Origin of the sequence: Niameybacter massiliensis (assembly GCF_001282685.1) — a bacterium.
GTDB lineage: Bacteria > Bacillota > Clostridia > Lachnospirales > Cellulosilyticaceae > Holtiella > Holtiella tumoricola.
Genome location: NZ_LN875035.1, coordinates 1881465 through 1965000 on the forward strand (window position 1 = coordinate 1881465; position 83536 = coordinate 1965000).

At 34.6% G+C, this 83536-nt stretch carries 106 protein-coding genes, 2 tRNA genes and 1 pseudogene (2 of these 109 only partly in view); 17 read left to right on the top strand and 92 right to left on the bottom strand.

Features of this window, described 5'->3' with window-relative positions; genetic code table 11:
* The 22 genes from BN2390_RS14265 to BN2390_RS21745 all read right to left on the bottom strand — a co-directional run.
* Nucleotides 1-1140, bottom strand: the 5' portion of a protein-coding gene (locus BN2390_RS14265; RefSeq protein ID WP_053984996.1) for a tape measure protein. The gene continues 849 nt to the left of window position 1, outside the view; 1140 of the gene's 1989 nt are visible here — the first part of the coding sequence; it begins with the start codon at nucleotides 1138-1140; its stop codon lies beyond the left edge, outside the window.
* Nucleotides 1141-1322: 182 nt separating this feature from the next.
* Nucleotides 1323-1742, bottom strand: a complete 420-nt coding sequence (locus BN2390_RS14270) for a phage tail assembly chaperone (protein ID WP_053984997.1) — start codon at nucleotides 1740-1742, stop codon at nucleotides 1323-1325.
* A gap of 13 nt (nucleotides 1743-1755) precedes the next feature.
* Nucleotides 1756-2220, bottom strand: a complete 465-nt coding sequence (locus BN2390_RS14275; protein ID WP_053984998.1) for a phage tail tube protein — start codon at nucleotides 2218-2220, stop codon at nucleotides 1756-1758.
* A gap of 10 nt (nucleotides 2221-2230) precedes the next feature.
* Complete coding sequence (locus tag BN2390_RS14280) at nucleotides 2231-3547, bottom strand: phage tail sheath family protein (protein WP_053984999.1); 1317 nt, start codon at nucleotides 3545-3547, stop codon at nucleotides 2231-2233.
* Nucleotides 3547-3705 carry a hypothetical protein gene (locus tag BN2390_RS21740; protein ID WP_154668831.1) on the bottom strand — a complete coding sequence of 53 codons (159 nt, stop codon included), beginning with the start codon at nucleotides 3703-3705 and terminating at the stop codon, nucleotides 3547-3549. The genes BN2390_RS14280 and BN2390_RS21740 overlap by 1 nt, the downstream gene beginning before the upstream one ends.
* Nucleotides 3695-4093 carry a phage tail terminator family protein gene (locus BN2390_RS14285; protein WP_053985000.1) on the bottom strand — a complete coding sequence of 133 codons (399 nt, stop codon included), beginning with the start codon at nucleotides 4091-4093 and terminating at the stop codon, nucleotides 3695-3697. Before BN2390_RS14285 ends, BN2390_RS21740 begins: the two co-directional genes overlap by 11 nt.
* Nucleotides 4094-4104: 11 nt before the next feature.
* Nucleotides 4105-4602 carry an HK97 gp10 family phage protein gene (locus BN2390_RS14290; RefSeq protein WP_053985001.1) on the bottom strand — a complete coding sequence of 166 codons (498 nt, stop codon included), beginning with the start codon at nucleotides 4600-4602 and terminating at the stop codon, nucleotides 4105-4107.
* Nucleotides 4602-4958: a hypothetical protein gene (locus BN2390_RS14295; protein WP_053985002.1), complete on the bottom strand. Its 357-nt coding sequence runs from the start codon at nucleotides 4956-4958 to the stop codon at nucleotides 4602-4604. The genes BN2390_RS14290 and BN2390_RS14295 overlap by 1 nt, the downstream gene beginning before the upstream one ends.
* A gap of 3 nt (nucleotides 4959-4961) precedes the next feature.
* Nucleotides 4962-5312 carry a head-tail connector protein gene (locus tag BN2390_RS14300; protein WP_053985003.1) on the bottom strand — a complete coding sequence of 117 codons (351 nt, stop codon included), beginning with the start codon at nucleotides 5310-5312 and terminating at the stop codon, nucleotides 4962-4964.
* A 33-nt stretch (nucleotides 5313-5345) separates the two neighbouring features.
* On the bottom strand, nucleotides 5346-5504 hold the full coding sequence (locus BN2390_RS21445; RefSeq protein ID WP_082238797.1) for a Rho termination factor N-terminal domain-containing protein: 159 nt from the start codon (nucleotides 5502-5504) through the stop codon (nucleotides 5346-5348).
* A gap of 10 nt (nucleotides 5505-5514) precedes the next feature.
* Complete coding sequence (locus tag BN2390_RS14305) at nucleotides 5515-6336, bottom strand: hypothetical protein (protein WP_053985004.1); 822 nt, start codon at nucleotides 6334-6336, stop codon at nucleotides 5515-5517.
* Nucleotides 6337-6351: 15 nt separating this feature from the next.
* Entirely contained in the window at nucleotides 6352-6990 is a 639-nt protein-coding gene (locus BN2390_RS14310; RefSeq protein ID WP_053985005.1) for a DUF4355 domain-containing protein, read from the bottom strand.
* A 137-nt stretch (nucleotides 6991-7127) separates the two neighbouring features.
* Complete coding sequence (locus BN2390_RS14315) at nucleotides 7128-7376, bottom strand: hypothetical protein (protein ID WP_053985006.1); 249 nt, start codon at nucleotides 7374-7376, stop codon at nucleotides 7128-7130.
* Nucleotides 7373-8893 (bottom strand): minor capsid protein, encoded by a 1521-nt coding sequence (locus BN2390_RS14320; protein WP_053985007.1) that lies wholly within the window; start codon nucleotides 8891-8893, stop codon nucleotides 7373-7375. Before BN2390_RS14320 ends, BN2390_RS14315 begins: the two co-directional genes overlap by 4 nt.
* Nucleotides 8880-10268 carry a phage portal protein gene (locus tag BN2390_RS14325; protein WP_053985008.1) on the bottom strand — a complete coding sequence of 463 codons (1389 nt, stop codon included), beginning with the start codon at nucleotides 10266-10268 and terminating at the stop codon, nucleotides 8880-8882. The genes BN2390_RS14320 and BN2390_RS14325 overlap by 14 nt, the downstream gene beginning before the upstream one ends.
* A 12-nt stretch (nucleotides 10269-10280) precedes the next feature.
* Entirely contained in the window at nucleotides 10281-11561 is a 1281-nt protein-coding gene (locus BN2390_RS21450) for a PBSX family phage terminase large subunit (protein WP_082238798.1), read from the bottom strand.
* Nucleotides 11539-11934: a terminase small subunit gene (locus BN2390_RS14335; protein ID WP_082238799.1), complete on the bottom strand. Its 396-nt coding sequence runs from the start codon at nucleotides 11932-11934 to the stop codon at nucleotides 11539-11541. Before BN2390_RS14335 ends, BN2390_RS21450 begins: the two co-directional genes overlap by 23 nt.
* A complete protein-coding gene (locus tag BN2390_RS14340; RefSeq protein ID WP_053985009.1) occupies nucleotides 11927-12163 on the bottom strand; it encodes a hypothetical protein in 237 nt (78 codons plus the stop codon). Before BN2390_RS14340 ends, BN2390_RS14335 begins: the two co-directional genes overlap by 8 nt.
* A gap of 44 nt (nucleotides 12164-12207) precedes the next feature.
* Nucleotides 12208-12645 carry a hypothetical protein gene (locus BN2390_RS14345; protein ID WP_053985010.1) on the bottom strand — a complete coding sequence of 146 codons (438 nt, stop codon included), beginning with the start codon at nucleotides 12643-12645 and terminating at the stop codon, nucleotides 12208-12210.
* Between the two features lie 135 nt (nucleotides 12646-12780).
* Complete coding sequence (locus BN2390_RS14350; protein WP_053985011.1) at nucleotides 12781-13536, bottom strand: DNA adenine methylase; 756 nt, start codon at nucleotides 13534-13536, stop codon at nucleotides 12781-12783.
* A gap of 282 nt (nucleotides 13537-13818) precedes the next feature.
* Nucleotides 13819-14271 (bottom strand): hypothetical protein, encoded by a 453-nt coding sequence (locus tag BN2390_RS14355; protein ID WP_053985012.1) that lies wholly within the window; start codon nucleotides 14269-14271, stop codon nucleotides 13819-13821.
* Nucleotides 14272-14600: 329 nt separating this feature from the next.
* On the bottom strand, nucleotides 14601-14741 hold the full coding sequence (locus BN2390_RS21745; RefSeq protein WP_154668833.1) for a hypothetical protein: 141 nt from the start codon (nucleotides 14739-14741) through the stop codon (nucleotides 14601-14603).
* A 305-nt stretch (nucleotides 14742-15046) separates the two neighbouring features.
* On the opposite strand from BN2390_RS21745, the gene BN2390_RS14360 reads away from it, so the two are divergent.
* Nucleotides 15047-15511 (top strand): hypothetical protein, encoded by a 465-nt coding sequence (locus BN2390_RS14360; RefSeq protein ID WP_053985013.1) that lies wholly within the window; start codon nucleotides 15047-15049, stop codon nucleotides 15509-15511.
* Between the two features lie 567 nt (nucleotides 15512-16078).
* Here the strand turns inward: BN2390_RS14360 and BN2390_RS14370 are convergent.
* The 18 genes from BN2390_RS14370 to BN2390_RS21755 form a co-directional block, all read right to left on the bottom strand.
* A complete protein-coding gene (locus BN2390_RS14370; RefSeq protein ID WP_053985015.1) occupies nucleotides 16079-16306 on the bottom strand; it encodes a hypothetical protein in 228 nt (75 codons plus the stop codon).
* A 476-nt stretch (nucleotides 16307-16782) separates the two neighbouring features.
* The gene (locus BN2390_RS14380; protein ID WP_053985017.1) at nucleotides 16783-17316 is read right to left on the bottom strand and encodes a hypothetical protein; all 534 of its coding nucleotides are present in this window, start codon (nucleotides 17314-17316) and stop codon (nucleotides 16783-16785) included.
* Between the two features lie 34 nt (nucleotides 17317-17350).
* Nucleotides 17351-18049 carry an ADP-ribosyltransferase gene (locus BN2390_RS14385; protein WP_053985018.1) on the bottom strand — a complete coding sequence of 233 codons (699 nt, stop codon included), beginning with the start codon at nucleotides 18047-18049 and terminating at the stop codon, nucleotides 17351-17353.
* Between the two features lie 104 nt (nucleotides 18050-18153).
* Nucleotides 18154-18891, bottom strand: coding sequence for a hypothetical protein (locus BN2390_RS14390; protein WP_053985019.1), 738 nt, complete (start codon nucleotides 18889-18891; stop codon nucleotides 18154-18156).
* 22 nt (nucleotides 18892-18913) lie between these two features.
* Entirely contained in the window at nucleotides 18914-19300 is a 387-nt protein-coding gene (locus BN2390_RS14395) for a hypothetical protein (RefSeq protein ID WP_053985020.1), read from the bottom strand.
* Nucleotides 19297-19794 (bottom strand): hypothetical protein, encoded by a 498-nt coding sequence (locus BN2390_RS14400; RefSeq protein ID WP_053985021.1) that lies wholly within the window; start codon nucleotides 19792-19794, stop codon nucleotides 19297-19299. Before BN2390_RS14400 ends, BN2390_RS14395 begins: the two co-directional genes overlap by 4 nt.
* The gene (locus tag BN2390_RS14405) at nucleotides 19791-20030 is read right to left on the bottom strand and encodes a hypothetical protein (protein WP_053985022.1); all 240 of its coding nucleotides are present in this window, start codon (nucleotides 20028-20030) and stop codon (nucleotides 19791-19793) included. Before BN2390_RS14405 ends, BN2390_RS14400 begins: the two co-directional genes overlap by 4 nt.
* A gap of 43 nt (nucleotides 20031-20073) precedes the next feature.
* Nucleotides 20074-20922, bottom strand: a complete 849-nt coding sequence (locus tag BN2390_RS14410) for an ATP-binding protein (RefSeq protein ID WP_242847680.1) — start codon at nucleotides 20920-20922, stop codon at nucleotides 20074-20076.
* Entirely contained in the window at nucleotides 20840-21622 is a 783-nt protein-coding gene (locus tag BN2390_RS21960) for a hypothetical protein (protein WP_053985024.1), read from the bottom strand. The genes BN2390_RS14410 and BN2390_RS21960 overlap by 83 nt, the downstream gene beginning before the upstream one ends.
* A gap of 4 nt (nucleotides 21623-21626) precedes the next feature.
* A complete protein-coding gene (locus BN2390_RS14420; protein ID WP_053985025.1) occupies nucleotides 21627-21986 on the bottom strand; it encodes a hypothetical protein in 360 nt (119 codons plus the stop codon).
* Nucleotides 21958-22581: an ERF family protein gene (locus tag BN2390_RS14425; RefSeq protein WP_053985026.1), complete on the bottom strand. Its 624-nt coding sequence runs from the start codon at nucleotides 22579-22581 to the stop codon at nucleotides 21958-21960. Before BN2390_RS14425 ends, BN2390_RS14420 begins: the two co-directional genes overlap by 29 nt.
* Before the next feature lie 12 nt (nucleotides 22582-22593).
* Nucleotides 22594-22821: a hypothetical protein gene (locus BN2390_RS14430; RefSeq protein WP_053985027.1), complete on the bottom strand. Its 228-nt coding sequence runs from the start codon at nucleotides 22819-22821 to the stop codon at nucleotides 22594-22596.
* Nucleotides 22818-23339, bottom strand: a complete 522-nt coding sequence (locus BN2390_RS14435; protein ID WP_053985028.1) for a host-nuclease inhibitor Gam family protein — start codon at nucleotides 23337-23339, stop codon at nucleotides 22818-22820. The genes BN2390_RS14430 and BN2390_RS14435 overlap by 4 nt, the downstream gene beginning before the upstream one ends.
* Nucleotides 23340-23350: 11 nt before the next feature.
* Nucleotides 23351-23575: a hypothetical protein gene (locus BN2390_RS14440; protein WP_053985029.1), complete on the bottom strand. Its 225-nt coding sequence runs from the start codon at nucleotides 23573-23575 to the stop codon at nucleotides 23351-23353.
* 54 nt (nucleotides 23576-23629) lie between these two features.
* The gene (locus BN2390_RS14445) at nucleotides 23630-23842 is read right to left on the bottom strand and encodes a hypothetical protein (protein ID WP_053985030.1); all 213 of its coding nucleotides are present in this window, start codon (nucleotides 23840-23842) and stop codon (nucleotides 23630-23632) included.
* Nucleotides 23823-24227 (bottom strand): hypothetical protein, encoded by a 405-nt coding sequence (locus BN2390_RS14450; RefSeq protein ID WP_053985031.1) that lies wholly within the window; start codon nucleotides 24225-24227, stop codon nucleotides 23823-23825. Before BN2390_RS14450 ends, BN2390_RS14445 begins: the two co-directional genes overlap by 20 nt.
* The gene (locus BN2390_RS21750; RefSeq protein ID WP_154668835.1) at nucleotides 24224-24391 is read right to left on the bottom strand and encodes a hypothetical protein; all 168 of its coding nucleotides are present in this window, start codon (nucleotides 24389-24391) and stop codon (nucleotides 24224-24226) included. Before BN2390_RS21750 ends, BN2390_RS14450 begins: the two co-directional genes overlap by 4 nt.
* Nucleotides 24352-24522, bottom strand: coding sequence for a hypothetical protein (locus tag BN2390_RS21755; protein ID WP_154668836.1), 171 nt, complete (start codon nucleotides 24520-24522; stop codon nucleotides 24352-24354). Before BN2390_RS21755 ends, BN2390_RS21750 begins: the two co-directional genes overlap by 40 nt.
* 97 nt (nucleotides 24523-24619) lie before the next feature.
* Between BN2390_RS21755 and BN2390_RS14455 the strand changes: the two genes are divergently transcribed.
* Nucleotides 24620-24883, top strand: a complete 264-nt coding sequence (locus BN2390_RS14455) for a hypothetical protein (protein ID WP_053985032.1) — start codon at nucleotides 24620-24622, stop codon at nucleotides 24881-24883.
* On the opposite strand, the gene BN2390_RS14460 is transcribed toward BN2390_RS14455, so the two are convergent.
* Genes BN2390_RS14460 through BN2390_RS14480 form a run of 5 tightly spaced genes read right to left on the bottom strand, consistent with a single transcriptional unit; the run spans nucleotide 24872 to nucleotide 27215 of the window.
* Nucleotides 24872-25081, bottom strand: a complete 210-nt coding sequence (locus tag BN2390_RS14460) for a hypothetical protein (RefSeq protein WP_053985033.1) — start codon at nucleotides 25079-25081, stop codon at nucleotides 24872-24874. The two genes, BN2390_RS14455 and BN2390_RS14460, sit on opposite strands and share 12 nt — an antisense overlap.
* A gap of 14 nt (nucleotides 25082-25095) precedes the next feature.
* Nucleotides 25096-25929: a Rha family transcriptional regulator gene (locus tag BN2390_RS14465; RefSeq protein WP_053985034.1), complete on the bottom strand. Its 834-nt coding sequence runs from the start codon at nucleotides 25927-25929 to the stop codon at nucleotides 25096-25098.
* A 1-nt stretch (nucleotide 25930) separates the two neighbouring features.
* Nucleotides 25931-26152, bottom strand: coding sequence for a hypothetical protein (locus BN2390_RS14470; protein ID WP_053985035.1), 222 nt, complete (start codon nucleotides 26150-26152; stop codon nucleotides 25931-25933).
* A gap of 3 nt (nucleotides 26153-26155) precedes the next feature.
* Entirely contained in the window at nucleotides 26156-26908 is a 753-nt protein-coding gene (locus tag BN2390_RS14475) for an antA/AntB antirepressor family protein (protein ID WP_053985036.1), read from the bottom strand.
* Between the two features lie 13 nt (nucleotides 26909-26921).
* Nucleotides 26922-27215 (bottom strand): hypothetical protein, encoded by a 294-nt coding sequence (locus tag BN2390_RS14480; protein ID WP_242847681.1) that lies wholly within the window; start codon nucleotides 27213-27215, stop codon nucleotides 26922-26924.
* 113 nt (nucleotides 27216-27328) lie between these two features.
* Between BN2390_RS14480 and BN2390_RS14485 the strand changes: the two genes are divergently transcribed.
* From BN2390_RS14485 to BN2390_RS14495, 3 genes are all read left to right on the top strand, one after another.
* Nucleotides 27329-27784, top strand: coding sequence for a helix-turn-helix domain-containing protein (locus BN2390_RS14485; protein ID WP_053985038.1), 456 nt, complete (start codon nucleotides 27329-27331; stop codon nucleotides 27782-27784).
* A 22-nt stretch (nucleotides 27785-27806) separates the two neighbouring features.
* Nucleotides 27807-28268 (top strand): ImmA/IrrE family metallo-endopeptidase, encoded by a 462-nt coding sequence (locus BN2390_RS14490; RefSeq protein WP_053985039.1) that lies wholly within the window; start codon nucleotides 27807-27809, stop codon nucleotides 28266-28268.
* 154 nt (nucleotides 28269-28422) lie between these two features.
* Nucleotides 28423-29586, top strand: coding sequence for a site-specific integrase (locus BN2390_RS14495; RefSeq protein ID WP_053985040.1), 1164 nt, complete (start codon nucleotides 28423-28425; stop codon nucleotides 29584-29586).
* 159 nt (nucleotides 29587-29745) lie between these two features.
* Here BN2390_RS14495 and BN2390_RS14500 read toward each other — a convergent pair whose 3' ends face one another.
* The 10 genes from BN2390_RS14500 to BN2390_RS14545 form a co-directional block, all read right to left on the bottom strand.
* Nucleotides 29746-30291 (bottom strand): NADH peroxidase, encoded by a 546-nt coding sequence (locus BN2390_RS14500; protein ID WP_053985041.1) that lies wholly within the window; start codon nucleotides 30289-30291, stop codon nucleotides 29746-29748.
* 53 nt (nucleotides 30292-30344) lie between these two features.
* On the bottom strand, nucleotides 30345-30731 hold the full coding sequence (locus tag BN2390_RS14505) for a single-stranded DNA-binding protein (protein WP_053985042.1): 387 nt from the start codon (nucleotides 30729-30731) through the stop codon (nucleotides 30345-30347).
* 165 nt (nucleotides 30732-30896) lie between these two features.
* The gene (gene eutJ, locus BN2390_RS14510) at nucleotides 30897-31736 is read right to left on the bottom strand and encodes an ethanolamine utilization protein EutJ (RefSeq protein ID WP_053985043.1); all 840 of its coding nucleotides are present in this window, start codon (nucleotides 31734-31736) and stop codon (nucleotides 30897-30899) included.
* Nucleotides 31737-31816: 80 nt separating this feature from the next.
* Nucleotides 31817-33190, bottom strand: coding sequence for a dihydropyrimidinase (gene hydA, locus BN2390_RS14515; protein WP_053985044.1), 1374 nt, complete (start codon nucleotides 33188-33190; stop codon nucleotides 31817-31819).
* A 4-nt stretch (nucleotides 33191-33194) separates the two neighbouring features.
* Nucleotides 33195-34529, bottom strand: a complete 1335-nt coding sequence (locus BN2390_RS14520; protein WP_053985045.1) for a uracil-xanthine permease family protein — start codon at nucleotides 34527-34529, stop codon at nucleotides 33195-33197.
* Nucleotides 34516-35466 (bottom strand): carbamate kinase, encoded by a 951-nt coding sequence (gene arcC / locus BN2390_RS14525; RefSeq protein WP_053985046.1) that lies wholly within the window; start codon nucleotides 35464-35466, stop codon nucleotides 34516-34518. The genes BN2390_RS14520 and arcC overlap by 14 nt, the downstream gene beginning before the upstream one ends.
* Nucleotides 35467-35487: 21 nt before the next feature.
* A complete protein-coding gene (gene ygeW, locus BN2390_RS14530; protein ID WP_053985047.1) occupies nucleotides 35488-36681 on the bottom strand; it encodes a knotted carbamoyltransferase YgeW in 1194 nt (397 codons plus the stop codon).
* A gap of 2 nt (nucleotides 36682-36683) precedes the next feature.
* A complete protein-coding gene (locus BN2390_RS14535) occupies nucleotides 36684-37886 on the bottom strand; it encodes a YgeY family selenium metabolism-linked hydrolase (protein ID WP_053985048.1) in 1203 nt (400 codons plus the stop codon).
* Nucleotides 37887-37890: 4 nt separating this feature from the next.
* Nucleotides 37891-39090, bottom strand: coding sequence for a diaminopropionate ammonia-lyase (gene dpaL, locus BN2390_RS14540; RefSeq protein ID WP_053985049.1), 1200 nt, complete (start codon nucleotides 39088-39090; stop codon nucleotides 37891-37893).
* Between the two features lie 24 nt (nucleotides 39091-39114).
* Nucleotides 39115-39750, bottom strand: coding sequence for a helix-turn-helix transcriptional regulator (locus BN2390_RS14545; protein WP_053985050.1), 636 nt, complete (start codon nucleotides 39748-39750; stop codon nucleotides 39115-39117).
* A 229-nt stretch (nucleotides 39751-39979) separates the two neighbouring features.
* Between BN2390_RS14545 and ssnA the strand changes: the two genes are divergently transcribed.
* Genes ssnA through xdhC form a run of 6 tightly spaced genes read left to right on the top strand, consistent with a single transcriptional unit; the run spans nucleotide 39980 to nucleotide 50669 of the window.
* Entirely contained in the window at nucleotides 39980-41299 is a 1320-nt protein-coding gene (gene ssnA / locus BN2390_RS14550) for a putative aminohydrolase SsnA (RefSeq protein WP_053985051.1), read from the top strand.
* A gap of 35 nt (nucleotides 41300-41334) precedes the next feature.
* Entirely contained in the window at nucleotides 41335-44358 is a 3024-nt protein-coding gene (ygfK, locus tag BN2390_RS14555) for a putative selenate reductase subunit YgfK (protein ID WP_053985052.1), read from the top strand.
* Between the two features lie 9 nt (nucleotides 44359-44367).
* A complete protein-coding gene (xdh, locus tag BN2390_RS14560) occupies nucleotides 44368-46938 on the top strand; it encodes a selenium-dependent xanthine dehydrogenase (RefSeq protein ID WP_053985053.1) in 2571 nt (856 codons plus the stop codon).
* Nucleotides 46939-46997: 59 nt separating this feature from the next.
* Nucleotides 46998-49280, top strand: coding sequence for a xanthine dehydrogenase subunit XdhA (gene xdhA, locus BN2390_RS14565; protein WP_053985054.1), 2283 nt, complete (start codon nucleotides 46998-47000; stop codon nucleotides 49278-49280).
* An 11-nt stretch (nucleotides 49281-49291) separates the two neighbouring features.
* Nucleotides 49292-50182, top strand: coding sequence for a xanthine dehydrogenase subunit XdhB (gene xdhB / locus BN2390_RS14570; protein WP_053985055.1), 891 nt, complete (start codon nucleotides 49292-49294; stop codon nucleotides 50180-50182).
* Nucleotides 50175-50669, top strand: coding sequence for a xanthine dehydrogenase subunit XdhC (gene xdhC, locus BN2390_RS14575; RefSeq protein WP_053985056.1), 495 nt, complete (start codon nucleotides 50175-50177; stop codon nucleotides 50667-50669). The genes xdhB and xdhC overlap by 8 nt, the downstream gene beginning before the upstream one ends.
* Before the next feature lie 159 nt (nucleotides 50670-50828).
* Here xdhC and BN2390_RS14580 read toward each other — a convergent pair whose 3' ends face one another.
* The 10 genes and pseudogenes from BN2390_RS14580 to BN2390_RS22140 form a co-directional block, all read right to left on the bottom strand.
* Nucleotides 50829-51062 carry a hypothetical protein gene (locus tag BN2390_RS14580; protein WP_154668837.1) on the bottom strand — a complete coding sequence of 78 codons (234 nt, stop codon included), beginning with the start codon at nucleotides 51060-51062 and terminating at the stop codon, nucleotides 50829-50831.
* A 7-nt stretch (nucleotides 51063-51069) separates the two neighbouring features.
* Complete coding sequence (locus BN2390_RS14585; RefSeq protein ID WP_198524918.1) at nucleotides 51070-51642, bottom strand: helix-turn-helix domain-containing protein; 573 nt, start codon at nucleotides 51640-51642, stop codon at nucleotides 51070-51072.
* A gap of 129 nt (nucleotides 51643-51771) precedes the next feature.
* Nucleotides 51772-52176: an NUDIX hydrolase gene (locus BN2390_RS14590; protein ID WP_053985059.1), complete on the bottom strand. Its 405-nt coding sequence runs from the start codon at nucleotides 52174-52176 to the stop codon at nucleotides 51772-51774.
* An 89-nt stretch (nucleotides 52177-52265) separates the two neighbouring features.
* Nucleotides 52266-52463 (bottom strand): hypothetical protein, encoded by a 198-nt coding sequence (locus BN2390_RS14595; RefSeq protein ID WP_053985060.1) that lies wholly within the window; start codon nucleotides 52461-52463, stop codon nucleotides 52266-52268.
* Between the two features lie 108 nt (nucleotides 52464-52571).
* Entirely contained in the window at nucleotides 52572-52976 is a 405-nt protein-coding gene (locus tag BN2390_RS14600) for an NUDIX domain-containing protein (protein WP_082238800.1), read from the bottom strand.
* Nucleotides 52977-53248: 272 nt separating this feature from the next.
* Nucleotides 53249-53680 carry a GNAT family N-acetyltransferase gene (locus tag BN2390_RS14605; protein WP_053985062.1) on the bottom strand — a complete coding sequence of 144 codons (432 nt, stop codon included), beginning with the start codon at nucleotides 53678-53680 and terminating at the stop codon, nucleotides 53249-53251.
* Nucleotides 53681-53733: 53 nt separating this feature from the next.
* Nucleotides 53734-54141, bottom strand: a complete 408-nt coding sequence (locus BN2390_RS14610; protein WP_053985063.1) for a hypothetical protein — start codon at nucleotides 54139-54141, stop codon at nucleotides 53734-53736.
* 264 nt (nucleotides 54142-54405) lie between these two features.
* A complete protein-coding gene (locus tag BN2390_RS14615) occupies nucleotides 54406-55266 on the bottom strand; it encodes a metallophosphoesterase family protein (protein WP_053985064.1) in 861 nt (286 codons plus the stop codon).
* Between the two features lie 134 nt (nucleotides 55267-55400).
* The gene (locus BN2390_RS14620) at nucleotides 55401-56183 is read right to left on the bottom strand and encodes a PHP domain-containing protein (RefSeq protein WP_053985065.1); all 783 of its coding nucleotides are present in this window, start codon (nucleotides 56181-56183) and stop codon (nucleotides 55401-55403) included.
* Nucleotides 56184-56235: 52 nt separating this feature from the next.
* Nucleotides 56236-57216 (bottom strand): annotated as a pseudogene (locus BN2390_RS22140) (serine hydrolase domain-containing protein).
* 919 nt (nucleotides 57217-58135) lie between these two features.
* Here BN2390_RS22140 and BN2390_RS14635 point away from each other — a divergent pair.
* On the top strand, nucleotides 58136-58564 hold the full coding sequence (locus tag BN2390_RS14635) for a helix-turn-helix domain-containing protein (RefSeq protein WP_053985068.1): 429 nt from the start codon (nucleotides 58136-58138) through the stop codon (nucleotides 58562-58564).
* Between the two features lie 35 nt (nucleotides 58565-58599).
* Here BN2390_RS14635 and BN2390_RS14640 read toward each other — a convergent pair whose 3' ends face one another.
* The 6 genes from BN2390_RS14640 to BN2390_RS14665 form a co-directional block, all read right to left on the bottom strand.
* Nucleotides 58600-59364 carry a DUF2087 domain-containing protein gene (locus BN2390_RS14640; RefSeq protein ID WP_053985069.1) on the bottom strand — a complete coding sequence of 255 codons (765 nt, stop codon included), beginning with the start codon at nucleotides 59362-59364 and terminating at the stop codon, nucleotides 58600-58602.
* A gap of 258 nt (nucleotides 59365-59622) precedes the next feature.
* A complete protein-coding gene (locus tag BN2390_RS14645) occupies nucleotides 59623-60072 on the bottom strand; it encodes a GNAT family N-acetyltransferase (protein ID WP_053985070.1) in 450 nt (149 codons plus the stop codon).
* 21 nt (nucleotides 60073-60093) lie between these two features.
* Nucleotides 60094-60681 (bottom strand): hypothetical protein, encoded by a 588-nt coding sequence (locus BN2390_RS14650; protein ID WP_053985071.1) that lies wholly within the window; start codon nucleotides 60679-60681, stop codon nucleotides 60094-60096.
* Nucleotides 60678-61205: a P-loop NTPase family protein gene (locus tag BN2390_RS14655; protein ID WP_053985072.1), complete on the bottom strand. Its 528-nt coding sequence runs from the start codon at nucleotides 61203-61205 to the stop codon at nucleotides 60678-60680. Before BN2390_RS14655 ends, BN2390_RS14650 begins: the two co-directional genes overlap by 4 nt.
* Before the next feature lie 74 nt (nucleotides 61206-61279).
* The gene (locus BN2390_RS14660) at nucleotides 61280-61603 is read right to left on the bottom strand and encodes an inorganic pyrophosphatase (protein WP_053985073.1); all 324 of its coding nucleotides are present in this window, start codon (nucleotides 61601-61603) and stop codon (nucleotides 61280-61282) included.
* A gap of 53 nt (nucleotides 61604-61656) precedes the next feature.
* Entirely contained in the window at nucleotides 61657-62547 is an 891-nt protein-coding gene (locus BN2390_RS14665) for a LysR family transcriptional regulator (RefSeq protein WP_053985074.1), read from the bottom strand.
* Between the two features lie 244 nt (nucleotides 62548-62791).
* Between BN2390_RS14665 and BN2390_RS14670 the strand changes: the two genes are divergently transcribed.
* On the top strand, nucleotides 62792-63613 hold the full coding sequence (locus BN2390_RS14670) for a nitroreductase family protein (RefSeq protein WP_053985075.1): 822 nt from the start codon (nucleotides 62792-62794) through the stop codon (nucleotides 63611-63613).
* A gap of 32 nt (nucleotides 63614-63645) precedes the next feature.
* Here BN2390_RS14670 and BN2390_RS21460 read toward each other — a convergent pair whose 3' ends face one another.
* The 3 genes from BN2390_RS21460 to BN2390_RS14685 all read right to left on the bottom strand — a co-directional run bounded on the left by BN2390_RS21460 (nucleotide 63646) and on the right by BN2390_RS14685 (nucleotide 65973).
* Complete coding sequence (locus BN2390_RS21460) at nucleotides 63646-64659, bottom strand: GNAT family N-acetyltransferase (RefSeq protein WP_082238801.1); 1014 nt, start codon at nucleotides 64657-64659, stop codon at nucleotides 63646-63648.
* A 109-nt stretch (nucleotides 64660-64768) separates the two neighbouring features.
* Nucleotides 64769-65386: a CPBP family intramembrane glutamic endopeptidase gene (locus BN2390_RS14680; protein WP_053985076.1), complete on the bottom strand. Its 618-nt coding sequence runs from the start codon at nucleotides 65384-65386 to the stop codon at nucleotides 64769-64771.
* Nucleotides 65387-65451: 65 nt separating this feature from the next.
* Nucleotides 65452-65973, bottom strand: coding sequence for a GNAT family N-acetyltransferase (locus tag BN2390_RS14685; protein WP_053985077.1), 522 nt, complete (start codon nucleotides 65971-65973; stop codon nucleotides 65452-65454).
* Nucleotides 65974-66190: 217 nt separating this feature from the next.
* On the opposite strand from BN2390_RS14685, the gene BN2390_RS14690 reads away from it, so the two are divergent.
* Nucleotides 66191-67060: an SDR family oxidoreductase gene (locus BN2390_RS14690; protein ID WP_330373799.1), complete on the top strand. Its 870-nt coding sequence runs from the start codon at nucleotides 66191-66193 to the stop codon at nucleotides 67058-67060.
* A gap of 90 nt (nucleotides 67061-67150) precedes the next feature.
* On the opposite strand, the gene BN2390_RS14695 is transcribed toward BN2390_RS14690, so the two are convergent.
* Nucleotides 67151-67825, bottom strand: a complete 675-nt coding sequence (locus BN2390_RS14695; RefSeq protein ID WP_053985078.1) for a hypothetical protein — start codon at nucleotides 67823-67825, stop codon at nucleotides 67151-67153.
* Between the two features lie 213 nt (nucleotides 67826-68038).
* On the opposite strand from BN2390_RS14695, the gene BN2390_RS14700 reads away from it, so the two are divergent.
* Nucleotides 68039-68476: a GatB/YqeY domain-containing protein gene (locus tag BN2390_RS14700; RefSeq protein ID WP_053985079.1), complete on the top strand. Its 438-nt coding sequence runs from the start codon at nucleotides 68039-68041 to the stop codon at nucleotides 68474-68476.
* Between the two features lie 56 nt (nucleotides 68477-68532).
* Here BN2390_RS14700 and BN2390_RS14705 read toward each other — a convergent pair whose 3' ends face one another.
* From BN2390_RS14705 to BN2390_RS14760, 13 genes are all read right to left on the bottom strand, one after another.
* A complete protein-coding gene (locus BN2390_RS14705; RefSeq protein WP_053985080.1) occupies nucleotides 68533-68739 on the bottom strand; it encodes a hypothetical protein in 207 nt (68 codons plus the stop codon).
* Nucleotides 68740-68813: 74 nt separating this feature from the next.
* Complete coding sequence (locus BN2390_RS14710) at nucleotides 68814-69599, bottom strand: YdcF family protein (RefSeq protein ID WP_053985081.1); 786 nt, start codon at nucleotides 69597-69599, stop codon at nucleotides 68814-68816.
* A gap of 202 nt (nucleotides 69600-69801) precedes the next feature.
* Complete coding sequence (locus BN2390_RS14715; protein ID WP_053985082.1) at nucleotides 69802-70533, bottom strand: hypothetical protein; 732 nt, start codon at nucleotides 70531-70533, stop codon at nucleotides 69802-69804.
* A 79-nt stretch (nucleotides 70534-70612) separates the two neighbouring features.
* Nucleotides 70613-72763, bottom strand: a complete 2151-nt coding sequence (locus BN2390_RS14720) for an ankyrin repeat domain-containing protein (protein WP_053985083.1) — start codon at nucleotides 72761-72763, stop codon at nucleotides 70613-70615.
* Nucleotides 72764-72936: 173 nt separating this feature from the next.
* A complete protein-coding gene (locus BN2390_RS14725; RefSeq protein ID WP_198524919.1) occupies nucleotides 72937-73197 on the bottom strand; it encodes a hypothetical protein in 261 nt (86 codons plus the stop codon).
* A 77-nt stretch (nucleotides 73198-73274) separates the two neighbouring features.
* Nucleotides 73275-73565, bottom strand: coding sequence for a hypothetical protein (locus tag BN2390_RS14730; protein WP_053985084.1), 291 nt, complete (start codon nucleotides 73563-73565; stop codon nucleotides 73275-73277).
* A gap of 106 nt (nucleotides 73566-73671) precedes the next feature.
* Nucleotides 73672-74661 (bottom strand): L-glyceraldehyde 3-phosphate reductase, encoded by a 990-nt coding sequence (mgrA, locus tag BN2390_RS14735; RefSeq protein ID WP_053985085.1) that lies wholly within the window; start codon nucleotides 74659-74661, stop codon nucleotides 73672-73674.
* A gap of 219 nt (nucleotides 74662-74880) precedes the next feature.
* Nucleotides 74881-75429, bottom strand: coding sequence for a BMC domain-containing protein (locus BN2390_RS14740; RefSeq protein ID WP_053985086.1), 549 nt, complete (start codon nucleotides 75427-75429; stop codon nucleotides 74881-74883).
* Between the two features lies 1 nt (nucleotide 75430).
* Complete coding sequence (locus BN2390_RS14745) at nucleotides 75431-76759, bottom strand: 4Fe-4S dicluster domain-containing protein (RefSeq protein ID WP_053985087.1); 1329 nt, start codon at nucleotides 76757-76759, stop codon at nucleotides 75431-75433.
* 425 nt (nucleotides 76760-77184) lie between these two features.
* Nucleotides 77185-77316 (bottom strand): hypothetical protein, encoded by a 132-nt coding sequence (locus BN2390_RS22290; RefSeq protein WP_278308272.1) that lies wholly within the window; start codon nucleotides 77314-77316, stop codon nucleotides 77185-77187.
* Nucleotides 77317-77465: 149 nt separating this feature from the next.
* The gene (locus BN2390_RS14750; RefSeq protein WP_053985088.1) at nucleotides 77466-78386 is read right to left on the bottom strand and encodes an alpha/beta hydrolase; all 921 of its coding nucleotides are present in this window, start codon (nucleotides 78384-78386) and stop codon (nucleotides 77466-77468) included.
* A 19-nt stretch (nucleotides 78387-78405) separates the two neighbouring features.
* Nucleotides 78406-79266: a DegV family protein gene (locus BN2390_RS14755; protein WP_053985089.1), complete on the bottom strand. Its 861-nt coding sequence runs from the start codon at nucleotides 79264-79266 to the stop codon at nucleotides 78406-78408.
* Nucleotides 79267-79322: 56 nt separating this feature from the next.
* Nucleotides 79323-79910, bottom strand: coding sequence for a hypothetical protein (locus tag BN2390_RS14760; RefSeq protein ID WP_053985090.1), 588 nt, complete (start codon nucleotides 79908-79910; stop codon nucleotides 79323-79325).
* A 151-nt stretch (nucleotides 79911-80061) separates the two neighbouring features.
* On the opposite strand from BN2390_RS14760, the gene BN2390_RS14765 reads away from it, so the two are divergent.
* Nucleotides 80062-80595 carry a TetR/AcrR family transcriptional regulator gene (locus BN2390_RS14765; RefSeq protein ID WP_053985091.1) on the top strand — a complete coding sequence of 178 codons (534 nt, stop codon included), beginning with the start codon at nucleotides 80062-80064 and terminating at the stop codon, nucleotides 80593-80595.
* A gap of 106 nt (nucleotides 80596-80701) precedes the next feature.
* Complete coding sequence (locus tag BN2390_RS14770; RefSeq protein ID WP_053985092.1) at nucleotides 80702-81571, top strand: DegV family protein; 870 nt, start codon at nucleotides 80702-80704, stop codon at nucleotides 81569-81571.
* Nucleotides 81572-81684: 113 nt separating this feature from the next.
* Here the strand turns inward: BN2390_RS14770 and BN2390_RS14775 are convergent, their stop codons facing one another.
* The 4 genes from BN2390_RS14775 to BN2390_RS14790 form a co-directional block, all read right to left on the bottom strand.
* Nucleotides 81685-82692, bottom strand: coding sequence for a substrate-binding domain-containing protein (locus tag BN2390_RS14775; protein ID WP_053985093.1), 1008 nt, complete (start codon nucleotides 82690-82692; stop codon nucleotides 81685-81687).
* Nucleotides 82693-82864: 172 nt separating this feature from the next.
* Nucleotides 82865-82937, bottom strand: a tRNA-Lys gene (locus tag BN2390_RS14780).
* A 5-nt stretch (nucleotides 82938-82942) separates the two neighbouring features.
* Nucleotides 82943-83014 (bottom strand) — tRNA-Glu (locus BN2390_RS14785).
* A gap of 130 nt (nucleotides 83015-83144) precedes the next feature.
* Nucleotides 83145-83536, bottom strand: partial view of a C-GCAxxG-C-C family protein gene (locus BN2390_RS14790; RefSeq protein WP_053985094.1) — the 3' portion only. The gene runs 49 nt beyond the window's last position; the window shows 392 of its 441 coding nt (coding positions 50-441); its start codon lies off the right edge, out of view — the gene reads right to left on this strand; the stop codon is at nucleotides 83145-83147.

An 83536-nucleotide genomic window follows, 5' to 3' on the forward strand; every position in this document is an offset into this window, starting at 1 on the left:
TGCTCCTAACAACATCATACTAACGAAATCCCAGTTTTCTATAAATAGGGATGCTACACTCCCTGCAACATTCCCCATAAATACCAATCCATTTGTTATCCATTCAATAACAGTTGCTATCATAAGTAAAAAGCTCATGCCTTGTGGCGTATCTAACCACTCAGCAAATGCATAGAATTGATTAATCAAAGGATTTAGAATACCTGTCCCCTGATCATTAGCAAGATAATGTAAAAAGTTTGTCCAACTATTGCCTAATCTGGTTGTGACATCTCCCCATGTTCTAGGGATGTTTTCAAAAGTGCTATTAATGACATTTTTTTGATTTTCAAAGGCCTGTATGATTACATCTGTTGTTAGCTCACCATCTGCCCCCATACCTTTTAATTCACCTCTTGCTACGCCTAAACCATCTGCTAAAACTTTCATTAAGTAAGGTGCATTTTCACTTAAAGAACGTAATTCATCTCCTTGTAAAACCCCACTACCTAATGCTTGTGATAACTGTAGCATAGCTGATTTATTCATTTCCTCAGTACCACCACTGATACGAATAGCTTTATTAATTTGCTCTGTAAAATCCATAACCCCTTTTGTACTATCAAAAGCGCCTGACATAGTTAATTTACTCATCATATCTACAGTCTCTGCATAACCACTACGAGTATCATTAGCCATCTGAAGAATTTTCTTCTGCAACTCATAATGCTTTATTAACCCATCATTCATCATACCAATTCTTGAATTAATCATCATAGATTCATCGTTATAATTCATAAATATATTGATGCCATTACCTACACGCTGTATTAATTCAAGACCTTGATTCACTGCAATGGTAGCACTGCCTAATCTGTTCATCCTACTTTCACTGCGCCGGACTGATTGGGTAAATTCATCCTGATTCTGAGTCATACGGTCTTGCTGTACCTGTATTTCTCTCATCTCAGCACCAAGTTGGTTAACAGCACTTCTTGCAAGTTCGATCTCATGTGTACCAAAATCTATAGCAACATTTTGTTCAATGCTATTTTGCATACTTTCAAAAGCATTGAGTGTAAGTGCCATGGCTTGCTGCATTTGTTTTAATGGCCCTGTCACACCATCATAAAGGCTCATAGATTGTTGAATCGTAGCCATGTCTCACACCTACTTTCCTTTAGTTCTTCTAGCTGCTTTTTTCTCAGCTTCAATATGCATATCAATACTTGCATAAATAAAAGCTCTTTCAAGCCTATCCATACTTAATAATTCACTCGGTTTTATTCCAAGCTTATGGAGGGCGTAGTGGGCATAATTTGCCTCACCATCACCCTCCTTAATTAGTTTTTTGCTTCATCTCTCAGCTCATTCATATCCTTTTCATACCCATTAATTTCTTGTACGATATTAAGAACCTCTTGATATTCTCCTGGTAAAAGCATTGTCTTAAGGAGCACATCATCTCCCCTCACACCATAGGAATTTTGTAGATCCTCATTTTTCAAATCCGGATAAACAATACATGCTACTGCTACCTTACCCAAAAAGGTTGCTTGATCTACTTGGTCCATTGTAATATGCTTCTTAACTTTAACCTTTACCATACAGCTTTTACGAATTGCTGCTTCTTCTTCACCCGTTATAGCTTTAAACTCAAATGGAATAGGTTTCCCACCTTCATCAATAAAACGGTCACTTACTACTCTTTTTTCTGTACCAACTTGTCTGGCATTTTGTGCCATAAATGCTTGTAAATTCATCTTTATTTCCTCCTTAGCCTAATGTTGGCTTTTTAAATTTTTCTAATAAATCTGCATCACTAAATGTAAAATCTAAATCTTCTTCAAGGACATCTGCATCTACATCAAAGCTTGCTAAAACAACGCTGTCTAAGTTGCAGTCTTTAAGTAGTACAGTTTGTGTACCAATTGAAGAGGTTGGGTCCTCATTAGTCACCTGAATATCAAAATAGGTATCCACGCCTGTTTTCATATACTTGATCATAAGTTCTCTAAAAAGTGATGTGGCATAATACACCGTCATACTTCCCTCACCACTCCAACCATTGGCCTTATGTTGTGTTCCTCTATGCCCTAAAGTCTTGATTTCTGTCTTTTTCTTTTTAGCTGTAGCTTCTAAATTTTTGGCATAAAAAAGAGGCTCCACCCTCCCATCAATTGTGATGAAAGCTCTAGCCTCTTGCCCACTAATCGTATCACCTGCTTTAAAAAATCCCATAGTCTCCCTCCTATCTTACTGTTACAGTCATATACAATTTTTCCATGCTATCTACTGGTTGCACATAGATATTAGTTACGACTGCATCACTTTCTTGTCCTGGTAATACCTCAACATCTTTTGTACTATCAAAGTTTTGAATAGCACTAATCCCTTGAAGCGTATCTAGATAATTAATACACTCACCTTTAAAGAGTTTTCTACCATCTGCATGATTATCCGTGCTCCCAAGATAATACTGACCAAAGATTGTATTTATGTCGTTCCCAATAGCATCTAATACACGAATCACTCGATTTTTTCTAAAGGATTTATCCTTATCTGCAGTAAAGCTTGTAAGCGTATTAATGTCTTGCTCGACAACCGCTTTTCCACCTTGCTCGACAAAGACAAATTCGCCCTTTTGTAAGGCTTCTATAATCTGTGTATTAGTGTATCTGACATCCACATCTACACTATCATCATAAGTTGTATATGTATTGGACTCATTTACCTCTGCACCTGCTGTAGCTGCTGCTACCCATGCTGTAGCTTTTACGGCATCAATGATTATACCATCCGTTAATTTAACACCATTCTTGACACTGATAATCCCTTCATAATCTGCAGTAGGATAGTTTTCAAGTACCCCTTGTACTTTCTTCCCTTCCTCTTCCCTCATGCGTTTAATAAAGGATACGGCTGCACCTTTTACTGTACTATCTTTTGTAGGAATAGCCATAGTGTTCCATGTAAGGACCTCAATCGCTTTAAAGTAATCTAGATAACTTTGAGTTTCTGCTTCTGTATCTGTCCCATTTGTTAAAGGTGATCCAGAACTTGCTGCAAGAGCGCCTGTTCCACTAAAGGTCACAAAGCTATTATTTTTTAAATCCTCAACCTTTTTACCAAGTTGTTCATGTACAGAGCGACCATCTAAAAGGGTTACGACCTTGAATGTACCCTCTGCATCCACATCTTCTGTCAATGTCACTGAAATAGCATTCCCTCTTGTTCCACCATACCTGGCTGTTATTGTTAGGGGTTCTACTGTAGCTGTTGCTTTTGTACCATCATTTACTCGGTAAAGAAGTATCTTACTAGCTCTTTTTACGGCCTCTTTAATAAGTAAAAGTTCTTGATCTAAAAGACTATAACCTAATACTTCTTGAATATCGGTTTCATTAGTAATCTCTATAACCTTTTTACTTGGTCCCCATTTTAATGATAAAGGCATTGTCATAATCCCTCTATCGGATAACGTCCCAAGTGGCTTGCCAGCACTCTTAAAATTAATATATGCACCTGGTCTTACCTTGTTCTGAACAGTAAATGTACCTCCTGCCATTATTTCACCTTCCTTTTCTTTTCCTTTTTTAATAATTCTTTAACTTCTTTCATGGTGTATGTTTTGTTTTCTTTTAGCAACACCTCTAAAAGATAACGTTCTTCTTGTTCGAATTGTTTACTATCTAAGAACTGATCTTTTGTAAATTTACTTTCCATAAACATGTTCCTCCAATCGGTTCATCTTTGGATATTGCTTCGCATCTTTCATTAAATGCACTTTATAATCAATAAAAAAATGAAGTACCCTATCCGATACCTCATGCTTCATCTTTTTACCCTTTATTTTAATGGCTTCTAATACTTCCATTTGCTCATAGAGCTTATCGGCCATCTTTTCAGCATCCTTATTGCTTGTTGCAAAGTAATGTATATCTATACTTACTTCGTGGATATAGCGTCTATCTAATTGTTGCGCTCTTGAGCCATCAAGTACCTTTACAAAGAAACTTGGCTCCTCAAAACCTTGCGATATTGATTCACCATAGATAGGTATATCAGGATATAACCCATCTAACTGTTTAATGACTTCTTGTCTTATATCCAATCTATACCCTCCTATTTAAATAATTGTTCTAACACCTTCTTGCAATGTTTATCTGCTATTTGTTGCAGAGAATGTTCAACCTCTTTCATGGAAATCGTCAGCATAAAGCGCCCTTCTACCCACCCTTTATTATTACGTTTACGGTGTCCATACTCAACAAACGATGCATATTCTACGTTGTTATAGATAAGAATAAAGTGTGTGTTACCATTTTTTCTTACACCTGTAATATACCAACCTTTTCGGAGTGTACCACCTAAATGTCCATCATATCTTGCCTTGGTTCTTAAAACTTTTTTACCTTTGTTCTTTCCATTTTTAATGCTATATTCATAAGTTCCATAGTCACCTACAGGCGTTCTTTTTTTAGTTTTAGCCAGTACCCTATTACTGGCTTCTTTCAAGATAGCTTCTATAAGTTGTTGACCGACTTCGTTCTTAACAGCTTCTTCAAAGTTTATAGCCATCTTTTCAAAAGCTTTATAATCTATTTTACCCCACTTGGCCATTATGCTTTACCTACTTCAACAAGATTAATCTCTTGATGTGTAGAATAAACTGCTGGTAAGCCACTAGCTTCAAGGTTATAGGTTCTACCATGCTGAATAACTGCTATTTTACTTCCTGGTTTAACCTCTATCTCTGGTGCTAAAAATAACTTAACCATTTGACTGGCTTCTGCATGAACAGAGCCTTGTTTTGCATGAGTGTTTGAACTATGTGATAAAGCACATGGCTGATTTTCAACAACAATTGTTTCTTGAGTTGTTGTTTCTCCATCTACCTTTATACTTTTCATGTTCTTAATGGTACAAATTGCTTCATAAGTTTTTTCTAAAATTTTTCTTTGTAGACTGGTATTCATTACTTACATCACCCGAACCCTTTTATCCTTAAACTTGTCCAAAATCTGTACATCTTCAACAGTCAAACGTTCTTTTGTCGTGAGCATATTGATAGTCGTATCACCTCTAGAGACAGATTTAACTTCTTCATCCCATTCACCTATAACACCTGTTGCACCACTTTTGATATAAGCTATAACCTTTCTCTTTACAAAAGGCTCCAAAGCTCTCGGTAGTTCTTTTAAACTACAGTATTCTAATACTTCTACTACTAAATCTTCAATTTCTTCTCGTATTAAATCATCTTGATCTTCATCTACTATGGACAATCTTCTTTTAATGCTTACAAGTAGTTTTTCAACCAATTCATCCACTATTTGTCACCTACTTTCTTAAAGAGACTACTCTTAATGAGTAGCCCCTAATAACTCCACTAATTCAGATTTTGTCATAGAAGAATAACCTTCTAGCCCTCTTTCTTTACAGAGTGCTTTTAATTGAGTCACTGACATAGTTTCATAGTGAGTATCTTCTTGTCTGGTACCATCACTAGCTGCTACATCCAATGTAGCTGGACTAGGGTGTAGTCTTAATTTTAAGAAACCCTACAGCTACACCTTCTGGTCTTAATACTTGTCCACCATATACAGCAAGCCCACGAACACCATCTGCAAAGTCACTTTCAAGACGTAAAGCTTCTGTTTCTTGAAGTTGTTCACCGTAGCCAATAGCTGTATTATGATTTGCAATTACTTTAATAACGTCACTTGTTGTGTCCACATCTTCTGATAATACAAGTTGCGAACCGTTAATTTTAGCACCATCTAAAATACCATTTTCAAGTACTGTATAGTTACGAGTAAAACGATCATCTTTTTCAAGCATACCTAAAATATCAGCATTAATTGTAATAAAGCGTCCTGAACGTGGCACACGTTTCTTATCAAGTTTTTTATTGATATCAACAATTGTGTCATAAATATTTGTTTTATCAACTTCAATAGGTGACTCTTGTGTACCTAGCTTGTTATCTGCATGTGCACTTGCATAAAGTCCTAATACAAACTTATCTGCTGTTTCTTGAAGCACTGCACCTGCTTCTCTTACATGAGGGTCAATAAGCTCTCCTGCTGCTTGAACCTTATCAACATCTCCTACTTTAAAAGCCCAATACTTCTTTTGATCCATGTTGATTTCACGCTTTGGTGTAGTAAGTTCGTCAAATGTTACTGTTCCTGAATAATCCTTTACTGCAATATCCGATACAACATTATAAATAATTTTGTTCCCTTCAATCTTTGTTGGTGGCACTGTAATTGCCTTTGCTACTGAACGTGCATGAAATTTTTCAATTAATCTCGCTTCCCAAACTTGTGGGATAAAATTTGTTACTGCCATATACTTTCATCTCCTTTAAATTAAATGTTTGATTTGATCCCAGTTCTTATTAATTTCTTCTGGGCTCATTTTCTTTACATCTTCTAGTGTGTAATTGCTCTTCACCTGATTATTTCCACTTCCAGGTGTTGTTGTTTGAGTTCTTTCTTCTAAACGTTTTTCTACCGCTTCACTAAACATCTTTTTGAAGTCCGTAATACGTGTCATAATGTCTTCTGCTTTTTCTACCCCAGCCATGATCCAATCACAACATTCTGCTGGTAAATCTTCTGCTGCTAGGGTCTTAAGTGTCTGATTTGTAAGGCGCTCTCTTTCGAACTCACGTTTTTGCTTCTCAAACTCTTCTTTTTGTTTCTCAAAGACAGCCTTTTCTCTTTCTGCTGCACTAAGCTTTGCAAGACGTTCAGCCTCTTGTTTTTCTGCCTCTAACTTCTGCTGATAATCTTTCTCCCACTTCTCTTGAGAAGTTTTTAAGGCCTGTGTTACACGCCTATCAATTTCTGATTGAAATTCCTGTTCTGTGTAGGTCTTCCCTTGTGGTTCACTTGGTGATGTAGGCTCTGTTGTTGGTGGCTGTTGTGTTGCTGGATCTCCTTCGCCTGGTTCTGAAAAAAATTGCAAGTTAAACTGTAAAGCTTTCTTATTTAATTTCATTTCTATACCTCCTATGCCCTTCTATGAGTTCATTTAAGCCCTCTATGAAGTTCATTATGTATTTTTACTTGAAACAGTTTAATGCCTTATTTCAGGGCATAAAAATAGCACCTACTCATTTTCTAAGTAAGGTGCTACTACATATTCAATATTTTATTATATACTTCTTCCACCCTTGTTTTAAGTTCTTCATCATTCAATAAATCTTCTTCATCTTCTTTATATGGATCATAGTCTGCACATATTTCTGGCATTTCATCTAACAAAAGAAGTAGATTCTCATCTTCTAACTCAAGCATTTCATTTGGAAAATCATAAGAGAAGTCATTACAATTATAATTTCCATCTATTAAATCTTTCATCATTTTTAATAGTTTTTCTTTCATAATGTTTCCCATCCTTCCTTTGGTTTGTTCCTAGTTACTATTGACACTATTTCCTTAGTATCTTTATTTTGTATAACAGCTATATCATTATAAAACTTAACTACTCTTTCATCTCCATCTAAATAGTTAGCTTTTCCACCAAGCACACTTAATAAATCCTCCTTGGTAAATAACTTTTTGCCTTTTCCTGTTTTTTGCCCTAAAAATCTATTAAGTGAGTGATCTGTAAATTCATATCCAGCATTTCTAAAATCATAATAGGTATCTCTCATTTTCTGCCTATACGTATCTGAATAGGATTCCTTGTTTTTAATTTTAGCTATAGTTTCAAATTCTCTCTTCTTTTGTTCCCATCTATTATCATCAGTATACTTTAAGTTTTGGAACTCATCAAGAGACCGAGGAACTTCTTTACCAAGCAATTCCTTATAGTTTTCATACTGTTTCTTATCAGCATGTCTATTTTGATGTTTCTTCTCTGCTAACAGCTCATTCGGATTACTCTTAACATATTTATCATACCATTCATGATAGGTCATATCCTCTGGTACATAGTATACTTTGCCTTCATAATTTCTAGCTATACGTTTACCATAGGATTCTTCATCCTCAAAATATGGGACTGTCGTACTTCTGCATCTACAATGTAATGGGGGATAGTTTAGCCACACAACCTTCTCGCTGAGATTAAATGTCTTCCCATCCATATCCCTGCAAATTTGTGAGGTTCGTGTATCTAGTGTTGCTAAGTATTCATACTTTTCAACACCTGTCTCTTCATATCCTTTAAAGGTGGCTTCTCCTGCTATGTATGCGTGTTCTGTTTGAATAATATTAGCTGCTCTACTGTAACCTACTCCCATCCTCTTATCAAATGTCTTGATTACCTTGTCTATACGATCTCCACGTATAAAAGCTTGGGATAATGCTGTCTCGAGCTCGCCAAGTAATAAATCTTTATTAGTCCAAACTGTACTGCTAAAGTGACCCCATTTCCATGGTTTTGATACAATCTTTTTTACTGCATCTTCATTGAATAGGGCAAAATTGGTACCTATTCCAGTGCCCTTCTGAATTTCATAGACTGTTTGATAATATGTATCAGCAAAAGTATCTGTTAGCAATGCTCCTAATTCAGTATTAAGGTCACTATACAATGTTTCTAATTGTGCTCTTATTTGCAGCTCTAAGGCTTTTAATCTACTTACCCTACTCTTACTATACATACTTTCTATTTGGTTTATAAACTCTTCATCCAGCGCCATTTTTCGATACTCTTCAAGTGACACTTCCCACTTTTCTTTTTCAGCATTTGATAATAACTTTCTAGCTGTCGCCATATTTACACCTTCAGCATTAGCATACCTGATATAAAAGGCTTCTAAATCCCTTTGTATGCTTGCCATAGCTTTCTTGTACTGAAACTCTAAGGATTCTATATATTCATCTGCCTTTTTATTTTGAGTATCTGCTATATTTTCAAGACGTTTCTTCCAGTAGTCACTACTCTTGGCCATCTATATCACCTTCTTTCTCTGGATACGGAACGCCTTTTTGAATCTTTTTCCCTTCTTCTTTCTTGATCTTTTCCATCTCAACTTTAGGATCTGGAACAATATCACTAAGTAATGTTAATCTTGTCTCATGTGAAACATCTTGAGATAGGTTATTAAACATTTCTACAAGTTCTTTATTATTTTTAGGGACATTACGTGTAAATACAGGTTCAATCACAGTGTAATCATAAGTTGGCAAATTCTTATTAATAACTTGATTTTTAAATGATAAAGTATTAGCAATAAGCTCATTTCTTCTTGCTAATCCCATTCTAAAAGATTGCTCTTTAAAGCCTGTTAAAGTCTCAAGGCCTAATAACTTATACTTCATAGCTTCACCAGACACATTGCCTGCGAAGTTTTCATCTGTCATAGGTGGGACCATCGAGAACTTATGAATATCTCTATCTAAACGATTCTTATAATTCTCTGTGGCTGTATCATTAATATTCTTAATAAGCCATTCGGCCTTACTACCGTTCTCTTGAAAGATTAACATTCTATTTTCTTTCATATCAACATCTTCATTATCATTAGAATCTACTGGGCCCTCTGTACCATAAAACGCCAGATAAGCATCTGTAAAATATTCGAAATCATTAGCTGTATCCGATTGAGCTTGGTCATAAGAATTAATAAGATGTATAACCTTCTCAAAATCACCAATACCTTCTTCATTGTTTTCATAGATAGATACTGGTACATCATTAAAATTATGTACAACTGGATCCCTTTCAACCTGTAAGTCCTCTTTTTCATCCTCTTTAATGTAGTATGAAATATTCGTTTGACTATACACTTCGATATGTAGCTTGTCTTTACCTGTAATAAAATCTTTTAAGTTATAGTACCTAATCGCATAGAGTGGTGCTTCTTCAAGTGTACTATCTACAATATAAATAACTTCATAAGGTCTAATTGCTTTATAGCGTGTTTTCTTATTTGTATCTGTATATAGCAACTCAAAACTATAACCAGCTATACTTGCATACTTAGCCAAGGTAGCATTATGTTTAGGCTCATCGTTATACTTATTGATACTCTGAAGTTCATCATAAAACTTTTGAGCCTGTTCATCTGCCTCTACAGTATAAGTAATAGGCTCCCCTACAAAATACCCTGTAGCTAAATTCGTAATATAGGCTGCATAGGAATGAGGTAATTTATTATTAGGCTTGTCACTATCTCTCATCTTACGATTTAAAATACTGTTATGATTCTCATAGTATTCAAATAGCTGTACAACCCTATTTTTCTCATTTTTATGACTTTCTATAAGACTCTCTATCAACTTAGGTGTCATTTGGGTACCTTTAGGTATTTTATATTTAAACAATATCGTAACCTCCTATAACCCTTTTGGTTTCTTCATAACTTTAACTTTATTACCCTTATTGAATAATAAAGCAATTTCACTACAACAATCTGGTGCATCATCATGTTCATTCTCTTTAAAGTTCGCTAGGAACATTGACATAGCTCCATAAAAACTCTTCCATCTTGTATCCCAATCTATTGGAAATAATAAGTTATTCATAACCCACATATCTTGGCTTAAAATCTTACTTTCTTTGTTTACTGATTGATGAAAGGAATCAATATTACAAGCATAATTAAAATCTTCTCTTAAGATTCTTTTTATGTTTCTGCAAATTACATCACCTGCTCCATTACTTTCTATCCTTGCATACCTTACTTGATTTTCTGATAACATCTTAGCTATTTTAGGCTCCGCTACAGCTGATGTTGCATCTGAGTAATAAACATCTAATACATAAGCTTGTTTTTTATATACACCATATACAATGGCACAAAAATAATCACTTCCTTTATCCTTAAAGTCTATTTGACAACATATCTTTTCAAACTTATTAGGCTTTACAATCTCAGTTCCTGGACCATATATCGTAAACTTTGTATATAATAGACCTTCACTTATTCCCCACTCACCTAGTCCTTCAACCCTGTATCTTCTAGGAGAGTCTTTTTTCATTTGCTCAAAAAGCTTTAAATCATCTTCTCCTAACCACTCGTTACACATATAGTTCGTTGTTATAGCTAATATATTTTCATTTTTCACATCAAAAAAACGCTTCTTTAACCAATGTTCTTCACTCCAAGGATTAAAAGTAAGCGTTATTTGTTTAAAATATCCATCCGGTAATTTACCACGAATAGACATATCTACTTTATTAAATGCATCTTCATCTACTATTTGATAAGCTTCTTCAAACCATGCCCAACATAAATAGCCATGTTCTACAGTAATAGATGTGATACTCATTGGATCATCTAATCCTCTAAACAATATTTTTTGCCCAGTAGGCAAATATGTAGCTTCAAGTGGCGACTTACTAAAATGCCATAGATGAGATACACTCAGGTTATATGTTGCCCATTTAAGTTGTGTCCATGTAGAATCTTTATGCGTATTAAATACCTTTCTTACCACAAGTGTATTTGCTAATGGATATTTCATCATATTGTATATAATGTTTTGAGCTGTTGTAGTAGATTTCTTTGAACCTCTTGAACCTTTACATACCCTATAACGCCCTTTAAAATTCCAAAATGATTTATATCCCTTACCTATTTTTTCAGGTAAACTAATCCTCAAGCTCTTGCTCATCACAGAACACCACCTGTTGCTGTACATTTGCCTCTACTTTGTCAGTCCACATTCTATATCTCTTTCCTAAAAGCTCTGCACACTTTGTTCTATCTTGAAGCGAAGCCTCCATATCAAATTGATCTTTTTCTTCTCCACGCATTACTTTAGTTAGATATTGTAATACTTCTTGTGGCCCAGCAATCCTATCAGACTCAATTTGCTTTCTTCGCTCTTCTAAATATAACTTTATGCTATCATTTGCTATCAGCCTTGAAGCATTAGCCCTTGCTCCTTTTTCATTGTATCCTGCTTTAATATAAGCCTCTGTAGCGTTCCCCAGTTCCAAATAATAATCACAAAAGGCCTTCTGTCTATCAGTTATTTTACTCACTGTTATCACCTGCCTTAAGTATTTCTATAAGTGATTTAAGTAAATTCACTTTACCATATGCTGTTGCCACTACATCATTCTTCTTTCCCTTGGCTCTACCATAATGTAAAACGTACTTAGTAACTGGACCATTATCTCCATAAAATTGTTCTTGATCTATAAGTGGCATTATACCTTTTGCATTTAATACCTTAGATACTTTACCTATTAACTTTTGTACATTAGCCATAATACCACCCCTTTCTTAAAATAAAAAAGAGCCTTATTTGGCTCTTATAATTGATTATCTTCACTTAATAATTCTTCTATTGCAATTTTAAGTTCTATGTATCTATTGGTTTTTCCCTTTATATCTTGGTGTATTTTATCAGTATCTTTTGTAAGTCTATGTATTGAAATAAGCATTACTACTCCTACAATACTAATTAAAACCATCCTTATTACTACATTATTAGTAACTTCCCAACCAATTATTGTTATCCAAGTAGACATTATCATAGTCATGAATACAAGAAAAACATTAAATGGATCTAGTTTATTTATATTGAGCATTCTATGTTCTAATACAACTTTAAGTCTACTTAAATATGTCCTATCCATTTCCTTCAGTGTAACTTTTAATTGTTCAATTCTTATATTAGTAATTTCCTTATTGTCTTCAATTAATTTATCAATTTCCTTATTATAATCTGTTTTTTCTATTCCTATCATTCCTATTCTCCTTAAACATTTATTAATTAGAGTATAGGATAAACATCAACAATTGTAAATCAATTAAATTATCCATTACCTAGCTTTTATAACAATATACATAATCTTTATATTAATTATCTATTATGCCTTAATCTAATAATTTGTTATAATCAATTCACCGTATTCTTTTCTAGCCTTTTGCTCTTTAGATACTGAATAGGCTACCTTTACTTCTTCTATATTAAAATTCTTATACCACTCTCTTACTTGAGTATGGTCATTGATTGTCACCATAAATTTACCTTTTATCTGAGATAATGTATCTCTTAACAAAAGATGCTCTTGCTCTCCAAACTCATTCTCATAACCTGCAGTTTCAAAATAAGGTGGATCACAAAAGAAAAAGCTATGGGACCTATCATATCTTTTGATAATATCCTCAAAGCTTTTATTTTCTACATATGTATTTCTCAAGCGTTCTTTTATCTCTCCTAATACACCTTGATAAAATATTTGTGGTGAGGGGGCCTTATTGGTACCATAACCATATGTCTCTCCCTTACCTGCAAAACTTTGTGAAATAAGGTATAAAAAACGCACTGCTCTTTGAATATCTGTAAGATACTCAAGTGTACAGTGCTTATATTCTTCAAACATATCTCTACCCGAGAACTCATATTGAAGCATTCTTTCAATCTCTGGTGCATGGTATTTGATCATACGGAACATGTTTATAAGTTCTTTATCTATGTCATTGATTACTTCAACCTTACTGGGGTCTTTACCAAAATACACCCATCCAGCTCCAAAGAACGGTTCTACATAGCAAGTATGTTCAGGTATTCTCTCTAAGATTATTTTTCTTAATTTTGATTTTCCACCCATACGTGGAATTGGTGGTTTTAACATTTTTTATTTCCTCCATAAACAGATTTATTTGGGTTAATACACAATGTACACACCTGTTTAGTGAAAATAAAAAAGCATCATAGACCACAAAATTCTGCGGGCGATGATGCTTGTCCTTCAACTTATGAAAGACCGATCTACCATTTATATAAAACACTAGCTATTCATTACACAATATGCATAAAATACAATTAACACTTAAATCCTCAACTAGTCTTTTACTTAATATCATTATACTACTTTATCATAATATTGGGTTATTATAATCTTAATTTTATCTTATTATTTAATTAAGCTTTTGAAGTAGGTTCTCAATATATTCTTCTTTACAAAACATAAATGTTGTGAGGTTCTATCTAATTCTATAGATAAATCTATAAGTGTTACTCCTTCAATATAAAAACCCTTTATTAACCTTCTATCCCTATCAGATAGCATTTCTAATATATTATCTATCTTCTTAATTAGGCGCCTACACTCTAATAGCCTAAAATACTTTTCATCTAAGTCTTGCGTACGTCCCATTAATGTATCTTCTATTAGGCTGGTTGCACATCGTGCTGTACTTCTCCCTGGTATAGGATTATTACTTTTATTCCCTCCTGCATATACTTCTGTAGCTCCTGAGCCATAACTAGGTCTATAACCTTCCAAATCAATTTCAAGGTTATCAACTTCTACTTTTAATAACTTATATGATTTTAATTTTTCTTCTATCAGTCTAATATCTTGCAAAATATCCCTCCTAAAAGAAATTTTAACCTAATCTTTTTAAAATGATATTGATTTTCATTTTCTTTTATGTTATTATTATTTTGACATGATTAATACATATTGTTTCAACATTTCCCTCCCGATTTGGGAAGCACTAGCTCAAGTTAGTGCTTATTTTTTTTGCCCAGTTAAAGTTAATTTTTATGTAATACATATATTTAACGTATTTGACCATAATAATTACTATATTTCACATTTACTGCTGAATGATTTACTAGAGTAGCCTTGAGTTGTCGACTCCCTCATAGCTACTCTATACATATCAAAATCAATTTTTATTGAACTATACATTATATCTTTAATAAACATATAATTGCTAAAATTACATTTGCTTTTGATAACCAGGGCCATGATGCCTTATCATTTTCCAGTGCCCATAATTGATAGTTCATTAAAGCTACCCAGAACATAATTGTTATTAATCTATCCATCTTCTTACACCTCCAAAAACATTTTTATCAAACACTTCTATTGAATAGTAAAAAGTTATACTTTATAATAATTATCAGATAGGTTTTACACTCCTAAATGTCTACCTATCTTAATTAAATACCCCTGGCGATTATAAAATTAAGATCCACCTCCCGTGGCATGTTATTATATCTATCTGCCAAGGGGTATTTTTTTGTTCAAGAACAAATTCTATTTATCGTACCCCCTATCTAACTAGTTTTTACATATTTTTTCTAGTATTGCTAATCCTTATAATAAAAGACTATCTGATATGAGGTGTATTATGAAAAAATATTCTTTTACTAAATTTATCTTAATTATAGTTGTTCTTTCTGTTCCCTTATATTTAACGGCTTCTACACTCAATACCACTAAAGACTTAAATAATTTTTATGAAGAGATTGTTAATATTCAAACTCAACTTAATGGAATTTCTCAATCACTATATATCGCTGATCAAGAAGGAGAATCTTCAACATCACTGCTGCAAAGTTTATCTGTCTATAACGCAAAAATAAAAAACCTTAATTCACAAATATTTAATTATGTAGCAAATAATGATATTTCTTCTATTAATAAAATTCGTTTAAAGACTCTTATTATAGCTATTGAATTACTTAATAACTTGAATCTTACCTTAAATGAACTTTCGATAAATAAAGATTATGAAATGGAATATAAATTATTGAAATCTTTCTTTGCTACTGATGAATTATTAACTCAAAGTCTATCAGCATTCCCTCTCTAATTAACTTGCATAAGAAATGTATCTATTTTTTATGCAAGTTTTGTTTAACCCACCTAGATGAATTTAAAAAACTATTTTATTAAACCGAACATAAAAATTTATTTGATGACATAACTTAATATGTTTTACTACATTTTCTCAATAAATTAATAATTTTCATTTATACTTAAAAATAGTTTTTTCACATTGCTAAGAGGTGCTGGATATTTATCTAGTACCTCTTTCTCATATCTAGAAAATATACCTTTAAGCACAAAGAACTATTTTATTATTTTGTTATCTGCTTACTTAAATTATTAATAAAACTTTGGATAGGAGATAAAAATGTATCTTTTTTTAACACAATTAGCATATCTTACTGCTCCTTTTTTAGTATTCATATTTATCTTTAGCCTCTTATCAGCAATCAAAGGGGTTATTACTAATGCCGAATCAAAAAGTATTAAGTCCAATGGAATACTAGCTGCAATTTCATTACTAATACTACTCTCTCCACTCTTCTATATTTTTAGTTGTTTTTAATAAGTACAGGTATCTTACTACTTGTACTTATTTTTTATAGAAGAATTATTTTATTAACTCAAAATGCTCTTCAAATGTCTCTTTCTGTATCTCCAACCACCATAGTTCTTCATCTTTATTTATAAGTCTTACCTCACCACCAATAAGCCTCCACTCATCTTCATCTATAATCCATATAGAACCTTCTTTTATTTCATTGTACTCACCTTCTACAGTAAGCCCATCGCCATCGCATACTTCACAAAACCATGATTTCTTACATCTATATTCCATTTCTTCACCTTCTTAAATAAATTATTTTATTAATTGAACTTATTTCATTTTATTTGTTATACTCTAGTTAACGATCAGATTTTTTATAAGGAGATTCTTAAAATGAGGAGAAATTTAATTATATTTATACCTGCTATTATTTCAATTATTATAAACATCCTTTGTATCATGGGGAAAGTAGATACTCTTATAGTAATTGTGGCTGGATATTGTGTCCTATTTGCGACGACCATAAACATGATTTTAGGGTCTTATCTACAAAAAAAACAGCAAGTTAAGAATACACGTTATGCAGAAATGAATTCATCTAGAAAAAATAAACACCAAATTTTAATGATATGTATAATGAGCATCTTTTTTATAACCCTGCTAATAGCTTTTTCTTAAATAGTAATACTATAGCCTTATAAATAGCTAAAAGTTTAATCTCTCACTTTATAAAACTTATATTTGTTTTGTACTATAAAATTCAAAATTTACATTATTCTTTTCTTTATTTCTGTTCCATTCGGTCTACGTGCGATAAAGTAAACTTTACTGAGCTTAATATTTGTATATTCTTCAGGAATGTTAATACTAATTTTGTATTCACAAGTTGTTTTTGCCTGCAGGTTTAATATTGTAAGCTTATCCATAATAACAGCTCCACTAGATACTTTTCTTGTAGATACATCATATGCAACAATATCTAGTTTTTCACCATTTTCAAAAATACACTGAGTGCGAACGTTTCTAAACGTTTTGTTCTCTTGAAATGTATTTGTAATATCCATACATGCTTCAATTCTTGTATCATTTAACTTATCTTGATATTTTTCATATCTTTCGTCACTCTCATAAACATAGTAATAACACCCATATTCATCATGTATGCCATACTCTCTTTTAGTAACACTTGGATATATCTTTACTTTTCCAATTCGCTTAAACATCTCAGCTAACGCAAATCCTATTAATACGCCAAATATCCCTTCATATTGTGACAATAGCTCCATAAATTCACTCTTCATATGTATACTCCTTTTTTAATAAAAAACTATTTCATTATTCTGTATATACCATTTCACATACTATAATTCTTTTCTTTTGTAATAGAATCTTTCTATTTGATATAACTCTAAGTTTTGTATTCCTTTCAAACAGTATTTCTTGCTCTCTATCCCTATTACTTATAAAGTCAAGATATAGTGCATGAACTCCACTAGGAATAAAAATCTGCATAACAGTATCATAGTTATGCTCTAGTAATAACATTTCCTTTACTAGTCCACATCCCATAAATCCTTGATCAATAATAATATCACCTTTCTTGATCCTCTTTTTCCCCTGTGATTTTTTCAAATCTTTATACGCCAATGTCCTATAAGCTATAATATCTTCCTGAATTGAATGTATTTTAATTTCACTATCCATAATCGCGATCATCTCCCTTAGAGTATCGCTACTAAATCCTATATTACTGTAACCATATCTACATAGCTCATTAATAGCTAGGCCATAATTACCACCGCAATAATATGAAAACGTCTTATAAATTAAAGATTGTTGCTTAATCTTATCTGTGTAATCCTCACCTTTTTCTTCTTTTAAAAGCAAACAATCTATATCCCTGATATCATAGCATCTATAAAACTTCTGTCCTAATTGAAAGTCTTGCAACCAATCATTATAATATTTTCTTCCAAAATCTTTAGCCTCAGCAATAGAATTAAACTGTCTATATTGTTTATAAAGTTTTTTCATAAATTTCTCCGATTTATTTATTTTAATCTAAGTAAATTTATTATATCAATATATTTATAAAAAGACATTACCACTTATATCGCAGGGGCTATAAGCCCCTTTTATTATGCTAGAATATGTACACCCTTAATTTCTGAAAGTTCACTTTTAAGATATTCTTTAATCTTTAAGATTGCTTCATTTTTCCAAGCTCCACCATCTGCTTCATACAACGCTGCACTTGGACCACTCTTCATTCTAAACACAAACTTACTTAATGGTTGCTCTACTTCACTAAATGTTCTATATGGAGCTAACTGTACTGGATTTGGTACTACTACCTCTTGAACTGTTGCTATCCCTGTTTTGATTGTCGCTGCTTGACTTACCCCATCATCTCCAACTTCTTTTATAGCTTCCTCTCTCACTAACCCAGTAACTTGTAACAGCATCTTTTTGTAATCAATACACTGCTCACCTACTTCTACTGGGCGATTAACAAACCCTGCTTGCATCATAATGTTAAATCTCTCTGTATCTAAAAATGTATCAAACCTAAGATTATCTGGTGTAATCGCTGTTGCCTCTAAGTAGTGCTCTCTGTTTCTATCTCCATTAAGTGGTGACATCACTTTTACTTTTGTAGGTGTTTTAACATTAATAACTACTGGACCTAGGTTATCAATATTTTCTTTAATGTAATCTACTACTGCAGTCAATGTATGTACTTCTACTGCATCTGCAACTGGCTCTACAATTCTTGCTAAACGCTCTGGTGTATATTGTCCACCATTCTTTGCTTCAATCACTACATGCTCTTTACCTAAACCTACTAAATATTCCACCGTTTCTCTATTCATCATTTTATTTTCCTCCTAAGAATTATTATTTTACTAATTGTAATCCTGGTTCTAATTGTTCTTCTCTACTGTCAATTACTTCACCAGTATCTGTATTAACTTTTATAGCTTGTTGACCTGGTATTTGTTTCTTAAATTCCGTGCCAAGAATCTCACCGTCTAAATCCCTATCAATAAGAATCTTGGTACCTACAGAACTTCTTGGTGCTAATGAAACTTTTGTATCAATCGTAACTTCTGTCAAATCTCTATCTTCTTTTGTTTCAAAGGTAAGATTGATAATTAACTTTCTTTTCTTTTTCCAATCAGTATTAGGATCAGCAATATTCTCCATTACCTCTTTTAGGGCTTGATTAAATCTTTCTTGTACTGCTCCCCCTGCTAAATTATCTAGCTTTAACATTTGTTTCATTTTCGATATTCTCCTTTCAAATACATGTCATGGTAAGTTACAGCTACTGCCATTGCAGCCCATATATCTGCTTTAAATCCATAAAAGAAATCTGGCTCCTTCTTTGTCCCCTTACCATTTTTCAAATCATATTTCGCAAATCTATCTATCAATGCTTGTCTTATATTAGCATCTTTAGCTTTCATACTATTGCAAAGTGTAATCTTCTCATCTTTTCTAAAGATATATGTATAGGGTATGTCTAAATCATCAAGCACTTGCACTATACGTCCTATCATTACGCAAGTATCAAATACTTCCTTTCCTACAGCCATGCCATAGCAAGATACCATTTCAATAGCAGCATGAAGTTGTTCGCCATAAATCTCTGCAGATTCATAAATCTTTTCAAGTAGCTTACCATTTTCTACTTTTCCCTTATCATTAACAACTAGATTATCATATGTAAGGACATAGGCTGATTGAATATTGCCTGGATCAATTGCAAGTATCATCCTAGCATCCTCCTCCAAAACGGCTGTTTTGTTCCCAACTTTTCTTTCAATGCTTCATTTTTTACTTTTAAGTCTCTTATTGCTCCATCCAATGCAAAGGCTATGTCTTTGTATAACATTGCTGTGTGTCGATACTCTTCGCGCTCTGCCTGTAATCGTTTAATCTTTTTAGCCTGCTCCTTCACCTTTTGTCTATTGCTTAAGTTCTTTGGTGTTGTTTTCTTTCGTTTATTCATGTTAATCCTCCATCAGCTCTTTACTCTAATATATCTTTGGCTTTTAACTTATTAATTGTTTAAAACATCTTTGATTGTCTGCTGCCTTTTTAATTCTTCTTGAAGTGCCTATTACTTCAAGTGGTTGACAAGCCTCTACAATCCTATCAAAACTTCTTGCTACTCCATCTGAGCCTGTAAGCTTCTCCTTAAGCTGTTGTACATTTAAATTTGTTGTAATAATCATAGGTTTTTTAGCACGTATTCTAGCATCAAGTATGGAGTAAATAATTTGTTTTTCCTTTCCACTCCTGCCACTATGCTCTGCACCTAAGTCATCTAAAATCAATAAACTTGCTTCCTGTATGAGATTAATAATTTCTAATTCACCTAACTCACCATTTCTCCCATAACCTTCATAAATTTTATTGATGATATTGATACTACTTGTTGCAATAACAGGTACAAACTGATCTATTAAGTAGTTTGCAATGCAAAAACTTAAATATGATTTTCCTGTGCCCGGTACGCCATGCAATAACATTCCTTGATTTTTTTCTTTAGCTTGTTTCCAGTTCTCACAGTATTTTAGTCCTATATTGTAAAGCCACTCACTTTCTTTTGTGTGTTCCCATTTCTCAAAGGTGCACTTTTTAAATCCCTCATCCATCAATGAGCATACTTTTAACTTCTCAATTTTACGCAAGCGTTCTTGGTTTGCTTCATTTGCTAATTTTTTCTTATATGCTGTTGCTCTACATTTACAGTTTGCTGAAATCTTTCTAGGCGCCCCATTAAAAGTAATAATGTGCTCCATGGGTGTTCCACAATTACTGCAGATCTTGCATTGTAAGTCCAAGCCCGCTGTATGGGTCATTACTTTCTGTTGTATGAGTTTTGCTATTTCCTCCATTATCATTCACTCCTTCATGATAATTTTCATCTAGATAGTCTACATATCCACTATTAAAGAACGTGCTACCATTTTGTGGTTTTCTCCACATTTCTTTTTGAAGTCCTAACTCATAACGTTCTATGCAACGTATCAGTTGTTCATATCCATACTGCTCTATAAGCTTAGGAATTTTTTTAATAGCTGTAGCTTTACCTTTCTTAAGTGGGTATCTAGCCCAAACAGTGTCAACTTGTTGCACTATATATTTTTTTATCTCTAATTTATCCTTACCTAACCTATCCTTACCTGTGTATCCCGCAGGTATGACACTTGGTATGACATTTGGTATGACATTTTGTGTACTTTCTTTTTGCTCTAGCCTAATATAGCTATTATTCTCATCAATATCTAATGCTGATTTTTCATCTAAATAAATAGTCTCTGTATATCTATCACTACGAATATAATTATGTATTTTCCAGTGTTTGATAACACATACTCCACTTTCAAACGGAAAGATAAACTGTTTGGCCATTAATATTTTAAAATCATCATCTGAGCATCCAACCATTCTCAAAATTTTTTTAGGAGATGATATAAAACCATCATCATCTGCCCTAGTGCAAAATTCTAAATATAAATATCTAGCAGTTAATGGCATATCTAAAAACATATCTGTATCTGTTATTTTTAAGCTTATCATTCTCCTTTGAGCCATATTGTCACCTCTCTGTACTCTTTCTTGACCACATTAAATATTCATTTGCCTGTTTCCATATCATTCTGCTACTTTCATGTAGGTACTGCATTTGTCTATATCTTTGACGTGACCATTCTTTAAAGTCCGTAATATTAAAGTCTTTTTCACTTAAATCTCGTATTTTTCTAGAGGCAGCCTGTATTTCAGACCACCTCTGAGCAACTGCCCAACTATCTTGCATTAGTTTAAATGCTTCGTCTGCATCTTCTTGTCCAAGGTATCTATAACGTCTAACTATTTCGTTATATTGCTTGCAATCCTCTGGCAATATCTCTTGAAAATCAGATTTTATTTTATACACTTTGTGTTGCTGCTCTTTCATATGCTTCACATACCGAATCATATTGATCTTTTGTTAATTCGCATGGCATACAGCCAAATTTCTTTTTCACCTGATCAACAACAGTATCATTGTCTATATTAGCTTTTTGTGCTATTGCATAAAGCCTTTTTATTTGCCTCTCTGTAAGTGTCTTTTTTACAGGTTTACTTTCATCTGGTGTTTCTGCATCTGGATCTTTCATTTCATCAGTAGGGATACAAAACACTTGAAAACAAGCATACTTAAATGCTATAGACATAGCTTTATTTGTAGCCTTATCTCCACTATCCATTCCTTCACCAATCACTACAGCAGATACATGACTGCCATCATCTGTATAAAATGTGTACTTCATTGTACATATGGAATAAATTAAATTCCCACCTTTAGATGTTTGCCTTTCTTCACGTCTTTGCTCCATGATTTCAGGTGTAATAAATACTTTGTGTTTAGCTAATAAAGGCTTTAATGTGTTCATTACATCATCTATCCCTCTGTATGCAAATCCTTGTTGTTGGTTCTTCTTATCTTTACTGATAGGATTCATTTCTTCTATAATTTTGCATATTGCACCATAGATTTTTTCAGTTGCCATCAGTCCCCCTCCTTAATAAAGCTTGTCTGCTAATCGTTTCAGCATCTCTTTTACTTCATCTATTAGGTCAATTCCTTGTACATCTTCTAATTTTTCTTCTATTGCTTGCACTGCTCCCTCTATGTCGTTTATACGACTTTCGTAATCATCTTCATCTATGTAATAGTTATCTCTAGAGTAAGTTCCATCGTCTATTTCATGACCGCAAACTTTGTCTATATTTCTAAATTCGCTTCTCATTTAATCACCAACTTCCCTGGTACTTCTATAACACCTAATCCGTCTATTTCCACAACTTCTCCAGTATCATTGATAATAATTGTGCCATCACCTGTAATTGTTAACATGGATTTGAACTTAGCCCAATCAAACTCCTGCTTAATCTTTACAAACTCTGTTAGATTGTTCTCTAATGCCCATTGAAGAAGTTTATTCACATCCTTATCAAAATCCTTATATGCCTTATTAAGAATTACATCCCCACAAAGAAGATTTACTTTGTAGCGTGTTTTTGTTTCTGATCTCGGTACTTCATCAATTAACACTATAAGTTCTTCATCAATTTGTCTTATTCGAACATCGTCACATACATCTTTATCTTCTACCTGTTCCGTTTTTCTTCTAAACAATTCATCTAAAATAGCTTTACGTTCAGCCTTTCTAGCAACACGTTCCATTCTTTCCTCATAAAGTTCCTCCATACGAGCCTTTTTTTGTATTGTTTCTAAATCTAATTCGATTTCTTTTTTCTTTGCCATATGTATACCTCCTAAAATGGTGTCCCGTTTTCTCTCCAAGACTTAACTTCTTTCCATAGTTCTATGTGTTTTTCTAATAAATTTTTATCCGTAATCCCTTCTTCAAAGAGCTCCTTATACACTAATAACACTTTGTTTTCCTTAATAACTCTTTCTATTTGTAAATCATACCTTTTATGTATCAGCTCTAATAATTCATCAACTTCTAATTTTTTTATTTCTGCATACTCAGCCATTTACAACCACCTCTCTTTGTGGTATTGTGAATTTGATTTTATTTTGTATGTGCATCACTTACGTTTGCCGACGTTGTGATGCTTTTTTCTTTTCTTATAAACAACTCTAATATCTCGATGTACATCCTTAATACGAACTTTAAAACCATTCTTTAGTTCTGCATAAAGGCCTTCAAATTCATCAGATACAATAACTCCTTTTTTCTTTTTGTACCTAATCTTATCTCCTGTTTCTATTAGAGTACCTTTATAATCTTTGTAATACATACTCTCTAACCTCTATTACTAAACTTTTCTTCTGTTGCTTTTCTCCTTGTTTAAGCTTCATATATTCAGCTTTGATAGCCTCTACTGCCTCTATAAATTCATCACAAAGAGATATCTCATCTTCTAAAAAATAAGGATGACGTTTATATTCTCCAACCTGCTCAATAGCTTGTACCAACAAAGAATTCACACCTCTATCAATCCTTTTATTACCTACATCAACAAGGTTCCATATGCCTACCTTTATTTGTTCACACATGCATAACACAAGGTTATGTGCAAGGGTATTGGTTCTAATTTGTGGCACTTCTAATAAAGCTTTTGCTTTAACAATGCCTATAAGTTGGTCAATACGTTGTACAACTAAATCTTCTGCTGTTCTCATGCTACATCCTCCTCAACTTCTACTCTTTCTAATAACAATGCTTCTATACGTTCTAATCTCTTCTCATTATTCATGGTCATCTTTTCAAAATGTTTCATTTGCCCTTTTAGGCATATGTAAGTTGTTACTGTTCCTGCAATGAAGCCGAACACGTATTCAAACATCTACGTACCTCCTTTACGTTATGTCCTTTATAGCTTGTCCATTTTTGCTTTCTGCTCTTTACAGTTGACTTCATAGGCTCTGTTCTAAGTTCAATATCATCAACTGGTATGATTAATGTTGTTGTTTGCATATCCACTCCTTATTATTTGATTTAATTTTTTAACTGCCATATAATTTACTTACCAACTCTGCCAAGTTGGAATATAAAATGAAAGGTGGTGATATAGATGAATAAATTTGAATCTGAACTCTTGTCTATAGCTTATAAAAATTATCTTCAAACTGATTCTACATATGGTAGCTTTCGTATGCGTAATGGAAATGATTTTATGTATTATCACACAGCAGCTAGCTACTTATGTGATAATGAATACTTAGAAGCACTATCTGACAATATCCTCGAAGATTCTATAAGTATCTTTGATAACTTATTAGAATTTGAGCTGACCGAAAAGGGCTTAGATTATTGCAAATCTAATCTAAAACTCTAATACAATAGTAGTTTTACCTTCTAAGCAATTGAAATTAGCAGTTTTTAAGTGTTTTTCTAGTTCATATGCTTTTAAACTGCTAATTTCCTCTATGAATTTTTTACAAAACTCTAGTTTAGCCTCATCCAAACTCTCTGTCTGTTGCATAGACATATATGCATGTTCTACAAAATCGATTTTGACATTTTCATTCTCCATATTTATGCTCCTCTCTAAGCTACTCCATACTTGATAGCCATTTCTTTTACGACTGCTATGTAGATTTCTTTAAGACGCTTGTCCTCTGCAATAACATCAATTTGACTTACTTTATCAACCTTGCTTTTGGAGATACCCTCTCGCCTCATTCTGTCTTGCTTATTAATGACTCGCGTCTTTAGACTCGCACCTGCTCGTTGTTGAAGTAAGTTGTAAACTTCATCACGTACTTGCTGATAAGCCTCTTTAGTTCCTCCACGCTCTTTGGCTACTTTATTGATAATGTTATTGCAATCCTTTCGCCAGCTATCATGGTCTAGTAGCATTGCATCTTTGACTATTTTCATTTGCTTAGTAGCTTGTTCTGCTGTTGCCTTAGCTTCTAATGCATGATGATTTACTTGATTAAGTTGTTGTTGCATTTTCTTCTGTTCTAGTTCCATGTTAATCATGAATTGAAGTTGTGGGCTTAGGTCTTGTGGAAGTGATTGCTGTTCCTTTAATATCTGTTCCATCTTGTTAAATGCTTCTATGTATTTAAGTTTCCATATGTCGGCTTCTGCTCCTGTGAAACCCATTACTATAAAAGTAAATCCATCACGTGTCAGTAAGTACTCTTTATACTCATTTCCGTTATGCATATATGTTGTAGGAATAAATAATGTTGAAAGGTCAACCTCCGAATTTTCGGCAGTTAGATTTTTTACTTTATTTTCTATGGCTTCCACCACATGAGAATGCCTTTTCCCAAATCTTTCAGCCACTACTCGGCTACTAACTACTACTTGCCCGTTTTCTGTTTGTAAATGTAGATCGTTATCTACTGGTACTATTAATGTTGATTGCATTTTAATTTTCCTCCTCTGTCTTATTTAATTTTTTAGGATTATCTAAATCTGTTAAGTCCCAGCCTGTCCATTTCTCTATAAAGTTATCTATTTCTGTTTCTGGTATTTTAAGAGTGTCACACTTAATACAGGTTATATACCCATGCCTTATAAGCGCATAGAGTTTATTTCTTGTTATTTCAAGTTCTCCTAATGCTCCATCAATGGAATATAATTTAGCCATTCTTTATGCTCCTCTCTGTTCTTCTTTTAATAAATTCTCTATAACTGGAATAACATTGTCATAATATCTAAATGTTTGAACCTGTTTATTGCTATGTTTTGACTTATCCCAAACCAACTCACCGTACTCTTCTGTTTTGAGGTTATGCTTATTAGCAAGTAAACCGACTTTGTTAGATGTTATCCCTAGTTTCTCGCCAATCTCTGTAGCTGAATAGGTTTTACGTTCTACTTTAGGTAATGGTATTAGTGCCGTACCATCTAACACCTCTGTAGCCTTGCTATAACAAATCTGTTGATATGTAGGAATGTTTACCTTATCTGCTATCTTTAGATAGACAATTGCTTGTCTTACTTTTGCATTAATAAGTCTTGCTTCTGTGTCTTTGAACTTGGTATCTACTTTTGGCTTAGTTTGCTGTTCTTTTAATGCCTGTTCACATTTAATAAAATAATTTCGATACTGATGTGAAAGTTCTGTCCTAGCCATCATTGCTATATGTTTTGCAAAGTCTAAGCTGATACCAAAATCTTTTGTTTCATTACCGTTCACCACCATGGTGAACCCTACCCAATCAACATTTTCTTTAAAGTATTCGTTATTTTCAATATTACTCTCATACCATCTTTTCCAATGTGCAGATTTCAACCCCAGTCCTATGTATAACTCTCTAGCACTTACTACTTTTCTTCCTTCTCTTTCTGTTATTTTAATTAGTTCAACTTCCTCTTTTTTACATAACGCATTCTTTGGCATTTTGTTTTTCCTCCTAGCTTACCTTTTGAATTTCTTCCTTTTTGAAGAGTTGTTTGAAATCATATTCTGAAAAAAACTGTTCATGAATTTTTAAGGCTTCATCATAAGTAAACGGATATTTACCAGAAATTTTTAAATTTAATGTATTATAGGTTTTTCCAATCGCTTCTGCGATAGTTCCTCTCTTAATCCTTTTCCTTACAATTTCTGCTTCTAAATTGGCATACATTTCTATCACCTCTCTTTCTTTTTGAACGCTTTTGCGTTTGTTTAAAACAAATATAAACTCTATTTCGTTTAAAGTCAACTATTTTTTTTATTTTTTCATTAAAAATCACTTTTTATAAACGCAATTGAGTTTTATTGTGTTGATTTTTCGTACATAGTGTGTTAATATTCACACATATACGGAGGTGTATAATGGATAAAACAAAAAAATTAAAAGAAATAATCCTTAGTAAATATAGTAGTATTAGAGAATTTTCAAAAGTTGTAAATATACCTAGTACGACCTTAATTAGCTCTTTAGAAAGAGGAATTGGTGGCATGGCTATTGATAGGATAATTAAAATATGTGATGTGCTTGACATTGATATCAAAACATTTGAACCCATTTCAAAAACGAATGAAGAACTTAACTTATCTATTTCTACTAAAGAAAAAGTTCTTCTCTCTTACTACAATCAATTAAATGATTTAGGAAAAAATAAGCTTATAGAGAATGCTGAAGATTTAACTCATAACACAAGGTATAGTAATGTAATTGAATTAGCAGCTACGAGTGAAGAGGAAAAGGATTATTTAATGCCTGTTGCTGCTCATGCTGATAATGAAGACGACTTAGATTTACTTAGACAAGATTTAGACGAATTGTAATACTTGTTTTAGGGGGATTTTTTTGAATTACGAAAGATTATTAGATTATGCACACAACAACGGAATTGAAGTAACAGAAAAATACTTTAAGTCAAAAGCCGATGGACTTTGTAAGGGTAATAAAATAGGCATTAGCAAAAAACTCTCTACTTCTGTAGCGAAAAGATGCGTATTAATTGAAGAGCTAGGACATCACTTTACTACAGTTGGAGATATTAGTGATCAATCTAAGGTTGAAAATAGAAAACAAGAAAGAATCGCTAGAAAATGGGGCTATGATAAACTTGTTCCTTTACATGCATTGGCCGAAGCTATAGACTATAAAGTTCAATCGCAGTATGAATTAGCCGAATATTTGGAGGTTACCGAAGATTTTTTAGTTGAAGCTCTTAGATACTACAAAGAAAAATATGGACTATATTACCAATTTAACCAGTATATTATTTGTTTCGAGCCTCTGCACCTTATTAAAACTTTCGAATAATACTTTTACTTATAAAAAGAATTAGTAAAATGAAAAAAGACCTAGTGCTACCAACACTAAGCCTTTTATATAAATTGGTGTATATGATATACACTCTATTCAAAATCAGTATATCGTATACACTCCTAATTTTCAATAAAGGAGTTGATATAATATGAATGGATCTATAAGACAGCGTGGCAATACCTGGTCTTATCGTATAGATTTAGGTACCATTAATGGAAAGCGTAAACAAAAAGAAAAAGGTGGTTTTAAATCTCAAAAAGAAGCTAAGCAAGCTATGCAACTTGCTATTGCTGAAATAATACAACAAGGTGAGCTTAAAGAAAGTAAAAAAATAACACTTAATGAAGTATTTGAAGAATTTATATTATACGAAGCACCTATAACACGTAAACACGCAACTATTGTACGTTATCAAAGCTTATATAATAACCATATTAGCGTATTTGGTGCACGTATGATAAATGAAATTACAGCTCAAGAACTTCAAAAATTTATAACTAATAAATTAATACAAGAGAGTTTAAGTAATGACTATGTAAAGAGCATGTATAACTTCCTCCTGCTACTTTGGAGATATGCCTATAAGAATAAATATATTTTGGATAATGCTGTAGAAGCTATAAAACCTCCCAAGGCTTATCGCTCTACAACAGATATAAAAATATACACCATGGATGAGTTAAAACAAATCTGGAAGCGGATAGAGAAAACAAACAATTCTCATGCTTTTATGTTAGCTTTAAAGCTCGGATTAAGAATTGGTGAAATCTATGCTTTACGTTGGCAAGATATTGATTTCGAAACCAATACAGTACATATAACTAAACAACTTCAAAAACAAAATAAAAAATGGTGTTTCACAACACCCAAAACATCTAATAGTTATAGAAAAATCCGTTTTGATAACGAATTAAAAAACTACCTTCTAGATTTACGAGATAAACAGGAATTTGACAAGGAGTTTTTTGGTGCCACCTATAAGTCTAATAAGATACTAGATAAGACCTCAAAAACTGAAACAGTAATCGTTGTTCACGATTTCGTTAATAAAAAAGAAGATGGCCAAATGCTTAATACTGATAGTTGTAAATTTATCTCTACGGTATGCAAGTCTGACTTAAATATTCACTTTAAAATGCACAACTTAAGACATACACATGCCACATTTCTTTTAGAGCAAGGATTAAATCCTAAATATGTATCTGAAAGACTAGGGCATTCTAAATTAGAATTTACTCTTAAATTATATACTCATATAACTAAAGGGATGGATGAGCAAGCCGTTGAGGCTCTTAATTTTTCTCTAGATTAGTGGGCAGTGGGCATATATTTTTTTATATTTTTTGTCATTGTCCACACATTTGCCCACAAAACTTATCAAAAATACATTTTCATAGATAAACACAAATAGGCACGTATATATTTTCAAGATACACGTACCTATTGATAATTATAGAATTATACCATGTTATTATTTACTAAAGTATCTTTCTAATAATCCTTTGAAAGCACAGCCATGACGTGCTTCATCTTTAGCCATTTCATGAACAGTGTCATGAATTGCATCAAGATTTTGTTGTTTAGCAAGTGTAGCAAGTTTTTTCTTACCATCACATGCACCATATTCTGCTTCAACACGTACTTGTAAATTTGCTTTTGTATCTGCTTTAACGACTTCACCTAAAAGTTCTGCAAATTTAGATGCATGCTCTGCTTCTTCATAGGCAATACGTTTATAAGCTTCTGCAACTTCTGGATAACCTTCACGATCAGCTTGACGGCTCATAGCAAGATACATTCCCACTTCAGTACATTCACCCATGAAGTTTGCACGTAATCCTTCTATAATCTCTGGATCGATTCCTTCAGCTACACCGATACGGTGTTCATCAGACCAAGCAAGCTGTTCACCCATGGCTTCGAACTTACTAGCTGGTGCATTACAAATTGGACATTTTTCTGGTGGCTGGTCTCCTTCATGGATATAGCCACAAATTGTACAAACATATTTTTTCATTTGTGTGCCTCCTAACTTATTAACAATCATAATTAGTATGGCTAAGAGATTATTTAATATACTTCATTCGTTGAATTTACATTTTCAGTTGTTGCTGCTATCTCAGCTATTAGAGATTCATCACGCTTAGTATTCCCTATAAATTCAAAGTCTTCTAGAAGGACTTTTGTTGCATAAACTCTGTCGTCTTCTTTGTTTGTATAGCTATAACTCATTAGTTTTCCATGTACAATTAAAGAGGTTCCTTTTACCCCATATTTCACTAAAAGTTTTGCTTTTTGTCTAAAAGCAACTACATCAATAAAGTAGGTCTTTTGATCCTTTTTAGCCTTTTTGTCATCAACTGCTAAAGTAAATTGAACATAAGGTGTTTGTGTTTCTTTGCCTTCTTTTAACTCTAAATCCTTTGTAAGATTGCCAAGTAAATGAACTTGATTCATAGATAACCTCCTAAAATTTTTTAAGAGTATATCCCATTTTTAATGTTTTATACAATTTTTAGTCTTATATTTTATTAGCTTGTCACACAAAGTTATATTATTCATATAATATGAGCAAAAGGGCCACTCTTAGTTTTTACTTTGAGGGACCCTTTTTATTTTCAATTAATATTCTTTTTCTGGTATAAAAGCCTCACAGCTCATGGCTATACCTGTTGGTGTAATAAGCAGTGGATTCGCTGGTTTAATGGTCTTAACACCAACTGTCTTTTCAAAGATTTGTTCCATTCCCTGTAAACAGCACGTACCGCCGCAAAGATAAATAGCATCGATTTGATAACCTTCAATATGATTTTTAACAATGGTAGCCATCTTCTCAATAACGGCCTTAACATGCCCTAATACTTCTCTTTGATGGGCTGGATCCTTTTTGAAAACTTCTGCTTCTTCTACTGGCAGATGATGACTCCCTGCTAGTACAAGAGTAAGATGCGTACCACCTGTAGGTTCATCTGCAACATAAACGACTTTATCATCTTTGAAGATCGAAAGTCCCGTGGTGCCACCTCCTATATCTACAACCGCACCATCTGTAATATGCAATACATTATTTGCAGCCGTAGGTTCATCTAGAACTTGGCTTACTTCCATTTCTGCACCTTCTACAACATAACAATGTGTTTTAATACTTGACTCCGTTCCAGGTGGCATTGCAATAGAAGCTCTAAGTAATCTTACACCTAGTCTTGTTTCTAACTTCTCTTTGAGATTTTTGACTATTTTAAGTGCACCTACATAATCTACAATAATACCATCTTTTAATACATGTGCTTCTTGAAGCTCTGAGGCCACTGGTTCATCTTGTTCATTTAAAACGACTATCCCTATATATGCAGTTCCTAAGTCCACACCTACCTTAAGTTTATCACCTTTTTGATAGAAAGTTTCCTTCAAACTCTTTTCTACTTTCTCTATTTGAGCCTCAACTAATCTTTCATTATACATAAGCTGCTCCCTCATGATTATTGTCTTCTCTTTAAAGTTTAGAAAAGAGTGAGGGCTTTGCATAGGGGTAGCTAAATAAATTATTCAATATTTCCTGATGGGCCTCTAAATAAGTACTGCCCTTTTCTTTCATTAATCACTTTTCCTTCTTTCACCACTTGTTCTCCTCTTAAGAAAACGTATTCCGCACGCCCTTTAACACAAAGACCTTCATAGGGTGTATAATCTACCGATTGTACCTGAGTCGTACTTGAAAGTTTCGTTTCATAGTTAGGATTCCAAATGACTAAATCTGCATCACTTCCGACTTCAATAGTCCCTTTAGCTGGATAAAGTCCAAATAGCTTTGCCGTTTTTGTGCTGAGTAGCTCTGCCATTTGCTTCAAGCTTATATGTCCTTTATCTACACCATATGTATAGATCAGTTGTGGACGATGCTCAATACCTGGGATACCATTGGGAATTTCACTAAAATCTGCTAATCCTTGCCTTTTTTGTGTGGCAAAGTTAAAGGCACAATGATCCGTACTAATGGTTTGAATAAGCCCTGTGTGTATGCCTTGCCAAAGTGCTTGTTGATCTTGTTTTGTTCTAAGAGGCGGTGATAACACATACTTAGCACTTTCAAACTCCTTTAACTGATAAGCATGTTCATCTAAAATGAGATATTGCGGACAAGTTTCCACATAAACGATTTGTCCTCTTTCTTTAGCACGCTCGATTGCTTCTAGCCCCTTTTGAGTACTCAAATGGACAATATGAACAGGTGTACCTGCTAAATAAGCAATATCTAAGAACCTTCCTATTGCTTCACTTTCTACAATATCAGGGCGTGAAGCGGGATGGGCACGGGGCCCAAAATGCCCACTGTCTTTTTGAGCCTGAGTAAGTACCTTGACTAAATCTCCATTTTCACAATGACAGCCTACAATGCCACCTATATGATCAACAGCTTGTAAAATCTCAAATAGTATATCATCACTTACTCTTAAGGCATCATAAGCCATATATACTTTAAACGAAGTGACGCCTATATCTTTTATAAAAAGCATTTCTTTACGTGTTTGTTCGTTCCAATCCGTAATCGCTAAATGGAAGCCATAATCTGCACAGCTCTTTCCATTTGCCTTTTGATGCCATACTTTGATAGCATCCATAAGACTTTCACCCTTTTCTTGGGTAGCAAAATCTATAATGGTTGTTGTGCCACCTACTAATGCTGCTTTTGTTCCTGTATAAAAATCATCCGAAGTATGTGCCTTGCCTGTATCCATATCTAAGTGAGTATGAGCATCTATAAAGCCTGGAAAGATAATGTTTCCATAAGCTTCAACAATCTGATCAGCCGTACGTATTTGTCCTATACCGCTGATCACCCCCTCATCTATTAATAAATCAGTAGGTCCTACTTCAGGGTTCGTTGCTAAAATTGCACCTTTAATCAGTAAAGACACATTTTCACCCCTTCTTGTGGCTTAAAAGATTTAAAAAGATGTTGGCAATAATGCCTACAATACATACACTTGCTACAGCATCACTAAAAATAAATTGTAAAAATGGATGAAAATGCGCTGTTACTTCTGGAAGTGCTGTAAGTCCATATCCTATTGCAAAAGTAACAGATAAAATTAATACATTTTTTTCAGTAAATCCTGCTTTGGCAAGCATTTTAAAACCATTAATTAAAATCATCGCAAAAACTGTAATCACTGCTCCACCTAAAACACTAGAAGGCATCGCTGCAAAGACTGCACCTACTTTAGGTACAATACTTGCGAGTATAAGTACAGCTGCCCCCATAGCAATACAGAATTTATTGACTACTTTAGTCATAGCTACAATCCCTGCATTCTGACCAAATGCTGTGTTTGGAAGGCAGTTAAATAGTCCTGCTACCTGAGAACCAATAGCATCTGCCAAAATAGCACCTTGATTTTCACTTGGCGTTGCTTCTCTATTAAAAGCTGCCATGGTAATACCGCTTGTATTACCTAATGTTTCTAAACCAGAAACAATATAAACAGCAGCAAAAGCCATAATGGCATCTAATCTAAATTCTGGTTTAAAATATAAAGGCATTGGAATGGTAAACCAACTTGCTTCCATTACCGGTGTTAAGTCTACCTTGCCCATCATAAGGGCTACTATAAACCCTACTACTAAACCAATGAGTAACGCTGTCACTTTGAAAAAGCCCTTTCCGTAGCGCTGTAAAACAATAACAATGAGAAAAACCAAGCTTCCAAGGAATAAGTTTTCTAACGAACCAAAGTCACTTGCACCTACACCTCCGGCAAAGTAATTGGCACCTATCCCAAGGAGCTTAATACCGATTGTTACAAGTACAGCACCAATGATCACAGGAGAAAAAATATTTTTGGCTGGCTTTATAAGAAGCCCCATAATAATTTCAACAAATGCACCAACTAAGATGCCGCCAAAAACTGCTTGAATCCCATAGCTAGCTGCTATAGTTGATAAGGTCGGAACAAAAGCAAAAGCTGTTCCCATGACAATCGGAAGGTTGGCACCTATTTGTAGATTCTTTCCAAGCTTTATAGGATAAAGTTGAATAAACGTAGCAAGCCCTGATACAAGCATAGCGCATTGAATCATTAATACCCGTTCTTGCATACTCACACCAGCGATACCTGCTACAATAAAAATAGGTGCTAAATTTCCTGCAAACATAGCTAGAACGTGTTGTAATCCTAGTGGAACAGCAACTGAAAGACTAGGACGCCCCTCCAGCTGATAAATAAGGTTCCTATCTTCTTCCTTACTTGCTTTCATGGTCTACCCCCACTATACGGGTTCCTGTTGAACCTTCTATACCTTCCTTAGCCTTTTCAAGTAAAGTAATAATAGCTGTTCTACCTACACTAGAAGCTGCAAAATCTAGAGCTGCTTCTACTTTGGGAAGCATAGAACCTTTAGCAAAATGTCCTTCTTCGATATATTTCTGAGCTTCAGCAACAGTAAGGGTATCTAACCATTTTTCATTAGGTTTATTAAAATTGATCGCTACTTTCTCTACCGCAGTTAAAATAATAAGACAATCTGCATGGAGGGCTTTAGCGAGTTCACAACTTGCAAAATCTTTATCAATAACAGCGCCTGAACCTGAAAGATGGTTACCTTTTGCAATGACTGGAATACCTCCTCCGCCAGCAACAATGACGACTTGACCTGCATCAAGTAAAGTCTTTATTGTTTCCATTTCGATAATACGCTTAGGTCTAGGAGAAGCAATGACACGTCGATAACCACGTCCGGCATCCTCCATCACAGAGTACCCTTTTAAAACAAGTTCATCAGCTTCCTCTTTGGTCATAAAGCGCCCAATGGGTTTAGTAGGATTGTCAAAAGCTTTATCATTAGGATCAACTTCTACTTGCGTAATTAATGTAACAACAGACTTTGTAATACTTCGATTTAAAAGCTCTTCTCTTAAAGCATTTTGAAGGTCATATCCAATATATCCTTGACTCATGGCTACACAAACAGACATTGGAATCACACTGGTTTCTGGATTGGCTTTATGCATTTCACCCATAGCTACATTAATCATGCCGACTTGAGGGCCATTTCCATGTGAAATGACCACCTCATATCCGGCTTCAATTAAATCCCCGATTGCCCGGGCTGTATGTTTAACTGCAAGCATTTGTTCTGCTAAATTATTTCCTAAAGCATTTCCCCCTAAAGCAATGACAACACGTTTTGCCATTTTAAACACCTCCACGTCTTTTTAATGCCTGCGACGTTCTTTCCCTTCTTGATATAACTTTTTAAGTAAAGCAGCTGGATCTTGTGCTTTAGCGAGGAAGATCATAGCAGCAATAATATAAGGTTTATAAGAAGCTTCTTTATAAAGTGGGTCACGATAACGATCAAACACAGAAGCAGCTACTTCCCCATGTTCACAACTTACATCACTAATATCTGCTGGTAAACAGTGAAGGTAAAGTGCTTTACCCTCTTTAGTGGTTGCCATTAGTTCTTCCGTACACTCCCAATCCATATGTTTTGCATTCTCAGCAAGGAGTTCTTTTTCAAGTGCTTTAATTCCCTCGGCATCACCTTTAGCATAAAGATCTGTACGTTTTTCCATGGCGTGATAAGGTGCCCAGCTCTTTGGATAAACGATATCAGCATCTTTAAAGGCTTCTGCCATAGAGTATGTTTTTGTAAAGCTACCACCTGAAGCTTCTGCTTGTTTAGCAGCTAATTCTTCTACATCATTCATAATTTCATAACCTTCTGGATGGGCAAGTACAACATCCATACCCATACGTGTCATAAGTCCTACAATGCCTTGTGGCACAGAAAGTGGTTTACCATAAGAAGGTGAATAAGCCCATGTCATGGCAACTTTCTTACCTTTTAAGTTTTCGATGCCGCCAAACTCATGAATAATGTGTAACATATCTGCCATAGCTTGTGTCGGATGGTCAATGTCACATTGAAGATTCACAAGTGTTGGACGTTGTTCTAAGATCCCTTTTCTATAGCCCTCTTCTACAGACTCCGTTACTTCATGCATGTAAGTATTACCTTTTCCAATGTACATATCATCGCGGATACCAATAACATCTGCCATAAAGGAAATCATATTAGCCGTTTCACGTACTGTTTCACCATGAGCAATTTGTGACTTGCCTTCATCTAAATCTTGAACTTCTAATCCAAGTAAGTTACAAGCTGAAGCAAAACTAAAACGTGTACGTGTAGAATTATCTCTAAAGAGTGAAATACCAAGTCCACTATCAAAGATTTTAGTAGAGATATTTTGACTTCTTAAATAACGCAAAGTGTCTGCTACTGTAAAAACAGCTTCTAGTTCTTCAAAGCTTTTTTCCCAAGTAAGGAAAAAGTCATTTTGATACATATCTTTAATGTGGAGATGTTCTAACTTTTTAATGGCCTCTTCAAATTGAAACATAATTATTTGTCCCCCTTAGCATATAGTGATGGAATTTCAGCATAAACTGCTGCACATTTAACAAGATCTGCTTTCCAAGTTTTTTCGTTTGGCGCATGGGCTTCACATTCTTTTCCCGGGCCAAAACCAACACAAGGAATACCAAAACGTCCCATAATAGATACACCGTTTGTTGAGAAGGTCCATTTATCTACAAATGGTGTGCCGTATAAATCTGTATATGAAGCTACAACAGCTTGTGTAGCAGGGTGTTCTTCAGGTACAACCCAAGCAGGGAAATAGCAATCTGTTGGATACACTAACTTAGTCCAGCTTGGTGAGTCATAAGTATACATCGTTACTTGTGCATTGTATTTTTGAACAGATGGCAAATTACGAATTTCTTCTAAAGCCATTTCATACGTTTCACCAGCTGTAAGACGTCTATCAATGGAAATTGCACTCATATCTGCAACTGCACAACGAGAAGGTGAGTTATAGAAAGATTGTGATACGGTCAGAGTCCCTTTCCCTAAGAAAGCATCTGTATGAAGACGATTATTAAGCTCTTTCACTTCACTGATAATTTCGGCCATTTTATAAATCGCATTATCACCGCGTTCTGGTGCAGAACCGTGGCAAGAGATTCCTTTAACTTCTACACGAATTTCCATACGCCCTCTTTGACCACGATAGATATTGCCATCAGTAGGTTCTGTAATAACTACAAATTCTGGACGTACTTTGTCTTCTTGTATAATGTATTGCCAGCATAAACCATCACAGTCTTCTTCTTGAACAGTCCCAGTTACTAAGACTTGATAGCCTTCTGGAATAAGGTCTAAATCTTTCATAATCTTTGCCCCATAGACAGATGAAACAATACCTCCAAGTTGATCAGATGCACCACGTCCGCCAATCTCTTCTTCTGTTTCATAACCTAAGTAAGGATCAAATGTCCAGTTACTACGTTCACCAATGCCTACCGTATCAATATGTGCATCAAAACCAATAATTTTTTCTCCTGTACCCATATAGCCTAATACATTTCCCATTGGATCAACGACCACTTTATCAAAGCCTACTTGCTTCATTTCTTTTGCAATACGATGAATAACCAATTCTTCTGTACAACTTTCACCAGGAATAGCAATTAAGTCTCTTAAAAATGCTGTCATAGCCTCTTTGTACTGCTCTGCTAATACTTTAATACGGTTTGTTTCCATGTTTTTACTCCTCCTCAAAATGATGATTCCATACAATATGTCTATAATGATCAGGATCTGTATCCCCTTCTGTTGAGAAGAGTAAGACAACAGATTCTTCATTTAAACCGAGTTCATCTTTAAGTGACTTAAGATTTTCATCCTCCATTAAACTTGCTAAAAATCCTAATGGGACTGCACCCGATTCACCAGAAATCACTTGTGGATCTCCTTTTAATGGTGCGCCAAGTACACACATCCCTTTTGCAGCTACCCAGTCTGGGCAAGAAACGAAATAATCTGTGTGATTTTTCAGAATTTCCCAGGAAATGGTATTTGGTTCACCACATGCAAGACCTGCCATAATGGTTGGCATATCTCCTGTTACAATACGTATCTGCCCATCTCCTGCCTTGGCTGACTTATAAAGGCAGGCTGCTTCTGAAGCTTCGACCACAACATTAGTAATACCACCTTCAGGATAACGGTTAGCAACGTAGCCTATTACCGCACCCGCTAGTGAACCTACACCCGCTTGCACAAAAACATGGGTTGGTTTTTTCCCAAGTTGATCAAGTGCTTCTTTAACCATAGTTCCATATCCTTGCATAATCCAAGCCGGAATTTCAGTATAGCCATCCCAAGCTGTATCTTGTACGACGACACCACCAGGTGTTTTGTTGGCTGCTGCTGTAGCAAGACGTACGCATTCATCATAGTTTACTTCTTCTATAGTTGCTATTGCACCTTCTTTTTGAATATTGTGTAAGCGAATGGCTTGTGAGCCTTTTGGCATAAAGACTACTGATTTTTGCCCTAGTTTGTTCGCTGACCAAGCTACACCTCTTCCATGGTTACCATCTGTTGCTGTAAAGAAGGTGATTTCTCCAACTTGCTTTTTGGTGTCATCAGAAGTAAAAGAATCATAGGTGAGTTCACTTAAGTCCTTACCTAAAACTTTAGCAATATGTTTCCCCATCGCTGCTGAACCACCTAGTACTTTGAAAGCATTTAAACCAAAACGGTAAGATTCATCTTTAACATAAATGCCACCTAATCCATAGTACCCTGCTAAGTGCTGTAAACTTTGAAGAGGCGTTACCTCATACATAGGAAAACTTTGATGAAAATTTTGAACCTTCTCAATCTCTTTTACTGCCATAACTGGTAGTGTTTCATCTTCTGTCTTTGCCATTTGATTGTGTACCCATTTAATCTGTTCCATATGATCCTCTCTTTCTCTATGCAATTATGTTTTTGTCTTATCCATATAGTGATATAACGTATATTTAGAAATGCCAAAGCATTCTGCTACTTTATCACCTGATTTTGTAATTAAAAATGCCCCAGATTCTTCTAAGTATTGAATGGCACGCATTTTATCTTCTTTGTTCATCATTGTAATCGGCTTACCCACGATTTGAATAGAACGTTCAATGAGTTCTTCTAATAAATCTTCTACACGTGTTGTAATCTTTTGAGGTGCTAAAGGTTTATGAGATGTACCACCCATCCAACCCTCTAAAATATTTTGAGCAACTTGAAGTTTAGAAAGGTCATAATTAATGGATAAAATACCTTCAATTTGTCCACTTTTATTTCTTATGTAAATAGTACTTGACCTAAGTAGGCGACCATCTTCTGTTACAGTACAATAACCTGCTTCATCTTCTACTTGCGGATTATGAAGCGCATTCAGTACAACTTCTGAAGGTCCATCTCCTACTTTTCTATGGGTGACATGACCATTTTCAATGCACTTAACGGTATGATCTTTATCCTTTACGGTCAAATCATGGATGAGCACCTCACAATCTGTTCCAAATTGTTTGGCCAATGCTTGGGTTAAGCGATCTAGAAATTCTACAGGTATCTCACTGAGCATAAGTTTTCTCCTTACCTTATGGATTCAATGTGCCTAGTGGACTGGCTGTTTAGTTGTCATAATGATGTCTCACACATTGGTTAATAAATATATATGCATACTTTCCAAGAGTAGAAACGAAATACGAAAATTTTCTAAAAAATTTTTAGCAGTTCTTAAAAAGTTTTTGGAATGAGTCTTGTTCCACAGTCATATTTTAAAGTAACAAGAAAAATTCAAGGAGGATATTATGTTACTTATTGGAAATGGAACACTAATTACTCATGATACTTCAAGCCCTCTTCTAGAAAATGGATGTATTGCCATACAAAATGACACGATTATTGACATTGGTCCGACCACAGTGTTGAAAGCAAAATACCTTGGTGCCTCCTTTATTGACGCCAAAAAAGGGATGATTATGCCAGGTCTTATTAATACACACAACCATATTTATAGCGCTTTTGCTCGTGGTGCCAATCTAGGTGGTCCCACACCTCATAATTTTTTAGATATTCTTGAATCACTCTGGTGGAAACTAGATCGATTACTAACGGTTGAAGATACCAGATATAGTGCTTACTGGACTTATTTAGATGGGATTAAAAATGGGGTAACCACTGTATGTGATCATCACGCAAGTTATGGAGAAATACCAGGAAGTCTCTTTGCTATTTCTGAAGTAGCGGAAGAATTAGGCTTACGTACCTCTCTTTGTTATGAAGTTTCTGATCGTGATGGGACAGCTAAAATGCGTGAAGCAGTAGAAGAAAATGTAGCTTTTATGAAAGCAACTAAAAATAAAAAAACACAAAAAGGTATGATGGGGCTTCATGCTTCCTTTACCCTTTCGGATGCTACGCTTGATTACTGTGCGAGCCAGATACCTGATGGATTTGGTTATCATATTCATGTAGCTGAAGGTATGGATGACGTTTATGATAGCTTAAAAAAATACAGCAAACGTGTACTCTTTAGATTACATGACCATAACATTTTAGGATCACATACAATTTGTGGTCACTGTATTCATATTACACCTAGCGAAATGGACCTCTTAAAAGCTACTGATACCATGGTCGTACACAATCCCGAAAGTAATATGGGCAATGCTGTAGGTTGTCCACCTGTACTCGAACTTTATCATAAGGACATTTTACTTGGACTTGGAACCGATGGTTATACCAATGACCTATTTGAATCTTTAAAAGTTGCAAATATCTTACATAAACATCATACTTGTAATCCTTCTGTCGCTTGGACTGAAATGCCTCATATGCTCTTTAAAGGTAATCCGATGATCATAAATCGTCTCTTTAATGAACAAGTTGGTGTCTTAAAAGTAGGCGCAAGTGCAGATGTCATTGTTGTAGATTATGTACCACAAACACCACTTACCGCTACAAACTATATGAGCCATATTTTATTTGGCCTTACAGGTCGCCAAGTCACAACAACGGTTGCAAGAGGACAAATTCTTATGAAGGATCGTGAAATTCTAGTTGCTGATGAAGAAGCTCTAATGGCTAAGTCTCGTGAAAAAGCTGCTGCCTTGTGGGCACGTGCTTAATCTATTGATTACAAAAAAGAATGTGAGGGAATAAAATGAATGATCGTATGACACCCCTAAGCTTTGATGCACTTATGCAATGGGCATTAAAAGACCCTAAACACATTATGGGCGTAACCCCTATTGCTATCAGTGAGAAAGTTTCAGTACCCCCTTTTAAACTTTATGAAGAAAGTCTTGAAATGCCTTTTGGACCTGCTGCAGGACCTCATACACAATTGGCTCAAAATATTATTGCAGCCTATGTAGGTGGTGCTAGATTTTTTGAACTTAAAACGGTTCAAACATTAGATGGAGAAGATTTACCTGTCGCTAAACCTTGTATTTTAGCCAGCGATGAAGCTTATAACGTAGAATGGTCTACAGAATTAACCGTACCAGAGGCACAAGCCGAATACATTAAAGCTTGGTTTGCACTCAAGCTCCTTTCAAAAGTCTATCACCTAGGTGACCCAAATGGCTTTATCTTTAATATGAGCGTGGGCTATGACTTAACAGGCATTCGTTCACCTAAAATTGATGCCTTTATTGAAGGTTTAAAAGATGCCAGTCATACTACAATCTGGAAAACTTGCATGGACTGGGCTAAAAATAATCTAGCCTGTCTTCCTTCTATTGATTTAGATTATATTGAACAGATCTCACCTCATGTTTCTCGTTCCATTACACTTTCTACACTTCACGGTTGCCCTCCTGATGAAATTGAGCGTATTGCAACCTATTTACTTACAAGTAAACAAGTGCATACCTTTATTAAATGTAATCCTACACTTTTAGGTTATACCTATGTACGTGAGAAGCTTAACGAAATGGGTTATGCATACATGGATTTTGACAGTCATCATTTTGACCATGACCTTCAATTTAATGAAGCTGTACCACTTATTCGTCGTATGCAGCAACTAGCCCAAGACCTAGGGCTAACCTTTGGAGTCAAACTTACCAATACCTTTCCTGTTAAAATTACACGTAATGAATTACCAGGTGAAGAAATGTACTTATCAGGACGTGCACTCTTTCCACTTAGTATAAGCTTAGCTACTAAATTAAGTGAGGCCTTTTCAGGCATGCTTCCTATGTCTTTTTCTGGTGGTGCAGATGCCTTTAACTTAATGGAACTCTTCAAAGCAGGTCTCTATCCTATTACATGTGCAACTACATTACTTAAACCAGGAGGCTACAATAGGTTCCGTCAAATAGCAAAAACCTTTATCCAAGCTTTAGAAACAAACACCCTAACTGGCACACCCGCTCTACCTACTCATTGTGAAACACTCCGTCAATTAACCTCTACTATGGTCACAGACTCTCACTATACTAAGCCACTCAAACCAACACTTCCAAAGAAATTCCCTTATGCAAGCCCACTTTTAGACTGTACGATTGCACCTTGTACAAAAGGCTGCCCTATTGAACAAGATATTCCGCTTTATACACGTCTTGTTGCTTCTGAAAAATACGAGGAAGCCTTACAAGTCATTACAGATAAGAATCCACTTCCATTTATGACTGGTACACTTTGTAATCACCTTTGTACCCGCTCTTGTAGACGTAACTTCTATGAAGAATCTCTTGCCATACGAGAAATGAAGCTAGAAGCTGCAAAAAATGGATTAATGTCTCTTCTGACTTCTATGGGTACACCTCCTACTCACCTTTGCGACCATCGTGTAGCCATTATTGGTGGTGGTCCTGCCGGACTAAGTGCAGCCTACTTCTTAGCACGTTCAGGTATGGACGTTACTGTTTTTGAAAAAGAAAAGAGTCTTGGCGGTGTAGTACGCTATATTATTCCTGAGTTTAGAATCAGCCTTAAAGCTATTAACAGTGACCTATGCTTCATCAATCAATGGGGTATTTCTTTTGAAACAGGTAAAACTGTTCATTCTACCCAGTCCCTAAAAGATGCTGGCTATCACTATATTGTTGTTGCAACAGGTGCAACTGTCCCTGGCACTTTAAAATTGAATGGTATGACACCACTTCCTTCTCTAGAGTTCTTGAGACAGTATAAAGAAAGTCAAGGTGCACTCAATCTCGGGCGCCATGTCATCGTTATTGGTGGTGGTAATACAGCTATAGATGCCGCAAGAGCAGCTAAACGTGTTCCGGGCGTAGAAACAGTAACTATTGTTTATCGTAGAACAAAAGCCTATATGCCTGCTGATGTAGAAGAATTAGACGCTGCTATAAGCGAAGGTATTCTTTTTGAAGAACTCCTAAGTCCTAAAAACTACAAGGAGAATCAACTGATTTGCCAACGTATGCAATTAGGTGAAGCGGATGCCAGTGGCCGTATGCGCCCTATTCCTCTTGAAGAAGTCATCTCATTAGCCGCTGATACTATTATTTCTGCTATAGGTGATCAAATTGATCAAGACTTCTTTGCTAAAAACCAAATACCACTTACCGATGGTGGAATGGTTCAATACGATGAAAGTTCTTTAGAAGTGACACCTAACGTCTTTATAGCAGGAGATGTCAAACAAGGTCCAGCTACAATCGTCAAAGCTATTGCTGATGGACGTCTAGTAGCAGATACCATTTTACAACGTGAGCAACTTACGTATCCTTCTCTTGAACTAAATATAGATATGGCAACAATCGCTCATCCTACTTCTTCTTGCTATGGCATTCTAAAAAAAGCTCAGACGGGGCATCAAGAAGCCAATCGTTGCCTAGGATGTGATACAACATGTAGCTGTTGTGTAGATGTCTGCCCTAATCGAGCAAACCTTGCACTAGAAGTTGATGGTCAAACCCAAATTGTACATCTTGATGCACTGTGTAATGCTTGTGGTAACTGTAGTGCTTTCTGCCCTTATGAAAGCTCACCCTATCTTACAAAATTTACACTTTTTAATACTTTGAAAGATTTCGAATCCAGTACTAATCCAGGTTGCTTCGTTGTAGATCTAGCATCCCAGCGTTTACGTTTACGTCTTAACGGCGAAGATTCAATTATTGACCTTCAAACATGGAATAAAGAACCAAAGCTTCGTGCCCTTCTTACAACGCTTTTGAAGAATTACACCTATTTAATAGGTCTAGGAAAATAGGAGGAAAAAATGCCTACTTTTAGTGTAAATGGCAAGACCATTACAACAACCCAAACAAAGAAGTTATTGCCCTTCTTAAGAGATGACTTAGGACTTACTTCTGTCAAAGATGGTTGCTCAGAAGGTGCTTGTGGAACCTGTATGGTTCTTATTGATGGTAAAGCTACAAAAGCCTGTATCCCAAAACTTAGTACACTTGATGGCAAAGAAATTATAACTGTAGAAGGTCTGACACCTCGTGAACAAGATGTATATCGCTATGCCTTTTTAGAAGCAGGAGCCGTTCAATGCGGCTTCTGTATTCCTGGCATGGTCATCTCAGCTAAAGCTCTTCTTGATAAAAATTTGTCTCCTACGCCTTTTGAAGTCAAAGCTACAATCAAAAATAATATCTGTCGTTGCACAGGTTATAAAAAGATTGAAAAAGCAATTCTTCTTGCGGCTGAGCTTTTTAGCAACCAAACGGTGGTTCCCTCTTCTTCTCCTTCTGGACTAGTTGGTGAAGCCTTTGACCGTATTGATGCCTCAGATAAAATTCTAGGACGTGCAGAGTACGTCAATGATATGACATTCCCTGTTATGCTCTATGGCTCCGCCCTTCGCAGTGCTTATCCACGTGCGGTTGTAAATCATATTGATTTCCAAGAGGCGCTTAAAGTAGATGGTGTTGTGTGTATTTTAACAGCCAAAGATATTCCTGGTAACCCTATTATCGGCCACCTTAGAAAAGATTGGGATGTACTCATTAAAGAAGGTGATACCACACGTTATGTAGGCGATGCCCTTGCACTTGTTGCTGCAAAGACAAAGGAAAGTTTGGAACAAGCTAAAAAGCTGATCCACGTAGACTATACACCCCTTGATCCTATCACAAGCCCTACTGAAGCTATGCAACCCAACGCCCCTTTAATCCATGAAGGCGGTAATATTCTACAAACTGAAAAGCTGGTTCGTGGGAATGCCACAAGCCGCATTCAAAGTTCTAAATATGTTGTAACCACCCATTACAGCACACCATTTACTGAACATGCTTTCTTAGAACCTGAAACAGCCATAGCCCTTCCTGATAAAGAGGGTATACTCATTTACTCTGCTGATCAGGGCGCTTATCAGACCCGTACAGAATGTGCAAGTATGCTTGGTCTCCCGCCTGAAAAGGTACGTGTCATTGGTAAAACCGTTGGTGGTGGCTTTGGTGGAAAAGAAGATATGAGTGTACAACATCATGCGGCGCTTCTTGCCTACCATACAAAGGCTCCTGTCAAAGTCAGCCTTACCCGTGCTGAAAGTATTAAGGTACACCCTAAACGCCATGCAATGGAAATGGACTTTACAACAGCTTGTGATGAAAATGGTTATTTAACTGGGATGAAAGCAGTTATTATTTCAGATACTGGCGCGTATGCTTCATTAGGGGGACCTGTATTACAACGTGCCTGTACCCATGCTGCTGGTCCTTATAACTATCAAGATATTGATATTGTTGGTCATGCTGTTTATACCAACAATCCACCAGCCGGTGCATTTAGAGGATTTGGTGTAACCCAAAGCTGCTTTGCTACCGAATGTAACTTAAATAAATTAGCTGAAATGGTAGGCATTAGCCCTTATGAGATTCGCTATCGTAACGCCATAAGACCTGGTCAAGTACTCCCCAATGGACAAATTGCAGACGATTCTACAGCCTTAGTCGAAACACTAGAAGCTGTTAAACCTACCTATGATGCCCATCCTTATGTAGGGATTGCATGTGCTATGAAAAATGCAGGTTTAGGTGTTGGTATCCCAGATACAGGCCGTTGCAAACTTGAAGTCAAAGATGAACAGGTCCATATTCTAACCAGTGCTGCTTGTATTGGCCAAGGTCTTGGTACGATCTTAACTCAAATAGTTTGTGAGACTACTCATTTAAACCCAGCACAAATCATTCATGATCCACCTGATACAATGCGTACACCTAACTCAGGTAATACAACTGCTTCTCGTCAAACTTTATTTACAGGTGAGGCTACTAGACTCGCAGCGCTAAAACTTGCTACTGCTTTAGAAAAACATTCTCTTAAAGCATTAGATGGTGAAGTCTTTGAAGGAGAATATGTAGGTGTTACTGATAAAATGGGATCTGATAAGCCTAACCCTATTAGTCATATTGCCTATGGTTATGCAACACACGTGGTTGTTCTAGATCAACATGGCATGCTCCAAAAAGTTGTAGCTGCTCACGACGTTGGCCGTGCCATCAATCCTAAAGCTACTGAAGGTCAAGTAGAAGGTGGTGTGACCATGAGCTTAGGTTATGCACTTACGGAAGATTATCCTTTAGATCATGCTATTCCAACTGCAAAATTCGGTACACTTGGTCTCTTTAAATCCCCTAATGTACCAGATATTGAAGTTCAATTAATTGAAAAAAGTACCTCTTCTTTAGCTTATGGTGCAAAGGGTATCGGTGAAATTTGCTCTATTCCAACTGCTCCCGCTGTTGCCCTTGCTTATTATGCATTAGACGGTAATTTCCGTACACAGCTCCCACTACTTGATACACCTTATACACCTGCATCACGTAAAACAAAACACTGAAACTACATATGACAGCACTAAAATCTTATAATTTTTATAAATCACAAGGGAGGGATAAAATGAGTATTGGTGAAAGTGTTAAACGTGTGGATGCCTATGAGAAAGTGACAGGACGTGCAAAGTACACAGATGATTTATGCCCTAGAAATGCTCTTATTGCCAAAGTACTTCATAGTACAATAGCAAACGGATGGGTCAAAAAACTGGAAATAGATGAAGCTTTAAAAGTAAAAGGTGTTGTCAAAATTGTTACCTGTTTTGATGTCCCAAACTATCCTTTCCCAACAGCTGGTCATCCATGGTCTACTGATCCTAAGCATCAAGATGTAGCCGATCGTCTACTGCTCAATCAGCGTGTACGCTACTATGGTGATGACATTGCTGCTGTTATCGCTGAAGATGAAGTTGCAGCAACAAAGGCTTTAAGCCTAATTGAAGTAACTTATGAGGAACTTCCACCTATTCTAGACCCCAAAGAGGTCTTAGCCTCTGATACTCAACCACTTCATACAGCCTATCCTAATAACATATTAGCACATACCAATTACGAAGTGGGCAACTATGAAGAAGCCGCAAAAGATACTGATTTGATTTGGTTTGAGGATGAATATGCAACTCAAATTGTACAGCATTGTCATATTGAACCACCTGTATCCTTTGCCTATGAAGAAAATCACCGTATTACAGTTGTTTCCTCTACTCAGATTCCACATATTATGCGACGTGTCATTTCTCAGGCTTTAGGTATTCCTTTTGGGAAAATACGTGTAATCAAACCTTATATTGGCGGTGGTTTTGGAAATAAACAAGATGTACTTTATGAACCACTCAACGCTTTCTTGTGTACACAGGTAGGGGGTAAATGTGTTAAATTAGAAATTTCTCGTGAAGAAACCTTCCATTGTACAAGAACAAGACATAGCATCTCTTTTAAAGTTAAATCTGGTGTTCGAAAAGATGGTCGTATCGTCTGTCGTTCTATGGAAGCTATTTCTAACCAAGGTGCTTATGCTTCTCATGGGCATGCCATTGTTGCCAACGCTGTAACAGGCTTTAGACACATCTATCAAGCTGAAAAAGCCGTTAAAGCAGATGCTTATACCGTATTTACTAACCTACCTGCCGGAGGTGCAATGCGTGGTTACGGTATTCCTCAATTAGCCTTTGCTTCTGAAGCACAAATGGATGATATCGCCTATAAGCTGAATTTAGATCCTATAGAAATCAGAAAGCAAAATATGATGAAACTGGGTTACAAAGATCCTTTCTTAGGAATCACATGCCACTCTTCTGGTCTTGAAGAATGTATTGAAAAGGGCCGCCATTATATAGACTGGGATAACAAGCTAAAAGCTTACCAAAAGCAAACAGGACCTATCAGACGTGGTGTAGGTATGGCTATTTTTAGCTATAAGACAGGTGTATATCCTATTTCTCTTGAAACAGCTAGTTGTAGGATGATCTTAAATCAAGATGGTTCAATTCAAATTCAACTAGGTGCTACTGAAATAGGCCAAGGAGCCGATACCGTCTTTAGCCAAATGGCTGCCGATACCATTGGTTTAACCCTTGACCGTATTAATATTGTCTCTCAGCAAGATACAGACATTACACCATTTGATACAGGTGCCTATGCTTCACGACAAACTTATGTAAGTGGTATGGCTGTTAAGGAGACCGCTACCCTCTTTAAAGAAAAAGTTATTGCCTATGCCAGTTACTTCTTAAAGTTGCCTTCAAGTAACTTAGATATTAAGCATAATGCCATAGTTCATCGTACAACAAATGAAGTACTCATAGGTATGGATGCATTGGCATTAGAAGCTTTTTATAGCCTAGATTATTGCCAGCATATTACTGCTGAAAAAACAATTCAATGTAAAAATAACACCCTTTCCTTTGGGGCATGCTTTGTAGAAATTGAAGTGGATATGCCGCTTGCTAAAATTAAAGTTTTAGACATTATCAATGTTCATGACAGTGGCGTACTTATCAATCCTCAGCTCGCAGCTGCACAAGTTCATGGTGGTATGAGTATGGGACTTGGTTATGGCTTAAGTGAACAACTTCTCTTTGATGCCAAGGGTAAACCGCTTAATCCAAACTTACTGGATTACAAATTACCAACAAGTATGGATACACCTGACCTTATGACTGACTTTGTAGAAACCGTTGATCCAAGTGGACCTTATGGCAATAAATCTTTAGGTGAGCCACCTGCTATCCCCGTTGCACCAGCCCTACGCAATGCACTTTTGCACGCAACAGGTGTAGCTGTTAATGATATCCCACTTAATCCACATATTCTTTTTGAAAAATTCCGAGCTCACGGGCTTATTTAGGAGGGAATGTTATGTACGATTTAGACAACATGCAAGTACCCACCACACTTATGGAGGCTGTAAAAAGCAAGCATACCAATCCAGAGGCAGTTTTTATAGCTGGCGGGACCGATGTTCTAATTAAAATGAGAGAAGGCAAATTAGCTGGTAAATCCTTAATTAGTCTTCATGATATCAAAGCATTAAAAGGTGTAACCATAGATGACGCAGGGATGATATGCATTCGTCCAGCCACTACCTTCAGCCATATTACTTATGATCCTATTATACAGAAACATCTCCCTATGCTCGGTCTTGCTGTGGATCAAGTAGGTGGTCCACAAATCAGAAATATGGGAACCATTGGTGGAAACATTTGTAACGGTGTAACCAGTGCAGATAGCGCTTCTACCCTTTTCACCTATAATGCTGAGCTTGAAATTGTGAACTACCACAACTTAAGACGTCGTGTATCTATTCATGATTTTTATAAAGGTCCTGGAAAAGTGGATTTGAACCACATTGATCTTCTTACTGCCATTTATATCAAAAAAGAAGATTATGATGGATTCCATGGGCATTATATTAAATATGCTATGCGTAATGCCATGGATATTGCAACCCTTGGCTGTGCCGTTAATGTGAAACTAGACGAAACCAAACAGACCATCCAAGAGGCAAGACTTGCCTTTGGAGTAGCCGGCCCTACGCCAATGCGCTGCCCTCTTGCAGAAGCTGCTGTTTGTGGGCAACCCCTTAATCAACATACACTTGAATTATTTAGCGAAACAGCACTTACAGAAGTCAATCCACGTACCTCATGGCGTGCGTCAAAAGAATTCCGCTTACAACTTGTAAAGGAACTGAGTCACAGAGGTCTTATGGAAGCTATTCACTTAGGAGGAGGTCAAATCAATGATTAAAATTATTCACTGCACTGTTAATGGTAAAGAACAAGAGGTGGCTATAGATGTTAAAGAGTCACTGGCTGATACCCTTCGCAATCGTCTGGGTCTTACAAGTGTAAAAAAAGGGTGTGAAGTTGGAGAATGTGGTGCTTGTACCGTACTGGTAGATGGAGAAGCTATTGATTCATGTATTTATCTTGCATTATGGGTAGATGGTAAATCTATTTTAACAGTGGAAGGCCTTCAACAAGAAGAATCACTCCTCCACCCTATTCAACAAGCCTTTGTAGATGAAGCAGCTGTACAATGCGGCTTCTGTACACCAGGACTGATTATGAGTGCTGTTGAAATCGTAGGAAGTGGCAAACGTTACTCTAGAGATGAGCTTCGTAAACTTATTTCAGGTCATCTCTGCCGTTGCACAGGCTATAATAATATCCTCAATGCTATGGAACGTATTGTAAGTGAAACTTATAAATTTGTAGGTGAAGAAGAAAAATAGAAAGCTCAAATTGGGCATAGAAAAAGGCAATGACTTCATTATTTAGATGAAGTCATTGCCTTTACTATTTCAACGTCTTCTAATAAGCTCGCAAGTGCTACATAAGAACAAGACATACTATAATACATATATTTCATTATGTTCCCTCTATACCCTATCTCATAATACATTCATAAGTGGATCCCCACCACTTATAAGCTGCTTAGTCATTTGTTCTAAAATATATTCATTGTAACCTTGCTCTGGTAATTGTTTTAAAAGTGCTTCTTTACATTTAGCTGCCCCTTTTTGATCACCTAACTGTAAAGAGGTCTTCCAAAGTAACCACCATGCATTAAAGCGTTGGTGTACATCGTTGCTATGCATGAGAATAAAGTCAAAGCCAGTTTTCACATAGGTGCTATCTCCTACCATGTAGGCTGCTTCCATAAGGTTTGGGTAGATGGTCAATTGCTCTAAGTAAGTAGTTGAAGTTCTCGGCTGTCTGGGTCGATTCAAAGTGTGTTACATAGGATTCTACAAAAGATAAATCACCTAACATTGCCTTTGTACGGATAAGCTGGATTGTTGCACTTTTAATGTCTTCTTGATCTGTCGCTACCTCTAAGAGTTCTTGACAAGCAACTTGACCTTTTTTCAAAAATTCATGTGCTCTATAATTTTCTAGCTTAATAAGCTGCTTGAGACCTTCTGTATTTTTAGGCCCTCTACTTAATATACTCTGAATGGCTTCTTTATAATGCTTGTCATTAGGCTGTACCGTATATTTTGAAGTTAGCGCTTCGGCTGTACTCAGTTCGGTATTACCAAACAAGGTGTCTATAGAAATGTTGAAAAAACGTGCTATTTTAGGTAGCAAATATACATCTGGTACAGATAGTTCTTGCTCCCATTTAGATACAGCTTGAGGTGATACCCCTAAATATTCTGCTAAGGCGGCTTGTGTGGTACTACTCTCTTTACGGTATTTCATAATATTATTTCCTATATGAATCATCTTACCAACCCTTTCACTTTTGAAGTGTTAACCCTTCTTAGTTTCATTATAAGAGATACATAAGATTTTGCCTAACCACTGATCGTTGTGTTTTTTACAACCTTTTTACTTAGTAAAACTCTCTTTGACTTTATCTATAAGTTGACTATGTAATAATGGATATGTAAGATGAGTTGGTATTTCTGTAAAGAACTCTATTCTTTCAATTTCTGAGGGTGGTAAATCATCCAATACAGTTATCTCTGCAAAGAAAAGCATGGCATACCTCCTCAAAGAATAGGCACAAATAGGAACTATATCAAATTGTTTTGCACCCGTTTCTTCATAAAGTTCTCTTTTTGCCGTCTCTAAAATAGACTCACTTTCTTCCCTATGTCCACCTGGCACTTCCCATGTATCCCTTTCCTTATGTTTACACAAAATCCACTTACCTTTATATTGTGCTACTATTACAGCCGCAAATAATAAAGAATCTTCTATTTCATTAACATCATAGAATTTTACTTCCATCCATTTACCTCCACTAAATATAACCAATACTCATCAAACAAGTAACTATTTTATTGACTAACTACCCTATTGTTAACTTCGTATTATGTTCATAATATGAATGATAGTATAATCGCTATAACCAATAATTCCGTACACATAATTATCCAAGACCACTTATTCCCTAAATTCATCGTCCAAGAATAAACACCTTTTCTTCTTACGAAAATATTTAAATCATCTCTATTGATATATATACGACCAGACATACATTTTTGAACTTCTTCTTGGCTGTATTTTCTTTTCATAATAAGTCCCCCCTGTTCATTATATAAATAATCTCTACAAGACAACTATCTAATCGTCTGGTCAATAACTCTCTTTTTATAACTTCCCATTATGTTCATCTATATATTTTATGTATACTTGTTCAACTGCCCAAACTTGATGTGGAAGGAAGCGTTTTCCCTTATTTCATCAAGAGTAAGCCAAACAAGAATATGATCAGGTTCGGTTGGGTTTGCTATAACTTTATTAATTTTCATGTAATAAAAGTATCCTACCCCATAGAAATTAGCTTCAGTTTGTTCAATAAACTGATAGTATTCACCCTTGCAAACAAAGTCTTTAGGCGTAACACTAAGTCTAGCCTCTTCTAGGCACTCTCTTTCTATACATGCAATATGTTCTTCATCATTTTCAATTCCACCCCCAAGTAAAAAGTATCCTTCTTTTCCATTATAAAGGTGCGTCATAGCTACAGGTATTTTTCCGTTTTCATCAAATCCAATACCATATGCTCCAACTCGTTCTACATATATTTCATCTGTTTTTTTCTATCCAAATGTTTTTTCTATCATACTTTTTCCCCTTTGCAAATATCTAATTTCAAGATTAACTATTTTTTGCTTTTAATTACCCTTAAAACATAATTAATAAATTGCGATACCCCTAGCTGCTCTCCTATATACCTAGCTATTACCATCCAAATTCTTATACATAGAAATAAAACAAAAGTGTTGATTAAAAATGCAAAATTCTCTTTCATATTACATTTCCTCATAAAATATTTAATCTCTTTGATCACTTTTACTCAACCTATTCTTCTTATAAAACTATATCCTTTTTTCCTATAACCCTTTCCTGCATAAAACCTATGTGCTTCCTCTCTCTCTAGTCCACTATTTAAACTTATAACATGTATCCCTTGTTCCAAAGCATACTGCTCCGCTGCTTTCAACAATTTGCTTCCAACTCCTCGTTTTTGATAGGCTTTGTCTACAGCTAAAGCAATCACTCGTATGTACGTCTCCTCAAATTCATATGCCATACCTTTCCATAAGCCTATAAATCCAATCACACACCCTTCTTCAATAGCTACTATTGTGTAGTAGTCTTCATGATTTTGTATTCGTTCTAGACGTTTAATGCCTTGCTCATTCAATGAATTTTGATACCCCAGTACATTTACTATTAATCTATTTACATCTACTGCATGTTCTTTTTGAAATATCTCTATTAACATGTTTTCCCCTCACATTTTAAATAACTATCTCTATATCTCAAGTAATCTATTAACTATTTTATTAACTTATTTCCTAAAACACTTAATTGTTTGCATGGCTCATACTTCGTTTTGTAGCTAGTTCCATTAATAATTATAAACGGATTATATACTCCTATTTCTAATGTATTTCCATCTTTTAGATATAAATTAAACTGCATTAGTTGTCCCACATACCCGCTGGAATCTTTTTTCTGATAGGTGACTATCGTTTTTAGGATATCTACTAACTCCTTAATTTGGATTTCATCAGTAATAGATATAGTTGTTTCAGGTGGACGCACTATTAAATTAATACTAACCACTTCATCATTTGTCAGATTCATAAAAGGTCTTTCCCCACAAATATTACTAAAACAAAACATTCCAATTCCTATTAAAATTACAATAAATAAAGCTATAAAAATAATTTTATTTTTCATAGAATTCCCCATTTTTATTCGTGTATGATTAACTCTTTTGCAATAAAATAACCATTCTAAATATTATCATATTTTCCTGTTGAAATCATTATTTGAACAAAAAAATAAAAGATAAGCCCATCAATACCTATCCTTTATCAAATAATATTTTTATTAATTTCTAAGTTATGCTAGCCCCCCCATAAATATACAACAATATATATACCACTAACCAGTTAAGATACTATATCAAACTAACTACTTGTTCGGATAACTTGGAATTTGTCACCTGCATATAATTTCTGCTACTGCCTTCTTCCAATATTTTTCTGGAATATCAGGCCATATACAATTTCCAGCTTCATCATTACATAATGACATTGCTTTTGCTAATACTGTGCCATGCGATATATTTCCATTACGCAATAAATTTTCTGTTACAATGCACCAATATAGTGCACGTTTATTCAATCCTGATATATGAAGTTCCTCAATTACCTTTTCTACATTATATTCAAGACTAACAAATTCTTCTTGCCATTGCTTATCTACTTCATGTAATATTATAAATTGTGATTTTCCATTACTATATAATGGAACTCCAACAGCCCCTGCGTTCAATACCATTTTCCCGTTATTCTCGGTTTTACTCTGAATATGTGTATGTCCGCATAAGATGATAGATGAATTTAATGATTCCATAATCTCGTATGTTTTATCATTATTAGGTAATAACTTTTGATTTACTTTATAAGGCGAACCATGACATATAGTAATCTGAGGCATATCCCTAATAGTAATTTTTTGTGATATGGGCAATCCTTTGAAAAAATCTATGTCCTCTTTAGATAAATGCTTATATGTATATAGCAAAGAACCTGTGGTTGAATCTTTGTCCTGCCATCCACATTCTCCACTATTTTGATAGTCTATCCAATAATCTTCTTTGTTTCCCCTGATAAAATAACATTCATACTTAGTAGACATCGCATAAATTATTTGCATTGTTTTATTAGGATATGCTAATTCCCCTACATAATCGCCTAAAAAAATAAAAGTTCTAATATTTCTTGACACTGCGTAATCAATGCACTTTTTTAATGCAATATAATTACCGTGAATATCCGATAAAACCGCTATATTCATTATCTATCCCCTTTTAATCTTTTGTCTTATCTTCACCTAATAAAATAACTATTTGTTTGGTTGAAGCTATATTCATATTGATTAATAAACTGGAATTTGTCCACTTCGACAGATAAATAAACTATCTTTTTTTCCTAAGCATTTGCAACGCAGATTTCTAGCTCTTGAATTTTGTCACCTACATCCTCAGGACAATGGGCATCGGATGAAGTAATAATTTTTACATTTTTATTCTTCAAAATATGAAGTAATTCTGTATCCATTCCCAAAGAAGAAGTTTCTGAACATCTTCGAGCCACACCACTATTCTGATCTGCATACATATTTCTATTCAAAAGCTCTTTTGCTAAACATTCATAGTAACCCAAGAGCGAAAAGGACGGTCTATGACCAAATAATTTTATTGCATCTGGATGACCAATACCATCAAATAGTTTACTTTTTGCCAGTGAAATAGAATCTTCAAAATACCTACGATATATCGTATCTACATCAATTCCAATCCAATGCTCAGGCTTATGGTCAAAGGCAAATTTATTAACAAAATGAATGCTACCTAATAAAAAATCAAAACCTTTATCTTTCGTCATCTCTCCAATAAATGTTTCATGCTCTTTGAAGTAACATATTTCAAGTCCAAATTTTATCTTAACAGGATACTTTTGATTTCTTACTTTCTCAATAAGTTCAAGATACTCCGACATCTTATGCTTTCCCGCACTTCTTTGAAACCAATTATCTACATATTTACTGTATGCACATACTGAATCATACATAGAAATAAACTCTTCAAATATATAACAATGTTCAAGTAATCGAATTTCATCAAGCTTCATTTCAACTGCCTTGTTTACGAATTGTTCAATCCATTCTAATGAGTAATCTCCACGCTCAATACGAATATGACCATCAATCATTTTTACCCTCCATACATTCAGCTAAATTCTAATTTATCGACCTATAAAATATCTATTTGCTTAACTCCCGCACTTGCCCAATACATAGATTTATAATTTCTTCCATGTAACAATTACTTAGTATAACGGCAGCAACTTCTCTTTTTGTATCTATACATAAGATACTCGCAAAACATCTCGTTCCTCCACTATGAAATGAAATATCTAAATCTGGTATCAATATCCAGCATAAACCTATATCTAGCGGTAGCCCCTTCCCTCTTTGATATTCTGCATGTTTCATATGACAAAGCCTTGTTACTTTATTATTTGAATCAAATTGTGACTGAGCATATTTCAACATATCTTCTGCTGTCGAGCATAAAAAACCTGCTGCTCCGATAATACTTTCTTTATCCCATATTAAATTGCCTAATGCTTTTCCCTTTTCATATCCACTAATGAGCTCGCTAATGTCAGCTTTATTGACTATAGATGTATGATTTAAGCCTAAGTCTTCTATGTATTCTTCAATTAAAGCGTCAATAGGTTGATGATACACTTATGATAGACAATACCCTAAAATACCTACTGCTGGATAAGTCTTATCTTCAAGCTCAATATCCTCTAGCATTTTAATCATTTCTGTATAATTGATTTTATTATATTCGTTCTCTGCAATATTTTGCTTAAAACGTTCCTCAAACTCTGGCGTATCACTAGGATATCCTGATGTATGTGTTGCAAGGCTTCTTAATGTGGGATAGAGCTTTCCTGAAGGTAAATTAGAAATAAACTTATTGATCCGATCTTCTAATGATACCTTTCCCGCTATAACTGCCTTACCTAAAATATAGCTTGTAAATGTTTTTGTTATAGAACCTATCTCATACTTATATTGCTCATAAGGTACCTCATTTCCTTCATTTTGAAAGAGGTGATAGGCCTCTACCCCCTTCTTATATAAGCCTACTGTAATACTTACTTCAGGCTTATTCTGACATATTTCCTTAATCCCATGGATTGTTTCACTACTAAGCAATGTCCTATTCATTATTTTTACTCCCCTTGTCCTATCATTTATAAAAATTCTATTTTAAAGTGGATTACTTACAAGTTTATATTAAAAAACTAAATTTTACAACAATTCATCTTTTAACTTTCTATCATAAAATCATTTTACGCACAACAAGCCACTCTAAATCGACCTCCCCCTGATAAAACATAGGTAGATTTAGAGTGGCTTGTATGTTGTGGCAAAATATGAAGACTTCATAGAGGTAATCCATATGCTCAAGATTTAGCCATTACCCTTGTAGGATGCCTTGACTAGGCTTAAGTTGGTGCGCCTGTGTTGGGTGACCTTAGGTGAAAGAGCTATCGTATAGTTATCACTGCTGGTTACCAAGTCGGCTGGCCGTATTAAGGTGCTTCGTAGCAACTGACATGGGGTAATTTTAATACCTATTGAATAGGATTTAAAGAACTATGTAGACTTCGTATAGTAACTGATCTAAGAAGCTGCCACCGCCTCTAAGAACAGTGCCTAAAAATAAATCGCTTCATACTAGCAGAGGGGACTAGGATTTCACTATTTATCTTTAGTAGTACAAGAAGGAAGTGGGCCTAGGATTACCGTCTTCTTGTGCTTGTCTTGATACTATAGTTATACAAGAAAAAACAAACTGCGTCTAGTCTTAAATATTCACAATTTTTATAAATATTCAGAACCAAAAAACAATGCCCTTTTGGTGATTTTTTTCCTAGAAATCATAAAAGTGAATTTGGAAGGGAGAGGGGCTAAAATCTTAGCGTTTGTGCAAAATGTATACTCAAAAAATAGAGTTCTAGCAATATGCACAAAGGGTTCATTTTTAGCCAGAATCACTAAAATTATAGCCCCACTATTCCACACTCTATTTTCATGCTATAATCTAAAATTATATATAATTAAAATTTTATGGAGGATAACTATGTTAAAGGATAAATGGTTAACGATTGCTCTTTTTACTTTATCTGGTACTATTTTATTAAGTGGATTATGGATTAAAGATGCACTTAATAATCTTACTTTTTACGCACCTACTTCAAGTAATAATACAGATTATAGGGTTGCAGATCAGTTGAATCAACTGAATTCAATACTTCAAAAAGCAACTTCTACTTCAAATAATAAATCTGCTAATGGCATCACTTCTTTATTAAATAATCCTAAGAATATGTATTTAGGTGAGGCAGCTAAATATTTAGATGTATCGGAAAAACAGCTTAAGGAGATCATTCAAGATCCTATATCTGAATTACCTTATATACAAATAAGTGATACTGCTTATATTTTCAATCAAAAAGCTTTAGATAAATGGTTAGAAAAAGGATATATTCTACCTAGCGTACAAAAATAGGATAGAAGGCACATTCAAGCGCCTTCTATCCTATTTTATTCTTTTACCCTATACGTTTGACAATCATCTGAGCGATCTAAGAAACCATATTCTATAAGGGCTCTTCTAATGGTTGCATAGTCCTCATATAAACGTCCCAGTGTTCTATTGATTTCCTTTTCAGGATACTCACGGTCCTTTGTAAAGTTTTTCATCACTTCTCTGAGTATAATAATTTTTTTCTTTTCCTTAGCTGGGAACTGTTTAATCGCACCATTGGTATCCATATAAGCTTTGATGGTCTTTTCTCTTTCAGTATCTGTAATATTATAGCGATCATCCATCATTGTCGCAGTATCGTGTAGATGCTCAATAACACCATTATCAGACTGGCTCATACATCTGCTTGTTTTTTCTTCTAAAGATTGCATTAAGGCTACAAACAATTTGGCTTGCTTTTCCTTTTCACGGAGCTTGTAGCGATGATTACGTACTGTAGAATGAGCAATTCCTACTTCCTTAGCTATCATTTTATCATCTTTCCCTTGGGACATAAGTGTTAGTATTCTTTGCTGAATCTCAGAAATCCCCATAAGTTCAGGGTTGCGGCTCAATAGGTAATCGATTGTTTCACCATGTTTTTGTTGCATATGTTTTTTTACTGCACCAAAGGCATCATAAAGTTCACCCTCCACTTTATAGATTCTTCCCTTTTCAAATGTGCACCCACATAAAACGCAAACAAAATGCTCATTTGTTTCTCTATATCCTTTTACAATCGTTTCAATATCCTCGTCCCACATACGATTATTCTCTTCCATAAACCTATCTCCTAACCCTGTTTTACAGTGTATTTATAGTATTTTTTATAGATGCTTTTACTATTTTCTGATTTCTATTATAAAACTAATTTCGCATTTAGTCTATATATAAATAAACATTTCTCATTTTTGTTTGCATATTATGTGTTTTCATATCTATGTGTTTATATATTTATGTATTTTATATCTCTTAACTTTCAAGACACAAAAAGAGCATCGCCTTTACAAGAAGATGCTCTCTAGTATTCAATCCTTATTTTAAAGATGGATAGAATAAATTCTACTTTCTTCATTCCATACATCCATTCTATTTTCTACATATTCAAAACCATACTTCTCATATAATCCCACATGGTCTGTCGCCAAATAAACCTTTTCATACCCTTGCTCCTTGGCAACTTTTAAAGCATGTTGGATAAGCTTACCGCTATAGCGGTGTCCTCTATAAGTTGGATCTGTATAAACAAATCCAATCCACGGGAACAAGCTATTCTCATCAATACAGTCCTTTTGAGTAAGCGTTAAAAAAGCTGCAACCTTTTCTTGATCCATAAGAAAATAAACCTTTCCATCTTTCCCCAACATCTCTTCAAATGTTTGCTCCGTGATTAACTGAGCTAGAAATTTACTCGCTCCCCATTCACATGCTTTTAAGTACTTTATCAATTCATCCTTTTTGTCATAGGTTATGTATTCAATAATATCCATTATTCATCCTCACTTTTATTGTTATTTTCTCTTAAACCACACAACGAGTCCTCCAATGATGACGATAATCCCTATGCCTATAAGTATTCCTTGATAACTTTTCACTTCATTGTTTGGCTGATTGCTTGCTTGAACTTCTTGTGTAGGTTGTGCTGCTTCTCCACTTACCTCATCTAATTTTCTTTGGGCTTCAAAGTAAGCTCCCTCATTAATATACCCTTCATATCTTTCAACCATATTGTATCTTTCACTCACCAACTTAAGCGTTTCATAATCACTAGAAGTTACTTTAAATAACCATGATGGATCGACTTGTTGCGCGTCTATTAAGACTGCCACAATATAATCTCCTTGTTGAGGTATTTCATCTGTTCCGTAATACGCTGTTAACTTTTGAACTTGTAGCACTTCTTCATCTATGCTCCCCATCATAAGGGTTAACGGCATGAGGGTACAGTATGTATCTTGAATAGCTTTGATTTCTCCTATAAATAGTGCTTTCTGGTCGCCTTCCATCAGTGCTTCTGGGATATCTCCCGCCAAGATACTAAAGCTTAATGTAAGGAAACTTACCAATAGCACACAACACCTAATCAAGTTTCTTTTCATCTCTTTATAACCCCTGTTTCCTGTATTTCTTTAATCCACTGATTCACTTTTTTTCTACTTGTTAGTTCTACATAGACCTTATCTGGATATTTAGTCTTAAGCCTCTGTATGTTCTTTCTACCTGTTTGAGGAAACTTCCATATGAACTTTAAAAAGTCTATAAACTCTTTATCCACTTTTTCTATGCAATCATTAGGTAAATCCGAACGTTGCTTGCCAAGTCTTTTGATTGCGCTCCACATACACAGGTAATGATTGATATTTAAATCAATAATTACATCAGCTGCTTCAAAGCGCATTTCTAAAGTCCTATCATAATTCCCATCAATAATCCATTTATCGCCTGTCACCATCTTATGCTGCTTTTCTACCCATTCATTCCTCGGTGTTTTCACCCAGTTAGGTCTCCAATATTCTTTATCTAAATGAATCAAAGGGTAGCCTATGGCCTCTGCTATTTTTTTAGACAGATAGCTTTTCCCACTTCCTGGACTTCCCACAATAATAATATGCTTGTATTCCATACATCCTCCATACCCTTACAATTTTATTAATTAATCTGTCATTAAACGTATGCCCTTTTGAATTTCTATAGTGCCTAAAGCAATATTTCACTTTCAAAATACTGTTCTTGAAAATGAACTTGTTGTCTTATTTCATCTACTGTAAAAGTCATACCATCCGGTGCGACCACCCATTTATCTTCTACATCATTTGTTCTATGAATGATTGCAATAACTTTACCTGTAAAGGTCTCCACCGGTTCTAAAACCCCTAAAAGATAAGCGTCTTGCTCTTCACCATCTGGTGCCATAATGCCTTCTATATATCCATAATTAATCGGGTAATATAAATCTTTATGCTTCGGATGGTAGGTACCCATTGCTCGATCCACTTTTACTGTAACACGCTTTCCTATCATTTTATACCTCCTCTTCACAACACAATGCTTTTATCAACAAAATACATATGTTTCTATTCCATTCTCTCTTCATTTAAATTGAGCACATAGGCTTTAAAGGCCTGTTTGTGTGCTGATAAAGCGGTCTGTTTATTCCATCCCATATAAATCTTTTTATAGCCTATATCATCTTTAATTTTTACAATTGATATTTTATTGGTATTAATCATTGGCGTATCTAGAACAATAGCAATCCCTGCACCTGCAGCAACTAACCCTGAAAGAATACTACTTTCATTGGGTTCTGCAATAATCTTAGGTGTATACCCCATCATCTTCTCATAGGATACTTTTTCATCTTGGGATTTCCCTTTATAGACGATAAAGTTCTCTTCCCTTAAAGCTTCTAAGGCAACTTCCTCTTTATTTGCTAAATGATGATTTTTAGGTACAATTAAAACATATGCTTCCTTCTTTACAAATACTGCTTCAATTTCAGGATAAGCATCCATCTCCTTTAAGTCATCAAAAAATCCAAAATCTACTCTACCATACTTCAGATGCTTTAAAATCTCTTCGCTAGATTGAGTATTTAGGTTGAACCTTGTTTGTAAATGGTTACTCAAAAAGGTACTTATTAAAAAAGGAATGAATGTTGCACCTATACAGTTCGTTGATGCTATAGATAAAATAAAATCATCATGCCTTTTCATTTCTTGAAGTTTTTCTTTGCCTCTTTCTATTTCATTCAATGCGGCATCTGCATATTTCAAAAAGGTTTCTCCAAATGGTGTAATCTTGATGTTACGTCCTTCTCTTTCGAAAAGTGGAACCTCTAATTCCTCTTCTAATTTTGAAATCGTCTTGCTAAGCGCAGGTTGTGTAATTAAGAGTATATGAGCCGCTGCCGTAAAGTTTTGGGTCTTCGCTATTACTTTAAAGTATTCTAATTGTTGTAAGTTCATTGGCTCTCCTTTATCTATTCTATTATTTATATCTCTCTTCAATCTATAACCATTAGTTATAGATTAATATTTTTTTTAAATTAGACATCTGTTATTATGCAGTGCTATACTGCTATTATTCCGTAGACTGCCATCAATCTCTCATAGAAAAATTATAAATTTTAGGCATATAAATGTCAAATGACTCACTCAGTCTATTCTATAGTTGTTGGGAGCTCTCAATCTTATTTAGGAGTGTGTGAAAATGTTCAAAGTAGATAAAAATAAATGTATTGCTTGTACACAATGTATCAAAGATTGCCCTGTTCATGTCATTGGTTTAGAAGAAGGAAAAGCTGTAATCCATAATGAAGGCTGTACGGAATGTGGTCACTGTGTGGCAATCTGTCCTGTAGATGCTGTTTCAACAGATACTTATAATATGGATGAAGTTCTTCCTTACAACAAGGATACTTTTACTGTGGGCGCAGACAATCTTTTAAACTTTATTAAGTTCCGAAGAAGTGTAAGAAAATTCAAGGACAAAGAAGTAGAACAAGATAAAGTTCTTAAAATAATCGATGCAGGCAGGTTTACTCAAACATCAAGAAATAGTCAAGATGTGTCTTATATTGTGGTTTCAGAAAAACTTAATGAGTTAAAAGCATTAGCTTATGAAAGCTTAAAACAAAAAGGTGAAGCAATTCTTGCAAACCTAACGCCTGAGACCGAGCATCTTAAAAGATATGCCAACCTTTGGATTCATAGCTACAATGAATATCAGAAAGACCCATCAAAAAATGATAGTCTCTTCTTCAATGCACCATTGGCAATCCTAGTTACTTCTCCAACACCTATTAATGGAGGCCTCGCTTCTACAAATATGGAATTAATGGTCAATGCTTTAGGTCTTGGTACTTTCTATAGCGGCTTTTTCTTACATGCTACTCAAGATAATGAAGCCATTCTAGAGTTACTGGGCTTACAAGATAGTAAAAGACTTATTTCTTGCTTAGTCATTGGCTATCCCGATGTGAGCTATAAGCGAACAGCACCTAGAAAAAATGCCCAGATTACTTGGTTATAAACCAAAACAGCCCCTCTATGAAGGGGCTTATTTTACAATGATACTTCTTTAAATCGCTTTGAAAGAAAGAGCAATAAATCATCATCATTGCAACATGTTGCATATTGTTCAAGCTGTTTATTTTGATACCATACACCTGTACCATCGGGAATATAGCCACGTTTGATATACATGCGTTGTGCTGTTCCATAACCTGAATGTACCCCCACTGCTAGATAGACTTCATCGCCTCTCTTAGCCGCTTCTGACTCTGCAACATCAAGTAACTTATTTCCAATCCCCTTATGATGTAAGTGGAAAAACACGCATAAATCAACGATTTCTGGAATACCCTTACTTCCAAAAGGCCCTTCGGTTGGCTCTAAAATGAGGGTACACATTCCTGCTACTTTATTTTCATATTCTGCTATAAAAACTTTCCTCTTACCAGCTTCTTGCTCCTTATAGTAATTGCTATAAGTCTTCCTATCGGGATGCCACTTATAAGATAAATAGGTGTTATAAAAAACTTCACCATCTGTTTCGTTCATACTTCTTATAAGTAACTTTTCATCACTATAGTAAATCATGTGCATCATCCTCTCTACTTGTTCCAAATCAATCAAAGGATAGTATCTTTCATCATCCCTCTCAAAAACGGCATTGTATTTCTCCCATACTTTCTTGGATGCACTATTTCCTTTTAATATACTAGCTGTAAGCTTTGTATAACCTGCCTTTTTGACAATCTGAAGCATTTGTAAAAATGCTTGCGTACAAAAACCATTTCCCCACATATCACTTCTTATCCAATAACCTACACCTGCTATTTGTTCTTCCTTATGTGTAAAAGATATTGATCCTATTGCTTCATCATCTTGTACGATTGCAAAGCATTCTCCTTGTCTTTTAGCTGCCCATGTTTTACAGTTCTGTAGATATTCTGCACCACTAATCTTCTCCATTTTTGTATTAGGAGATAGGGCATAGTGTAATTTCACATCCGTACTTAATATTCTTGCTAATTGTTCACTATAGGCCTCATTTAACTTATAGGTTCTTATCATTTTTTCTTTCTCCTAAAAATTCATTATGTGTTTCTATATCTACAGATCCTACCCTTAATAATCTCATCCAATTTTACAAACGTATTCTTTTTATGATAAATGATTCTCTTTAAAGCACATTTATTATAATGCTTGAAATTATATTAACAGCCATATGACATCCTATTATAGGAATAATACTTCCTTCTGTTTTATCATGCATGATATACCCAAAAGCAAATCCTATTACACCTGAATTAATCATACCTAAAGCACATTCTAAAAGAGATGCTTGACCAAAAGTCATTATATGTGGGCACATAAAAATTAATGTTTGTAAGGTATTGCCTCTAAGGAATCCATATCTTTTGATTAATCCTTTGGCAAAAAAACCTCTAAAAAGAATTTCTTCGCTTATACCTGTTTGTAATCCAAATAATATAAGAGATATACTATAGATTACAATCCCTTTATCATATACTTTTATCAAAGCATTTGTACTCATTCCACCTTGAACGGCTTTCAATATAAGTAATACGATGATGGAAAATATATAGGTTATTGCCGTAATCTTGAAGGCTTGTGTATAACTTTGCTTTTTTGTCCTTTTAATACCTATGTATTCAAAAAAACCTTTACAACTTCTATGTGATAGGGCATACCATCCAAATGGGATTATTCCAAATAAAATAATTTGAAATATCATATTTACACCTTGGTTGATTAATATTAGCATACTTTCTAGCATTTATAGTCACCTCAACATCCTATTTTTACTAATACATACGCTTTAAATCAACACAAGTTGGAAATTCACTCTAAGCTTATCCAATATCTTTGAATACATGCATCGCCTTCTAGACGTTCATCCTCTAATTGCCCACCATTGTTCAGAATGGTCTGAGCCGATGCAATGTTCTCTTTGTTACAAGTCACCAAAACCTCTTTGATTCCTAGTTCTAGGCATTTCTCCAATGCTAAACCTAACATTTGGGTCGCATATCCTTGCCTTCTTTCAGACTTTCTCACGCTATAGCCTATATGTCCACCATAATTTAATAAATACTCATTTAATCGATGGCGAATATCAATCATCCCTATTAATCTTTCCTCTATATCCATTGCAAGGTAAGTGGTTGCTGGTACAAATCCTGGTCTTACTGTTTCTTCTTTTAAAGTATCTTGGAATGTTTCGTACCATTCTTCAAAAGTGCTTGCTTCTCTTAATGTTGCGCAACCATCCATACGTTCATTGTTACGAATAAATTCTTCTTTGTAGTCTATAACACATTCTTTATATTTCAATGTTGGTAAAACTAATTTTAATCGATTCATTTTATACTCCTCTTCAAAATTATTTATTTTTGCTACTGACCTTGTTTCATCCTTTTTCTATTTACATATTTTGCCTTTTCATATTTTAAGCGTTCTAATCCTCATATATCCATCTAACTTCTTTAAGTATATTTTGTCTGAATAATTTTTACAATATACTTTTTCATCTTTTGACTCATAATAACCTTAGAAAAATTATCATTATTGGAGGTTATTTATGATCGATTTCCCTACAGCTTTTCCCGCGCAACATCAAAACCAACATCCTGGACTAGAAGCTGAGATGAATCCTTTACCAATCTATGATGCTGATGCCTATGCATTAAAAGGTAACTTACTTCAAGATAAAGTCGCACTTGTTACAGGTGGTGACAGTGGTATTGGTCGTGCTGTCTCTTTAGCTTATGCCAAACAAGGTGCTCATGTGGCCATTGCCTATTTCAACGAATCTCGCGATGCCGAAACCATCAAACAAGCCATCGAAGCAATTGGGCGTACATGTCTTCTTATTCAAGCAGACATTACCCAAAAAGCTGAATGTGAACGTGTCATCACAACAACACTTAATCATTTTCAAAAGCTTGATATTTTAGTCAACAATGCTGCTGTTCAAATTGAAGCGCAAAAACTAGAAGACATTACAGATGAACAATTTGATCGCACTTTTAAAACAAATGTCTATGGTACCTTCCACATTACACAAGCTGCCCTTCCTCATCTTAAATCAGGTGCTTGTATTATTAATACGACTTCTGTTGTCGCTTTCCATGGACACGATACACTCATTGACTATTCCATGACCAAAGGTGCTTTGACAGCGTTTACACGTTCCCTTTCTCTTTCTCTTGCCAAATCTAAATCTGGCATACGCGTCAATGCTGTTGCCCCAGGTCCAATTTGGACACCGTTCATTCCTTCTTCATTCCAAGCAGACAAAGTCGCTCAATTTGGAATGAATACACCACTTGCTCGTGCTGGGCAACCTATCGAATGTGCTGGAGCATATGTTTTCTTAGCCTCAGAAGCAGCTTCTTATATAACAGGTCAAACCATTCATATTAATGGTGGAGAAATTGTAAACGCCTAGTTGAAGAACTTAACACCTAAAAAGAGAAGATACTTTATTTTAAGTATCTTCTCTTTTTAGGTGTTAGGGCTTAGTTCTATAATAAAACATCTATAAAATATCCAACATATATTGATTCATAATCTCTATAAACTTCTGTTTACTGCTTCGTTTAATGAGCGCTTCTTGACAAATAGATAGCCATTGGGCTTGTGTAAAACCTATCACTTGCTCTATTACATCTTCTTCAAACAAATCATCATCCCGATAACAACGTACTAAACATTCCCCTACTTCTAGAGGGGAGTAGAAAATCTGAAAACCAATTAATCGGCTACATTCACCTTTAAAGGCTTGTTCTATAAGACGTTCTATGGTCTTAAGTACTCCTCTTTTTTCTACCCAAGTACCAGCCTTTAGCTGATCCAATTGATGACTTACCACTTTCATATAAGGTAACAATTCAGCCTTATAAATAGACAAATCTTCTTCTAAAAGCTCAATCATCTCATCAAAGGAACAATCTGTAGGCATACAAAAGATATTCTCTTTATTCATAATACTATAGAATGCAGTAGGTAAAAAAGCATAAGTCAGAAAGCCAATAACTTCATCTAATGTAGATAAATGAATCCAACGTTCATAATGTCCACCATGACTATTAATAATAACGCCATGAAAAAATACTGTATCTAGTGTTAAACTTTCTTCTGTTAAAAGTTCCACCCCTTTACCCCTTCTCATGAGTTGCATCCATTTCCTACACCCTACATCATACTTTTTCATTGTGACTCCCCCCTAATCTTGTGCATTTTATTTATTCCTATTACTATTTTATTATTTAGAGATTAAAATCATTATTAATCTCTAACATTTTTTATGTATTCTATATACTACATCTGAAATTTATCTATATTAAACGAAATTTTATCTATAAATTTGACAACAATATGTTATAATTTATTTTATCTATTAAAAATTTTTTTAGGAGGACAAAAGATGTTATTAGAAATATTAAATGATGCCGTTAAAGAGGCCATGCGTAATAAAGAAGCCATAAAAAGAGATGCACTGCGCGCAGTTGTTTCAGATATTAAATTAGCTTCAAAGGAAAAACATGCAGATTTAACTGAAGATGAAGAACTTGCTTTGCTTAATAGGCAAGTAAAACAAGTTAAAGAATCTATCGATGCCTATACTGCTGGTGGTCGCCTTGATCTTGTAGAAGAAGAAAAGGTAAGATTAGAAGCCTTATCAGCCTTCTTACCACAACAAATGAGTGAAGATGAAGTACGAAGTTTAGTTGAAAAAACAATTATTGAACAAGGCCTTGATACATCTAATAAAGGGCTTTTGATGAAAAACTTAATGCCACTCTTCAAAGGTAAAGCTGATGGTAAAATGGTTAATGAAGTTATTGGAAGCTTTGTTAAATAAATAAGCACATAAAAATAGACACTGTCCAGTAGGCAGTGTCTATTTTTATTATGTAGTTACTTTTTTGCCTTTTTTATCACATTCATCATTCCTTGAGTACCTGCTACAGCTCCTAATATAAGACATATGTTTAGTAAAAGCCGCACTTGCGGATCACCTATTCTAGAAATAGCGCCTAATAAATAGGTTATACTACTGCTGTAGAGTAGTACCTGATTTTCTTTAGAAGATTTTTGTTTTGCTGGAATATAACAAATTTGCATAGGTCTAATTCCTCTCTTTAGAGTTATTACACCTTATGTAGTCTCGAAAACTTTTATACCAAATATCACCAATCTTATACTTCATATTGAGATTCACGGGGCCTGTCCTTTACAGTGTGACCAAAGTTTTGAAGTCCATAGTCTTGAACATAGCTATAACAAGCTTCTATCTCTGGTGGTAGTTCAATAGGGAAAATAAAATTCATTCCTTTTGGACCATAGCCATTGACATCATTCCTAAGCCTTGGGATTTCTCCCATCACGAGGGATATAAACCGTTCTACATCCCATAATCCATTTATAGAACGGGGTTCTATAAAATATTCTTCTCCTTCTTGCTTAAGATAAGGTATAAAAGGTGCAAAACTAATCAACTTAACCTCTTTTAAATACTTCATAAAAGTAAGATGGCTACGCATCTGCATTGTTGGATCCTGTATAATTAAAATACATTTAGGATCAAGATGATAGGCAGCCATTTTTTCAATGGCATAGGTTGCATTATTGCCACAGTTTGTAGACTGATTTTCAATAAATAAGGCTTCTTTGGGTAGATGATACTGTTCAACCAGTATCCTTTTAAAAAGTTCTGATTCATCTTGATTTTCTACCTCCATGTGTGTATAGCGTTTATCCTGCTTTAAGGCTTCCCATAAATAGGTTGTTGAATGCCCCTTTCCACCTACAATCATCACCTGTTTTCCTATACCTTTATGATACAAGTCTGCCACAAACTCAATGGTATAAGGCAAGGCATTTCCAAGTAATATAATAAGGTCAACTGTTTTTGCATTCACTGCTTCAATATCTCTTCTTGCAAGGAACTTTGCTAACTGGTTAATTGCTTCTAACGTATCCATCTTAATCTGTCTCCCTTTTATCTCCTTATCTATTTAGAGGAGTCTATAATTTTTCTGGTAAACTCTATAACTATTTTCATATAAGACAATTATAAGATATCAAATAAAAAGTACAATACTCCTATTAACGCTTTGAGTACTGTACTTTTATGTTTCTATTATTTAGAGTACTAATCTGCATTTCAACTCTTTTTAAAGTATATTATGAGTTTCTACTTGGAATGAGTGAAACATAATAAGCCTTTTGTGCACTCTTTTCTGTATAATAAGCTTGGCGCATCGTTTGAACTACTTGCGTATCACCTTTTATTGCCTTGAGTTCTTGCAATAAACTTGCTAATACATCCTCTACCTCACGATCACATTGTGATTCTAGTTTAGTTGCTTGTCCCATAAGACTCATACCTTGAGAAGTTAATTTAGAAATAGATTGACTTCCACTTTTATATTGATTTAAAAGTGCCCATCCTTGTGACTCTATTCCTTTTAACTGTCCCATATACTTACCACGTAGTGCATACATCTTTGCTGTATAACTTGCCACAAGCTGAGCCTCTGGGCTTACTTGTTCTTTTGCCTCTTCATTTATGACTTGGTCTAGATTTTTATTTTCTAGCTCTGTTTCTTGTCCATTTCCCTTATTTCCTAGTGATGCAACAAGGCGATTGGTTGCTTCTTCAATGGAAAGTTCACCTGTTTCTAATTGCTCCATCTCTTCTATTGTTAACGTTCTCATTGTATCTAAATGATACTGTGTAAGAATTTGATTGACTGCGTCTTGGCTTGCAATCATTTGTTCTTGCAAAACTTCAGATGAATATTGAAGACCTGTCAAAAGTGTATGGATATTTTCACGTTGCCAATAACTAATACCACCTACACTTAACACACTTGCAATGAATAAGGTACCCACTATTTTTTGCCATCTTTTCATATGAGATAACTCCTTAAGTCGTATGATTGGTTAGTATATGTAATTTTACACTTATATTCAATAATTCTCAAGTCATACCCTATCCATTATAGCTCTTAAAGAAGTTTTCTCCAACTAAAATACTCTCCATTCGATTACCTGAGCGCTCTTCAAAAGTAATACGTGTGTATTCAAGTGGAACAAGTTCTAAAATATCTAACATACCTTCCTCAGATTTATTCTTAATCATCTGGTGTACTTGCTCTTGCATAGAAGCATTACGAATAAGTACATCTGACGTTTTTAAGTCTACACGTATTAAAGTATAGACTTTATTAATCATCTCATCTGCACTACACACTTTATCTACCATATGAGGTAATAAATCTTTAAGGATTACTTTCTTACTATTTTGTCCTACAATCATTTCATCTTGTAATACTTGCTTTGCTTTAAAATCAATACTTATATTGGTATAAATATAACCTTCTGTACATTCAGTACATTTTTCCTTTTTACTCCCTAAGCACTGTTTACATGGTACTTTAGTGCTTCCTTCACAGGTTTCGCAAACTTGCTTCCCTGTTTCACAATCACAATCCATTTCATAATACTTTTTACATTTAATTTTTTTAGTTCCTTTACATTTATGACAAGTAATCCTCTTCGTGCCCTTACATACTTTACAAGCATACCCCTTATCTTTAAACTTCTCATTTACCCAGCCTGTATTTTGACAAAGTCCACACATTTCTCCACCATCACAATGTGGGCATTTTTTATACATACCATCTTTAATAAAGATATAACCTTTATCACAATGTGGACATTTAATTTTCTTGTCTTTTGGACAAGTACACCTTGCTACACCACGCCCATTACATTCGGGACACTCTGCTATACCTTTATCATCACAATGTACGCAAGTATAATTTCCTTTTTGACATGTTTTACATTCTATGTACTTATTCAACGCTTTACAAGACATCTTTAAAGTTCCTTGGCATTTTGTACATACTGTTTCACCTGTTCCATGACATGTCTCACAAGGTTCTTCTCCTTGTCCATCACAATGTGAACAAGTCATTTCCCCACTTCCATTGCACTGTTTACAAGGTTCTTTAAAACTATCGATACATTTAGGGGTTTTATATATTCTATCGATATTAAATTTTCCTACAGGACTAAACTTATAACGCTTTAAAATATAGTGATATAAATCTTTTTTACATTCTTCTTCACTACTCATTTCTTGCACTTCATGAGTAACTGCCTCATGCTGCTCCATAGTGGCTTCAATGCGGCTTAAACGTACATATAGTTCTACTCCTGTTTGAATATCTAGTCTATAATCTTTCTTATTTTTAAAGTATTGTTCTAAAATTTCTAAGGTTGCTCTATCCTTTGAGGCAATGAGCTTAATCATTAATTCTGTATCTCCCTTAGCATGTGGTTGATTCATTAAAAGGGGATCCTTCAATGCTTCAAACTTTATTTCATGAGGTTGTTTTTCAGTTTGAATTTTGTCATATATAAGTTCACAGGCTTCTATATTACCTTCTTTTACTGCATAAAACAGCGGGGTTAAACCTTCCTTATTTAATTGATTTAAATCTGTTGAATATTTCAAGAGCACTTGTAAATGCTCATTTAAACTTTCTTTTATAGTTATGTAAATAGGGGTTTCATTTTCTAAATTTAATTGATCCGGTTCTACTTTACCTTTTAACAAGAGTTCTAAATATAAAGGATTATCTTGCTTTAAGGTTTCAAAAATAAAAGGTTCACCAGTCTCTTCTATTCTAAAGTCACCCTTAAAACCCCCCTTAGTAAGTACTTCAAAAATCTTACCATAATCTTTCTTAAAAACTTTCAAAAGCAAAGTATCTCTTTCACTTTTTTCATAGTTTTTTTGTATGCCTAACAAGATAAACATAGTGGCAATATCAATCCAATTATTATCTATCGCCTTTTCAAAGTTTCCTTTAGAATAAGCAAGTCTTCGATTACTTAAATAAAACTTAGCAAAATTTTTATATACTCTAAGTTCTTTTTTCTTAACCTTGTCTCTTAAAAGAACAGTTGCACAAGGTAGCATAAGTAAATCTATAACGCCAACGATGCTCACCAACATAATAATAAGTACGGCAGATATATATTGCTCATAAACAAATAATCCCATTGCAATTACCAACATTCCTATATTAAACCATACAGTTGTAGGAATAGGTTTTCTTTTCTTTTGCTGCATATGTATTCTTCCTTTCAGTCTATATAAATTTATATCGGCAACTTCTTTATTATTTTTAAGTCATTGTTACCCTAGCCATTTTAAGACTAGCAAAGATAGCTTATAAACCCTTTGGTGACTTTTATTATAACTGTTAAAGAAGGCTTAGAATATAAATATTCCAAGCCTTCTTATTAAATATTTTCAATCACGTCACTAGTAGATTGATTATCCAATTGTTCTTGTTTAACAATGCTAAAAAATTTAAGCATTAATGGAATATATGTTGCTATAAAAACAAACATTGCACTCATCGCTGCAGGCTTATGCGCCTTCTTTGGAAGTGCTAGCCCCCATAATATACCTATTGCACACAGACAAAATTTAATCAGTGCGAGATCTTTCCAATTAGATTGCTTAATAAAGGCGTCTCCATAGCTCAATAACTTTTTCATACCCTTCACCTCTTTATTCATTTTGTATATGTTCTTTTATAACTATTAGGTTCATTTAAAAACTATATCTTCTATAGTTAACAAATAATAAGTAAAAACCAAATAATACTTTGCGCAACAATTAAAAAAGGTATAGAAGGTAACTTGCTATGAGCATCTTTCACCCATTTTGTATAAGCAATAGCTATTCCACTAGCTACTAAAAATGGACCTGTCTCTATAAATATCTTTAATGCTAAGTTAATGTGCTGATCAGGTTTTAAGGGTACTGAATTTACGATAAAAAACCACCCATAGACGAGACAAATAATCAAATTCATAATCAGCCAGTATTTAACATTCTCTATTATTTCTTGACGCTCTCTCATTTCATCACTCCCCTCTATGAGTCTATATCTTAATTATATCAAATGTGTAGCTATATATCTATAAATTCAGTTAATTTATACACCTATAACCTTTTTATCTATTTTATTATTCTATAATGCTATCAATACGCTTAAGTTCTTCATCTGTAAAGTTTAAATGATCTAATGCCCCTACACATTCCTCAATTTGCGACACACGACTTGCTCCTATCAAAACAGAGGTAATTGTTTCTTGTCGAAGTACCCAAGCTAATGCCATCTGCGATAACTTTTGCCCTCGTGCTTGTGCAATCTCATTCAATGCATGCAGCTTTTCGAGTAGTGTTTGTGTAATATCCGATGTACCTAAAAATGGACTATCCACTCTTGCTGCACGAGAATCTGATGGGATACCACTTAAATAACGATCTGTTAATCTGCCTCCAGCTAATGGTGAAAAGGCAATACCACCCACTTTTTCTTCATTTAAGACATCTAATAATCCATCTTCTACCCATCTATTCATCATAGAATAACTTGGCTGATGGATAACACAAGGTGTGCCTAATGCTTTTAAGATATGTATTGCCTTTCTTGCTTCTTCTGGCTTGTAATTAGAGATGCCCACATAAAGTGCCTTGCCTTGTCTGACAATTTGATCCAGAGCATTCATCGTTTCTTCTAATGGTGTATTAGGATCCGGTCTATGATGGTAGAAAATATCTACATAGTCTAGTCCCATACGCATAAGGCTTTCATCAAGGCTTGAAATAAGATACTTTTTAGAACCCCAATCACCATATGGTCCTGGCCACATATAATAACCTGCTTTGGTTGAAATAATCATTTCTTTTCTATAGGTAGTAAAATCTTCTTTTAAGATCCTTCCAAAGTTTGTTTCTGCTGAACCTGCTGGTGGACCATAGTTATTGGCTAAGTCAAAGTGTGTAATACCTAAGTCAAAAGCTTTACGAATCATAGCTTTACTATTTTCATAGCGATCCACATCTCCAAAGTTATGCCATAATCCTAAAGAAATCATAGGAAGCCTAAGTCCACTATTACCACATCTTCTATATTTCATCTTTTCATATCTTGTCTCATTTGCTTGATACATTGACTATCCCCCTTAATATTTTTATCTTATTATAACATTATCTTATACCATTTACTAAATAATTACTTGCATCTTATCAAATCATTGATTATTCCATCATTTTTCTATAATAACTACATACTGCATTCATATTTTAATCTTCCTATAATAAAAAGACCTACTTCAATACTCATCGATAGAGTTTATCAGTAGGTCTTCTTTAATCTTCCTTTATTTACATTATAATAGCGTTGCTACTAGTCCCTTATCAGGTGAAGCAATAAATTCTGCATTGACTAAAAAGCCTTTTTCTTTTGCAATTTCAATTCCTGCTTCCATCCCTGCTTTAACAGCTCCTACATCTCCAGTAAAAGTAAAATACGCTTTTCCACCTAGCGCATTTCCAAGACGAAGATCTATTGGTTGTAAATCTGCTGATTTTAAAACTGCATCTGCTACAATAATCATTGTGGATACAGAAAAAGTCTCCATAATACCAAGAGCACTTATATGATCTGGCATAGTAGCGCCTGTAATAGCTGGAAATACGTTTGGATCCACATTAGGAATAAAAGTCGAATCTACTCCAAATTCTCCTGCTAATTTGATACCCACTCGCACAGCGTCTTCAACTGCTGCTACATCACCATGGATGATAGACATGTATTTTCCAGGGCAGATGGATGTCGCACTTACCACTTCTACCTCTGAGGTCTTAAGCATCTGATCCGTTACATATATACCACGTGAAACACTTATAAATTCAACAACTCCTATAGCATTTGGCATTTTAGTCCCTCCTTATCACAATAAATGTATCGCTAACTTCTGTTACTGTTCCATTTATACTTGAATGTATTGTTGCACCCAAACTATTTTCTGGAATGTTCCCAATAAGTTGACCTTCTTTTACCTTATCTCCAACTTGAACAATAGGAATTGCTGGTGCCCCTACATGCTGTCTTGTTGCAATACGTACGATATCAGGTTTAAAAAGAATATCAGTCATTGGAGCCGGTTTATCATAGCTACTTAAACCTAATCTAGCTACAAGACGTTTGCTCGGTACTAAGCGATATTCACGACTATTACGTGCATTAAATTCTGTTTCTGTAGGTTTATATCTATATCCTTCTTCTTCAAGTGTTTTCCTTGCAATCATATTAGCTGTCTTTGGATAGATACCTGCTGGACAAGAAAATAATTGACACAAATTACATTGACAACATAACTGAGGATTGCCACCTTTTGCAAGCTCAGGTATAGCATAATTCAATCCTCGAATTACTTTATGAGGTTGCAAGTTATGCCCTAACAAATAACGTGGACACAAATCTGTGCACATTCTACATTGTTCACAAGATGCTTTATTTCCTCTTTCAGCTTGATTAAAAGTTGCACCTTTTTTTACTACTAAAGCATGATCTTTATCTAAAATAATATAACCTTTATCTTTTTTAGTAACGACTCCATTTATATTTTCTAATAAAGGACCCATCATAGGACCACCATCAATAATGGTATATCCATCAAAATTTTCAATTCCGCTTGTTTTTAAAACATCAATAATGGGTGTTCCTACTGGTACTTTACAAGTTAATGCCTGTGGAACATCTCCTGCTATAGTAATATATGTTTCAGTAACTGCTTGTCCTTGAGAAGCTTTATAAATATTGAGTGCAGTTTCTGAATTGACTACAACACATCCTACATTAAGAGGAATACCTGCCTCTGGTACGACTCTTCTTGTTATTTCATAAACTAAAACTTGTTCATCCCCTGCAGGGTAAACATCTTCTAACTCGTGCACAGTTACAAAATCTTGTAACTGTAAAGCATTTATACGTTCTCTCAAGATTTTAATAACTTCTTTATGTTTACCTTTCACACCCATAATAGCCTTTTGTGCACCAACTAGTCTACCAGCAGCTTCAAAGCCCTTAATAATCTCATCTGGATAAATAGCCATTAATTGTTGATCTACGCGTAACAAGGGTTCACATTCTGCACCATTTAGAAGGATGTACTCTGCCTGTGCATTTAGTTTAACATGAGTTGGGAAACCTGCTCCACCAGCTCCTACTACGCCAGCTTCTCTTACTTTTTCTAAAAGATTCAACCTGACACCTCCTATATGCCGTTCATTATTCTTTAACATCTTTACTTTTTCCCATTTAAATTACAAATATACCCATTATTGAATAAAACTTCCCTTTTCAACATTTATGTATAAAGGAAAAGACCTACTTAAAAGCATAATATTATGCTTATTAAGTAGGTCTTTATAAATATAAAACCTTTTTATCGTCGCATACAGCATATAAGCCCTATGCGACTTACGTGTTAATTGGCTCATCTCCAGATAAATTTCCTTCGTAAGCCTCAGAACTTTGAATGCTTTGGTTACTCTGATTTGACATCTTTGTTCCCTCCTACATTCTGTTTGGTTTTACAATAGTATTATGTACAAGTTCAACTGTCCTTATACTTATTTAAGAAACTGGTTTTTAATACCATTTAGTATGTTTTAATACTTATTACCCTTTATAAAACTGTACAAATGATCCATTCATCTTCAAATCCCAATATCGTATAACCATCTGCTTCAAGTTCTTCTGTCGTACAAGTATTCCTATTAAAACGAATTTCATATTTATAATACTTTTCAGCTTCCATTAGATACACTCCTTAATTTTTACTAGAGTGTTACCTTCTATTTATAGTTCTATACCAATTAATTATTTATTTTTAGAACAAAAAAGCTAACATAAAGCTACGTCCTTATTAAAGCGAACGGTGATTCTATGTTAGCTTGATAAATTTAATTATAGTTTATTCATTAGCCATGTTGCAACATCATTCATGACTTCTTGTTTGTTATCTTCATTAAGAATTTCATGTCGTTTATTAGGATAAAGTTTATATTGAACATCTTTTATACCTGTTTGCTTCAGCTTATCATATAAGTTGATAATGCCTTTACCGGCATTTCCAACGGGATCTTTATCTCCTGCTATAATATAAATAGGCACATCCTTTGGAATAGCATCAAAATTTTCTTTAACATGGATAGTCTTTAATCCTCTTAATAGGTCATAATAAAAGGAGGCTGAACAAACAAATCCACATCTATCATCAGCTATATACTTATCGACCTCCTGCTCTACACTACATAACCAATCAAATGGTGTTCTATTTGGCTTGAAATTTTTATTAAAGTCTCCAAAAGACAATTTATCCATCATCTTACTTGTATGTTTTCTACCAAAAAGCTTAACTTCTAATCCGCTCAAAAAGATACCTAGTGATGTAAGCTTAGGCGGCTCACCATTACTTCCTGATAAGATGAGACCATCAACTTCCTTACCGTGTAATTCCATAAATCTTTGACTAACAAATGAACCCATACTATGCCCAAATAAGAAAATAGGTAAATTTTTATTTTCATTTTTTATATGTTTCATAAGTTGAAATAAATCTTCAACGAGCCATTCAAATCCTTCATTATCTGCAATATAACCTAAATGTTCATTTGTCTTTGCAGTTAAACCATGTCCCCTATGGTCATGTCCATAAACAATAAATCCTCTTTCATTTAAGAAATGAGCAAATTCATCATATCTTAAAACAGTTTCAGTCATGCCATGTGAGATTTGTACTATGCCTATGGCTTCATCTACTGGGCTCCATTTATATACATTTAATGCTACACCATCGCTATCCCTAAATTGAAAATTCTCTCTCATCCTTATCTCCTTTATCTTTCTATTTTCTTGAAACTGAGATGCCTAGTGCATTAGGACCAATATGGCAACCAATGCTTACTGTTAAAGGTACATAACCACTTGCCATACCAGGAAAAGCTTTAAATATCTCCTCTTCCCATTCCTTAATGATTGCATTGTCCAGTGCACTTCCTGCAATACCAATTGCTAGCTCAGAAGGTTCTGCATCGGCAAATCGTGTACGTATATCTTCTTTTATAGCTTCGATCATTTTATGCTTACTTTTTTTCATTCCTCTTACTTTTGCATAAGCATCTAGCTTATCTCCTTGTATGGTTAGTACAGGCTTAATATTTAGAATTGTACCTATCGTAGCTGCGGCTGCAGTAACACGTCCTCCTTTTTTTAAGAATTCCATTGTATCAACTGCAATATAGATACTTGACTCATATGCATTTTCTTCTAAATTTTGTTTAATTTCTTTAGCACTTAGACCTTTTTTAGCAAGTTCTAAGGCATCTAATACAGACTGCCTTTGCGGTTCTGATATTCTATGGTTATCTACAACTTGTACACGTTCCTCATACTCTATTGCTAATGCTAATGCCGTTTGACAAGAGTTACTTAGTCCACTAGACATTGGAATATAAACGATTTCGTCATAGCCTTTTGCCAATACTTCCTCCCATAACGCCATAACATCTCCCGGTGCTGGCTGAGATGTAGAAATTTCTTTTCCTGAAAGTAGGCTTTCATAAAAGAATTCCTGTGTTAAATCTTGTCCTTCAAAATAAGTTTTATGATCAATAATAACTGGCATCGGAAGAATATAAACGCCTAACGTTTTTGCTTCTGCCGCTGATATTCCACTATTACTATCTGCTATAATAGCCGTTTTCATATAGTGTAAATCTCCTCTCTTTGCAACTATCTTTAATTATGCCCATTTCTTGTCACTCATAACAGCGAAATACCCAATGCACATGTAAAAGCAATACAACAACTCATTGTGCCTATAATAAGTTCTTGCCTTGTATGCCTTTTTAGTTCTAATGACGACCATGCTACTGCAACGGCAATAATTATACATGGGATAACTACTTTTAGTCCTTGAAAATAAATTAATAGCAAAAATGGTCCTGCAACAGCGCATGCATGTCCACTTGCACGCACCTGAATCACTTTGTTAAATAATGTGAGTACAATAACTGAGAAAAAATATGTAAGATAAATCATCTGCAAATTCATGCTTACATTCATAAAATAGCCTATAATCACTATCATTACATAACCAATAATATTTAATATAAATGCTAAGTTTCTTTGCCCCTCTCTTCCTTTATTTTTAAAATGAGGTAATAAAGGTTGAAGTGGATAGGCAAGTATAGGAATAAAGCCTAAAAATAGAACAGAAAGAACGACTTCAATAGAACTTTGAAAAATATCTTTTCTATTAAAAGCTAATATGATTATAAGTGCTGTTACAAGTATAGGTGGTACAGTAATTCCACGAATTATTTGAGCTATTTTTTCTCTTTTTGTCACGTTTTTCACCTCCTTTTATAGGATTAATTATATTTAAAGATTGCACATCAGCACACTTTTAAAATATAATATGTGTGACATATTGTATCACTCTAGATTTTTTAAATCAATATTCTTAATCATAACTGTTACATATAAAGGAGTTTTGTTCATGGAGAAAAAAAATAAAAATCAAGCCAATCTACTTGCTAAAGAATGTATGGTCATCGCCCTCTTACAATTATTAGAAGTCAAGCCCCTTTCAGCGATAACAGTCTCTGAAATTACAAAAAAAGCTGGCGTATCTAGAATGACCTATTACCGTAACTATATTAATAAAGAAGATATTTTTTCTTCCTTTCTTGATGATCTGCTCTACAATTATCATGAAGAATTTAATAACTTACCTGAAAAAGGTAACTTCTATGACCTTCACAATCTCAATCACTGTTTCTTATATTTTGAAAAGTATAAAACACTTATACAGGCACTGTTCAAAAACGGTCATGGAAATATCTTTTTAACCAGTTTAAGTGATTACATTATTCATAAGTGGTATAAAGAATCTGACGACATAACAAGATATTATACACTCTTAGCGTTTGCAGGTTCTATCTTTAATGTTTTTGTCTCTTGGTCATTAAATGATACAACTCAATCTCCAGAACAAATGGCATCTATTATCTATGATATTTATCATAGATAATTTTTACACTCAAATAGTTTTAATATCAAATCATTTGACTTTCAAACCATTTTGATATATACTCCTTTTATACAAATAAACAAAATCATCCGGGAGGATTTATATTATGAAAATCAAACTTTTTACAGACTCCGCTTCTGATTTACCATTATCATATATTCAAAACAATCACATTGGTTATGCAAGCTTAGAAGTAAATATAAAGGGGGAATTCATTAAAGATGACTTTGGCCAAACACTACCACACAAACAATTTTATGAACTACTCCGTCAAGGCGAAATGACAAGTACTTCTCAAGTTAACATCCATACTTTTGAAGAACTATTTGAAGAAGCTATTAAAGATGGTTATGCCATTATCTACATTGGTTTAGCATCTGTTTTAAGCGGAACTGTGAATAGTGCAACAGTAGCACGCCTTAACCTTTTAGAAAAATACCCTGATGCAGATATCTCTGTCATTGACTCCAAAAGCGCTTCTCTTGGAGAAGGGTTGCTTGTAGCAAAAGCAAATGAGATGATCGCAGCAGGTTGCTCAAAAGATGAAATCGTAAACTGGATAGAGACAAATTGTACAAAGGTGATCCATACCATTACAGTAGATGACCTTAACTTCCTAAAGCGTGGTGGTCGTATTTCTGGCACAACTGCTGCTATTGGTGGCCTACTCGGCATTAAACCAAGTATTAAATTAGATAACGAAGGCCATGTACTTCCTGGTACTAAACTAAAAGGAAATAAAAATGCAATGAAGTATCTCGTTAATCAAGTTCTAGAAAAGGGTATTGATTTATCTACCCAAACTATTTATATTTGTCATGCTGATGCAGAAGAAAATGCTCAACTTATTAAAAAAATGCTTTTAGAGCAAACAACTGTTAAAGATATTATCATCAATCCAATCGGGACAGTTATTGGAACACATGTTGGTCCAGGAGCTATTGGTGTAATCTTCCTTGGCGATGCACGTAATTAAAGGTCACAGATACTTAAGTTAACGTTAACTATATCATATATATTTTATATTATCTGACATATATATAATAAAAAGGAGTAGATTATTCCATATGAATAATCTACTCCTTTTTATTAACATAATGAACGTACAGATTCTCTTAATATAATCTTACCTGTAATTACTTTTCTACCTAATTTATAGTTAGAATCTTCGATTTTCTTAAAAATTCCTTCTACTGCTTCTTTTGCCATATTCTCAACATCTACTTGAATAGTTGTTATCTGTGGACTAGAAATTGTTGCATAAAGATAATCATCAAATCCTACAACTGAAACATCCTCTGGTACACGGATACCTTTCTTATTAAGATACTGTATAAAATGATACGCCACTTCGTCACAGTTACATACAAAAGCTGTTGGTAATTTATCTGGCAAATCAAATTCACAAAATACACCATCACTATCCCTGTCACTAATAGTCCATTCTTGTCTAATAGGAATTCTATGCTCAATCAATGTTTTAGAATAACCTAAATAACGATCTAAAATACTACTTGTTGCATAAATATTCCCTATATATCCTATTTCCTTATGCCCTTTACTTACTAAGTAATTAGTAATAATATAGGCGCCATACATATTATCTCCAATTACTGCATCCATATCAAAATGTCTATCATAGAAATCTAAAAAGATAATAGGAATGTTTTGCTCTGAAATAAGATCAATATAATTTTCTCTAACTTGACCAAGTACAATAAGTGCATCAATCCTTCTATCTTGCACCATATTAGGTAGCTTATTTTCTAATTCTGTTTCCTTAGAGATAATCTCTAAGATTGCATAATAATTATATAAGCTTAAGTTTTGAATAATCTTTTGATACATCATCCAATAAAAAGAGTTCCCAGACATCATATAACGCTCTGCTGTAATCACTCCAATATTATAGGTACAGCCTTCTTTCATACCTTTAGCAGCAATATTACAACGATAGCCCATTTCGTCTGCAACCTTTTTAATTTCTTCACGTAGACTCTCACTCACTCCGTCTTTATTAGATAATGCTTTAGATACTGTTACTGTACTTATATTTAATCGCTCTGCGATATCACTCATTGTTATATTTTTCTTCATAGATTTCTTCCCTTTTACTTAAATTTACTTTATATATTTTATTATATCAAAAAATTATTAGCTAAATCAACACTTTAGTTAAAATATTAAGAAATCTTTGCATTCTAATTTTATAAAAACTTTTAAACATACAAAAAAGGTGGTTGTAATAATACAACCACCTTTAAACTTATGAGCCACCGGAGGCTCGAACTCCGGACCACTTGATTAAAAGTCAAGTGCTCTACCAACTGAGCTAGTGACCCATATATGACCCATAGGGGAATCGAACCCCTGTTACCGCCGTGAAAGGGCGGTGTCTTAACCGCTTGACCAATGGGCCTTACTGACCTTTATTATTATAATCTACTCACTTACTTATGTCAACGTATTTATTAAAATAACCCATTTATTTTCTTTTATTGCATGCTAATAACCTTATAGACTTCTATAATTTTGAGATATTTTATTAACTAATAACATTCTAACATTACTTCTAAAATTTCTACTGCATCTTCAATCAAGCGGTCGCATAGAGAACGTGACAATCCTTTCTGTTGTACTTGTATCATACCTTCCTTAGTATGAATTTCATATCCCAATAGTTCTTTACAAATATTTGTTCCATGTTTTTCTTTAAAATGTTTTTGAAATTCTGCTGCGATAGTATTCATTTTCTTTTTAGTTTCTTGATCACTCCCTATAGCTTGTCCATTTTCTAATCCTAGGACCATGAGAGCACCTGTTACAGCTCCACAAACTTCTCCACATCTCATACCACCACCAAATCCTGAGGCAATTTTCATGGCGATATCCTTTTCTAATCCTTGTTCTTCACAAAAAGCTCCAAAGACTGCTTGGCTAC

Coding starts and splice junctions, on each gene's coding strand:
- BN2390_RS14270 (WP_053984997.1), bottom strand. CDS start 1,742: ATGAATTTACAAGCATTTATGGCACAAAATGCCAGACAAGTTGGTACA.
- BN2390_RS14275 (WP_053984998.1), bottom strand. CDS start 2,220: ATGGGATTTTTTAAAGCAGGTGATACGATTAGTGGGCAAGAGGCTAGA.
- BN2390_RS14280 (WP_053984999.1), bottom strand. CDS start 3,547: ATGGCAGGAGGTACATTTACTGTTCAGAACAAGGTAAGACCAGGTGCA.
- BN2390_RS21740 (WP_154668831.1), bottom strand. CDS start 3,705: ATGGAAAGTAAATTTACAAAAGATCAGTTCTTAGATAGTAAACAATTC.
- BN2390_RS14290 (WP_053985001.1), bottom strand. CDS start 4,602: ATGGCCAAGTGGGGTAAAATAGATTATAAAGCTTTTGAAAAGATGGCT.
- BN2390_RS14295 (WP_053985002.1), bottom strand. CDS start 4,958: ATGAATACCAGTCTACAAAGAAAAATTTTAGAAAAAACTTATGAAGCA.
- BN2390_RS14305 (WP_053985004.1), bottom strand. CDS start 6,336: ATGGCAGTAACAAATTTTATCCCACAAGTTTGGGAAGCGAGATTAATT.
- BN2390_RS14310 (WP_053985005.1), bottom strand. CDS start 6,990: ATGAAATTAAATAAGAAAGCTTTACAGTTTAACTTGCAATTTTTTTCA.
- BN2390_RS14315 (WP_053985006.1), bottom strand. CDS start 7,376: ATGAAAGAAAAACTATTAAAAATGATGAAAGATTTAATAGATGGAAAT.
- BN2390_RS14320 (WP_053985007.1), bottom strand. CDS start 8,893: ATGGCCAAGAGTAGTGACTACTGGAAGAAACGTCTTGAAAATATAGCA.
- BN2390_RS21450 (WP_082238798.1), bottom strand. CDS start 11,561: ATGAGCAAGAGCTTGAGGATTAGTTTACCTGAAAAAATAGGTAAGGGA.
- BN2390_RS14340 (WP_053985009.1), bottom strand. CDS start 12,163: ATGGCTAATGTACAAAAGTTAATAGGTAAAGTATCTAAGGTATTAAAT.
- BN2390_RS14345 (WP_053985010.1), bottom strand. CDS start 12,645: ATGATAGGAATAGAAAAAACAGATTATAATAAGGAAATTGATAAATTA.
- BN2390_RS14350 (WP_053985011.1), bottom strand. CDS start 13,536: ATGTTAAAACCACCAATTCCACGTATGGGTGGAAAATCAAAATTAAGA.
- BN2390_RS21745 (WP_154668833.1), bottom strand. CDS start 14,741: ATGGATAGATTAATAACAATTATGTTCTGGGTAGCTTTAATGAACTAT.
- BN2390_RS14360 (WP_053985013.1), top strand. CDS start 15,047: ATGAAAAAATATTCTTTTACTAAATTTATCTTAATTATAGTTGTTCTT.
- BN2390_RS14370 (WP_053985015.1), bottom strand. CDS start 16,306: ATGGAATATAGATGTAAGAAATCATGGTTTTGTGAAGTATGCGATGGC.
- BN2390_RS14380 (WP_053985017.1), bottom strand. CDS start 17,316: ATGAAGAGTGAATTTATGGAGCTATTGTCACAATATGAAGGGATATTT.
- BN2390_RS14385 (WP_053985018.1), bottom strand. CDS start 18,049: ATGAAAAAACTTTATAAACAATATAGACAGTTTAATTCTATTGCTGAG.
- BN2390_RS14390 (WP_053985019.1), bottom strand. CDS start 18,891: ATGATGAATAGAGAAACGGTGGAATATTTAGTAGGTTTAGGTAAAGAG.
- BN2390_RS14395 (WP_053985020.1), bottom strand. CDS start 19,300: ATGAAACAAATGTTAAAGCTAGATAATTTAGCAGGGGGAGCAGTACAA.
- BN2390_RS14400 (WP_053985021.1), bottom strand. CDS start 19,794: ATGATACTTGCAATTGATCCAGGCAATATTCAATCAGCCTATGTCCTT.
- BN2390_RS14405 (WP_053985022.1), bottom strand. CDS start 20,030: ATGAATAAACGAAAGAAAACAACACCAAAGAACTTAAGCAATAGACAA.
- BN2390_RS14410 (WP_242847680.1), bottom strand. CDS start 20,922: ATGGAGGAAATAGCAAAACTCATACAACAGAAAGTAATGACCCATACA.
- BN2390_RS21960 (WP_053985024.1), bottom strand. CDS start 21,622: ATGGCTCAAAGGAGAATGATAAGCTTAAAAATAACAGATACAGATATG.
- BN2390_RS14420 (WP_053985025.1), bottom strand. CDS start 21,986: ATGAAAGAGCAGCAACACAAAGTGTATAAAATAAAATCTGATTTTCAA.
- BN2390_RS14425 (WP_053985026.1), bottom strand. CDS start 22,581: ATGGCAACTGAAAAAATCTATGGTGCAATATGCAAAATTATAGAAGAA.
- BN2390_RS14430 (WP_053985027.1), bottom strand. CDS start 22,821: ATGAGAAGCGAATTTAGAAATATAGACAAAGTTTGCGGTCATGAAATA.
- BN2390_RS14435 (WP_053985028.1), bottom strand. CDS start 23,339: ATGGCAAAGAAAAAAGAAATCGAATTAGATTTAGAAACAATACAAAAA.
- BN2390_RS14440 (WP_053985029.1), bottom strand. CDS start 23,575: ATGGCTGAGTATGCAGAAATAAAAAAATTAGAAGTTGATGAATTATTA.
- BN2390_RS14445 (WP_053985030.1), bottom strand. CDS start 23,842: ATGTATTACAAAGATTATAAAGGTACTCTAATAGAAACAGGAGATAAG.
- BN2390_RS14450 (WP_053985031.1), bottom strand. CDS start 24,227: ATGAGAACAGCAGAAGATTTAGTTGTACAACGTATTGACCAACTTATA.
- BN2390_RS21750 (WP_154668835.1), bottom strand. CDS start 24,391: ATGTTTGAATACGTGTTCGGCTTCATTGCAGGAACAGTAACAACTTAC.
- BN2390_RS21755 (WP_154668836.1), bottom strand. CDS start 24,522: ATGCAAACAACAACATTAATCATACCAGTTGATGATATTGAACTTAGA.
- BN2390_RS14455 (WP_053985032.1), top strand. CDS start 24,620: ATGAATAAATTTGAATCTGAACTCTTGTCTATAGCTTATAAAAATTAT.
- BN2390_RS14460 (WP_053985033.1), bottom strand. CDS start 25,081: ATGGAGAATGAAAATGTCAAAATCGATTTTGTAGAACATGCATATATG.
- BN2390_RS14465 (WP_053985034.1), bottom strand. CDS start 25,929: ATGCAATCAACATTAATAGTACCAGTAGATAACGATCTACATTTACAA.
- BN2390_RS14470 (WP_053985035.1), bottom strand. CDS start 26,152: ATGGCTAAATTATATTCCATTGATGGAGCATTAGGAGAACTTGAAATA.
- BN2390_RS14475 (WP_053985036.1), bottom strand. CDS start 26,908: ATGCCAAAGAATGCGTTATGTAAAAAAGAGGAAGTTGAACTAATTAAA.
- BN2390_RS14485 (WP_053985038.1), top strand. CDS start 27,329: ATGGATAAAACAAAAAAATTAAAAGAAATAATCCTTAGTAAATATAGT.
- BN2390_RS14495 (WP_053985040.1), top strand. CDS start 28,423: ATGAATGGATCTATAAGACAGCGTGGCAATACCTGGTCTTATCGTATA.
- BN2390_RS14500 (WP_053985041.1), bottom strand. CDS start 30,291: ATGAAAAAATATGTTTGTACAATTTGTGGCTATATCCATGAAGGAGAC.
- BN2390_RS14505 (WP_053985042.1), bottom strand. CDS start 30,731: ATGAATCAAGTTCATTTACTTGGCAATCTTACAAAGGATTTAGAGTTA.
- eutJ (WP_053985043.1), bottom strand. CDS start 31,736: ATGTATAATGAAAGATTAGTTGAGGCTCAAATAGAGAAAGTAGAAAAG.
- BN2390_RS14520 (WP_053985045.1), bottom strand. CDS start 34,529: ATGAAAGCAAGTAAGGAAGAAGATAGGAACCTTATTTATCAGCTGGAG.
- arcC (WP_053985046.1), bottom strand. CDS start 35,466: ATGGCAAAACGTGTTGTCATTGCTTTAGGGGGAAATGCTTTAGGAAAT.
- ygeW (WP_053985047.1), bottom strand. CDS start 36,681: ATGTTTCAATTTGAAGAGGCCATTAAAAAGTTAGAACATCTCCACATT.
- BN2390_RS14535 (WP_053985048.1), bottom strand. CDS start 37,886: ATGGAAACAAACCGTATTAAAGTATTAGCAGAGCAGTACAAAGAGGCT.
- dpaL (WP_053985049.1), bottom strand. CDS start 39,090: ATGGAACAGATTAAATGGGTACACAATCAAATGGCAAAGACAGAAGAT.
- BN2390_RS14545 (WP_053985050.1), bottom strand. CDS start 39,750: ATGCTCAGTGAGATACCTGTAGAATTTCTAGATCGCTTAACCCAAGCA.
- ssnA (WP_053985051.1), top strand. CDS start 39,980: ATGTTACTTATTGGAAATGGAACACTAATTACTCATGATACTTCAAGC.
- ygfK (WP_053985052.1), top strand. CDS start 41,335: ATGAATGATCGTATGACACCCCTAAGCTTTGATGCACTTATGCAATGG.
- xdh (WP_053985053.1), top strand. CDS start 44,368: ATGCCTACTTTTAGTGTAAATGGCAAGACCATTACAACAACCCAAACA.
- xdhA (WP_053985054.1), top strand. CDS start 46,998: ATGAGTATTGGTGAAAGTGTTAAACGTGTGGATGCCTATGAGAAAGTG.
- xdhB (WP_053985055.1), top strand. CDS start 49,292: ATGTACGATTTAGACAACATGCAAGTACCCACCACACTTATGGAGGCT.
- xdhC (WP_053985056.1), top strand. CDS start 50,175: ATGATTAAAATTATTCACTGCACTGTTAATGGTAAAGAACAAGAGGTG.
- BN2390_RS14585 (WP_198524918.1), bottom strand. CDS start 51,642: ATGAAATACCGTAAAGAGAGTAGTACCACACAAGCCGCCTTAGCAGAA.
- BN2390_RS14590 (WP_053985059.1), bottom strand. CDS start 52,176: ATGGAAGTAAAATTCTATGATGTTAATGAAATAGAAGATTCTTTATTA.
- BN2390_RS14595 (WP_053985060.1), bottom strand. CDS start 52,463: ATGAAAAGAAAATACAGCCAAGAAGAAGTTCAAAAATGTATGTCTGGT.
- BN2390_RS14605 (WP_053985062.1), bottom strand. CDS start 53,680: ATGTTAATAGAGATATTTCAAAAAGAACATGCAGTAGATGTAAATAGA.
- BN2390_RS14610 (WP_053985063.1), bottom strand. CDS start 54,141: ATGAAAAATAAAATTATTTTTATAGCTTTATTTATTGTAATTTTAATA.
- BN2390_RS14615 (WP_053985064.1), bottom strand. CDS start 55,266: ATGAATATAGCGGTTTTATCGGATATTCACGGTAATTATATTGCATTA.
- BN2390_RS14620 (WP_053985065.1), bottom strand. CDS start 56,183: ATGATTGATGGTCATATTCGTATTGAGCGTGGAGATTACTCATTAGAA.
- BN2390_RS14635 (WP_053985068.1), top strand. CDS start 58,136: ATGTTAAAGGATAAATGGTTAACGATTGCTCTTTTTACTTTATCTGGT.
- BN2390_RS14640 (WP_053985069.1), bottom strand. CDS start 59,364: ATGGAAGAGAATAATCGTATGTGGGACGAGGATATTGAAACGATTGTA.
- BN2390_RS14645 (WP_053985070.1), bottom strand. CDS start 60,072: ATGGATATTATTGAATACATAACCTATGACAAAAAGGATGAATTGATA.
- BN2390_RS14650 (WP_053985071.1), bottom strand. CDS start 60,681: ATGAAAAGAAACTTGATTAGGTGTTGTGTGCTATTGGTAAGTTTCCTT.
- BN2390_RS14655 (WP_053985072.1), bottom strand. CDS start 61,205: ATGGAATACAAGCATATTATTATTGTGGGAAGTCCAGGAAGTGGGAAA.
- BN2390_RS14660 (WP_053985073.1), bottom strand. CDS start 61,603: ATGATAGGAAAGCGTGTTACAGTAAAAGTGGATCGAGCAATGGGTACC.
- BN2390_RS14665 (WP_053985074.1), bottom strand. CDS start 62,547: ATGAACTTACAACAATTAGAATACTTTAAAGTAATAGCGAAGACCCAA.
- BN2390_RS14670 (WP_053985075.1), top strand. CDS start 62,792: ATGTTCAAAGTAGATAAAAATAAATGTATTGCTTGTACACAATGTATC.
- BN2390_RS21460 (WP_082238801.1), bottom strand. CDS start 64,659: ATGATAAGAACCTATAAGTTAAATGAGGCCTATAGTGAACAATTAGCA.
- BN2390_RS14680 (WP_053985076.1), bottom strand. CDS start 65,386: ATGCTAGAAAGTATGCTAATATTAATCAACCAAGGTGTAAATATGATA.
- BN2390_RS14685 (WP_053985077.1), bottom strand. CDS start 65,973: ATGAATCGATTAAAATTAGTTTTACCAACATTGAAATATAAAGAATGT.
- BN2390_RS14690 (WP_330373799.1), top strand. CDS start 66,191: ATGATCGATTTCCCTACAGCTTTTCCCGCGCAACATCAAAACCAACAT.
- BN2390_RS14695 (WP_053985078.1), bottom strand. CDS start 67,825: ATGAAAAAGTATGATGTAGGGTGTAGGAAATGGATGCAACTCATGAGA.
- BN2390_RS14700 (WP_053985079.1), top strand. CDS start 68,039: ATGTTATTAGAAATATTAAATGATGCCGTTAAAGAGGCCATGCGTAAT.
- BN2390_RS14705 (WP_053985080.1), bottom strand. CDS start 68,739: ATGCAAATTTGTTATATTCCAGCAAAACAAAAATCTTCTAAAGAAAAT.
- BN2390_RS14710 (WP_053985081.1), bottom strand. CDS start 69,599: ATGGATACGTTAGAAGCAATTAACCAGTTAGCAAAGTTCCTTGCAAGA.
- BN2390_RS14715 (WP_053985082.1), bottom strand. CDS start 70,533: ATGAAAAGATGGCAAAAAATAGTGGGTACCTTATTCATTGCAAGTGTG.
- BN2390_RS14720 (WP_053985083.1), bottom strand. CDS start 72,763: ATGCAGCAAAAGAAAAGAAAACCTATTCCTACAACTGTATGGTTTAAT.
- BN2390_RS14725 (WP_198524919.1), bottom strand. CDS start 73,197: ATGAAAAAGTTATTGAGCTATGGAGACGCCTTTATTAAGCAATCTAAT.
- BN2390_RS14730 (WP_053985084.1), bottom strand. CDS start 73,565: ATGAGAGAGCGTCAAGAAATAATAGAGAATGTTAAATACTGGCTGATT.
- mgrA (WP_053985085.1), bottom strand. CDS start 74,661: ATGTATCAAGCAAATGAGACAAGATATGAAAAGATGAAATATAGAAGA.
- BN2390_RS14740 (WP_053985086.1), bottom strand. CDS start 75,429: ATGCCAAATGCTATAGGAGTTGTTGAATTTATAAGTGTTTCACGTGGT.
- BN2390_RS22290 (WP_278308272.1), bottom strand. CDS start 77,316: ATGGAAGCTGAAAAGTATTATAAATATGAAATTCGTTTTAATAGGAAT.
- BN2390_RS14750 (WP_053985088.1), bottom strand. CDS start 78,386: ATGAGAGAGAATTTTCAATTTAGGGATAGCGATGGTGTAGCATTAAAT.
- BN2390_RS14755 (WP_053985089.1), bottom strand. CDS start 79,266: ATGAAAACGGCTATTATAGCAGATAGTAATAGTGGAATATCAGCGGCA.
- BN2390_RS14765 (WP_053985091.1), top strand. CDS start 80,062: ATGGAGAAAAAAAATAAAAATCAAGCCAATCTACTTGCTAAAGAATGT.
- BN2390_RS14770 (WP_053985092.1), top strand. CDS start 80,702: ATGAAAATCAAACTTTTTACAGACTCCGCTTCTGATTTACCATTATCA.
- BN2390_RS14775 (WP_053985093.1), bottom strand. CDS start 82,692: ATGAAGAAAAATATAACAATGAGTGATATCGCAGAGCGATTAAATATA.